The 112,985-nt window shown below is 65.1% G+C and carries 99 protein-coding genes, 1 tRNA gene, 1 other RNA gene and 11 pseudogenes (2 of these 112 cut by a window edge); 62 read left to right on the top strand and 50 right to left on the bottom strand.

Annotated features, from left to right (window positions below):
* The 3 genes and pseudogenes from ALC15_RS08760 to ALC15_RS47855 all read right to left on the bottom strand — a co-directional run.
* A pseudogene (locus ALC15_RS08760) lies at positions 1-1,400 on the bottom strand (glycosyltransferase family 39 protein) (it extends 213 nt beyond the left edge of the window).
* Between the two features lie 170 nt (positions 1,401-1,570).
* Entirely contained in the window at positions 1,571-2,338 is a 768-nt protein-coding gene (locus ALC15_RS44765; RefSeq protein ID WP_050626880.1) for a M15 family metallopeptidase, read from the bottom strand.
* Positions 2,339-3,708, bottom strand: a pseudogene (locus tag ALC15_RS47855) (YARHG domain-containing protein).
* Between the two features lie 161 nt (positions 3,709-3,869).
* Between ALC15_RS47855 and lepA the strand changes: the two are divergent.
* From lepA to ALC15_RS08730, 4 genes and pseudogenes are all read left to right on the top strand, one after another.
* A pseudogene (gene lepA, locus ALC15_RS08745) lies at positions 3,870-5,680 on the top strand (translation elongation factor 4).
* 99 nt (positions 5,681-5,779) lie between these two features.
* Positions 5,780-6,115: a hypothetical protein gene (locus tag ALC15_RS08740; protein ID WP_050626879.1), complete on the top strand. Its 336-nt coding sequence runs from the start codon at positions 5,780-5,782 to the stop codon at positions 6,113-6,115.
* 251 nt (positions 6,116-6,366) lie between these two features.
* Complete coding sequence (locus tag ALC15_RS08735) at positions 6,367-7,593, top strand: MFS transporter (RefSeq protein WP_050626878.1); 1,227 nt, start codon at positions 6,367-6,369, stop codon at positions 7,591-7,593.
* A gap of 141 nt (positions 7,594-7,734) precedes the next feature.
* A complete protein-coding gene (locus ALC15_RS08730) occupies positions 7,735-8,907 on the top strand; it encodes an acyl-CoA dehydrogenase family protein (RefSeq protein WP_050626877.1) in 1,173 nt (390 codons plus the stop codon).
* Positions 8,908-8,933: 26 nt separating this feature from the next.
* On the opposite strand, the gene ALC15_RS08725 is transcribed toward ALC15_RS08730, so the two are convergent.
* Together ALC15_RS08725 and ALC15_RS08720 are read right to left on the bottom strand one after the other, a co-directional pair.
* Positions 8,934-9,794, bottom strand: coding sequence for a DMT family transporter (locus ALC15_RS08725; protein ID WP_050626876.1), 861 nt, complete (start codon positions 9,792-9,794; stop codon positions 8,934-8,936).
* A gap of 71 nt (positions 9,795-9,865) precedes the next feature.
* Positions 9,866-10,480: a TetR/AcrR family transcriptional regulator gene (locus tag ALC15_RS08720; protein WP_050626875.1), complete on the bottom strand. Its 615-nt coding sequence runs from the start codon at positions 10,478-10,480 to the stop codon at positions 9,866-9,868.
* Between the two features lie 273 nt (positions 10,481-10,753).
* On the opposite strand from ALC15_RS08720, the gene ALC15_RS08715 reads away from it, so the two are divergent.
* Positions 10,754-12,721, top strand: a complete 1,968-nt coding sequence (locus tag ALC15_RS08715) for a methyl-accepting chemotaxis protein (RefSeq protein WP_050626874.1) — start codon at positions 10,754-10,756, stop codon at positions 12,719-12,721.
* Between the two features lie 62 nt (positions 12,722-12,783).
* On the opposite strand, the gene ALC15_RS08710 is transcribed toward ALC15_RS08715, so the two are convergent.
* The gene (locus ALC15_RS08710; protein WP_157860887.1) at positions 12,784-13,521 is read right to left on the bottom strand and encodes an RDD family protein; all 738 of its coding nucleotides are present in this window, start codon (positions 13,519-13,521) and stop codon (positions 12,784-12,786) included.
* 125 nt (positions 13,522-13,646) lie between these two features.
* Between ALC15_RS08710 and ALC15_RS08705 the strand changes: the two genes are divergently transcribed.
* Entirely contained in the window at positions 13,647-14,105 is a 459-nt protein-coding gene (locus ALC15_RS08705; RefSeq protein ID WP_244485993.1) for a DUF1801 domain-containing protein, read from the top strand.
* Positions 14,106-14,231: 126 nt separating this feature from the next.
* On the opposite strand, the gene ALC15_RS08700 is transcribed toward ALC15_RS08705, so the two are convergent.
* Positions 14,232-16,436, bottom strand: coding sequence for a putative bifunctional diguanylate cyclase/phosphodiesterase (locus ALC15_RS08700; protein ID WP_094193775.1), 2,205 nt, complete (start codon positions 16,434-16,436; stop codon positions 14,232-14,234).
* 332 nt (positions 16,437-16,768) lie between these two features.
* Positions 16,769-17,206 (bottom strand): L,D-transpeptidase, encoded by a 438-nt coding sequence (locus tag ALC15_RS08695; RefSeq protein ID WP_430649147.1) that lies wholly within the window; start codon positions 17,204-17,206, stop codon positions 16,769-16,771.
* Positions 17,207-17,398: 192 nt separating this feature from the next.
* On the opposite strand from ALC15_RS08695, the gene mepA reads away from it, so the two are divergent.
* From mepA to ALC15_RS08665, 6 genes are all read left to right on the top strand, one after another.
* Positions 17,399-18,355: a penicillin-insensitive murein endopeptidase gene (gene mepA / locus ALC15_RS08690; protein WP_050626872.1), complete on the top strand. Its 957-nt coding sequence runs from the start codon at positions 17,399-17,401 to the stop codon at positions 18,353-18,355.
* A gap of 134 nt (positions 18,356-18,489) precedes the next feature.
* On the top strand, positions 18,490-18,999 hold the full coding sequence (locus tag ALC15_RS08685; protein WP_050626871.1) for a hypothetical protein: 510 nt from the start codon (positions 18,490-18,492) through the stop codon (positions 18,997-18,999).
* Between the two features lie 193 nt (positions 19,000-19,192).
* Positions 19,193-19,978: a molybdate ABC transporter substrate-binding protein gene (modA, locus tag ALC15_RS08680; RefSeq protein WP_050626870.1), complete on the top strand. Its 786-nt coding sequence runs from the start codon at positions 19,193-19,195 to the stop codon at positions 19,976-19,978.
* A complete protein-coding gene (gene modB / locus ALC15_RS08675; RefSeq protein WP_050626869.1) occupies positions 19,978-20,673 on the top strand; it encodes a molybdate ABC transporter permease subunit in 696 nt (231 codons plus the stop codon). The genes modA and modB overlap by 1 nt, the downstream gene beginning before the upstream one ends.
* Before the next feature lie 2 nt (positions 20,674-20,675).
* Complete coding sequence (gene modC / locus ALC15_RS08670) at positions 20,676-21,347, top strand: molybdenum ABC transporter ATP-binding protein (RefSeq protein WP_050626868.1); 672 nt, start codon at positions 20,676-20,678, stop codon at positions 21,345-21,347.
* 94 nt (positions 21,348-21,441) lie between these two features.
* Entirely contained in the window at positions 21,442-22,659 is a 1,218-nt protein-coding gene (locus tag ALC15_RS08665; RefSeq protein ID WP_128089478.1) for a hypothetical protein, read from the top strand.
* A 7-nt stretch (positions 22,660-22,666) separates the two neighbouring features.
* On the opposite strand, the gene ALC15_RS08660 is transcribed toward ALC15_RS08665, so the two are convergent.
* Complete coding sequence (locus ALC15_RS08660; RefSeq protein WP_050626866.1) at positions 22,667-24,460, bottom strand: potassium/proton antiporter; 1,794 nt, start codon at positions 24,458-24,460, stop codon at positions 22,667-22,669.
* A 221-nt stretch (positions 24,461-24,681) separates the two neighbouring features.
* Here ALC15_RS08660 and ALC15_RS08655 point away from each other — a divergent pair, with 221 nt between their 5' ends.
* Positions 24,682-25,998, top strand: a complete 1,317-nt coding sequence (locus ALC15_RS08655) for a mechanosensitive ion channel family protein (protein ID WP_050626865.1) — start codon at positions 24,682-24,684, stop codon at positions 25,996-25,998.
* 223 nt (positions 25,999-26,221) lie between these two features.
* Positions 26,222-27,046: a type I methionyl aminopeptidase gene (map, locus tag ALC15_RS08650; RefSeq protein ID WP_050626864.1), complete on the top strand. Its 825-nt coding sequence runs from the start codon at positions 26,222-26,224 to the stop codon at positions 27,044-27,046.
* Positions 27,047-27,077: 31 nt separating this feature from the next.
* Here the strand turns inward: map and ALC15_RS08645 are convergent, their stop codons facing one another.
* Positions 27,078-27,797, bottom strand: coding sequence for a DNA-3-methyladenine glycosylase I (locus tag ALC15_RS08645; protein WP_050626863.1), 720 nt, complete (start codon positions 27,795-27,797; stop codon positions 27,078-27,080).
* A gap of 117 nt (positions 27,798-27,914) precedes the next feature.
* Between ALC15_RS08645 and radC the strand changes: the two genes are divergently transcribed.
* The 3 genes and pseudogenes from radC to glgX all read left to right on the top strand — a co-directional run bounded on the left by radC (position 27,915) and on the right by glgX (position 32,605).
* A complete protein-coding gene (gene radC / locus ALC15_RS08640) occupies positions 27,915-28,628 on the top strand; it encodes a RadC family protein (RefSeq protein WP_050626915.1) in 714 nt (237 codons plus the stop codon).
* A gap of 63 nt (positions 28,629-28,691) precedes the next feature.
* Complete coding sequence (locus tag ALC15_RS08635; RefSeq protein ID WP_244485992.1) at positions 28,692-30,056, top strand: tetratricopeptide repeat protein; 1,365 nt, start codon at positions 28,692-28,694, stop codon at positions 30,054-30,056.
* Between the two features lie 436 nt (positions 30,057-30,492).
* Positions 30,493-32,605, top strand: a pseudogene (gene glgX / locus ALC15_RS08630) (glycogen debranching protein GlgX).
* 171 nt (positions 32,606-32,776) lie between these two features.
* Here glgX and ALC15_RS08625 read toward each other — a convergent pair.
* The 6 genes from ALC15_RS08625 to ALC15_RS08600 all read right to left on the bottom strand — a co-directional run bounded on the left by ALC15_RS08625 (position 32,777) and on the right by ALC15_RS08600 (position 37,000).
* A complete protein-coding gene (locus ALC15_RS08625; protein ID WP_050626862.1) occupies positions 32,777-33,244 on the bottom strand; it encodes a DUF3788 domain-containing protein in 468 nt (155 codons plus the stop codon).
* A complete protein-coding gene (locus tag ALC15_RS08620) occupies positions 33,244-34,029 on the bottom strand; it encodes an FMN-dependent NADH-azoreductase (protein ID WP_050626861.1) in 786 nt (261 codons plus the stop codon). Before ALC15_RS08620 ends, ALC15_RS08625 begins: the two co-directional genes overlap by 1 nt.
* A 45-nt stretch (positions 34,030-34,074) precedes the next feature.
* Positions 34,075-34,620, bottom strand: a complete 546-nt coding sequence (locus tag ALC15_RS08615; RefSeq protein ID WP_050626913.1) for a carboxymuconolactone decarboxylase family protein — start codon at positions 34,618-34,620, stop codon at positions 34,075-34,077.
* A 34-nt stretch (positions 34,621-34,654) separates the two neighbouring features.
* On the bottom strand, positions 34,655-35,398 hold the full coding sequence (locus tag ALC15_RS08610; RefSeq protein ID WP_244485991.1) for a nitroreductase family protein: 744 nt from the start codon (positions 35,396-35,398) through the stop codon (positions 34,655-34,657).
* Between the two features lie 133 nt (positions 35,399-35,531).
* Positions 35,532-36,488 (bottom strand): AraC family transcriptional regulator, encoded by a 957-nt coding sequence (locus ALC15_RS08605; protein ID WP_050626860.1) that lies wholly within the window; start codon positions 36,486-36,488, stop codon positions 35,532-35,534.
* A gap of 125 nt (positions 36,489-36,613) precedes the next feature.
* A complete protein-coding gene (locus ALC15_RS08600) occupies positions 36,614-37,000 on the bottom strand; it encodes an SPW repeat domain-containing protein (protein ID WP_050626859.1) in 387 nt (128 codons plus the stop codon).
* A gap of 97 nt (positions 37,001-37,097) precedes the next feature.
* Between ALC15_RS08600 and ALC15_RS46020 the strand changes: the two genes are divergently transcribed.
* From ALC15_RS46020 to ALC15_RS08580, 5 genes and pseudogenes are all read left to right on the top strand, one after another.
* Complete coding sequence (locus tag ALC15_RS46020) at positions 37,098-37,529, top strand: cupin domain-containing protein (RefSeq protein WP_244485990.1); 432 nt, start codon at positions 37,098-37,100, stop codon at positions 37,527-37,529.
* Positions 37,530-37,537: 8 nt separating this feature from the next.
* Entirely contained in the window at positions 37,538-37,918 is a 381-nt protein-coding gene (locus ALC15_RS46015; RefSeq protein WP_244485989.1) for a helix-turn-helix transcriptional regulator, read from the top strand.
* Between the two features lie 364 nt (positions 37,919-38,282).
* Positions 38,283-40,147 (top strand): annotated as a pseudogene (locus tag ALC15_RS08590) (sigma-54-dependent Fis family transcriptional regulator).
* 81 nt (positions 40,148-40,228) lie between these two features.
* Positions 40,229-41,776: a hypothetical protein gene (locus tag ALC15_RS08585; protein WP_244485988.1), complete on the top strand. Its 1,548-nt coding sequence runs from the start codon at positions 40,229-40,231 to the stop codon at positions 41,774-41,776.
* Positions 41,777-41,810: 34 nt separating this feature from the next.
* Entirely contained in the window at positions 41,811-42,215 is a 405-nt protein-coding gene (locus ALC15_RS08580) for a hypothetical protein (protein ID WP_050626858.1), read from the top strand.
* A gap of 22 nt (positions 42,216-42,237) precedes the next feature.
* On the opposite strand, the gene ALC15_RS08575 is transcribed toward ALC15_RS08580, so the two are convergent.
* The 4 genes and pseudogenes from ALC15_RS08575 to ALC15_RS08560 form a co-directional block, all read right to left on the bottom strand.
* A complete protein-coding gene (locus ALC15_RS08575) occupies positions 42,238-42,993 on the bottom strand; it encodes an SDR family oxidoreductase (RefSeq protein WP_050626857.1) in 756 nt (251 codons plus the stop codon).
* Positions 42,994-43,173: 180 nt separating this feature from the next.
* The gene (locus tag ALC15_RS08570) at positions 43,174-43,728 is read right to left on the bottom strand and encodes a flavin reductase family protein (RefSeq protein ID WP_050626856.1); all 555 of its coding nucleotides are present in this window, start codon (positions 43,726-43,728) and stop codon (positions 43,174-43,176) included.
* An 82-nt stretch (positions 43,729-43,810) separates the two neighbouring features.
* On the bottom strand, positions 43,811-44,911 hold the full coding sequence (locus tag ALC15_RS08565; RefSeq protein WP_050626855.1) for an LLM class flavin-dependent oxidoreductase: 1,101 nt from the start codon (positions 44,909-44,911) through the stop codon (positions 43,811-43,813).
* A 220-nt stretch (positions 44,912-45,131) separates the two neighbouring features.
* A pseudogene (locus tag ALC15_RS08560) lies at positions 45,132-47,487 on the bottom strand (mechanosensitive ion channel family protein).
* 327 nt (positions 47,488-47,814) lie between these two features.
* Between ALC15_RS08560 and ALC15_RS08555 the strand changes: the two are divergent.
* Positions 47,815-49,056, top strand: a complete 1,242-nt coding sequence (locus tag ALC15_RS08555; protein ID WP_283806255.1) for an ATP-dependent Clp protease adaptor ClpS — start codon at positions 47,815-47,817, stop codon at positions 49,054-49,056.
* The gene (locus tag ALC15_RS47130) at positions 49,047-49,544 is read left to right on the top strand and encodes an AAA family ATPase (protein ID WP_283806254.1); all 498 of its coding nucleotides are present in this window, start codon (positions 49,047-49,049) and stop codon (positions 49,542-49,544) included. Before ALC15_RS08555 ends, ALC15_RS47130 begins: the two co-directional genes overlap by 10 nt.
* 7 nt (positions 49,545-49,551) lie before the next feature.
* On the opposite strand, the gene ALC15_RS08550 is transcribed toward ALC15_RS47130, so the two are convergent.
* Positions 49,552-51,642 carry a tetratricopeptide repeat protein gene (locus ALC15_RS08550; RefSeq protein WP_050626911.1) on the bottom strand — a complete coding sequence of 697 codons (2,091 nt, stop codon included), beginning with the start codon at positions 51,640-51,642 and terminating at the stop codon, positions 49,552-49,554.
* Positions 51,643-51,801: 159 nt separating this feature from the next.
* Between ALC15_RS08550 and ALC15_RS08545 the strand changes: the two genes are divergently transcribed.
* The 3 genes from ALC15_RS08545 (at position 51,802) to ALC15_RS08530 (ending at position 55,442) form a co-directional block, all read left to right on the top strand.
* Entirely contained in the window at positions 51,802-52,266 is a 465-nt protein-coding gene (locus ALC15_RS08545) for an Rrf2 family transcriptional regulator (protein WP_050626854.1), read from the top strand.
* A complete protein-coding gene (locus ALC15_RS08540) occupies positions 52,253-53,071 on the top strand; it encodes a class I SAM-dependent methyltransferase (RefSeq protein WP_050626853.1) in 819 nt (272 codons plus the stop codon). The genes ALC15_RS08545 and ALC15_RS08540 overlap by 14 nt, the downstream gene beginning before the upstream one ends.
* A gap of 247 nt (positions 53,072-53,318) precedes the next feature.
* Positions 53,319-55,442, top strand: a complete 2,124-nt coding sequence (locus ALC15_RS08530; RefSeq protein WP_244485987.1) for an IPT/TIG domain-containing protein — start codon at positions 53,319-53,321, stop codon at positions 55,440-55,442.
* A gap of 64 nt (positions 55,443-55,506) precedes the next feature.
* On the opposite strand, the gene ALC15_RS44760 is transcribed toward ALC15_RS08530, so the two are convergent.
* The 8 genes from ALC15_RS44760 to ALC15_RS08495 form a co-directional block, all read right to left on the bottom strand.
* Entirely contained in the window at positions 55,507-55,683 is a 177-nt protein-coding gene (locus tag ALC15_RS44760; RefSeq protein ID WP_167350136.1) for a hypothetical protein, read from the bottom strand.
* 74 nt (positions 55,684-55,757) lie between these two features.
* The gene (locus ALC15_RS08525; protein ID WP_050626850.1) at positions 55,758-56,036 is read right to left on the bottom strand and encodes a hypothetical protein; all 279 of its coding nucleotides are present in this window, start codon (positions 56,034-56,036) and stop codon (positions 55,758-55,760) included.
* Positions 56,037-56,114: 78 nt separating this feature from the next.
* Positions 56,115-56,525: a DUF3597 domain-containing protein gene (locus ALC15_RS08520; protein WP_050626849.1), complete on the bottom strand. Its 411-nt coding sequence runs from the start codon at positions 56,523-56,525 to the stop codon at positions 56,115-56,117.
* 279 nt (positions 56,526-56,804) lie between these two features.
* The gene (locus tag ALC15_RS08515) at positions 56,805-57,317 is read right to left on the bottom strand and encodes a Rab family GTPase (protein WP_050626848.1); all 513 of its coding nucleotides are present in this window, start codon (positions 57,315-57,317) and stop codon (positions 56,805-56,807) included.
* Complete coding sequence (locus ALC15_RS08510; protein WP_050626847.1) at positions 57,317-59,068, bottom strand: OmpA family protein; 1,752 nt, start codon at positions 59,066-59,068, stop codon at positions 57,317-57,319. The genes ALC15_RS08515 and ALC15_RS08510 overlap by 1 nt, the downstream gene beginning before the upstream one ends.
* Before the next feature lie 2 nt (positions 59,069-59,070).
* A complete protein-coding gene (locus tag ALC15_RS08505) occupies positions 59,071-59,433 on the bottom strand; it encodes a hypothetical protein (protein WP_050626846.1) in 363 nt (120 codons plus the stop codon).
* Positions 59,434-59,593: 160 nt separating this feature from the next.
* The gene (locus tag ALC15_RS08500; protein ID WP_021079504.1) at positions 59,594-60,250 is read right to left on the bottom strand and encodes a response regulator transcription factor; all 657 of its coding nucleotides are present in this window, start codon (positions 60,248-60,250) and stop codon (positions 59,594-59,596) included.
* A gap of 43 nt (positions 60,251-60,293) precedes the next feature.
* Positions 60,294-61,364, bottom strand: a complete 1,071-nt coding sequence (locus ALC15_RS08495; protein WP_128089477.1) for a sensor histidine kinase — start codon at positions 61,362-61,364, stop codon at positions 60,294-60,296.
* Positions 61,365-61,656: 292 nt separating this feature from the next.
* On the opposite strand from ALC15_RS08495, the gene ALC15_RS46010 reads away from it, so the two are divergent.
* The 5 genes from ALC15_RS46010 (at position 61,657) to ALC15_RS08470 (ending at position 64,897) form a co-directional block, all read left to right on the top strand.
* A complete protein-coding gene (locus tag ALC15_RS46010) occupies positions 61,657-61,929 on the top strand; it encodes a hypothetical protein (RefSeq protein WP_244485986.1) in 273 nt (90 codons plus the stop codon).
* A gap of 334 nt (positions 61,930-62,263) precedes the next feature.
* Complete coding sequence (locus tag ALC15_RS08485) at positions 62,264-62,716, top strand: MarR family winged helix-turn-helix transcriptional regulator (protein ID WP_050626843.1); 453 nt, start codon at positions 62,264-62,266, stop codon at positions 62,714-62,716.
* Positions 62,717-62,761: 45 nt separating this feature from the next.
* Positions 62,762-63,337 carry an isochorismatase family protein gene (locus ALC15_RS08480; protein ID WP_050626910.1) on the top strand — a complete coding sequence of 192 codons (576 nt, stop codon included), beginning with the start codon at positions 62,762-62,764 and terminating at the stop codon, positions 63,335-63,337.
* Positions 63,324-63,653, top strand: coding sequence for a hypothetical protein (locus ALC15_RS08475; RefSeq protein ID WP_050626842.1), 330 nt, complete (start codon positions 63,324-63,326; stop codon positions 63,651-63,653). The genes ALC15_RS08480 and ALC15_RS08475 overlap by 14 nt, the downstream gene beginning before the upstream one ends.
* Positions 63,650-64,897, top strand: coding sequence for an MFS transporter (locus tag ALC15_RS08470; RefSeq protein ID WP_050626841.1), 1,248 nt, complete (start codon positions 63,650-63,652; stop codon positions 64,895-64,897). The genes ALC15_RS08475 and ALC15_RS08470 overlap by 4 nt, the downstream gene beginning before the upstream one ends.
* A gap of 114 nt (positions 64,898-65,011) precedes the next feature.
* On the opposite strand, the gene ALC15_RS08465 is transcribed toward ALC15_RS08470, so the two are convergent.
* Positions 65,012-65,203 carry an MJ0042-type zinc finger domain-containing protein gene (locus tag ALC15_RS08465; protein ID WP_050626840.1) on the bottom strand — a complete coding sequence of 64 codons (192 nt, stop codon included), beginning with the start codon at positions 65,201-65,203 and terminating at the stop codon, positions 65,012-65,014.
* A gap of 618 nt (positions 65,204-65,821) precedes the next feature.
* Here ALC15_RS08465 and ALC15_RS08460 point away from each other — a divergent pair.
* From ALC15_RS08460 to ALC15_RS08435, 6 genes and pseudogenes are all read left to right on the top strand, one after another.
* Entirely contained in the window at positions 65,822-66,529 is a 708-nt protein-coding gene (locus ALC15_RS08460) for a TetR/AcrR family transcriptional regulator (RefSeq protein ID WP_050626839.1), read from the top strand.
* A gap of 20 nt (positions 66,530-66,549) precedes the next feature.
* Positions 66,550-67,520 (top strand): annotated as a pseudogene (locus ALC15_RS08455) (ABC transporter permease).
* A gap of 41 nt (positions 67,521-67,561) precedes the next feature.
* Positions 67,562-68,578, top strand: a complete 1,017-nt coding sequence (locus tag ALC15_RS08450) for a sugar ABC transporter substrate-binding protein (protein ID WP_050626838.1) — start codon at positions 67,562-67,564, stop codon at positions 68,576-68,578.
* Positions 68,579-68,656: 78 nt separating this feature from the next.
* Entirely contained in the window at positions 68,657-70,780 is a 2,124-nt protein-coding gene (locus ALC15_RS08445; RefSeq protein WP_050626837.1) for an ABC transporter permease, read from the top strand.
* The gene (locus ALC15_RS08440; RefSeq protein WP_050626836.1) at positions 70,777-71,874 is read left to right on the top strand and encodes an SMP-30/gluconolactonase/LRE family protein; all 1,098 of its coding nucleotides are present in this window, start codon (positions 70,777-70,779) and stop codon (positions 71,872-71,874) included. The genes ALC15_RS08445 and ALC15_RS08440 overlap by 4 nt, the downstream gene beginning before the upstream one ends.
* Positions 71,871-73,367 (top strand): sugar ABC transporter ATP-binding protein, encoded by a 1,497-nt coding sequence (locus ALC15_RS08435; RefSeq protein ID WP_050626835.1) that lies wholly within the window; start codon positions 71,871-71,873, stop codon positions 73,365-73,367. Before ALC15_RS08440 ends, ALC15_RS08435 begins: the two co-directional genes overlap by 4 nt.
* Before the next feature lie 75 nt (positions 73,368-73,442).
* On the opposite strand, the gene ALC15_RS08430 is transcribed toward ALC15_RS08435, so the two are convergent.
* The 4 genes from ALC15_RS08430 to ALC15_RS08415 form a co-directional block, all read right to left on the bottom strand.
* On the bottom strand, positions 73,443-73,820 hold the full coding sequence (locus ALC15_RS08430) for a hypothetical protein (RefSeq protein ID WP_050626909.1): 378 nt from the start codon (positions 73,818-73,820) through the stop codon (positions 73,443-73,445).
* A gap of 153 nt (positions 73,821-73,973) precedes the next feature.
* Positions 73,974-74,258, bottom strand: a complete 285-nt coding sequence (locus ALC15_RS08425; protein WP_050626834.1) for a DUF5658 family protein — start codon at positions 74,256-74,258, stop codon at positions 73,974-73,976.
* On the bottom strand, positions 74,245-75,045 hold the full coding sequence (locus tag ALC15_RS08420) for a sterol desaturase family protein (RefSeq protein ID WP_050626833.1): 801 nt from the start codon (positions 75,043-75,045) through the stop codon (positions 74,245-74,247). The genes ALC15_RS08425 and ALC15_RS08420 overlap by 14 nt, the downstream gene beginning before the upstream one ends.
* A 181-nt stretch (positions 75,046-75,226) precedes the next feature.
* Positions 75,227-76,129, bottom strand: a complete 903-nt coding sequence (locus ALC15_RS08415; RefSeq protein ID WP_050626832.1) for a LysR family transcriptional regulator — start codon at positions 76,127-76,129, stop codon at positions 75,227-75,229.
* A gap of 126 nt (positions 76,130-76,255) precedes the next feature.
* Here ALC15_RS08415 and ALC15_RS08410 point away from each other — a divergent pair, with 126 nt between their 5' ends.
* The 3 genes from ALC15_RS08410 to ALC15_RS08405 all read left to right on the top strand — a co-directional run bounded on the left by ALC15_RS08410 (position 76,256) and on the right by ALC15_RS08405 (position 79,414).
* Positions 76,256-77,032 carry an SDR family oxidoreductase gene (locus ALC15_RS08410; protein ID WP_050626831.1) on the top strand — a complete coding sequence of 259 codons (777 nt, stop codon included), beginning with the start codon at positions 76,256-76,258 and terminating at the stop codon, positions 77,030-77,032.
* A gap of 34 nt (positions 77,033-77,066) precedes the next feature.
* Entirely contained in the window at positions 77,067-77,216 is a 150-nt protein-coding gene (locus ALC15_RS44105) for a hypothetical protein (RefSeq protein WP_157860885.1), read from the top strand.
* Positions 77,217-77,383: 167 nt separating this feature from the next.
* Positions 77,384-79,414 (top strand): YgiQ family radical SAM protein, encoded by a 2,031-nt coding sequence (locus ALC15_RS08405; RefSeq protein WP_050626830.1) that lies wholly within the window; start codon positions 77,384-77,386, stop codon positions 79,412-79,414.
* A 118-nt stretch (positions 79,415-79,532) separates the two neighbouring features.
* Here ALC15_RS08405 and ALC15_RS08400 read toward each other — a convergent pair whose 3' ends face one another.
* The 3 genes from ALC15_RS08400 to ALC15_RS08390 all read right to left on the bottom strand — a co-directional run bounded on the left by ALC15_RS08400 (position 79,533) and on the right by ALC15_RS08390 (position 81,681).
* Positions 79,533-79,802: a hypothetical protein gene (locus tag ALC15_RS08400; RefSeq protein ID WP_050626829.1), complete on the bottom strand. Its 270-nt coding sequence runs from the start codon at positions 79,800-79,802 to the stop codon at positions 79,533-79,535.
* A gap of 172 nt (positions 79,803-79,974) precedes the next feature.
* A tRNA-Arg gene (locus ALC15_RS08395) sits at positions 79,975-80,051 on the bottom strand.
* 151 nt (positions 80,052-80,202) lie between these two features.
* Positions 80,203-81,681, bottom strand: coding sequence for a sensor histidine kinase (locus ALC15_RS08390; protein WP_050626828.1), 1,479 nt, complete (start codon positions 81,679-81,681; stop codon positions 80,203-80,205).
* A 363-nt stretch (positions 81,682-82,044) separates the two neighbouring features.
* Between ALC15_RS08390 and rpmH the strand changes: the two genes are divergently transcribed.
* From rpmH to dapE, 11 genes are all read left to right on the top strand, one after another.
* Complete coding sequence (gene rpmH / locus ALC15_RS08385) at positions 82,045-82,179, top strand: 50S ribosomal protein L34 (protein WP_008542748.1); 135 nt, start codon at positions 82,045-82,047, stop codon at positions 82,177-82,179.
* A 31-nt stretch (positions 82,180-82,210) separates the two neighbouring features.
* The gene (gene rnpA, locus ALC15_RS08380; RefSeq protein WP_050626827.1) at positions 82,211-82,591 is read left to right on the top strand and encodes a ribonuclease P protein component; all 381 of its coding nucleotides are present in this window, start codon (positions 82,211-82,213) and stop codon (positions 82,589-82,591) included.
* A 3-nt stretch (positions 82,592-82,594) separates the two neighbouring features.
* A complete protein-coding gene (gene yidC / locus ALC15_RS08375; protein WP_050626826.1) occupies positions 82,595-84,466 on the top strand; it encodes a membrane protein insertase YidC in 1,872 nt (623 codons plus the stop codon).
* A 128-nt stretch (positions 84,467-84,594) separates the two neighbouring features.
* Positions 84,595-85,248, top strand: a complete 654-nt coding sequence (gene yihA / locus ALC15_RS08370) for a ribosome biogenesis GTP-binding protein YihA/YsxC (protein WP_050626825.1) — start codon at positions 84,595-84,597, stop codon at positions 85,246-85,248.
* The gene (locus ALC15_RS08365) at positions 85,245-85,616 is read left to right on the top strand and encodes a DUF423 domain-containing protein (RefSeq protein WP_050626824.1); all 372 of its coding nucleotides are present in this window, start codon (positions 85,245-85,247) and stop codon (positions 85,614-85,616) included. The genes yihA and ALC15_RS08365 overlap by 4 nt, the downstream gene beginning before the upstream one ends.
* Positions 85,617-85,798: 182 nt before the next feature.
* Positions 85,799-86,692, top strand: coding sequence for an acetylglutamate kinase (argB, locus tag ALC15_RS08360; RefSeq protein ID WP_029083632.1), 894 nt, complete (start codon positions 85,799-85,801; stop codon positions 86,690-86,692).
* Positions 86,693-86,751: 59 nt separating this feature from the next.
* Complete coding sequence (locus tag ALC15_RS08355) at positions 86,752-87,738, top strand: DUF1036 domain-containing protein (RefSeq protein ID WP_050626823.1); 987 nt, start codon at positions 86,752-86,754, stop codon at positions 87,736-87,738.
* Between the two features lie 190 nt (positions 87,739-87,928).
* Positions 87,929-88,618 carry a pyrimidine 5'-nucleotidase gene (locus ALC15_RS08350; protein WP_094193762.1) on the top strand — a complete coding sequence of 230 codons (690 nt, stop codon included), beginning with the start codon at positions 87,929-87,931 and terminating at the stop codon, positions 88,616-88,618.
* A 243-nt stretch (positions 88,619-88,861) separates the two neighbouring features.
* A complete protein-coding gene (dapD, locus tag ALC15_RS08345) occupies positions 88,862-89,707 on the top strand; it encodes a 2,3,4,5-tetrahydropyridine-2,6-dicarboxylate N-succinyltransferase (protein ID WP_050626822.1) in 846 nt (281 codons plus the stop codon).
* Between the two features lie 71 nt (positions 89,708-89,778).
* Positions 89,779-90,399, top strand: coding sequence for a DUF805 domain-containing protein (locus ALC15_RS08340; protein ID WP_050626821.1), 621 nt, complete (start codon positions 89,779-89,781; stop codon positions 90,397-90,399).
* A 17-nt stretch (positions 90,400-90,416) separates the two neighbouring features.
* Complete coding sequence (dapE, locus tag ALC15_RS08335) at positions 90,417-91,571, top strand: succinyl-diaminopimelate desuccinylase (protein WP_050626820.1); 1,155 nt, start codon at positions 90,417-90,419, stop codon at positions 91,569-91,571.
* A 194-nt stretch (positions 91,572-91,765) separates the two neighbouring features.
* On the opposite strand, the gene truA is transcribed toward dapE, so the two are convergent.
* Genes truA through def form a run of 3 tightly spaced genes read right to left on the bottom strand, consistent with a single transcriptional unit; the run spans position 91,766 to position 93,987 of the window.
* The gene (gene truA, locus ALC15_RS08330; RefSeq protein WP_050626819.1) at positions 91,766-92,503 is read right to left on the bottom strand and encodes a tRNA pseudouridine(38-40) synthase TruA; all 738 of its coding nucleotides are present in this window, start codon (positions 92,501-92,503) and stop codon (positions 91,766-91,768) included.
* Positions 92,503-93,438, bottom strand: coding sequence for a methionyl-tRNA formyltransferase (gene fmt / locus ALC15_RS08325; RefSeq protein WP_050626818.1), 936 nt, complete (start codon positions 93,436-93,438; stop codon positions 92,503-92,505). Before fmt ends, truA begins: the two co-directional genes overlap by 1 nt.
* 21 nt (positions 93,439-93,459) lie before the next feature.
* The gene (def, locus tag ALC15_RS08320; RefSeq protein WP_024578808.1) at positions 93,460-93,987 is read right to left on the bottom strand and encodes a peptide deformylase; all 528 of its coding nucleotides are present in this window, start codon (positions 93,985-93,987) and stop codon (positions 93,460-93,462) included.
* 170 nt (positions 93,988-94,157) lie between these two features.
* On the opposite strand from def, the gene ALC15_RS08315 reads away from it, so the two are divergent.
* Both ALC15_RS08315 and ALC15_RS08310 read left to right on the top strand, forming a co-directional pair.
* Positions 94,158-95,366, top strand: coding sequence for a DNA recombination protein RmuC (locus ALC15_RS08315; RefSeq protein WP_050626817.1), 1,209 nt, complete (start codon positions 94,158-94,160; stop codon positions 95,364-95,366).
* A 92-nt stretch (positions 95,367-95,458) separates the two neighbouring features.
* On the top strand, positions 95,459-96,826 hold the full coding sequence (locus ALC15_RS08310; RefSeq protein WP_050626816.1) for an AmpG family muropeptide MFS transporter: 1,368 nt from the start codon (positions 95,459-95,461) through the stop codon (positions 96,824-96,826).
* A 160-nt stretch (positions 96,827-96,986) separates the two neighbouring features.
* Here ALC15_RS08310 and ALC15_RS08305 read toward each other — a convergent pair whose 3' ends face one another.
* The 5 genes and pseudogenes from ALC15_RS08305 to ffs all read right to left on the bottom strand — a co-directional run bounded on the left by ALC15_RS08305 (position 96,987) and on the right by ffs (position 100,557).
* Positions 96,987-97,415, bottom strand: coding sequence for a hypothetical protein (locus ALC15_RS08305; protein WP_094193761.1), 429 nt, complete (start codon positions 97,413-97,415; stop codon positions 96,987-96,989).
* A 146-nt stretch (positions 97,416-97,561) separates the two neighbouring features.
* A complete protein-coding gene (recR, locus tag ALC15_RS08300) occupies positions 97,562-98,167 on the bottom strand; it encodes a recombination mediator RecR (protein WP_021079588.1) in 606 nt (201 codons plus the stop codon).
* Entirely contained in the window at positions 98,168-98,488 is a 321-nt protein-coding gene (locus tag ALC15_RS08295; RefSeq protein ID WP_050626815.1) for a YbaB/EbfC family nucleoid-associated protein, read from the bottom strand.
* Positions 98,489-98,509: 21 nt separating this feature from the next.
* Positions 98,510-100,350 (bottom strand): annotated as a pseudogene (locus ALC15_RS08290) (DNA polymerase III subunit gamma/tau).
* A gap of 110 nt (positions 100,351-100,460) precedes the next feature.
* An RNA gene (ffs, locus tag ALC15_RS41125) (signal recognition particle sRNA small type) lies at positions 100,461-100,557 on the bottom strand.
* A gap of 111 nt (positions 100,558-100,668) precedes the next feature.
* Here ffs and ALC15_RS08285 point away from each other — a divergent pair.
* The 6 genes and pseudogenes from ALC15_RS08285 (at position 100,669) to ALC15_RS08260 (ending at position 105,576) form a co-directional block, all read left to right on the top strand.
* Positions 100,669-101,088, top strand: coding sequence for an HIT domain-containing protein (locus ALC15_RS08285; protein WP_050626814.1), 420 nt, complete (start codon positions 100,669-100,671; stop codon positions 101,086-101,088).
* A 6-nt stretch (positions 101,089-101,094) separates the two neighbouring features.
* A complete protein-coding gene (gene nudC / locus ALC15_RS08280; RefSeq protein ID WP_050626813.1) occupies positions 101,095-102,045 on the top strand; it encodes an NAD(+) diphosphatase in 951 nt (316 codons plus the stop codon).
* Positions 102,046-102,210: 165 nt separating this feature from the next.
* Positions 102,211-103,157, top strand: a pseudogene (locus ALC15_RS08275) (sugar kinase).
* Positions 103,158-103,233: 76 nt separating this feature from the next.
* Positions 103,234-103,734, top strand: coding sequence for an Lrp/AsnC family transcriptional regulator (locus ALC15_RS08270; protein ID WP_016848075.1), 501 nt, complete (start codon positions 103,234-103,236; stop codon positions 103,732-103,734).
* Between the two features lie 92 nt (positions 103,735-103,826).
* Positions 103,827-104,129 (top strand): hypothetical protein, encoded by a 303-nt coding sequence (locus ALC15_RS08265; RefSeq protein WP_050626812.1) that lies wholly within the window; start codon positions 103,827-103,829, stop codon positions 104,127-104,129.
* Positions 104,110-105,576 carry a methyl-accepting chemotaxis protein gene (locus tag ALC15_RS08260; RefSeq protein ID WP_050626811.1) on the top strand — a complete coding sequence of 489 codons (1,467 nt, stop codon included), beginning with the start codon at positions 104,110-104,112 and terminating at the stop codon, positions 105,574-105,576. Before ALC15_RS08265 ends, ALC15_RS08260 begins: the two co-directional genes overlap by 20 nt.
* 376 nt (positions 105,577-105,952) lie before the next feature.
* On the opposite strand, the pseudogene ALC15_RS08255 reads toward ALC15_RS08260, so the two are convergent.
* Together ALC15_RS08255 and ALC15_RS43220 are read right to left on the bottom strand one after the other, a co-directional pair.
* A pseudogene (locus tag ALC15_RS08255) lies at positions 105,953-107,451 on the bottom strand (phosphomannomutase/phosphoglucomutase).
* Between the two features lie 327 nt (positions 107,452-107,778).
* A complete protein-coding gene (locus tag ALC15_RS43220; RefSeq protein ID WP_128089476.1) occupies positions 107,779-108,033 on the bottom strand; it encodes a hypothetical protein in 255 nt (84 codons plus the stop codon).
* A 150-nt stretch (positions 108,034-108,183) separates the two neighbouring features.
* Between ALC15_RS43220 and ALC15_RS08250 the strand changes: the two genes are divergently transcribed.
* Both ALC15_RS08250 and ALC15_RS43215 read left to right on the top strand, forming a co-directional pair.
* A complete protein-coding gene (locus ALC15_RS08250) occupies positions 108,184-108,840 on the top strand; it encodes a hypothetical protein (RefSeq protein ID WP_128089475.1) in 657 nt (218 codons plus the stop codon).
* A gap of 228 nt (positions 108,841-109,068) precedes the next feature.
* Positions 109,069-109,335: a hypothetical protein gene (locus ALC15_RS43215; protein WP_128089474.1), complete on the top strand. Its 267-nt coding sequence runs from the start codon at positions 109,069-109,071 to the stop codon at positions 109,333-109,335.
* 279 nt (positions 109,336-109,614) lie between these two features.
* On the opposite strand, the gene ALC15_RS08245 is transcribed toward ALC15_RS43215, so the two are convergent.
* The 3 genes and pseudogenes from ALC15_RS08245 to hrpB all read right to left on the bottom strand — a co-directional run.
* Positions 109,615-110,127 carry a TIGR02281 family clan AA aspartic protease gene (locus ALC15_RS08245; RefSeq protein ID WP_094193760.1) on the bottom strand — a complete coding sequence of 171 codons (513 nt, stop codon included), beginning with the start codon at positions 110,125-110,127 and terminating at the stop codon, positions 109,615-109,617.
* A 177-nt stretch (positions 110,128-110,304) separates the two neighbouring features.
* On the bottom strand, positions 110,305-111,771 hold the full coding sequence (locus ALC15_RS08240) for an NCS1 family nucleobase:cation symporter-1 (protein ID WP_050626809.1): 1,467 nt from the start codon (positions 111,769-111,771) through the stop codon (positions 110,305-110,307).
* Positions 111,772-112,072: 301 nt separating this feature from the next.
* Positions 112,073-112,985: pseudogene (gene hrpB / locus ALC15_RS08235) on the bottom strand (ATP-dependent helicase HrpB) (it continues 1,555 nt past the right edge of the window).

Below are 112,985 nucleotides of genomic sequence, written 5' to 3'. Positions count from 1 at the left end.
TGACCAGGCTTCGCCCGGCACCAGCGAGGCCGGATGATCCGGACTGTAGAACGTCATCGGCTCGCCGATGTCCGACCGCGCGACGACAACGGCCCAGCGCGAATGGAATTTGGCCTGCCAGGTCTGGGTGAGCTCACGCGCGAGCTCGGAGCGCGCGGCGTAGGTCGAGCGCCGATGCGGTTGGACGCGACCTCCTGCGTGGCGATCGAGGGCGCGGCGATCAGCGTTGCGATCGTGGCCACGAACCAGACCGCCGTGATCGAGAACAACGCCATGCGCGGGAATCTGAGCGAGGGGATCGCAACCAGCGCAAGCGGCACCAGGAAGAACAGCGGGATACCCCAATCGGTCTTGATATAGACGGTGAATGCCAGCGCGCCGAGCGGCGGCCCGATCGCGACGATCGACTGGATGATCCAGACGTTGAGCGCCTGCGGAAGGTTGACGGCCGGATTGGGTCCGCGCGACCGGATCCGCGCCAGCACGTCCGACGGCCGCCACGGCACTGACCCCAGCAACAGCGCGATGAGGCCCAGCACGACGGGAATCGCGAGCAGGCCGAGATTGTGCAGGATATAGCCGATCACGAGCTGGACGTTGAGCTCACGGCTCGACAGCGCGTAGACGTCGCCGGCATAGGTGAACGGCACGAAGTTCACCTCCTCGAGCCACACCAGGTGCGGAATCATCGCCACGAGCATCGTGCCGATCGCAACCCAGGGTGCCGGCGAGCGCAGGAACTGGGTCCGCTGCGGGTGGATCAGCGCAGCGAGCCCGATGGCGCCGATCATCGTCACCACCCAGTATTTGGTCATCAGCGCCAGCATGCCGGCAAAGCCGAGCCACAGGCCCGACTTGAAGCTGCGCTTCTCGAACGCGTTCAGATAGGCCAGCACCAACAGCGGCAGCGGCACCAGCTGCGCGAGGTCGGCGTTGTACTTGAAACCCTTGAAATTGAAGATCGGGTAGAGCGCGAGCATCACCACCATGAAGAACGCACGGCGGCGATCGACGACGCGCAGCGCAATCTGCCAGCACACCACGAGCGCGAAGCTGACGGTTGCCATCGCAAGCGCATAGGTCGACCAGTTGGTGACGGGGAAGATCCTGAACCAGACCCCGGCGATCCAGCCCGACAGCGGCGGATGCTTGCCATAGCCGAGCAGGAAGCGCTGGCCCCAGGCATAGGCCTCCGCGACGTCCATATGGACATCCTGCGCGGCCTTGAGTTTGACCAGGATAAGCGTCCAGAGAAACGCGTGGACCAGTGCGAAGCCGATCACGAACCACAGGCTGGTCCGGGGATCGATGGCGCGCGAGGCGATCCAGGCCGCGATCCGCCGGATCGTCAGCCTGCGGGTGGTGCGCCGGGCGGCAGGAAGAATGGAAGCGGTCGACATGGCCTGTGCCTGAGGCATGACCCGGAAAAGGGGAGCGTGGCTTTCCGAGGGATCATACCGAGTGGAAACGGACGTGCGATGAGTGATCGCTCACCAGCACATCGGCGCGCTTTAGCGCGTTTTTGTGGCCAGTGAAATCAGCTTGGCGTGAGAACGCCTCCAACGCGCCGTCACTTTTCGAGAAGCTCGGGCCGGTACTCGAAATGCATGGTATCGTAGTGATACCACTTGCCGCCCCAGATGAAGCCGTGGCGCTCGAAGATGTCGACGATCTCTTGCGGCATCCGGTTCTTGTAGGGGATGGTTTTGCCTTTGCCCGCCCACAGCCAGTAGTCCGAGACTTTCAGGTTGAGGTCGATCGCAGCGGCGTAGCTATGCATGCTCATCCGCCCGGTATCGGCGACGGCGCGGCAAGACAGCACACCCGCGATCGGAAACGCCGCGGCGCGCAGCGCCGGGTCGAGTGCGTCGATCTCGGCGGAAACCTGCTTCAGCCGTTCGGCGACGCCGTTAACCCGGGTGACCTGAACCGGCTTGCCCCAGGATTTCGACAGCCAGGTGATCGTCACCAGGTTCCGCCGGACCTCCGCCGTGTTGCAGTCGCCATACATCTTCTTGAAGAAGGCCTCGTTGCGGAAGCGGCCAGGATCGGCATTCACCGCTGGCGGTCCGGCTGACCCCGACGGATAGGACAGCCGCATCTGGTCGAGGATCGATGCATTGCGCAGCAGCTGATCGAACGGCTTGTCGGAGGCGCCGTCATCGACCGGCATCACCGTGCCGTCGCGCCAGGTGATCGTGGTGTCGTCATGGGTGGCGAGCGCATCGGGATAGGCGCGCACCAGGCGATCGAGCAGCTCGCTTCTGCCCTGGGCGTGCGCAAGCGGCGGCAGCAGCGCCAGCACGGCAACGATGCAGGCCGTCCCTCGCGCGGCCATTCAGCGTTTCCCGACCTGATCGATCAGCGCCACATTGGCCTCCTCGATCGCATTCAGCTTCGGATTCCAGCTGTTCGGCGCATACCAGGGAAAGCGCGAAAAATACGCCTTGAGATCGACGGAATCGAAATAGCGGCCCCTGCGGGCAAAGATCTCGTTGCGCGCGATCCGCAACTCGTCCCGCGACAGCCGCCGCAGATCGGCCGGCGTCAGCAGACGCCGGTCGGAGTCGGGGAAGATGAAACCGCTTGGTGCCGCGCCGCCGGATTCGAAGCGATCGATCAGCGCGACATTGGCGCTCTCGACCGCATTGAGCGGCGGATCCCATGAGCGGGGCACGTACCAGGCGAACCTGCTGAACCGCGCGGTGAGGTCCGGCGCGTTGAAGTAGCGCCCGCGCCGCGCGAAGATCTCGTTGCGGGCAATCCGCAGATCGTCCTTGCTGAGCGCCTGAGATCGCTCTCCGACAGCAGGCGGCTGTCGGAGTCAGGGATGATGAAGTCCGATTGCGTGCGCACCACCGGCGGCGCGGACGGAGGTGAACTCGGCGGCGGCAGGCTTTGCTGCGGCGGGATCACCGTAGCCGGCGGATCGGCGGTCGCGACCTGTGCCGCCGCGTTGCCGGCGAAATAGAACGAGCCGTCGATCGGCGAGGTCGAGACCCAGGGCTGCTGCGCACTGCCGGTGGCGCGCTTGACGACGAGACCGACCTGGTTGAATGCCTGGAGCACGTCGAGCCCGGGCTTCTGCATGGTGTCGACCAGCGCCCGCGTGTAGGGGCTGTGGCCGTCATCGCCATCCAGCGCGACGTTGCCGGGCTGGGTCGCGTAGGACAACAGCGTCCCCTCCGGGGCGCGGATCTGGGCGAGGCCGCCATCGGCGGCGCGCAAGCCGCGCCCGCCGAACGGATTGTTCCGGCAGGCATCGAGGATGACGATGTTGAGCCGCGTGCCCGCCCCTTCCATCTGCCGCAGCACGAGGCCGACATCGACCATCTGGAAATCGACATCCGCCTCGCGTGTCGGGTTCGCCGACACCGGCACCAGATAATTCGTGCCGCGCACCTGGATGCCGTGGCCGGCATAATAGAACAGCGCAACGTCAGCGCCCATCAGCTGGCTGCCGAAGCGCTGGATCGCACCATCGAAGCCGGCCTTGTCCAGATCGACCTGGGCCTGCCCGCCGACCAGCGCGAAGCCCAGCCGCTGCAGCGTCTCGGCCACCAGCTGCGCATCGTTCTTCGGGTTCTGCAGCCGCGACACGTTCTGATAGGTCGAATTGCCGACGACCAGCGCAACGCGCTTGTCGGCGGCCGCGGGCGCCGCGAACAAGATGGCGAGCAATCCGGCGGCGAGAAGGGTCCAGCGCATCGTCAAATCCACGAATTTCGGCCGCCAGACCTAGCAGAAACATGCCCGGAAATCGATCATTGCAACCCCGCCCGAGACACCCCCGTGATTCGCCGTCACACCCCTGCAAAATACCGCAATATGGTTGCCCGCGCGGGGGTGCGGATGCTATCCCGCGCCCCATGACAACTGCCCCGATTTCCAACATCCGCAACTTCTCCATCGTCGCCCATATCGACCATGGCAAATCGACCCTCGCCGACCGCCTGATCCAGATGACGGGCGGCCTGTCGGATCGTGAAATGGCGGGCAAGGAGCAGGTGCTCGATTCGATGGATATCGAGCGCGAGCGCGGCATCACCATCAAGGCGCAGACCGTGCGCCTCAACTACCGCGCCAAGGACGGCAACGATTACATCTTCAATTTGATGGACACGCCCGGCCATGTCGACTTCGCCTACGAGGTCTCGCGGTCGCTGGCGGCCTGCGAGGGTTCCCTGCTCGTGGTCGACGCCAGCCAGGGCGTCGAGGCGCAGACGCTCGCCAACGTCTACCAGGCGCTCGACAATAATCACGAGATCGTGCCGGTCCTGAACAAGGTCGACCTGCCTGCGGCCGAGCCCGAGAAGGTCAAGCAGCAGATCGAGGACGTGATCGGGATCGACGCCTCGGATGCGGTGATGATCTCGGCCAAGACCGGCGTCGGCGTGCCCGATGTGCTGGAGGCGATCGTCACCCGCCTGCCGCCGCCGAAGGGCGACCGCGACGCGACGCTGAAGGCGCTGCTGGTCGACAGCTGGTACGACGTCTATCTCGGCGTCGTCGTCCTGATCCGCGTCGTTGACGGCACCATGAAGAAGGGCCAGCGCATCCGCATGATGGGCACCGGCGCCGCCTACGACGTCGAGCGGGTCGGCTTCTTCACGCCGAAGATGCAGCAGGTCGATGAGCTCGGCCCCGGCGAGATCGGCTTCATCACCGCGGCGATCAAGGAAGTCGCCGACACCCGCGTCGGCGACACCATCACCGACGACCGGAAGCCGGTCACCGAAATGCTACCGGGCTTCAAGCCGGCCATTCCAGTCGTGTTCTGCGGCTTGTTCCCGGTCGATGCCGACGATTTCGAGACGCTGCGCGCCGCGATGGGCAAGCTGCGTTTGAACGACGCCAGCTTCTCCTTCGAGATGGAAACCTCGGCCGCGCTCGGCTTCGGCTTCCGCTGCGGCTTCCTCGGACTGCTGCATCTGGAGATCATCCAGGAGCGGCTGTCGCGCGAATTCGATCTCAATTTGATCGCGACCGCGCCGAGCGTCATCTACAAGATGAAGCTGACCGACGGCACCGAGCTCGAGATCCACAACCCGGTCGACATGCCCGACGTGGTCAAGATCGCCGAGATCGAGGAGCCGTGGATCGAGGCGACGATCCTCACCCCCGACGAATATCTCGGCAGCGTGCTGAAGCTGTGCCAGGACCGCCGCGGCGCGCAGAAGGAGCTCACCTACGTCGCTCCCGCGCGATGGTGAAATACGATCTGCCGCTCAACGAGGTGGTGTTCGATTTCTACGATCGCCTGAAGTCGGTCTCCAAGGGCTACGCCTCGTTCGACTATCACCTGACCGACTACAAGCCGGCGGACCTGGTCAAGATGCAGATCCTGGTCAACGCCGAGCCGGTCGACGCGCTGTCGATGCTGGTGCATCGGACCCGCGCCGAAGGCCGCGGCCGCGCCATGGTCGAGAAGATGAAGGAGCTGATCCCGCCGCACATGTTCCAGATCCCGATCCAGGCGGCGATCGGCGGCAAGGTGATCGCGCGCGAAACCGTCCGCGCGCTGCGCAAGGACGTCACCGCGAAGTGCTACGGCGGCGACATCACGCGCAAACGCAAGCTTCTGGAGAAGCAGAAGGAAGGCAAGAAGAAGATGCGGCAATTCGGCAAGGTCGACATTCCGCAGGAAGCCTTCATCGCCGCACTCAAGGTGGACAGCTGAGGCGACGGCGCCGGCGCACCTTTGCCGGTTCTTGTCCCAGCAACAAAACGCACCATGATTTGAATCGCCACGGCGCGGCGCGCCGACTAAGCTCCGGTCATGTTGCGCATTTTGTCTCTCCTCGTCGTCATCCTCGCACTGCTGCAGCCGGACCTGAGCTCGGCCGCCTCCTCGAAGAAGCGGCACGGCTCTACCCGCTGGCATGGCTATGGCTTCCTGCCCGGCTATCGGCAGCCGCCCAATCAGACCATTCCGGTGCTCGGCCCGCGCGGCGCCACCCGCGGCTACCCGGACTATTCGCCGCAATATTGGTATGGCGGGGACTGGCATTACTTCGGCCGCCCCGGATTCCATGGCGGAGGCCGCTACAATGGCGGCAGCTACGGCCCGTGCTGGGTCTGGACACCGATCGGGCGCGCCTGGCAGTGCGGGTAGAGCATGATCCGGACAAGCGCGAAGCGGTTTTCCGGAAAGATCATGCTTAAACAACAAGCTAAAGCGCGATGGCGATCTAGCCCAATCTCATCCCGCTTTAGCCGCGCGTCGCTGCGACATCTCGCGCACGCAACTCACAATCCACTGATCCCGGAATAAGAGGCATGTTGCCCGTCATATTGCCCCTGGACCCCGGATAGGCCACCATCCCCCTGCGCGCACCACAAAAGACAACAGCGCCGGGGAAACGCATGAGCAAGGCCGCTCGGTTCGATTATGGCTGGGTCGTCGTCGGCGCGGGCGCGCTGATGACCTGCGTCGGCTTCGGCACCATGCTGTCGCTCGCCGTGTTCCTGCAACCGATCTCGGATGCGATGGGCTGGTCGCGCGCCGGCGTATCGGCGGCGGCGACGCTGGACTTCCTCTGCATGGGTTTTGCGGCGTTCGCCTGGGGCGCGCTGTCCGATCGCTTCGGCACCCGCATCGTGGTGCTGGCCGGCAGCCTGCTGCTCGGGCTTGGCCTCGTGACCGCAAGCTACGCGCAGACCCTGTGGCAATTCCAGCTCTGCTTCGGCGTGCTGATCGGGATCGCCGCCGGCAGCTTCTATGCGCCGATGATGGCGCTCGCCAGCGCCTGGATCGACAAGCATCGCAGCCTCGCCGTCGCACTGGTGTCGGCCGGCATGGGCGTCTCGCCCGTCACCGTCGCACCCTCGGCGAGCTGGCTGATCACGGCCTATGACTGGCGCTTTGCGATGCTCGTGATCGGCATCGCCGCCTGGGCGCTGTTGATCCCCGCATCGTTCCTGGTGCGCCCGGCACCGCAGGGAACGAACGTTGCGATCCCAGCGGGTGCGAGCGCGCCGCAAACCGAATGGACCGTGGCGCAGGCGCTGCGCACGCCGCAGTTCATCACGCTGGCGCTCGCGCATTTCGCTTGCTGCGCGGCGCATTCGGGGCCGATCTTCCACATGGTGTCCTACGCCATGGTCTGCGGCATCGCGCCGCTCACCGCGGTGACCGTCTACAGCCTCGCCGGCTTCTCCGGGCTCGGCGGGCGTCTGCTGCTCGGCGTGCTGGCGGATCGGCTCGGCGCCAAGCCGGTTTTGGTCGGCGGCCTCCTGGTGCAGGCGCTGTCGATCGCGACGTATCTCGCGGTGGCGCAGCTCGGCGAGTTCTACGCACTGTCGGTCGTGTTCGGCCTCGCCTATGGCGGCGTGATGCCGCTCTACGCCGTGCTGGTGCGCGAGTTCTTCGGCGCGCGCATCATGGGCACGGTGTTCGGCGCGGTGTCGGCCTTTGCGAGCCTCGGCATGGCGCTCGGGCCGTGGGCCGGTGGCTACGTGTTCGACACGTTCCATGGCTACACATGGCTGCACGCCGGTTCCTTCGCGATCGGCCTCGCCGCGGTCGCCGTCGCGCTGAGCTTCTCGACCAAGCGCCGGCCCTCGCTCGATCTCGGCCGCGCCGCCGCCTGAGCGCCGATGCGTTCGCCGCGCTCGCGTCATCAGTGACGGATAGCTGATCTGCATCGGCGCCGTCCCGCCTTGCCCTCCCCTGCCGGATGGGTCACCATCGTGCGCCCTCAACAAGAATGTCAGAACGGGCCGAGGAAAAGCATGAACAGGCCGCAGGGAGTAGACCTTGTCGAGCGGGCACGCGCGCTGGCGCCGCTGATCATTGCCGAAGCCGACGAGATCGAACGGACCCGGCGGCTGACGCCGTCCGTCACCGCGGCGCTGGTCGAGAACGGGCTGTATCGCGCGCTGCTGCCGAAGCGCTTCGGCGGCGCCGAGGCGACGCTGGACGCCTTCATGCAGATGCAGGAGGAGATCGCCAAGGCCGATGCGTCGACCGCCTGGTGCCTCGGCCAGTGCAGCGTCTGCGCGATGACCGCGGCCTATCTCGAGCCCGACGTGGCCAATGAGATCTTCAACACCGCGCCCGGCATCCTGGCCTGGGGCGCAATCGCGCATGAGGTCCGTGCCGAGCCCGGCGGCTACCGCGCCAGCGCGCGCTGGGATTTCGCCTCGGGCTCGCGGCAGGCGAGCTGGCTCGGCGCCCATGTCCGTGTCGTCGAGGCCGACGGTTCTCCGCGCAAGAAGACCGACGGCTCGCCGGAGATTCGCACCATCTTGTTCCCGATGTCGTCAGCTGTGATGTACGACGTCTGGGACGTGATCGGCCTCAAAGGCACCGGCACCGATTCCTATTCGGTCGACAACCTCTTCATCCCGGAGAAATTCGCCGCACTGCGCGACGATCCCGGCGCGTGCCGCGAGGGAGGGCCGCTCTACAAGCTCACCACCAACATGGTGTTCAGCATGGGCTTTGCGGCGACCGCGCTCGGCGTCGCCCGCGCGACGCTGGATGCGGCGACCGAGCTCGCGCGGGGCAAGACTCCGCAAGGCCTGAAAGCGATGCGCGACAACAACGCGGTGCAGGGCCAGATCGGCCGCACCGAGGCCAGCCTGCGCGCCGCGCGCGCCTATCTGTACGCAACCGCACACGACGTCTGGAGCGATCTTGCGAGCGGCGGTCCCATCACCGAGGCGCACCGCATCGCGATCCGCATCGCCTCGACCTGGACCATCCACCAGTCGGCCTCCGTGGTCGACATCGCCTATCACATTTCGGGGGCCACCGCGGTGTTCGCCAAGAATCCGTTCGAGCGAAGGTTTCGTGACATGCACGCGATCGCGCAGCAGATCCAGGCCCGCGACACCCAGTATGAGGATGCCGGCAAGGCGATCCTGTCGGGCAATCTCGCAGCCCCGCCGACGGCGCGCTGAAGTCAGATTTGAACCGGGGCGCGTGCTCAAATCGTTCGAGCGCTCGGCCTAAACTGTGTCAAGGCAACACCAGAGATCGCCAGCAGCGCACCAATAATCAACTTCGGAGTCATCGGCTCGCCAAGGAACAATGCGCTCGACATGAGGGCGAACACCGGCAGGAGCAGACTGAACGGGGCGACCCGCCCCATGGAGCAGCGAGCGATCAGCCAGAACCAAAGGCCAAATCCGACAATCCCTCCGATGAAAATTGTGTAGGCGAGTGCCAGCCAGCCACGTTCATCCGCAGCAACGAGGCTCGCCAGTTGTCCATATTCAAGCAGCAACGACATCAGCATCACCTGCGGCACCGTGAACAGCGACGACCACCCCATCAACATCAAGGGGTCAAAAGGGCCGTAGCGTTTCGTCAGGACGTTGGATACCGCGAACGCGAAGGCAGCTCCGATCACCAGCAGCAGTGGCAGCCCGTTTGCCGACAGGCCGGGCTCCGCCCTCAACACAAAGACGCCGGCGAATGCAAGCGCTACTCCCGAGACGGTCGTGAGAGACGGCCTCTCCGCAAGCAGCGGCCACGCCAACAGGACCATGAAGGGCGTGGAGAGCAGATATGCAACAGCCGTCATGCTTCCTGAGCCGAGCCCAAGACCCACGTAGAAGAGCCCGAAATTCAGTCCACCGAGAAAGAACGAGATAGCTGCGATAGGACGCAACTGTTCACGCGTGGGCTTTTTGACGAACGGAATGAGCAGGAGCGCGGTGGCGAGGAAACGCAGCGCAAGGAAGAAGAACGGCGGAAACTCCGTAACGCCCACTTTGATGACCACGAACTGATAACCCCACAACAGGGGAACGGCCACCGCGCAAACAATCTGGATCGCGGACATGGTATTCTCCTTTAACGACCGATTGGTCCATATATCGGCGAGCCGATTGCGAGAACGGGCGGTGGATTTGCCTACCTGATGAAACGATCGAGCAGAGCGTCGGCGGCGGCGTGCGTTATGGCGCCCGTCGGCGCCGTCTTGCTGATCACGCGCAGCCCTTCAACGAAACAGACGAGAATGCGGGCAGCAATTGCAGGGTCGACACCGTCGGCCAACTTGCCCGCCACCTTCGCGCGGGAAAGTGCATCCGCCACCCGCACCTCCATGACTTTGAAGAAGCTCGCGATGCGGCGATTAACGTCAGCGTCGTGGCCGGCCAGTTCCATGGTTGTGGCGATCACCAGACATCCGCGCCGACCATGGGCGCCGCTGGTGCGGTCAACATATCCAGCAAGGTAGGCGCGCAGGCCGTCCACCGGATCCTTGCGAGGGTCAAGCTCGATATCTATCCGTGTCACGGCATCGTCGATGTAACAGTCGAGCGCGCGCAGGAACAGCGAGTGCTTGTCGCCGAAAGCAGCGTAAAGGCTGCCACGCGAGAGCTTCGTCGCACGAAGCAGGTCTGGCAGCGCCGTGGCGTGATAGCCGCGCGACCAGAACACGCCCATCGCACGTTCGACGGCGGCGTCCTCATCGAAACTCCGCGGGCGACCGCGGGGCAATGGCGCCGAGGTTCGGTTGTTCATCAGAGAAATATAGACCAAACGGTCTTTAAATCAAGCAGCCGCTTTGGACCTGCTCGACCAATTTCAACGCAGGTTCGCGATGTCCGCTTGTTCTCCCGAAGCACCTTGCGGAGAACCGCTTGGCACTTTCCCGGATCATGCTTCAGCGCATGGTACGAAAGTAGGCACCGGCGACGATGGTCCGGCGCGAATTTTCGGCGGCGCAACATCCGGTTGTTAAGCTTTTTCTGGGAGTTTGCGGACGGCGCTAATGCCTGGAGTTCCGCTGGTCCCATGTTCACGCTTCGATCGATTGCCGCCCGCCTGATCCTGGCGATTTCACTGACCGTCGCAGTCGCCTGCGCCATCCTCGGCGGCTTCTCGATCAGCCAGCAGCGCGCACTGACCCGGCTCGCGCTCGATCAGCAGCTCAAGCTGCAATATGACAGCGTCATTGCGGCGATCGACTATGAAGGCCGCACTGCGCTTGCAGTCTCGGCAGCCATCGCCGCCCTGCCGCCGGTCGAGGATGCCATCGCCAAGGGCGATCGCGATGGGCTCGGCAAGCTGCTCGGCGCTCCCTGGGCGTCGATCAAGGCGCAGGGCATCCCGCTGATCTCGTTCTGGCAGGCCCCGGCGACGAGCTTCTACCGGGTCCACGCGCCGAAAACCTTCGGCGACGACGCCTCGACGCGGCGCACCACGGTGGTGGAATCGATCAAGGCCGGCAAACCAATCGTCGGCGTCGAGCCGGGCCGCGAGGCGCTTTCGATCTTCGGCATGACCCCGGTCATGCGCGACGGCAAGACCCTGGGCAACGTCGACATCGGCGTCGCCTTCGGCAAGGAATTCGTCGACCGCGCCAAGAAGCGCTTCGGCATCGACCTCGCGGTGCATTCGTTCGACGGCCAGGGCTTCAAGCGGCTGTCCTCGACCTTCGGCGACACCGCGGTCGCGACCCAGGACGAGCTCAAGAGCGTGATGAGCGGTGCCGCCGTGCTGCGCGACGCTGTTCTCGACGGCCATGCGGTCGAGCTCTATCTCGGCCAGATCAAGAACTATGCCGGCGAACCGGTCGCCGTGCTCGAGATCATCAAGGACACCAGCGACTATGCAGCCGCGGCGGCGAGCGCGCAGCGCAATCTGATCCTCGGCGTGGTCGCGATCCTGGCCGCAGCCGTGCTGCTCGCATTCCTGCTCGGCCGCGGCCTGTCACGGCCGCTCATCGCGATCACCGCGGTCATGAACCGCCTGTCCAGCGGCGACACCAGCGTCACGATCCCCGGCAGCGAGCGCCGCGACGAGCTCGGCACGATGGCGAAGGCCGTCGATGTGTTCCGCCGCAGCATGCTCGAAACCTCGTCGCTGCGCGATGCGCAGGAAGCCGACAAGGTGAAGGCTGCGGCCGACAAGCAGGCGCTGCAGCGGCAGATGGCTGACCGCTTCGAAGCCGACGTCAAGGGCATGGTCGCCGCCGTCGCGCGCTCGTCGGGCGACATGCAGCGCGTCGTAGGCGAGATCACCACCAGCGTCAACGGCACCTCGGAACGGACCGCGGCGGCAGCCGCCGCGTCCGAGGAGGCGTCGGCCAGCGTCAACGCGGTCGCCGCCGCAACCGAGGAGCTGGCGTCCTCGATAACCGAGATCGGCCGCCAGGTCACCCATTCCAGCCGCGTCGCCGACAATGCGGTGGCCAAGGCGATGGAAACCACCGAGATGGTGACGAGCCTTGCCGCATCCGCCGAGAAGATCGGCGACGTGCTGCGCCTGATCAGCGCGATCGCGAGCCAGACCAATCTGCTGGCGCTCAACGCCACCATCGAGGCCGCGCGCGCCGGCGAGGCCGGTCGCGGCTTCGCCGTGGTCGCGTCAGAGGTGAAGGAACTGGCGAGCCAGACCGCGAAGGCGACCGACGAGATCGCCGGCCAGGTCGGCGCGATCCAGTCGGCCACCGGCAATTGCGTCAGCGCGATCGGCGACATCAGCGGGACCATCCGCGAGATCTCCGGCATCGCCACCGCGATCGCGGCCGCCGTCGAGCAGCAGGATTCGGCGACGCGGGAGATCGCCCGCAGCGTGCAGCAGGCCTCCTCCGGGACCGTCGAGGTCTCCGCCAATATCGCGGGCGCGAGCCAGGCCGCCGGCCAATCGCGGGCGCTCACCGGCACCGTGCTGGATACATCAGGCCAGCTCGGCGATCACGCCTCCGCGCTTTCGCATAGCGTCGATACATTCCTCGCCGGACTGCGCAACGCGGCCTGAGCGATGGACCCGGCGACGTCGTGGTGTCGCTGATGGCGCTCTATATGACGTTCAAGGCGCTGTCATCGTGAGGCGCGGCTGACCCGCGCGCCGGGCAGCTTGCCCTTCCAGCCCAGTGCGATGATCCCCGCCATTGCCAGCAGCAGCCCGACATCGAGGACGAGGCCGACGACCCTTAGCACGGGCGCGCAAGAGTGGAACGCACAGCCTCCCAGCAGCGTCTCGGCGATCACGGCGAGCAAGGTGACGAAAAAGAATGTGAGCAGCAGATACAGCAGTGTCACCAGGATGCGCTGCCAGCGCGCCGGCATCAGGGACGCGCGCGTCTCTTCAATCCGCTCGGTGACAAACTGGCCCGGTCGCGCCTTCGCGGGATCGCGAATCTGCACCGTCGACCGTGTCACCAGATCGTGGATCGCCTGGTTGCGGCGGGTTGCCGCGATGATGACGAACGAGTACCAGCCGAGGAAGCTCTTGATCAGGAGCCGCGCGCAGGCCTTCAGGAAGCCGACATTGCCGCCGGTCGCGTCGTCGACCACGCGCAGATTGGTGAGATGATGCCCGACGGTGCCGCCGGTGAATGACACCAGGACCGGCTCGTAAAGCACCAGGGCTGCGATCACGGCGAACCCGAGCGCACGCGAAACGGAGTCGATCGCTACCGTGGACGCCACCAGCAACGCGCCGGCGATCGTCAGCAGCGTGACGATCCAATCGATGAAGATGCCGCGAAAGCGGCGAGAGAACCGCGCATAGAGCGGCGCGGCCGCCGCGGATGGAACGGTGCTGGCAACGCTCATCGGGTTCATCCCGCTCTCGTACGTCTCCTACCTATCAGACGAGACGATGACGGCGAAGGTTCAAGCAAGGGCTATCACGCGGCGGGCGGTTAGCCTAGTTTCTCCGCACGCCTGCAAAAGCAACCATGACCGGACCGATGAAGAAATCGAGCACCAGCGTGACGAAGAAGCCGCGCCAGGGCAATGCCGCCTCCGCAGAGACGCTGTTCGGCGCCTACCCTGCCCCCGTCAAGGCCAAGCTGCTGGCGTTGCGGCGGCTGATCTTCGAGACCGCAAAGGCGACCAAGGGCGTCGGCGCGCTGGAAGAGACGCTGAAATGGAGCCAGCCGAGCTACCTGACGCCGGAGACCGGCAGCGGCAGCACGATCCGGATCGACCAGGTGAAGCCGGCCACCGATCAGGTCGCGGTCTATTTCCACTGCCAGACCAATCTGGTCGAGACCTTCCGCGAGCTCTATCCCGAGCTCAGCTACAGCGGCAACCGCGCGATCCTGCTCGACGTCGGAGGCAAGCTTCCGGAGGCAGCGCTGCGCCACTGCGTGGCGCTGGCGCTGACCTATCATTTGAACAGACGAAGGTCTTAGCGATCGGGCGCAATCCTCTCCGCCGTCATTGCGAGCGAAGCGAAGCAATCCATGCTTCCACGCATGCGGGACGATGGATTGCTTCGTTGCTTCGCTCCTCGCAATGACGCGGAGAGTACAGAGTTTCTACGCCACCAGCGCCGTCGCGACGCGCTGCGCCTTCAGCAGGCTGACGACCTCGGCGTTCGGCCGGGCGCGGCTGAACAGGAAGCCCTGGCCCTCGTGGCAGCCCTCCGCGCGCAGGCAGCTCAACTCCGCCTCGGTCTCAACGCCCTCGGCGGTGATGGTGACGCCGAGCCCGACGCCGAGGCTGACGATCGACCGCACGATCGCCTGCGCGTCCGGGTTGGCGCCGAGGTCGCGCACGAACGACTGGTCGATCTTGATCTTGTCGAACGGAAAGCTGCGCAGATAGCTGAGGCTCGAATAGCCGGTGCCGAAATCGTCCATCGACATCCGCACCCCGAGCGCGCGCAGCGCATGCAGCGTCGCCAGCACCTGGCTGCTCTTCTCGAGCAGCAGCGTCTCGGTGATCTCGAGCTCGAGCCGCCGCGCCGGCAGGCCGGATTGCCGCAGCGCATCGGTGACCAGCGCCAGCAGATTGCCGGTACGGAATTGCAGCGGCGACAGATTGACGGCGACGCGCACGTCGTCGGGCCATTGCGCGGCGTCCATGCAGGCACGATGCAGCATCAGGCTGCCCAGCGGATTGATCAGGCCGGTTTCCTCGGCCACCGGGATGAACTCGCCGGGCGAGATCATGCCGCGCTCCGGATGCGGCCAGCGCACCAGCGCCTCGAGGCCGGTGATGCGTCCGCTGGTGAGATCGACCAGCGGCTGGTAGTAGGGCTGCAGGCCTTCGTTCTGGATCGCATCGCGCAGGTCGATCTCGATCTTGCGGCGGCTCTGGGCGCGCGCATCCATCTCGGCCTCGAAGAACGAGAAGGTGCCGCGGAAATCGCTCTTGGCGCGCGACAGCGCCATGTCGGCGCTCTTCAGCAGCTTTTCGGAATCCTCGCCGTCGCCTGGCGACATCGCGATCCCGATGCTCGCGCCGATCACCACCGAATGTCCTTCGAGCAGATAGGGCTCGCCGATCGCATCCAGGATCCGCCGCGCCAGCAGCACGGCGTCCTCGGGCCGCATCACGCCGCCCTGCACGATGGTGAACTCATCGGAGTTGAGACGAGCGAGCGCATCCTCCTCGCGCAGCGTCGAGCGCAGGCGCTTGGCAACCCCGCGCAGCAGCTTGTCGCCGATGCCGTGGCCGAGCGTGTCGTTGACCGCCTTGAAATTGTCGAGCCCCAGCATCAGCACCGCGACCTTGTCGGTCGAGCGGCGGGTGTGCTGCAGCATCTCCTCCATCTGCTGGCGCAGCAGGTTGCGGTTCGGCAGGCCGGTCAGGCTGTCGTGCTGGGCCATGAAGGCGAGCCGCGCCTCGGCGCGCTTGCGCTCGGTGATGTCCATCAGCGCGAGCAGCATCGCCGGCTGGTCGCCATGCATCAGCTGGCGCGAATAGATCGCAAGGTCGATCAGCGTGCCGTCCGCACGCACATGCTTCCAGGTCCGCGCCGCCTGCTCGTCGCTGCTGCGGCCGGCGGCCCAGGGCAGCTCGGGATCGAACGCCTGCAGGCTCTTGATCGTCATCTTCTCGAATTCGGCACGCACATAGCCGTAATGCGCGATCGCCGCGTCGTTCACCGCCAGGATCCGTTCACCGTCGAGCGCGCACAGGATCATCGGCACCGGGTTGCCTTCGAACAGCAGACGGAACGACGCCTCGCGCTGCTTCAGTTCGGTGATGTCGACGCGCAGGCCGACGATGCCGCCATCCGAGGTCAATCGCTCCTCGATCAGCACCACGCGGCCATCGGCCAGGACCTGCTCGTGCCGCTCGCCCGGCTGGTACATCTTCTGGAGCCGCTCGGCGATCCACTCTTCCTCGCGCCCTATCGCCTCGGGATAGTCGCCGCGCGCGACGCCGATGCGGATGGTGTCTTCGAGACGCGCACCGTGCTCGAACAGATCGGAGCTGCGCTTGTAGATTTCCGCGTATTTCTTGTTCCAGAGCAGATAGCGGCCTTCGGAGTCCAGGAACACGATGCCTTGCGGAAGGATGTCGACCGCCTCGCGCAGCCGCGCGTTGGACGTGCGGGCGTCGGCGATCGCCGCCTCGGCCTGCGCGCGCTGGCGCACCAGCTCGCCGATCTCGACAGCGGTACGGCGCGAACTGCCCGACAGTCTCGGCACCGGCTTGGGCCGGCGGCCCGGCCGGCCCGACAGTTTGGCCTGCTTTGGTTTCTTGATCTTCTTCGGCCGCATCATCGGCATCGCACGCCCCACGCGCATTCCAGTTCGGCGACATTTCTGCGATAAGTCTCTGAAAAATTGGTATCTCTTGACGAATAGCTGCGCGCGTTGAGAAGCCGCAGCATGCCTGCTTAGGAGGCGCGTTCACGCCGCGCGCGAGTGGCCGGCACTGCGCACGCGGCCGACAGCGCAGATTTGCAGCGCCAAGGCGCCGGAGCGTGGTGAAGGAAGAGTAAACCTGCGCCTGCCTGCACATGAATGCGCCGAAAAGCGCCGCCAGCGCATCAATGTTTGCCAGCGTGTGACAAGGTTATCGCGGGGTTAAGGCGCGAAGGTTAACCCGTCTTGCGGAGTCAGTTGGTGATCTCGATCCGCGTGCCGCCGCGGCCGTTGCGCTCGACCAGCCCATAGAGCAGCGCCGCGTGCGAGGGATTCAGGCGCACGCAACCATGCGAGGCCGGTCCGCCGAGACGCGTGAGCTCATAGGTGCCGTGGATCGCGAAGCCGCCATGGAAGAAGATCGAGTACGGCATCGGCGAGTTGTAGTACTTCCGCGAGTACCAGTGGCGCGCCAGCATCTGCGGACGGAACACGCCGTTCGGCGTGCCGTAACCACGGCGTCCGGTCGACACCGGCCAGTTGTAGCGCGGCGCGCCGTCGACGCTGACCGCCATGCGCTGCGATGATTTATCGATGTGAACGACGACGTCGGCTCGCGCCGGCGAGAGCGTCATCGTCAATGCGGCAATCGCGACGGCAATTGCCGGCCGCACGCAAGATACGCTTGTCATAAAAACGCCTGCCTGAAATTATTGCGCGCATGATGTCGCCCGCGGCGCAGTTGTAAAGTGGCGCGGCTCACATCCGGAACCGGAAGTCGCGGGTAATCTTAATCCGCCTTGTGGGCGATCAAGCAAATGGGATGAGAGCGCGGTTCGTCCAGCACGAATCCATGCTAGCCTTGCGTGGACAGAGTGATCCGAATGACATCCCGCCTGCGTCTGATCCCGCTCCTGATCTCCGCCCTCGTTGCTTGCACCATCTCCGCGCGGGCGCAGGACAAGGGCTCGCTCAATCCGCAGCCATTGCCGCCGCTCGCCAACCCTAACGATCCGACGATCGGGGCGAAGCAGCTGTTCGCCCGCAAGGTGCTGCCGGCAGCGATGCCGACCCAATCGATCGGCGGCTACACCAAGGGCTGCCTCGCCGGCGCCGCGCAGATGCCGCTCAACGGCGCCACCTGGCAGGTGATGCGGCTGTCGCGCAACCGCTATTGGGGTCACCCCGCCATGATCGCGCTATTGAAGCGGCTGGCGGCCGACGCGCACAGGGACGCCGGCTGGCCCGGCATCCTGGTCGGCGACATCGGCCAGCCGCGCGGCGGTCCCGCGATCTCCGGTCACGCCAGCCACCAGATCGGTCTCGACGCCGACATCTGGCTGACGCCGATGCCGGATCGCAGATTGTCGCGCGAGGATCGCGAGGAGATGTCGGCGGTGATGATGGTGCGCGACGACCGGCTCGATATCGATCCGCGCGTCTTCACCCCAGGTCATGTTCTCGTCATCCGCGACGCGGCGCGCGAGCCGGCGGTGCAGCGCATCTTCGTCAATCCGGCGATCAAGAAGGCGTTGTGCCGCGAGGCCAAGGGCGACCGCAGCTGGCTGTCGAAGATCCGGCCGTGGTGGGGGCACGACTACCACTTCCACATCCGCATGCGATGTCCGCCCGGCAGCCCGCAATGCGAAGCGCAGAAGCCGCAGACCGAAGGCGAAGGCTGCAAGCCGTCCGATCTCGCCTTCTGGTTCAAGGACTCGGTGCTGCATCCGAAGCCGCCGCCGAAACCGCCGAAGCCACACCCGCCGATGACGCTGGCGCAAATGCCGGCGGGGTGCAGGACGGTGCTGAACGCACCCGACGCCAAACATTCAGAGCAATAACATCTTCGTCAGGCGGCTATGCCGGTCGGCTCGAAGTAAGTTATGATCTCGCCTCGTCGCGCCGTAAGCGCGATCGCGCGATGGATCGGGGCCGCCGATCTGTTTTCATCCGTCACAATTGCATTGGATCAGACATGCGCAGATCGCTCCTCGCCGCATCGCTCCTGCTCGTATCCATTCCCGCCTTCGCAGCAGAGGAGCCGAGCGGTTGCGACAAGTTCAAATGGTCGATCGACCGCGCGCGCGCCGCACTCACCGCGCCCGATCGCGTCAAGCTCACCTCGGGCAGCGAGCAGGCCGCGCTGCCGCCAACCGCCATGACGCTGGCGCTGGTGGCCCCAAGCGATGCCAAATTGCCGTCGCCGCCGGAGCGCGCACCGAAGGACGGCAGCTTCGCCGGCTTCACCAGCTTCAAGGCCGCGCCGAAGGCCGGGCTCTATACCGTCAGCCTGTCGGCCGGCGCCTGGGTCGACCTGGTGCAGGACGGGCATTTCCTGAAGCCGAAAGCGTTCAGCGGCGCGACCGATTGTGACGGTATCCGCAAGACCATGAAATACGACCTCGCGGCCAGCCCTTTCGTGCTGCAGGTCAGCGGCTCAAAAGAGAACTCGCTGTCGATTGTGATCCAGCCCTCGGATGAATAGGACGATCGGTTAGACAAACGATCGCCTTTACCGTAAGCCTCAGCCTGCTATGTTCGCAGTGCGATATCCCCGAGGACCGTAAGTCCTGTTGGGGACCAGCGGAACAGCGCTTCCGTCCGTCGCGGGCCAGACCTCATTTAACGCCTGATTTGCGCGCGTCCGCTTGCGCGCGAACTTGCACGGAGCGCTTTCCATGTCACGAGTTGCCGGACTTTTCACCGCCTTCGTCATGCTGCTCGGCGCGATCCATTCGCCCGCGCGAGCCGAGGACAAGACGCTCACCGTGTTCGCCGCGGCCTCGATGAAGAACGCGCTCGATGAGATCGATGCCGCCTATACCGCCAAGACCGGCGTCAAGATCAGCGCCAGCTATGCGGCGAGCTCCGCACTGGCGAAGCAGATCGAGCAGGGCGCGCCGGCCGACGTGTTCGTCTCCGCCGACACCGACTGGATGGACTATGCGATCAAGCACAAGGACATCAACGAGCCGACGCGGGTCAACCTGCTCGGCAACTCGATCGTGCTGATCGCGCCGAAGGATTCCAAAATCGATAACGTCAACATCGGACCCGGCTTCGATCTCGCCAAGCTCGCCGGTGACGGCAGGATCGCAACCGGCGACGTCAAGGCGGTGCCGGTCGGCAAATACGCCAAGGCCACGCTGGAGAAGCTCGGCGCCTGGCAGGCCGCGGAGTCGAAATTCGCGATGGCCGAGAGCGTGCGCGCGGCGCTGACGCTGGTGGCGCGCGGCGAAGCCGTGCTCGGCATCGTCTATTCGACCGACGCAAAGGTCGAGCCGGGCGTCAAGATCGTCGGCACCTTCCCGGCCGACACCCATCCCGCGATCATCTATCCGGTCGCAGCGACGACAACCGCAAAGCCCGAGACATCAGACTATCTCGCCTTCCTGCGCTCGTCGACGGCGAAGGCGATCCTCGAGAAATACGGCTTCAAGTTCCTGATCAGCCCGACCACCTGATGTTCGAGATCTCGCCGACAGAATGGACGGCGATCCTGCTGTCGCTGCGGGTCGCCGTCATCGCAACGCTGGTGGCGACGCCGTTCGGGATCGCGCTCGCCTGGCTGCTGGCGCGGCGCGATTTCTGGGGCAAGTCGCTGCTCGACGCCGTCGTGCATTTGCCGCTGGTGCTGCCGCCGGTCGTCACCGGCTATCTGCTGCTCCTGACCTTCGGCAAGCGCGGCCTGGTCGGCGGCTGGCTCGCCGATCATCTCGGCATCGTGTTCGCGTTCCGCTGGACCGGCGCTGCGCTCGCGTGCGGCGTGATGTCGTTTCCGCTGCTGGTGCGGCCGATCCGCCTCTCGATCGAAGCCGTCGACCGCCGCCTCGAACAGGCCGCGGAGACGCTCGGCGCCGCGCCCTGGCGGGTGTTCGCGACGGTGACGCTGCCGCTGGCGCTGCCCGGCGTGCTGGCGGGAATGGTGCTCGGCTTCGCCAAGGCGATCGGCGAGTTCGGCGCGACCATCACCTTCGTCTCCAACATCCCCGGCGAGACCCAGACCATTTCGTCGGCGATCTATTCGCTGATCCAGACACCCGACGGCGACACCGCCGCCGCGCGGCTCGTGATCATCTCAGTCGTGCTCGCGGTCGGCGCATTGATCGCGGCCGAAGTGTTTGCGCGCCGCGCCACCGCGCGCCTGCATGGGCAATAGCGATGCTGCGCGTCGACATCCAGAAGCAGCTTGGAGAGTTCTCGCTCGCGGCCTCGTTCACCAGCGAGGGCCGCGTCACCGGCCTGTTCGGCGCGTCCGGCTCCGGCAAGACGTCGTTGATCAACACCATCGCGGGGCTGCTGCGTCCGGATCGCGGGTCCATCGTGATCGACGGCGAGACCGTCGACGATACCGCGGCCGGCATCCATGTGCCGACCTGGCGCCGTCGCATCGGCTACGTCTTTCAGGACGCGCGGCTGTTTCCGCATCTCGATATCAGGCAGAACCTCGACTACGGCCGCCGCATGAACGGCCTCGCTGAAGACCCCGCGCAGCACAAGCGCGTCATCGATTTGCTCGACATCGGCGCCCTGCTCGACCGCCGCCCCGGCAAGCTCTCGGGCGGCGAGCGGCAGCGCGTCGCGCTCGGCCGGGCGCTGCTGTCCAAGCCGCGGCTGCTGCTGCTCGACGAGCCGCTGGGCGCGCTCGACGAAAGCCGCAAGCTCGAGATCCTGCCCTATCTGGTCCGGCTGCGCGACGAGGCCGGCGTCCCGATGGTCTATGTCAGCCACGACGCGGCCGAGCTGCGCCAGCTCGCCACCCAGATCGTGATGCTGCGCGGCGGCCAGGTCACCGCATTCGGCGGTGTTAAGGTGTTGACGGCGGGCGGGTAGCTGGCCGTTTTTCCGAAAGTCGGCATAAGATAGCCCATCTTGTCTGCTAGGCCCGCGTCGGGACATCCCGATCGGGCATGGGGAAAGGTGCATCGTGCGACTGACTGGCTGGGTATTGCTGCTGATCGGCGGACTGCTATGCGCCACGATTTCGTGGGCCGCGCTCGGCTTCCTGCTGATGGGCATCGGCCTGATCTCGCTGCAGGTCGCCGAACGCCGACGCCACCCGGCGGGTGACGCCGTGCCGGCCGGCGCCGCGGGATTTACCCCTCCGCGCCTCAGCTCCGGGCTGCAGCCGCCGACCCTCGACCCGGTCACCGGCCAGGACAACGGGCCGCAGCGTCAGCCGCGCCGGGTGGCCTGGTCCGACAAGAAGGGGGATGCCCCCTACGACCGGCAGACCTGGCGCCGGCTGATCGAGAGCGATCCCGATCTCGCGCAGCTTGCGAAGGTGCTGACCGACTATGGCCCGCAATATGTCGATGAGCTCGCGGCAAGCTATCTCGCCGCCCCCGACAAGAGCCGCCTCGGCGCGATCGTCGACGGCATCATTGCGCGCGCCCGGGATGGCCAGCCGGCCCCGCCGCCCGCGCAAGCCGAGGGATCGCCGCCGCCGCTGCCGCCCCGGCCGGAGCCGCGGGTATCTGCCCCCGCTGCAAGGCCGCCTACGCCACCGCCGGCACCTCCGGCCAAGTCCGCCGATGCACTTGAAACATCTCTGCTCGCCACGGTCGAGGAGGCGACCGCCAGGATCGCCGCCGAACGCGCCGGTCTCTTCAAGCCCTCCAAGGATCCCGGCAAGGCGACCGACAGCCGGCCGTCGACAGCGAGCCAGCGGGAACCGCTGTTCGGTCGCGCGCCCCGGGATGCGAAGCCCGCCGAGCCGCCACCAATGTCGGCTGCACCACCCGCCATACCGGCGGAGACGCCGGCCGACCTCGAAGCATCGTTGATCGCCGCCGTCAGTGAGGCCGCCGCCAGGCGGGCGGACGGATCGAAGCCAGCCCCGATTCCGGAGCCAACGCAACCTGCGGTGAAGGGCGAGCCGGAGATCCGGGTCATCGCACCCACTGCGCCGAAATCCGCTCCGCCGCCGCTCGCCGACACGCCGCCGGCCAAGACAACGCCCGCGAAAACGGCGGCCGACAATCTCGACGAGACGCTGCTCGCGGCGCTGGCCGAGATCTCAGGCCAGAAGTTGAAGGATGAGTCCAAGCCGGACGCGGCGTCGAAGGGTCCACCGGCCGACGATGGCCTGTCCGACATGATCAAGAAGTTCGCCCCGGATTCGAACTTCCTGCGCAAGCAGTGACGGCGGCTCAGACCCCCGCCACCGACGCCCAGATGTCGGCGAGCTTGCGCCGGACGGTCTGCATCCGCGTCTGCGGCGCGACCTCCTCCTCTTCCTCCGGCAGGCGCAGGCCGACGACATTGACCCGACCGCCGCTGATGCTGCGCGCCACCAGCACGATCTCGTCGAGCGCAAGCTCGGCGCCTTCCTTCGGCGCGCGGTCGAGATTGATGTCGAAATAATCCGCAAGCGTCAGCTTGGCGGTGTTCTCGTCAACCTTGACGCCGTAGATCTCGGCGAGTTCGCCGAGCGTATGCTCACCGGACACCATGAAGTCGCCGAGCAGATGTGGATCGGGCGCACTCGACGGCGCCATGTCGACGAAGAAGCGATCGAGCGCCTCGGCACGCTCCGGCGGCGCCAGCAGATAGATGTAGTCGCCGGGCGCAACCGGATCGGCCTCGACAGGGGTCAGGATCCGCTCGTCGCGGATCACCAGCGTCGGCTTCGACCACGACGGAATCAGCCCGCGGCGGAAATACAGGCTCTTCGGCCGCACCGGATAACCGACCAGCTGCTGCTCGAGCTGGCCGGGCAGATCCAGTTCGACACGGCGCGGGCCGCGTTCGGCGCGCGGCAGCGCGACGTGCAGCTTCCGCGCCGCCGGCGCCAGCGTCCAGCCCTGCAGCAGCAGCGAGATGATGACAACGACGAAGGCGACGTCGAAATAGAGGTAGGCCTTCGACAGGCCGACCAGCATCGGGATCGAGGCAAGGAAGATCGCAACCGCGCCGCGCAGGCCGGTCCAGGCGATGAAGACCTTCTCCCGCCAGTTGAACTTGAACGGCGCGAGGCAGATCAGGACCGCGAGCGGCCGCGCCACCAGCATCAGCGCGAACGCCACCAGCACCGCGCCGCCGGCGCTGGACAGCAGACGATGCGGCGAGACCAGAAGGCCCAGCAGCACGAACATCACGATCTGGGCCAGCCAGGTCGCGGCGTCGAGGAACGTCACCACCGAATTATGCGCGCGGGTCGGCCGGTTGCCGATGATGATACCGGCGAGATAGACCGCGAGGAATCCCGAGGCATGCACGATCTGCGAACCGCCGAAGATCACCAGCGCCGCCGTCGTGACGAACGGCGCATGCAGGCCCTGCGGCAGCGCGACGTAATTCAGCGCAATCACCACCAGCCGCCCGCCGATCACCCCGATGACGGCGCCGAGCACGGCTTCCTGGATGAACTCCATCGCGATGTGCGAGGCCGAGCTCTGGCCGATCGAGATGAACTCGACCAGCATCAGGGTGAGGAAGATCGCGAACGGATCGTTGGTGCCGGACTCCGCCTCCAGCGTGGCGCCGACGCGGGGACGCAGCCGCAGGCCCTGGGTGTGCACCAGCAGGAACACCGCCGCGGCGTCGGTCGAGGCCACGACGGCGCCGACCAACAGCGATTCGGTCCAGTTGAGGTCGAGCACGTAACGGGCGACCGGCGCCGTGATCAGCGCGGTCAGCAGCACGCCGGCGGTCGCCAGCATCATCGAGGGCGCCAGCACGGTGCGGATACTGGCGAAACGCGTCTTCAATCCGCCGTCGAACAGGATCAGCGCCAGCGCCACCGAGCCGACCAGATAGGTGGTGCGAACGTCGTCGAACTGCAGGCGACCGGGGCCGGAATCGCCCGCCAGCATGCCGACCAGCAAGAACACCAGCAGCAAGGGGGCGCCGAACCGCAACGCCAGCAGGCTCGACAGGATGCCGGCCATCACCAGCACCGCGCCGAGCAGGATCGCTATACTGACGGAGTCGAGGGATGCCATGCGCCTACGGAAGTCTCAAATACTTGCAATTGCATCCTTATCGTCGCCACACTGGGACGCCAACCGATTTCTGCCCTCAGCGGCAATCCGCCCGCTCTTGCTCACCCTAGGTCGCCCCGACACTGTGGTGTATCGATGGTCGGGTGAGCGCCGTTGTGGGATTCTCTCCATCCATTCGAATCACATTTGCCTGACCCGCACTTCAAGTTGAGACTTTGCCGATGGACATGAGCTGGAAGGACGTCCTGGAATCGATCCAAACGGCGCTGCGCTCGGTCGGCGCCGAGGTCGCCTCGCCCTGGTTCTATCTGCAGTTCGGCATCATCCTCGCCGCCGCCGGCCTCGCCTACGCCGCCGATACCGCCATCCATGCGCGGGTCAACCTGTCCACGCTGGCGACGCGCTGGCCGCTGCCGCTCCGGCACTTCGCCCGCGTGATGGTGACGAGCGCCTCCACCGCGGTGTTCGCGGTCCTGATGGTGATCTCGCGCATCGTGATGTGGCACGCCACCTGGCCGAGCCGCAGCTATCTGATCGCGGTCTCCGCCAAGCTGGCGCTGGCCTGGCTGATGATCCGGCTCGTCACCTCGGTGATCGACAACGCCTTCATCGTAAAAACCGTATCGATCGCGGCCTGGGTGGTCGCGGCGCTCAGCATCATCGGCCAGCTCGATTGGGCGGCCGATACGCTGGATTCGTATGCGATCGTGGTCGGCGGCCTCCGCCTCACCCCGCTGCTGCTGATCAAGGCCGGCGCGCTCTTGATCGTGGCGCTGTGGCTGACCAACCTCGCCAGCAATTTCGCCGAAAGCCGCATCAACAAGGCCACCGACCTGACGCCGTCGATCCAGGTGCTGCTGGTCAAGATCATCCGCATCGGCCTGATGGTGCTGGCGATCGCGATCGCGCTCGGCGCGGTCGGCATCAACCTCTCCGCGCTCGCGGTGTTCACCGGCGCGGCCGGCGTCGGCATCGGTCTCGGCTTGCAGAAGATCGTCGCCAACTTCATCAGCGGCCTGATCCTGCTGGTCGACAAATCGGTGAAGCCGGGCGACCTCGTCACGATCGGCGACAATTCGGGCCGGATCAGCGCGATGAAGACCCGCTACATCTCGGTCGCCGCCGGCGACGGCCGCGAGTTCCTCATCCCGAACGAAGACCTGGTGACGCAGAAGGTCACCAACTGGACCTACACCGACAAGAACACGCTGGTGAAGATCGCCTTCTCCACCAACTACGACGCCAATCCGCGGCAGGTCTGCAAGCTCGCGATCGCAACCGCCGCGGCCCATCCGCGCGCCACCAAGGGCCGCAACCCGAACTGCATCCTGACCGAGTTCGCCGAGGCCGGGATGAAGTTCTCGCTGACCTTCTGGATCGCCGACCCCGACGGCATGGACAATGTGAAGAGCGACGTCATGCTGTCGCTGTGGGACGCCTTCAAGCAGGAGGGCATCCGGGTGCCCTACCCGGTACGGGAACTCCGCATCCGCGGCGGCGCGCTGCCGGTCGAGAGCGTGGTCGAGGTTTCCAGCTAAGGCATTTTCGAGCGAAGTGAGCACCGGTTCGCGTCAAGAAAACGCGCCAAAACAGGAATCTAGGACCCGGTTTTGCGCGGTATTGCGGCCGCTGTTCCGGATTTTGTCCTGAAATCAAGCTGTATGGATATTGTCCCCATGCCCAAGCTTGGCTTGCGCCGGGCGCGCCGATCATTAAATTAGGGCCTGAAATCAGCCCCTTGCCCGCAGAAACATCCCGCCCATGAGCTATATCGACGCCACCGACACCTCGCTTCGCAAGACCGGCCAGATCAAGCTGCACGGACCGAGCGGCTTTACCGGCATGCGCAAGGCGGGCGCGCTGGTGTCGAAATGCCTCGATGCGCTGACCGACATCGTCAAGCCGGGCGTACCGACCTCTGTCATCGACGAATTCGTTCGCAAGTTCGCCTTCGATCACGGCGCCTATCCGGCGACGCTGATGTATCGCGGCTATCGCTACTCGACCTGCACCTCGATCAATCACGTGGTCTGCCACGGCATGCCGGGCGACCGCCCGCTGAAGGAAGGCGACATCGTCAATGTCGACGTCACCTTCATCGTCGACGGCTGGTATGGCGACTCGAGCCGGATGTATGCGATCGGCGCCATCGCGCGGAAGGCGGAGAGGCTGATCGAAGTGACCTATGAGGCGATGATGCGCGGCATCGCGGCGGTGAAGCCCGGCGCCACCACGGGCGATATCGGCCACGCCATCCAGAGCTTCGTCGAGCCGCAGGGCATGAGCGTGGTGCGCGACTTCTGCGGCCATGGCCTCGGCCGCCTGTTCCACGACGAGCCGAACATCATCCATATCGGCCGCCCCGGCGAAGGCGCGCCGCTGAAGCCCGGCATGTTCTTCACCATCGAGCCGATGATCAATCTCGGCAAGCCGCATGTGAAGATCCTGTCCGACGGCTGGACCGCGGTGACCCGCGACCGTTCGCTGTCGGCACAGTTCGAGCACTCGGTCGGCGTCACCGCCGACGGCGTCGAGATCTTCACCCTGTCCGAACGCCACGGCGAGAAGCCGTGGGTGCAAGTGTAATTGGGTGCAGGTCTAGCCGACCTCAACAAACTCAATAGTCACTCCGCGTGCGCCGCTCGATCTCCTCGGGCGTGTGATTGTCGCCGATCGACATCGCGCAGATCCGCGACAGATGCAGGTAGGGCAGCCCGGTCTCTTCCGCCCAGGCGTTGAACTGCGCCTGCACCTTGGCGAGATCGCGCTTCGACTTGACCTCCTCCGCAATATCGAGCCCGGCATCGCGCAGGCAGGCCACGACATCACGCGAGGTGACGAAGCCGTCCCAGCCCAGGAAGCGCAGCAGCATCTGCCCGGTGTTGCCGCCGAGCCGGCTGCCGCGCTTGGCGAGCAGCTCCAGCAGCCCGATCTCGTTGGATGACGGCCATGCCGCGAGGAATTTGCCGAAGCTGCCGTGCTCGCGCGCGATCTCCTGCACGAAGTGGCCATTGTCGCGGACCGACATGATCTTGGCGCCGTTGCGCACGATCCTGGCGTCGCCCGTGAGCTTCTCCCAGAATTCATCGGGCTTGAAGGCGAGCTTGGCCGGCTGAAAGCCGAGGAAGGCTGCCTCGAAGCCTTCCCATTTGGCGTCGATCACACTCCAGGCGAAGCCCGCGCAGAACACGCGCCGGGTCATTTCGGCCAGTACGCGGTCGTCGCCGAGCTTGGCCAGTGCCTTGGCGCCGGCCGGCGGGTGCAGCAGCTTCTCCAGCGCCTTCGGCCCGCCCTTGCGCTTCTCGGCGCGCGCGCGGATCACCTTGAATGACGTCACGCCGCCCTCCCCCTTTCGATCTCGCTGCAAGCGACGGTAATTCGCCCGCCGCGCGGTGGCAAATCTCGACAGCATCAGCCCTTGCAAAACGCGGCCGGCACGGCAAGGTTGTGGCCGATGCCCGCCAAACCCGATGCCAGCAACGACGAGCCTGACGAGACGCCGCACTATCACGGCCATCGCGAGCGGCTGCGCGAGCGCTTCTATGCTGCCGGGCCCGACGCGCTGACCGACTATGAGCTGCTGGAGATGGCGCTGTTCGCCGCGATCCCGCGCCGCGACACCAAGCCATTGGCCAAGGCGCTGCTGAAGAAATTCGGCTCCTTCGCCGAGGTGGTGCACGCGCCGGTGGCGCGGCTGCGCGAGGTCGACGGCGTCAAGGATGCCTCGATCAACCAGATCAAACTGCTCGCCGCGGCGGCGGGCCGGATCGCCAAGGGCCAGATCAAGCGCAGCATCGCGTTGTCGTCGTGGAACGACGTCATCGACTATTGCCGCACCGGCATGGCGTTCGCCGACAAGGAGCAATTTCGCCTGCTGTTCCTCGACAAGCGCAACCAGCTGATCGCCGACGAGGTGCAGCAGACCGGCACCGTCGACCACACCCCGGTCTATCCGCGCGAGGTGATCAAGCGCGCGCTGGAACTGTCCGCCACCGCGCTGATCCTGGTGCACAACCATCCCTCAGGCGACCCGACCCCGTCGCAGGCCGACATCCAGATGACGAAAGCGATCGTCGACATCGCCAAGCCACTCGGGATCGCCGTGCACGATCACATCATCGTCGGCAAGAACGGACATACCAGCTTCAAGGGCATGAGATTGATGTAGTCTCGCGGCGTTGAGACGTCCCGCACCGATCCCTGCCCACATCGCGGCGCCTCCACGGAGACGATGATGTCGAATGCTCCCAGCGCGGTTCTCTCGTCCGACGAGATCGCTGCAATTGCGCGTGACGCCGTTGCAGAGGGACAGGCGGACCGCAAGCCGGCTGCATGGCAGAAGATCCAACCATTGCGGAAGGTCCAGCGCCACCAGCCTGAGGCTGCGAGGGCGTTGGTATGGATTGTCGACCAGCGGAGCCTCACAAGGGACGAGGCGGCGGACCTGCTTTCGGAGATCGCGGATGCTCACGATGACGACATCGATGTCCTCTCGACGCTTGGGCAATGCCTCGAAGCGGTGCGCGACATTGATGATCTGAACGCGCCGCCGCCGGAACACCCGATCTTCCAGACCACGGTCGAGAAGCTGGACCGCCTGGCCAGGCTCCATGAGGGGAAACCTGAGCAGGAGCAGATCCTGCGCGGGCTCGCCACCGCGGCGCGGATGATGGCGCGCCAGAACGATGCGATCGCCGAGCACAGCCTTCGCAAGGTGGTTGAACTCAATCCGCAGAACAGCTCGCCCCACTATAATCTGGGCCTGTTCTACAAGACGCGAGGTAAGTTCGCAGAAGGCGTCGCGGCAAACCGGGCTGCTGCAAGCCTGTCGCAAGAGGTCGTCGACAGCTTCGAATGGAACCTTGGAATCTGCGCCACTGGCGCCGGCGACGTTGAGACCGCATTGGACGTGTGGAAGCGGATGGGACAGAACATCGCGCCCGGGCGGTTCGCCTTGCCGGAAGGCGGATATCCGGCCTGCAAGGTGCGGCTTGCCGAGCGGCCGCTTGCCGAGCGCACGGCGGACTCTGACGATCCAGGCGAAGAGGAAACCGTGTGGATCGAACGGCTGAGCCCATGCCACGGCATCATCCGCAGCGTGTTGTACCGCGATCTCGGCGTCGACTATGGCGATGTCATCCTGATGGATGGCGCCCCGATTACCCATCACACCTATGGCGAGCAGCAGATTCCGGTCTTCCCCCATTTGGCAACGCTGCTGCGCCGGAACTACCAGTTCTTCGATTTCGCGGGCACGCAGGAGACCGCACGGCAGCTGGCCGACATCAGCGACGAATTGGACGGCGACGCCGTGATCTATTCGCACTCCGAGGGCTTCAAGATCATGTGCGCGAATTGCTGGCGCAACCCCGATATCGATCACGCCGATCACGAGCAAATGGAAAAGCACGTCGTCGTCGGCCGCATTGCCGCGCCTCCCGACATCGCGCCCGCGCGACTTCTACATCTGATCGACACGGCCATCGAGAAGCGCGGTACCTGCCAGCTCTACGCGCCCGATCTTTGTGCGGCGGCCGGACAAGGGGTGCGCGAGCGGATCGACAGACGCCGGTTTGCGCTGCTGGCGAACAACTAGTTGCGCCGTGGTCCTGGCGAATGTCGGGGCGACGGTGTTCGGTGTCATCACCCGCGCATGCGGGTGATCCAGTATTCCAGAGGCAGCAGTGCTTGAGCCGAGGGGCCGCGGCGTACTGGATCGCCCGGGCGAGCCGGGCGATGACGGGTGTAGGTCGGGACAAGATTCTCTTCATACGTCGTCCCGGCGAAAGCCGGGAGCCATACTCCGCGGCGGATATTGCTGAAGGAACTCGTCGTTTCAACATCGCTCAACAATGACCATTCGTGGTTATGGGTCCCGGCTTTCGCCGGGACGATACCGAATGTGTTGAGCGAGTGCTGCCTCGGCGTCATACGAACCACGAACTCTTGCCGCTAACATCACCCATGCAACGTTTTCCGCGCGGCGGCGTTTGTTGCAGGTTGATTTGTCAGTTGCAGGCCTTGGGGGACCGATGTCCGATTTCACGATTGAGGAAGGACTACCCTATCCGCTAGGCGCCCGTTGGAGCGGCCACGGCACCAACTTCGCGGTATTCTCCGCCAACGCCACCAAGGTCGAGGTCTGCCTGTTCGACGGCGAGCGCGAGACGCACCGCTTCGAGCTGCCCGAATATACCGACCAGGTGTTTCACGGCTTCATCAACGGCGTGCAACCGGGCACGTACTACGGCTATCGGGTCTACGGTCCCTACCAGCCCGACGGCGGCCACAGGTTCAATCCGAACAAGCTGCTGCTCGATCCCTATGCCTGCGCTCATGCCGGCAGCCTCACCTGGAATCCGGCCGTGTTCGGCTACAAGATGGAGAGCGGCGACGACCTCACTTTCGACGAGCGCGACAGCGCGCCGTTCATGCCGAAATGCGTGGTGGTCGATCCCAATTTCGATTGGGTCCAGGAGGCGCAGCGCCAGGACGTGCATTGGGACGAGACCGTCGTCTACGAAACGCACGTCAAGGGCTTTACCAAACAGCACCCCGGCATCGACGAACATTTGCGCGGCACCTATGCCGGTTTCGGCTCGAACGCCGCGATCGATCATCTGAAGGCGCTCGGCATCACCTCGGTCGAACTGCTGCCGGTGCATTCCTTCATCAACGACAGCAACCTGCTGGACAAGCACCTGACCAATTACTGGGGCTACAACACGATCGGCTTCTTCGCGCCCGACCCGCGCTATGCCGCCGATGTCGCCAACAGCCTGCGCGAGTTCAAGGAGATGGTGTCGCGGCTGCATGGCGCCGGGCTCGAGGTGATCCTCGACGTGGTCTACAACCACACCGCCGAAGGCAATGAGCGCGGCCCGACGCTGTCGTTCAAGGGCATCGACAATGCGAGCTACTACCGGCTGTTGCCCGACAAGCGCCGCTACTACATCAACGACACCGGCACCGGCAACACGGTGAACCTGTCGCATCCGCGGGTAATCCAGCTGGTGATGGACAGCCTGCGCTACTGGGCCGGCCACATGCATGTCGACGGCTTCCGCTTCGACCTTGGCACCATATTGGCACGCGAGGTCTATGGCTTCGACGAGCAGTCAGGATTCCTCAAGGCGATGAACCAGGACCCGCTGCTCGCGACCGTCAAGCTGATCGCAGAACCTTGGGACTGCGGCCCCGGCGGCTACCAGGTCGGCGGCTTTCCGCCGGGCTGGGCGGAATGGAACGACAAATACCGCAACACGGTGCGTGATTTCTGGCGCGGTGAGGCCGCGCCAGGCAGCCTCGCGCCGCGGCTGCTCGGCTCGCACGACGTATTCAACCGCGAGGGTCGCCGCACCTGGGCCAGCGTCAACTTCATCACCGCCCATGACGGCTTCACGCTGAACGACTGGGCGAGCTACGACAACAAGCACAACGAGGCCAACGGCGAGAACAACAACGACGGCTCGTCGGACAACCACTCCTGGAATTGCGGCGCCGAGGGGCCGACCGATAATCCCGAGATTCGAGCTTTACGCGAACGCCAGAAGCGCAACATGCTGGCGACGCTGCTGGCGTCGCAGGGCACGCCGATGCTGCTCGGCGGCGACGAGTTCGGCCGCACCCAGCGCGGCAACAACAACGCCTATTGCCAGGACAACGACATCTCCTGGTTCGACTGGAATTTCTCCGACGACGCCAACAGGCTGCTCGCCTTCACCAAGCGAATGATCAAGCTGAGGCGCGACTATCCGATCCTTCGCCGCAGCCGCTTCCTCTCCGGCGACCGTGATCCGCAGCTCGCCATCCGCGACGTGGTCTGGATCAACGCCGCGGGCGCGAGATGTCGCAAGAGACTGGACCACCGGCTGGATCAAATGCTTCGGCGTCGTGCTCGACGGCCGCGCCCGCAAGACCGCGATCGCCCGCGAAGGCCAGGACGACACCGTGCTGGTGATCCTCAACAGCTATGAAGGCGAGGTCGACTTCAAGCTGCCGGCGACGTCGGCCGGCCCGCACTGGTCGCTGCTGCTGGATACCAACGCGCCGGAGCAAGCGGCAGGCGCGCAGTTCGCGTTCGAGAGCACGTACAAGACGGCCGGGCGTTCGTTTGTGCTGTTCATGGCAGGTGAAGTGAAGTAGCGCGGATTAGCGCAGTGTAATCCGCCTCTCGGCATCGAGGGTCGTTTCGATCTCTCACGCAATTGGCTGCAGGTTCGACGCCTTCCGCGACGACCTTGATGTCGAATTGCTGTGTGATGCCACTTGGGTTCGTTGGAGCCACCACGCCGTGAATCCAGGATTTTTGTGACCTTAACCGCGCGACAGTGGCGGGCGCTTCATGGTCAAGAGCTCCGTCACATTATGCAGATCATCAGCCGATGAGATCGCGACTGTCAGCCATTTCCCGTCAATGTATGTTTTGGCGTCATCGTAGAGCTTGACCAATTGCGGGCGCCAGACATAACGCCGCTCGTCAAACTTTTCTCGCTCTGTTCCACCCATGACCACGATAGCCGAAGAGCGCCTGTATTCCGGCACCAAGGTGGTGAACGCCTTGGTCTTCTTGTAGCGCAGGGACCAGCCGCGGTTCTTGCCACCGTAGAGCCAGTCTGGCGCGAAAACTCCAGGGTAGAATTCGTCGATCCAGTTTCGCAGCTCGGCCCAATGCTCGAACGCCTCGGGTCCGATCCATTCGCGGACGGCACTCTCATCGGGCGGTGCTGATTTGTCGGTGATCCTGTCGCCGATTTGGGGGATCGTACCGGTAGGTAAAATCATCACAAGACCTCGTGTTGATAGTCCGGCGAAGGCCGGATGGTAATGATGCTCGCGTCGCCAAGAGCTTGCGGCGCGCCCTCAGAATGCTCCTTGCGATGCTCTCCAGAGCAGGGGGCATCGCGAGACGGTCTATTGGCGTTTGCGAGCACCGCAGGCCAACCGTCGACACCTCGAAACTCTCGCACGACTGTCAGATCGATCGCCGCCAAGGCCCTCTCCCTCGCCAATTCGGCTTTGTCTCGGTCGAGGAACGCAGTGGCCTGTAGGGGCAGAAATTGCTGGGTCGTCAGCCCAATGGAGCTAAACGCCAGCGACAGATACGGCCTTAGAAAGTCCGGCTGGTTGGCTCGGTCGCCGGAGAAGACGCCGCCGGAGGCGACGCCGATGAATACCGGACGATCGTTGAGCATTCCCACCTTCCCCGTCGGCGTCGACTTCATCGTGCGACCGACGCGCAGGATCTTGTCGATCCACGCCTTGAGCACCGAGGGGATGGTGAAATTGTACATCGGCGTGCCGATGACGATCGCATCGGCCGCCTCGACTTCCTGGATCAGCGCGTCGGCAAGATCCAGAGCGCCCTTCGGCGGGGCCGCCAAGCTGGCCGGCGACGACAGCGCGACCGCGTAGTCAGCCAAGGCGTGGGGCAACGGTTCAGTCCCCAAATCGCGCCGGGTGATGCTCGCCCCAGGCGCAACCTCGAGAAGCTTTTCGACGATCGCCGCCGAAAGCTGCCGGCTGTACGATTCCTGACGTGGACTGCAATCAATATGGAGGATGTTCATGTGATCGATCCCAATGGCTTCATGAGGTTGCGACAGGGACAGAGCTCAGATCGAGCCAGCCGGTGCAACGGCGGGAAAGTCCTTGTCGGGATCGAACACGTTGTTGAAGAAATTCGTCAGGGAGTACATCGCCACCAGTGCGATGATCTCGATGATGTTTGCTTCGGTGTATCCAGCATCGCGAACGGCTTTCAGATCGGCGTCGCTGACCTGCCCGCGGGTCTCGATGACTTTGCGCGCAAACTGGACGGCCGCATCCCGTTTCGGATCGCTGGCATAGCCCTTCCGGGCGAGAATGATGTCATCGGGTGGCAGCTTGGCCATATGTTCGGCTGTGAAGCTGTGAACCGTCAGGCAATAGTTGCAACCATTCACTTCCGAAACCGCGAGGCCGATGCTGTCGCGTGTCTTCACGTCGAGCGCTTTGCTTAGCGCGCCGAGCAGGGTGGCCCACGCGTTGAACGCTATCGGGCTCTGCGCGAAGGCCGCCATCATGTTGGGGGTGAACCCGATGTTCTTCGTGAACGCATCGAGAGTCGGTTTCGACTCGGCCGGCACCTGTTCCGGCTTCAGGGCTGCAGTTCTTGGCATCATAGTCTCCATGAGTGGTTGGGTCGCTTGATAATCATGCGAAGTCCAAGACATCGGCCACCGGCATGCGCGGCTTCTGCGGCCAGTTGCCAGCTCGCTCCGGCCCTACGGTCAACAGCATGACCGGGACTTCGTCTTCGCCCAGGCCGAACTCGCGGTGCACGGCCTCTGCGTCGAAACCGATCATCGGCGTCGAACCCAGGCCCAGCGAGCGAGCCGCATAGATGATCGCCGCAGTGCCGAAGGTCGCGGAGCGCACAGCCTCGTCGCGCTGCCGCTGGGGCTGATCGTCATACAGCCCGCGAGCGGGGATTTCCCATTCCGGCACCAGGTGCGCCGGCATGATGCCGGCTTCCACCACCGGCGCCAGGCGCTCGGGGACGGTACTGGCATCGGCCAACTGGCCGATGATGATGAAGGTAACGGCGGCGTCGGTGATCGCAGGCTGATTCCATGCGATCGGACGCAACCGAGCCTTGGCCTCAGGCGTACGCGCGGCGATGAAGCGCCAGTTCTGCAGATGGAAAGATGTCGGCGCGGAGGTGCCGATCCGCACGAGGTCGCGGATATGATCGTCGCTCAGGGTGGCGCTGGGGTCGTAGTACTTGGCAGCACTACGGCTCAGGATAGTTTCGATGACGGCGTTTGTCGGCGTCGGCCGCGTGGGTGAATGGGAGGGTTGGGTCGCGAGAGTGTTTCCGCTCTTTTCGGTCTGCGCGTAGATTTCCGCGGCTACGCCGGTTGCGGGTTCGGTGGCAGCGATGCTGATGCAGTTCATTGGGTGGCTCCTTCATCAAGTGATTGCGGAGCTCAACCTACGGCAGGGAATAGTAATTTCGAGACTTAATTGCCTCAATATAATGCCCGAAAGGATCAAATTGACACGCGTAGAATTCCCGGGCCGCGTGCGTCTACTCGCCCTTGTGCGCCAGTCGGCGCCATTCCCCCGGCGTCATCCCCATCCTCTCGGCAAACACACGCCGGAATGCCGAAACGGATTGATACCCAACCGTCTCGGCCACAGCCTCGGTGCTGATCGCTTGCTTCTTAAGTTCGTTGGCGGCCAAGCTCATCCGGAGATCGGTCAACAGGTCGAGGGCGGAGCAACCCAACCTGTCTTGAAAGTGTCGCATGAACGTGGCGCGTGACATGCCGCACAAGTCCGCCAGATCAGGCAGTTTCCAGGACCGTGTTGGATCGGCAAACATTGCCGCGATGGCCGGAGCCAGTCGCGGATGGCCGGCCAGGGCCAGCAAGCCTTCAGGGGCTTTCTCGGATTCGCTCGCCGCTCGCAGTACCAGTGTGAACAGAGCCGAAGAAAGTGCGTTGAGCATGGCGCGTCCTCCCGCTCGGTCGCCAGCGGACTCCATTCGCATCAACCCCACCAGACTGGCCAGTTGGTTGGACGCGGACCCGATGCCCTCTTCTCCGTGGCCGTCAATAGCCCGCGCCACTAGATTTGTCGGCATGTAGTTGCGGATCAGCCGATCATGGGGTGGCGCAATGAAGAAGCGCCCGCACATCAGATCGAGTTGCTCGCCCTCGCCGTCGTTCTCGCTCAGCATCCATCCAGCAGACCCCTGGCGTTCCTGGGTACGGATTGGTGCTTGCCCACTACCGTCGTGTAGTACATGCGCTGCACCGTGTGGCAGCAGCACGATATCTCCGCTCACCAGCTCCCTCGCTGTTCTCGTCTCCGGATCCTCGAAAATGGCTCGGCCCTTGACTATGACGTGGTAGGGAATTTCGTTTGCCGCAGCCGGGCCCCAGGCCAGACGCCATGGCGCACCGTAGGCGCAGCGGACCTCGAGCTGGCCGGTAACGGTGATGATTTGCAAGAGTTGGCTCAGCCAATCGACTTGGGACATACGACCTCGAAACGGTGAAACATCCTATCGCAACTTCCAAACCTGGCTCCGTACCGGGGTGGTTCAAGCACCGACAGCGGCCGAGGGTTAACTCGGCCGCTGTCACATGATGTTAGCGAAGGCTCTTAGGCGTTCGCCGACTTCAGCGCGCGCTCCCCGCTTTCGGGCGCGTTGAGCACGAAGGTGACGAGGAGAACAGCAACACCGTTCGCCCAGTAGTACCAGGCGTCCAGCCCATGCAGGCCGAGCACGAAGGGCACGGCGACGAAAGTAATGCCGACGAGGCGGTCAACCGCGACATGCAACCCATATGGCAGCACGCGGACTACACCGGTCTTGTGATTGGTGAACAGGGTCAGAATGAGGGCGGCGACGCCGGTTGCGACCGACACCCAGAGCGCCAGTGGATTGGCACGGCCAAGTCCGAGCAGGAACGGCGTTGCCATCAGGCTCAACGCGACGGGGTAGTCGAGGAAGGCGTGAACGGTCTTTGTGACGAAGCGAATATTCATGAGACTCTCCGGTTGATCAAGGACTGGGGACTTGCACACCACTCATATGGAAGACTATGGGTGACGCCTGGTGCCAATAACTTTGCAGATCGTCCCGATGGACCCCTTTGCTGCCCTGTTCGCCCACGTAACGCCGACGGCCCGGACGTTCTTCACCGGGAACCTGTGCCAGACGTTGCAGTTCACTGGTGTGGGCCATCTGCACCTGTTCAAGGCAGGCGCGCTCACGGTCACCCAGGACGGACAAGCTGACCTCGAACTCGTTGAGCCGACCCTGCTGTTTTTGCCGCGCGGGCGGACCCACAGTTTCGCAGTCGATCCCGAGCGCGGAGCCGACCTCGTATGCGCGACCGTCGAACTCGGGGGTGCGGAGGGCAACCCGATTGGCCAGGGCCTGCCTGAATGTGTGGTCCTGCCGCTCACTGCTCATCCGGCGCTGGGCCCGGTTTGTGATCTGCTGGTCGGCGAAGCTTCTCCGAAGGTGGTGGCCGCCAAGCGGCGCTCGACCGGCTGTTCGACTATCTCCTGATCCTAATCGTGCGCCACGTCGTTGAGAGCGGCGCCATTTCGACCGGCGTGCTCGCCGGGCTCGCCGACCCACGCCTGGTCAAGGCGCTGACCGCGATGCACGAGGCGCCGAAGAAGCCTTGGAAGCTTGAGGATCTGGCCGACGTTGCGGGCATGTCACGCACGCGGTTCGCCGATCATTTTCGGACGCTGGTCGGCCTGACGCCCATTGAGTACCTGACGGTCTGGCGCATGACGATCGCGCGCCAGCTTCTCGGCAAGGGCAAACCGGTCAAGAGTGTGGCGGCGCAGGTCGGCTACGACAGCGCCGCCTCCTTCTCGCGCGTGTTCAGTCGGATGACCGGGCAGCCACCGCGCGAGTTCGACGCGCTCCGGGATGGATCTCGCTAATCGATGAACTCGGCACTAAGCGTCCGTACAATCAACGGCATGCTCATGGGAGCCTTGCGGACGAGAATTGAAATTAATTGTTCCGCGCCGCGGATGTCCGGTCGGGGGTCAGAAGCAGCGTTCGAGGGCATTCATCTTTAACATCGATCAGGAAGCTACAAATGTCAGAGCTTGTAGGGTGGATTAGCCGAAGGCGTCATCCGCCGCAGATCGACGCGCAAGACGGCGGATGACGCTTCGCTCATCCGCCCTACACAGCCCACCCGCCTCCACCCAAAGGTCCCTCCCCGCGACCTCGTCGGCCAATTGACATTCGCCATCGGGCTGCCAGACTTCGCTCAAAATACAGGGTGGAGACCACTGGATGGCCAATCTTTCGGCCTCAAATCACGTCGCCCGTGTTTTATCGGCGGCCAATCAGGTGGCCAGCGTCGACACCGAGGCGCGGATTGCCGCGTCCTGGCGGCGCTGCGTGGTCAATCACAACCTCGATCCGGCCCGGCGCGGGCCGCCGCAGACCCTGACCGAGGCCGAGGTCCGCCACGTCGCCGAGCCGATGGAGGACCTGATCCAGGTCGCGATCCCGGAACTCGAGGACCTCGCCCGGGTGCTTCACGACACCGGCTACTGCGTCAACCTCGCCGACCCTAACGCCACCATGCTGGTGAGCCGCCTGCCCGGAGGCGACTACGACCGGATGTTCCTGGAATGGAAGATCTACACCGGCTCGAACTTTGCCGAGACCTTCGAGGGCACCAACGGGCTCGGCACCGCGCTCGCCGAGCAGCGGCCGATCATCGTGCATGGCGACGAGCATTTCCGCGAGCAGTGGCACATGTTCACCTGCGCGGTGTCGCCGCTGTTCGATCATGCCGGAAGGCTGGCCGGCGCCGTCAACATCTCCTCCTGCCGCAGCGATCTCGGCCGCAGCGCGCATGAACTGGCGTTGGCTGTCACCACGGAGGCGACGCGGCGGATCGAGCAGTCGTTCTTCCGGCGGCGCTACCGCGCCTCCTGGATTGCGACGCTGCCCGGCGACGGCCATGGCATGCTCGCCTATGACGACGACCGCCGCGTGGTCGGCGCCTGCCGCACCGCGCGCGGCATGTTCGGCCTGACCGATGCGATGATCGATGGCGGCATCGACCTGTCGCATCTGATCCAGTTCGACGATCGCGCGACGCGCGCCGCGGATGATCCGGTCACGCTGCGGCGGGCCGACGGCACGCCATGGGGCCGCGGCCACCTGGCGCCTCCGGTCCGCGCGCGTGCCTCCCGTCCGTTACCTGCGCCGCCGCATGAACAACCGGCCGGACAGTTCAGCGGCCTGCACAGGCTGGCCGGCCGCGATCCCGTGCTGATCAAGGGCGTCAAGCGGCTGATGACGGTCGCAATCTCGATCTGCCGATCCTGCTGCATGGCGAGACCGGCGCCGGCAAGGACGTGTTCGCGCGCGCTATCCACGCCGCAAGCAATCGCGCGGCCCGCAACTATGTCGCGCTGAACTGCGCGGCGATGCCGGAGAGCCTGATCGACGCCGAGTTGTTCGGCTACGAGGCCGGCGCCTTCACCGGCGCGCGGCGCGAGGGATCGAAGGGGCTGATCGTGCAGGCGAGCGGCGGCACGCTGTTCCTCGACGAGATCGGCGACATGCCGCTGGCGCTGCAGACGCGGCTGCTGCGCGTGCTGGAGAATCGCGAGGTCTGGCCGCTCGGTGCGCTGAAGCCTGTCCCGGTCGACATCCGCCTGATCAGCGCCACGCATCGTGATCTGGCGCGGATGGCAGAGGACGGCAGCTTCCGCTCCGACCTGTATTACCGGCTGCGCGGCATGGAGATCCGGCTGCCCGCCTTGCGCGAGCGCGCGGATCGGCGCGAGGTGATCGCGCAGATCGCCGACGAGGAAGCCCCGCACTGCCGCATCGCGCCGGATGCCTGGGCGCAACTGATGGCCTATCCCTTCCCCGGCAACATGCGCCAGCTTCGTCACGTGCTGCGGCTTGCCGGTGCCACCGCCGAGAACGGCGTCATCACCGAGGCCGATCTCGATCTGCCGCCGTTCGTCAGGCGCAGCGTGGAGGCCGATCACGCGGCGAGCGAGCGCGCCGCGATCGCCGACGCGTTGCGCGCCAATGGCGGAAGAGTGAGCGACGCTGCCAAAGCACTCGGGCTCAGTCGCGCGACCTTGTACCGGAAGATCAAGGCGTTAGCGATCGAGCTGGACAGCTAGGCCAGGACAGCACCTGCCGTTCCGGCCGCGCGGGAAAGGTGCTATCATGCGCCTTTCATTCAACGCCACGGAGCGGGTCCCATGACACGGTTTCCCCTCGCTGTGGTCGTTGGCCTGATTGCCGCGACCATTTCGCAGCCTGCCGTCTCGGATTCGACTGAACAACGATTAGGCAAAGTTCATTTCGCGACGTCCTGCAAGCCCGAGGCACAGGAGCTGTTCGATCGCGCCATGCTGTATCAGCATTCGTTCTGGTACAGCGCATCGCGGCGCACCTTCGAGGAAGTGCTCGAGGCCGATCCGCAATGCGCCATCGCCTATTGGGGCATCGCGCTCAGCTATCTCTACAATCCGCATGGGCCGCCACCGCCGGAGAACCTTCCGCTCGGCCTCGAAGCCGTGAAGAAGGGTCAGGCGCTGGGCGCGCAGACACAGCGCGAGCGCGACTATGTCGATGCGATCGCGGCGATGTATGTCGATTACGACAAGGTCGATCACCGCACCCGCGTGCAGAGATTCCTCGCAGCCGAAGAGCAGGTCGCGACACGCTATGCCGACGATGACGAGGCGCAGATCGCCTATGCGATCACGCTCAACGTCGCGGCGTCCCCGTCCGACAAGACCTATGCCAACCAGCTGAAGGGCGCGGCGCTGCTCGAGCCGATCTTCAAGCGCCAGCCCGAGCACCCCGGCATCGCCCACTACCTGATCCATCTCTACGACTATCCGGCGCTCGCGGAGAAGGGCCTCCCCGCGGCGATGCGCTATGCCAAGATCGCCGAGCGCGCGCCACACGCCCAGCACATGCCGTCGCACATCTTCACGCGCGTCGGCTACTGGAAGGAATCGATCGCCTCGAACAAGGAATCTGCGCGCATCGCCAAGGAAGACGGCGAGCAGCAGGATCAGGCGCACGCGATGGACTATCTGGTCTATGCCTATCTCCAGTTGGGCCAGGACAAGGAGGCCCGGGCGGTGGTCGAGGAGCTCGGCCAACTCCAGTTCAAGCAGGACCGGTTCGCCGGCCCCTTCGCGGTCGCGGCAAGCCAGGCTCGCTATGTGTTCGAACGCGGCGACTGGAAGGGCGCCGCCGCGCTCGAAGTGCACCCGACCAAATACGCCTATGCGGACGCCATCACCTACTTCGCCCGCGCCGTCGGCGCCGCGCGCTCCGGTGATCCGGCGGCCGCCAAGCCCGATATCGCCAAGCTGGTCGAGCTACGCGACAAGCTCAAGAACGCCAAGGACGCCTACTGGTCCAACATCGTCGACATCCAGCAGCAGATCGCGAGCGCCTGGGTGCTGTACGCCGAAGCCAAGTACGACGAAGCGCTCAGCGCAATGAATTCCGCGGCGGAAGCGGAAGACAAGACCGAGAAGCATCCCGTCACGCCGGGACCGCTCGCCCCGGCACGCGAGCTCTACGCCGCGATGCTGCTCGATCGCGGCAAGGCCGCCGACGCGCTTGCCGCCTATGAGGCCGTGCTCAAGAAGGAGCCGAACCGGCTGGCGGCTTATGTGGGGATGATGAAGAGCGCCAAGCATCCGGCGATCAAGCCAAGACCCAGGACTGCGCAACGCAGATCGCCCGGCTCACCGCGGATTCCGACGTGTCCCGGCCGGAGCTGATGGAATTGCGACAGACAACGGGAAGCAAGCTGTGATGCCGCTGACGACATGGCGCAACGGCGGCGCGGCGCTGCTCGGCGCTGTTGCGCTGTGTCTCAGCCACGCGCCGCCGCTCGGTGCGATGGAGATCCTCGGCCAGGCCGGCGTCCTCGGCGAATGGGAGCTGACCGGGCATCTCACCGAAAGCGCGCCGGGCACGCCGAGGCAATTCTCCGGACCATTGAAGATGAAGCACGTCGGAATCTGCACGCAGGATGGGCCGGAGGAACGCGCCGGCGAGATCAAGCTGCAAATCACCGGTTCGGATGCACAGGTCACGGCCGAACTGGTGCTGGACGGCGCGCCCTGCACCTATAGCGCCCGCAAGACGCACAATTACGAGGGCACGCTGTCCTGCGAGGGCCGCGCGCCCGTCCCGCTCCTGGTGTGGCTCAAATAGCTGACGCCGTCAGGCTCTCCACTCAGGCAGCGGACCGCGAGCGGCGCAGCCACTCGTTCAGATCGATGCGGCCGATGCGCGCCTCGCCCAACGGCACCAGCGAGTATTCCTCGACCCGGCCGCCCCAGTAGAGCGCGTCAGGGTCCCGCACCACCTCGCGCGGGTCGCCCTTTGCCTTCAGGTAGCGGGCCACGATGTCGTTGAACGGCGCACGGTCCGGGCCAGCGATCTCGACGATGCCGTTGCGCGGCGGCTCGAGCGCGATATTGGCCACGAACGCGGACACATCCTCCGCCGCGATCGGCTGGAACAGGCCGGGCGAGAGCCTGACCGTGTTTCCAACCGCACCGGCATCGGCGATCGCCCCGACGAATTCCATGAACTGGGTCGCGCGGATGATGGTGTAGGGAATGCCGGCCGCCTCGATCAGTTTCTCCTGGGCGACCTTGGCGCGGAAATAGCCGTTCTCCGGCGTGCGGTCGGTGCCGACGATCGATAGCGCGACATGGTGTTTGACGCCGGCCTGCTTCTCCGCCGCGAGCAGGTTGCGGCCGGAGGTCTCGAAGAATTCCAGCACCGCCTTGTTCTCGAACGACGGCGAATTGGCGAGGTCGATCACGACGGCTGCGCCAGCCAGGGCCTGCTTCAACCCCTCGCCGGTGATGGTGTTGACGCCGTTCTTGGGCGAAGCGGCGACGACGTCATGGCCGCCTTGACGCAGAATGGCTGTCGTCCTGGAGCCGATCAGTCCGGTGCCGCCGATCACAACGATCTTCATGAGTTGCTCTCCTTTGTCGATGACTGGAGATCTCGAGATGCGCTTGGGGCCTCAAACCGCCGATGGAAAGCGCGGCGGCACTTATAGCATGCCGCTAGCGCGCATGGCGCGCTCGTCAAATTGATCAGGATTGGTCAGCGATGCTGATTGACTATCGGAGGCGCACCGCGTGCCGGCTGCTCAGGAAAACTCGTTCCAGCTGACGCGGCGCGCATCGACGTCGCCGAGCGTGATCGGATCATGGATGTTGCGCACGCTCTGGAAGCCCGAGCGCAGATAGATCAACGGATCGACCGTGGTCGCGGCGCGGACATGCTGGACCTCGCCGATGAAGATCGAATGGGTCTTGGTCTCGAGCTCCTGCGCCAGCACGCAGTCGAACGCCGCGACGGCATCCTCCAGCACCGGGGCGCCGGTCGCACCGGTGGTCCAGCGTCCGAACGCGAAACGGTCGTCGCCGTTGACGCCCTTCTGGCCGGAGAAGGTCAGCGCCAGCAGAGCGTGGTCCTCGTTCAGGAAGTTGATGACGAAATGGCGCTCCTCGAGGATGCGGGCGTGCGCGCTGGCATTACGGTTAACGCAAACCAGAACCGAGGGCGGATTGTCCGACAACGAGCAGGCCGAGGTCACCGTCAGGCCGGTGCGCTGCCCGGTCTCCGAGCCGACCGTCACCAGCGCGACCGCGCCGGCGCAATGGCGCATCGCCTGCTTGAAACTCTGTGCGTCGACCGTCATGCCGCAACCCCGGTACTGAAATATATTTCCCTCAAGATATGCAAGGCGGGGTACGAGGCAAGCCCCGCACCCCGCCTAGCTGTCATGCAGCCTTCTCGAACTCGGCGCCGAGATGCTTGAGCCGCGGCATCACCTCGTTCTTGAGCAGGTCCAGCGAGTGCCGCCAGGCCTCCGGCTTGTGCTTGTAGTCGAAGCCGAACACACAGAGCACGCCGAAGCCGCCGACCTCCCGGTAGATCTGCTCGATCTTCTCGGTGACCGTCTTGGGCGAGCCGACGATCCAATTCCGGCGTGCGCAATATTCGACGGTGACGTCGCTGTCGGGCACGTCGGGCGCGTGTTTCAGATAGTCCTTGAAGCCGAAATGGCCGAGCAGCGGCAGGAAATACTCGCCCATCATCCGGCCCATCATGTCGCCGGTCGACAGCTTCCACGCCTCCTCGTCGGTATCCGCCACGAACACCTCGCGCACCAGCCGCCAATCCTTGCGGCTCGGCTTGCGGCCGGTCTTGGCTGCGCCGGCTTCGACTGAATCCCAGTGGCTGCCGACATAGGCCGGGTTGAGGTTGAGGCTCATCGGGATGAAGCCGCGCTCGCCGGCGAGCTTCAGCGTGTCGGAGTTCTTCGACAGGCCGGCGACGCCGATCGGCGGATGCGGGCCCTGCAACGGCTTGATGTGGGGTTTAAGGAAGTCGAACATCGTGTCCGGCTTGCTCACCGTCCAGTACTTGCCTTTGTGGGTCCACGGTCCCGGCTCCGACCACATCTTCAGGATGATCTCGAGTGCCTCACGGGTCATGTCGCGGTTTTGCCCCGACATGCCGTCGACATTGAACATCGCCCAGTCGCTCGGCAGGCCCGAGGCCGCGACGCCGAAGTTCAAGCGGCCGTTTGAGAGATGATCGAGCATCGCGACGCGGTTGGCGAGCTCGGCCGGGTGATGGTACGGCAGCAGGAAGCCACCGGGCCCGATGCGCAGATTCTTGGTCTGCAGCAGCGCCTGCGCCACCAGGAGATCTGGCGACGGATGCGGCTCCCAGGGCGCGGTGTGATGCTCGCCGATCCAGGCTTCCTGATAGCCGAGCTCGTCGAGCCAGCGCAGCGTCTGCAGGTCCCAGTCGTGGCCCTCCTTCAATCCGCACTCCGGCGGGTGCGAGGGCATGGTGAAGTAGCCAAGCTCCATGTGCGTTTCCTTCCTTCGTTGGGTTCAGTCATGCAATGCGTCTTGCCGCGCATTGCGCGACAATCAGCAAGCGCTGTGCCAGCGGGAGAAATCGCAGAGAATCGTTGGGAACAGCCGGTTTTCGGCCGGCTCTAGCCGATTGCCGTGTTCAAGAGCGCCGCGATCGTCTCACGGTCGCGAGACGCGTCGCAACCGTGAGACGCGCAGATAGCGTGCCCGATCAGCCCGCCGCGCGGCGCGGCATCGCGTTGTTGGTATCAGGCTCGGAGGGCGGCGGGAGCTGCATCAGGATGGTCTGGCCCATCGAGGCGATCTCGATGCCTTCTTCCTGGAAGCGCCGCTTCATGCGGCGGTTGAACTCGCGCTGCACAGACCAGCGGCCGCTATCGGTGCAGCGGATCTGGCCGACGATTGTCACCACGGAGCCGTCGACCTTGTCAACGCCCCACAATTCGAGGTCACCGCGGATGAATGCACGATACGCCGTCTCCTGACGCATCTGCGCGACGATATCCTTCAGCACCTCGCCGGCGCGGTCGGTGTCCTCCTTGTAGGACACGTTGACGCTGACAGCGGCATTGCCCGCGCCGCGGCTGGAATTGGTGATCGTCGTCACCGCGCTGAACGGCACCACATGCACCGAGCCATCGCCGGCGCGCAGCCGCATGGTGCGGATCGAGACGTTCTCGACCACGCCCGAGAGGCCCGACACCGTGACGGTGTCGCCGACCTGCACGGTGTTCTCGATCAGGAGGAACAGCCCGGTGATCAGGTCCTGCACCAGCTTCTGCGAACCGAAACCGATCGCGATGCCGACGATGCCGGCGCCGGCGAGCAGCGGCGCGACATTGACGCCGATCTCGCTGAGCGCGGTGAGCCCGACCACCGCAACGATCATGCAGAACAGCGCGGTGCGCAGCATCGGCTGGAAGGTACGCAAGCGCGCCGCGCGAGCGTAATGCCCCTCGCGCGACAGCGTGTCGATCTGGCGGTCCATCAGCGCATTGGCGACTTCCCAGATCACGGCCGCGGCGAGCGCGGCGATGCCGATCGTCACCAGCGCCGAGATCAGGCGAGAGCCGATCTGGCCGCCGTAGAACCAGACGATGGCGTCGACGCCCCAGACCTCGAGCAGCGCGACGAAGCCGATCAAGGCGATCACCGTTGTCACCACCTTGCGCAGCAGCGGCAGGTAGCGGTTGGCGCGCGTCTCGAGCCCCGGGAAACGTTGCATCAGGTCCGGGCTGATGCGGAAGCCGCGATCGATCAGGCTCAGCACCACCATGGTGACGAGCCGGGTGACCAGTAGCACCGCGACCGTGCCGACAAAATATTGCAGCAGCAGCGAATAGCCGTTGCGGATGTTGAGCGCCCACACCGCCCACAGCGCGAGGTCGAGCGCGATCGCCAGCACATGCCAGAGTGAAGCGAGACGGTTGCGCGTCCGCGCCGCAAGCCCGGTGCGATCGGCCGGCGCACGGATGACATCGGCGACCTGGCGGCGGCACTGCAGGATGATGACGACGACGAACAGATGCACGACCAGCATCACCAGGCGGATCAGCGCGGCATAGCCGGCGCGATGCAGCCCGAGCAGCAGCGCGACGTTGGCGAAAGCGATGCCGGAGACCCCGACCGCAACGATGCGCCGCGCCCAGATCTCGATATAGGCCGCGGTCTCGGCACGGACGCGGAACAGGCCGAAAGGCCCCGCCAGCGCCCGCACCGCGCAGATCAAGACGCGCGAAAATACGTAAGCATTGACGACGGCGAGGATCACCAGCCGCGTCGTCGACTGATCGCCGATCTCGGTGCCGAGCAGCGCCGTGGCGATGCCGCCGAACACGACCACCGGCAGCAGTTCGAGCAGCAGGCGGCCGAGCACGAAGGGCAGCCGGACCAGCGACTGCCAGGCCCGCGCCAGGCTGAGCCGGCGCGATGCAACTCCGGTTCCGGCGTGACATCGGTAACCGACGACGGCGGATCGGCGCTCGCGAGCGCCTGCACCGGCATGCGCGCGGTCTGCGGCAGCCGCGTTTCGAGGAACGCAACCGGCCGCTTGATCAAGCGGAACACCACCCATTCGGCAGCCAGGGCGCAGCCGAACACCAGCGCCAGCTCCAGGCGATGTCGATCAGGAGGCCATACGCGTCCGGATCATTGGCGGTGCGCACAAACCAGTAATAGAACGCCGGAAAATGCGTCAGCGTGCGCGCGACGTCGGCGACCTCGCGCGACATCTCGCCGACCTGCTCCGACACCATCAGCAGGAGCTGCGCACCGAGGCTGTCGGCGGTGAGCGGGATCGGCGAATGCTGCTCGGGTGCCGGCTCCGCGGCGGCCGGCTGAGCAGCAGCCTGGGGCGAGGCCTTGGCGATGGCGCGCAGCGTGTTGATGATCTCGCCGCGCTTCTTGTCGTCCTGCAGCGTCTCGAGCGCGCGCTTCGCCTGCTCCGGTGTCAGCGTGTCGCTGGTACCGGGTTGCGGCGGCGCCGGCTTGGCGGCCGGCTGCGCAAGCGCGGGAGAGACGAACAGGGTGAGGACGAGAAGGATCGCAAAACGAAATGTGTGCGACACGAGGGCCTCTTATTAAAAGTCATTGCGCGACGGCTCATCCCTGGAAGGAATCAGCTCTCGCGCTCGCGCCATGTCGGATCGCTCCTTTTCGCCCCGATGATGTGTCGGAAGTTTGCCGTTGCAGCGGCCATGTCTTGGCATTTGCCGCAACACAATCGTCACAAGTGTTGAGCGGCGTTTACGCATGCAAGGCGGTCCCGGCTGGGCCGGCCGAGCCGTTCACCACACGTCAGGGATGAGGCGGCAGAATCTTTCGCTTGACGCAGGCTGGCGGCCATGGTGTTCTTATTTTGTTCTTTTGGTTTGCGATTGCGTTTCGGGGGTGTCATGCACGACGTGTTCAGCGACGACGGTCCGGTCAGGCTCTTCTTTCATGATGACGACGAAACGCCGCTGGAATTCATGCGCAACTTGTTGCGCACGGTATTCGGCAAATCCCGGAAAGAGGCGATTGCCGTCACCGCGCGAATCGAGGCCCAGAACGGCTTCGCATGCGGCCCCTATCCCGCGACGGTGGCCAAGGCATTGCTGGAGTCCGCCCAACAGCTGATCCGCAACAACGGGCATCCATTGCTGATCACCGCGTCAGCCGCGGACGCGGCCCGGCCGTGCGATCTCTGTGGCGCGTTGGAGCCCGTGACCGACGTGTTTCTCATCCGCCGGACAGTCTGCCTGTGCGGCAACTGCCTGATCGCCGCGCGGGCAAGCTCGGAAAATCTGCCGAGCGAGGAGTTCCGATATGCCTTCATGGCGCTCGATTGGCATTTTGCCGGGACGCCGCGCAATCAGATCATGACCCGGTCGCGGCAATTTCCCGGTCACATGCGAGCTGACGTTCAGACCGCGATCGACAGGTTGTTCGCTGCGCCGATCCATTTCTTCGGCATTCACGAGCAACACCGCTATGAGACCCTCGGGATTGCCTCGCTGATGGAGAACAGCCGCAACGCGCCGCCGATCGCGCCGCCGCAGTATCACGACGTCGACGTTGGCGAGCCCGAGTCAGTCAAATGCCTGAGCAATGGCTTGTGGCTGTGCCAAACCGAAGAGCTGCGCTACGCGGTGCTGCTCAGCTACCATCGTGATTATCAGACCGAACCGGGCTTGCGGATCGAACTCGCGGTGCCTGCGGGTACCGCTGGAAACGCCTTGGTGCAGCGGACCTTCGCGGAGCTGGAAGCGGCCGTACACGCGGCACGATCCTATCGCGGCAAGATCCTGTCGCTTGAGGATGCCGCCGACTATCGCGGCCGCGCGCGCGGCGTGACCGTGCATCGCCTGCCGACCGTCGCGCGCGACGACGTGATCCTGCCGGAACGGACGCTGCGGCTGCTCGACCGCAACGTGCTCGGCTTCGTCGAAAGCCGCGATCTGCTGCGCAAGCTCGAGCAGTCGACCCGCAAGGGCATCCTGCTCTACGGCCCGCCCGGCACCGGCAAGACCCACACCATTCGCTATCTCGCCACCAATCTGCCAAACCACACCACGCTGATCATCACCGCCGAACAGGTCGGGCTGCTCGGCGCCTATATGAGCCTCGCGCGGCTGCTGCAGCGACCATGGTCGTGATCGAGGACGTCGACCTGATCGCGCGCGACCGCGAGGACATGGGCGGACCGTGCGAGGAATCCCTGCTGAATAAGCTGCTGAACGAGATGGACGGCCTGAAGGAGGATTGCGATATCCTGTTCGTGCTGACCACCAACCGGCCAGAAGAGCTGGAGGGCGCACTGGCCGGCCGGCCCGGCCGTATCGACCAGGCGATCGAGGTGCCGCTGCCCGACGAAGCGGGACGCGGCAAGCTGATCCGGCTCTACGGCCGCGGCCTGCCGCTCGCGCCGTCCGTCATCGATGCAGCGGTGCAGCGCACCGAAGGCGTCAGCGCCGCCTTCATCAAGGAGCTGATGCGCCGCATCGCGCAGGCCAGCATCGCCCGCAACGAAGGTCAAGATGTCACAGCCGAAGACATCGACGGAGCGCTGAACGAGATGCTGTTCGACGGCGGCCGGCTCAACGTGAAGCTGCTCGGCGGCGCGCAGGGAATGAGCGCCGGGTGAGACCGGGTCAGTGCGCCAAGCGAGGCGGCAGCAGCAACTCGCGTTCGCCAGCTGCGACGCGCGCAAGTTCGTCCGACATCCGCGCCAGCACGCGGTCCCAGGCCTGCGGTCTGTCCTGGCGGAACAGCCGCATGGTCGGATACCAGGGCGTGTCGGCGCGGTCGCGCAGCCAGCGCCAGTCGAGCGCATAGGGACACAGCATCCAGACCGGGCGCCCCAGCGCGCCGGCCAGATGCGCCACCGAGGTGTCGACGGCAATGACGAGATCAAGCGCGCAGACGGCGGCCGCGGTGTCGGCGAAGTCGCCGAGCGTCGGCGCAAGATCGACGATATCGGAGCCGAGATTCCGCAGCACCGGCGCGTCGTCGGGCCGCGGCTCCTTCTGCAGGCTGTAGAGCTGAACGCCAGGCGTGACCAGCCGAGGCAGCACGGCCTCCGCCGGCAGCGAGCGCTGACGGTCGCCCTTGTGCCTGACATTGCCGGCCCAGACCACGCCGACCTTCAAGACGGACACGCCACTGAGTGCGTCGCGCCAGCGTGCCAGCTTGCCGGCATCCGCCTGCAGATAGGACGTCGCCGCAGGAATCGTCTCGACGGTGGTGCGGAAGATCCGCGGCAGGCTGAGCAGCGGCAATTGCAGGTCGAACGGCGGCAATGTCTCGCCGCGGGCAAGCACCACGACGCCGGGCAGCATCGGCCGCAGCAGCGCGACCAGCGCCGGCTGAACCTGCAGCAGGATTCGGCCGCCGGTGCCCACCAGCATCGGCACGTAGCGGACGAAATTGATGACATCGCCGAGCCCGTACTCGGCGAACAGCAACAGCGTGCGCCCCGCCAGCGGCTCGCCCTGCCATTCCGGTTCGTCGAACACCGGATCGCCTTCACTGAGCATCTTGGTCTTGCGGCGCCACTGATACTCCTCGAAGCCCTCCTCGAACTCGCCGTTCATCAGCAGGAAATGCGCGTGGTTGTAATGCGCCAGCGGCTGCTCGGGATCGAGCGCGATGGCCCGGCGCGACGACACCAGCGCGGCATCGATCTCGCCGGCGTTGCGCAGCGCGACCGCCAGATTGGCATGCCCCTTGGCATAGAGCGGATCGATCTCGATGGCGCGCCGATGCGCCGCGACCGCGGCCTCGACCAGGTTTTGCGCCTCGAAGATGATCCCGAGATTGGTGTGCGCAGCGGCATAGTCCGGCTTGAGCGCCAGCGCGAGTTCGGCGCAGGCGATCGCCTCATCGACTTGCCCAAGCTCGAACAGGCAGGCCCCGAGATTGTTGAGGATGACGTGATCGGAGGGATCACGGGCCGAGACCTGCCGGTAGAGACGGACCGCCTCCTCGCGCTCGCCGAGTTCGTGCAGCACCATGGCAAGCAGGCGCTGCGGCGCGAGGTTGCCGGGATCGAGCGCCGTTGCGCGCCGGTAGTGCAGGATCGCGTCCTCGAGCTGGCCGAGGCGGTAGAGCGCCGCGCCAAGGCCGCAGTGCAGCCCGGGATTGTCGGGATCCGCGCCGAGCCCGCGGCGATAGGCGGTGGCGGCGGCGTCGTGCTTCTTCTGATCGGACAGTGCGTTGCCGAGATTGAGCCAGACGCCGCGATAGGCCGGATCGCGCGCGATCACCTCGCGATAGGCCTGCTCCGCCTCGACCGGCCGCTGCTGCCCGGCCAGGGCAACGGCGAGGTTGAACCGCGCCCGCGTCAGGCTGCCATCGAGCGCGATCGCGCGGCGAAACGCCGCCTCGGCCTCATCGAAGCGCGACAGGTCGCACAACGCCACGCCGAGCTTGATGTGCAGGCCGGCATCCTTCGGCCGCAGCGTCACGCCGCGCTGGAAAGCCGCTACTGCGCCTTCGTGCTCGCCCTTCACGGCGAGCGCATCGCCGAGTGTGCCGAACGCCGGTCCATGCTGCGGATCGAGGCTGAACACCCGGTTCAGCAGCACCGCGCCTTCCGCGGCGCGATCGGTCACGAAGGCGATGACGGCAGACAGATGCAGCGCCGGAACATGGTCGGGATCGGCACTGAGGATGTCGCCGCACAACGTGCCGGCCTCCATCGCGCGTCCCGCACCGTAATGCGCCACCGCATCCAGCAACATTCGATCGATCGCCACCTTGCCCACGATACCGCCCCCGCCTTCAAGACCCCGATGGGGATTAAACGCGCGTTGCCGCCAAATCCGGCACGCGAATATCGGATCGCGGCCTGACATCCCGCCCCCTTGACGCTTGGCCGCTCATGTAACATATGAAGTTACATGATACGAGATAGCCGCCTGTCCAGCGTCCTGCATGGCCTGCTCCATATGATCGGAGCGGGCGAGCCAGTCACGTCGGAGCAACTTGCCCAGGCAATGGCGACCAACCCTGTGGTGGTGCGCCGGGTGATGGCGGGCCTGCGCGAGCAAGGCCTGGTGCGGTCGGAGAAGGGCCATGGCGGCGGCTGGACGCTGGCGCGCGATCCCGCCGACATCACGCTCGCCGACATCTATCGCGCGGTCGGCACCCCCACCATCGTCGCGATGGGCCATCGCTCGGAAAATCCCGGCTGCCTGGTCGAACAGGCCGTCAACGATGCGCTGTCAGGCACGTTTCGCGAGGTCGAGGCGCTCTTCCTGAAGCGGCTCGGCGCGGTGACGCTCGACGCGCTGGCGAAGGATTTCAAGCGCCGGCTCGCCAAGCACAAACAGAGCCTCGAGGACCAGATCCATGCAATCAAATGAACAGGCGAAACCGCTGCCGTACAACGATCCCGCGCACTGGGACAAGATGGTCGCCGCCTATGAGGCGCAGTCCCAGCCGTTCACGACGCTGTTCGCCAACGCAGCGGTCGCGCGGCTCCCGATCGGCGCGTCATCGAAGGTGATCGACGTCGCCACCGGCACCGGCGCCGCGGCACTCGCCGCCGCCCGCACCGGCGCTGCGGTCACTGCGATCGACTTCTCCGCCGGCATGGTGGCGCGGGTCCGCGCCCATGCCCGGCCCAACATCGAAGCGCGGCAGATGGACGGCCAGGCGCTCGATCTGCCCGATGCAGCCTTCGATGCCGCGGTGTCGATATTCGGCGTGATGCTGTTTCCGGACTGGCGCGCCGGGCTGCGCGAGATGGCGCGGGTGACGCGCTCAGGCGGATCGGCGGCGATTGCGGTCTGGAAGAGCGCCGACGGCGCCGCCGTGCATCTCCTGCTCGCGCAGATCATCCGGCGGCTCTATCCCGATCATGTCACGCCGATGCCCTGCACCGGCCTCGCCGAGCTGGCCGATCCCACCCGCCTCGCCACTGCGGTGATCGCCGCCGGCTTCGCCGATCCCGTCGTCACCGAGATCACCCACGACTTCACGCTCAAGGTCGCCAATCCAGCCGACATCGACAAATTGTTCGAGTTCATGCCGCATTGGAGCGGGCTCGATGCCGGCCAGAGCGCCGCGGTCGCGCGCGCGCTCCGGAGCGAGATCGAGCAGAGACGGACCGGCGACAGCTTCGCGATTCCCTCGACCGCGCTGATCGCGACGGCGCAGCGGACGTAGCACGTGTGACGTCAGCTTGCGTGCGCGGGATGAGAATGATCGACCGCGTGACCGACTGATCGCGGCGACGTCGCGCGCTTCCATCTTCTCAAATCGTGCAATGACGTAGCGGCCCGGCAACGGCGCGTCACAAAAGCGGCTGCGCGCGGAGATTCCGCGGCGCGCTTGCCGAACTGCGTATTAGAACAACCCCATACTTTCTTTGGAATCTGCGCCGGCCTGCATCGCGGCGCGACGGGGGTTTTCCTTGCTGCCGATTGCAAACTTCGCGCGGACCGGTCTCCGCTTCGTCGCTTCGCGCCTTGCATCCGACCTTCGCGACAGACGGCCATCGATCGCACGCCGCGCGGCTTGCGGCCTCGCCGTGATCGCCGCCGCGTTGTTCAGTTCGGTCGCAGCCGCGAGCGCGCCGGCGCCGGCGGTGGCCTCGATCTCCCCGACATCGGGTCCCGCGGCGGGCGGCACCACCGTCATCATCGCGGGCGGCAGCTTCAACACTGCGACCGCCGTGCACTTCGGCGCCACTGCTGCGACGAGCTTCGTCATCAATTCAAACGAGCAGATCACCGCCGTCGCGCCCGCCGGGTTCGGCACGGTGGATGTCACCGTGACCAACCCATCCGGGACATCGTCCACGTCTCCGGCGGACCAGTTCACCTATGTGGCGTCTCCGCCGACGGTGACGTCGATCTCGCCGACCGCAGGCCCGACCCGCGGCGGAACGACGGTCATCATCACCGGCACCAACCTGACCGGTGCCAGCTCGGTGAAATTCGGCGCGGCCAATGCGGCGAGCTTCACGGTCAATTCGGCGACTTCGATCACCGCGATCTCGCCCTCGGGCAGCGGCACCGTCGACGTCACGGTGACAACCGCGGTCGGGACATCGGCGACCTCGGCAGCGGACCGCTTCAGCTTTGCGGAGGGTACGACCCAGATCGCGCTGACCTCATCGCAGAACCCGAGCAGTTTTGGCCAGTCGATCACCTTCACCGCCAAGGTCACCGCCCCGGCCGGCACGCCCGCGGGCACAGTGACCTTCAGCGACAATGGTTCGCCGATCGGCACCGCAACGCTCGCTACGGGCACGGCGACGTTCTCGATCGCAACGCTCAAGATCGGCAGCCACACCATCACGGCGAGCTATGCCGACAACGGCTCGTTCGACGCCAGCACCTCGCCGGCGCTGGCGCAGAGCGTCGGCGTCCCGGCCGACAGCGTGAATCTGCGGGCGTTGCAGATCGACCTTACCAAGGTTGTGGCGCAGAATTCCGGCCAGGCGATCTCGGGCGCGATCGACGGCGCGATCTCGGATGGGTTCAGCGAGGGCGGCAGTTTCATGACGCCGAGCGGCGCCGGCATGCGCTTCAACTTCGCGGCCGACCCGGAAAGTGGCGTGGCGCAGGCCGACGCAGGCAATCGCAGCCCCTATGCTCCCGATCGCAATTCCGCTGCGTCCGGACGCAGCGGCGGCAGTTCGCGGATCGACAATGCGTTTGCGGCGATCGATCAGCAGATGCCGGCCAAGGCTAAGCCCGCGACATATCGCAAGGCGCGCGACTGGCTGTTCTGGATCGACGTGAGGGGCAGCGGCATCGACCGCTGGTCGTCGCCGACCTCGCCCGGCGTCGGCACAACAGGGTCTTCGATTTACGGCAACCAGCTCAACGCGCTGATGGGTCTGACCTACAAGGCAGCGCCGAACTTCCTGGTCGGCGCCGTCGCCGGCTACGAGACGTTCAACTACACGGCGCAGGACATCAGCGGAAAGCTCACCGGCGATGGCTGGACCGCGGGCACCTATCTCGGCTGGATGATCATGCCGTCGCTGCGTTACGACGCCGCCGTGACCTTCTCCCGGATCGGCTACAACGGCGTGGCCGGAACGGCGCAAGGCAGCTTCAACGGCGACCGCTGGATGTTCGCGACCGGACTGACCGGCAGCTACAAGATGAGCAACCTCCTGATCGAGCCATCCGCACGCCTCTACACGCTGTGGGAGCATGAGAACGCCTACACCGACACGCTCGGCACGTTGCAGACGGCGCGTGACTTCGTCACCGGCCGCGCGTCTGCCGGCGCCAGGCTGAGCTACCCGCTGGCCCTGACCGACGGCGCAGCGCTGGCGCCCTATCTCGGCGTCTACGGCGACTACTACTTCAGCCGTGACGACGCGGCGGCGCTGGGCGTGAGCGGCATTCCGGTCAACCCGACGCTGGTGCTGGAGGGCTGGTCGGCGCGCGTCACCGGCGGGCTGAACACCAGGCTTGCGGGCGGCGCCGTGCTCGGCCTCGGGGCGGAGTATGGCGGGCTCGGCGGCACCGCACGGATCTGGACGTTCTCGGCCAGGGCACGCGTGCCGTTCAACTGACCAACGCCGCCACCGCAGGCCCCGCATCCCCGGCGATGCGGGCCGTCGCAGTTCCGCTCACGCCTTACCTTCGTCGGCGCGCATCGTCGTTACGCTCGTCTTCGTCACTGGGCGGCTGCAGGGCAGGACTGTTGGCCCAGCGGTCGAGTTCTTCGATGACCCGCCGGTGGCTCGGCCGAAGCGTCGATGGAGCGCCGGGCTCCTGCGAAAGTTTTCGGGGCAGCTTGACCTGTTCTGGCATGGCGAGGCTCCAGAGCTGGGGGTCTGTGCGCGGCCTGGCGACTGGATCGCCGGTGGTAACAGAGATGCGAAATTTTACTGGCGGTCCGCCGGCTTCGCCGGCGCCGCGACCGGCTGCAGCGGAGCCGCTTGCTCCCACGGTGCAGGCAGGATGACCCGCGCCGGCGGCAGGGTCTGCGAAGCGCGTTGCACATTCGCAGCTGCCGGCTGCGGCGCGTCGCCGGAATTATCCGCGCGGGCGATCGCAATCGTGATGCCGAGCGCCAATGCTGCGAACCCAAGTGCTGCACCGATCGACGCGGCGGCAACACCGGTCCGCGGCCGGTTCAGGATGGCAAGATGAGATGAGGTCATCGCAACTGCTCCTCACGCAATACATATCGTTCGGAGCCGTGCAGGGCACGAAGGCCCTGCACGGCTCAAGTCGGGTCATCAGGTCTTGATGTCGGCCGGCAGCTTGCCGCCGTTGGCGGCGAGCTTGGCCATCACCTGCTGATGCAGCCAGACATTCATGGTGGCGGTGTTGTTGGTATCACCGGTGTAGTGCAGCTCCTTCGCAAGCTCCTTGCGCGCCGCAAGGCTCGAGTCGAGACCGAGTGCCTTCATCAGGTCGACGATCGAGGTGCGCCAGTCGAGCTTCTCGCCGGTGGCGGCCGCCGCCTTGTCGACGATCGCGGCGACGTCGACGGTTTGCGCCGCCGGCGTGCCGGGAGCCGCCGATGCGGAAGCTGACGATGTCGAAGCCGGTGCTGCGCCGGGGGCAGCCGTCGCTGTGGTCTCTGCCGTCTTGGCCTGGGCGCCATGGCCGAAGATTGCACCCATGATGCTTCCAAAAATGCTCATGCTCTCTCACTCCATGTGCCCGAGACGTGGGTCCCGTGGCTGGTTCCGGTGACGGAGCGAACGATAGGCAGGCCATTGGCCTAGTGGAAGATGACCATCGTCACTATCGGAGTATGGGACGGCGTGGTGCAGTCGGGGAGAGAATCGTGCGGTCAGGCACCGCACGTCGCGCGCGTTTCATCGTACGCCCCACGTGCGATGAAGTCAGCCGTCCCGGCCCGATTCGCCAGCCCCGAGAAGTCGGGACGGCTGACATCAACGCGCGCTGCCCATCTTGCGCTAAAGTTGGCGGCGGCGGATGGTCTGGGCAAGTTCGACAAAGCTTTCCGCGATGCCGACGCCGGTCTTGGCGCTGACCGATTTCACGTTCGACCTGCCGAGCGACTTGGCGAGCTCGGCAATTGCGCCGGCGCTGCCCGCGGCTTCGGGCAGGTCGATCTTGTTCAATAGCGCCCGGTAGGGTCGGCCCGGAAAGCGCTCCTCGAAGCCGCGGACCAGCTCGACCATGTGGGTCACGGTCTGCGGCCGCGTGACGTCGGAGACGATGATCGCGGCGGATGCGCCGGTGACATAGACGGTGTCGAAAATCTGCGTGCCGAAATCGCCGTCGGTATCCCACAACACGAGGCGCATCGGATCGCTGCCGTCCGCCGGCACCACGTCGTGGCTCAGGATCTCGACGCCCAGCGTCGATTTGTACTGGCCCTCGAACCGGTCGTAGATCAGCCGGTAGAGGATCGACGTCTTGCCGACCCCCATATCGCCGAGCAGCATGACTTTTGCGGTGAGCATCAGCGGGCCACTTCGCCTCGATAGACCGTCTCGAACGCGACGCGGCGATTGCCGCCGACGGTGACGTCGAGCCGGTCGGTGATCGGCATCGTCGCGGCGCGCGACACCAAGATCAGCCGCGACGGATCGACCCCGAGCGCGGTCAGCTTGCGCTGGACCTGCTCCGCCCGCTTGCGCCCCAGCGTCTTGTTGGTGCCTTCGGTGCCGCTCTGATCGGCGTAGCCGACGATCCGTACCTTGAGGTCGTTGTTCGCCAGCAGTCCGGCGAGCTCACGCAGCTGCTGCTCGGCCTGATCGTTGTCGAGAACTTCGTCCGAATTGTTGGCGAAGAAGATCGCGGTCGAGGCGATGAAGCGGTCGAGCCGCGCCGTCGGGCCATCGGCGACGGATTGCAGTTTTGCAACTTCCTCGCCGAGCTTCGCGGACTGCTCGCCGAGCTTGCCGTATTGCTCGGTCAGCCCGGCAACCTTCTGATCGCCGGACTTTGCCTGCGCGCTGATCGCCTCGCGCATCTGGTCGAGGCTCGCCTGCAAGCGCGCCAGGCTCTGCTGCAAGCCCACGATACCGGCCTGCGACGCCGCCGCCTGGTCCGGGGTGGCGACCTGCCCGATCTGGTTGACGATCTTGTACGGCGCCGCGGCCGCAGCGAGCGCGTCGATCAACGGCGCGGTCTCCAGCTGGCTCGGCTCGATGCCCGAGACCGCCACGCTTGCCCTGCCGTGATCGAAATCGAGTCGCAGCGGGAACGTGACCAGCAAGGGCTGCTTCGCGGCGAGCTGCTCCAGCACCGCATGGGTGCGCCGCTCCAAAAGGCCGCGCGACACCGACGTCGCGGCAAGCCAGAGCAGCAGCGCCAACACAGCGGCGAGCACCGCGAACAGGATCACCTTGCCGCGCCGGCTCGCGATCCGTCGCGGCGTATCGTCGGTCTCGATCGCGGTTGCGAGCGAGGCGAGCATCGGGCCGTCGCAATCCGCGCCGCGGTCGATGCGCTCGATCGCGTCGAAGAACAGCGAGTTGATCCGGGCATTGTCGGCGGGGCGCAGCGGTCCGAGGCACTCCGCCGCCAGGATGTAACGCGGCGAGGCGCGCAGCGCGAGCTGCCGTCCGCCGAAATCGAGCGTCTGCAGATTGCCTTCACCGGCCAGCGCCTGCACGGAGAACTCGAGGATCGCCGCAACCATCGCGCTCAATAGATCGGCGCGTTCGTCGGCGGTCGCCTCGCGCTTCCAGTCGCCGATCAGGCGGCCATTGCCGCGTTCGATGATCAGCAGGCGGTTGATCTGCGGCGGGCGATCGGCGAGCACGAACTCGCTGATCGGACGTCCCGTCACCAGCGACTTGACGCGCCCGACCCACAGTTGCGCCGAGGTCAGTGCGTTGATGCGCTGCTCGAGCGATGCAACCAGTTCCCGGAACGCATTCGCAACTGCGGCGCTGACCAGCCGGCCGACGATCGGATAGAGCGCCTCGATCATCTGCTCGCGCGAATTCTTGATCTCGCTGCGGATCGCGGAGACCACGACCGGCGCAATCGCGGTGGCGAGCTCGCGCGGCCGGTTGACCTCGGCGCGCTCCAGCGCCTCGACCAGAATACCGGCGGTCGCCGTCTCCAGGCGATCGGCATTGCCGACATAGCGCTGTAGCGTATCGAGGTCGGCCTCGAGCGACGTCAGACGCGTCGCCTCGGGCTGAAACAGCAATGTCTTGAGCTGCTCGATCTCGCGATTCTGGCCGGCAGCAGCTGGCATGCTTATTTGCCCGTGCGGCCCGATCCCAATCCGCTGATGACGGTGCCGAGCTGGGTGATGGCCGCGCCGACATCCTTCAGCGAGTCGAGGCGCTTCTGCTCGGTATCGCGTTCGAGGTCGGAGAGCCGTGCTGAAAGCGCGGTGAGCTCGTTGGTGAAGTCGGCCTGCATCTGCTTCAGCGATGCCTGCATCTCCTCGCGCAGGCCCGAGAGGTTGGTCTCGAGCGAGCGTTGCGCGCCGCCGAACAGAAGGTCGCGGACCTGATCGATCGCCGCCATGCCATGCGCCGCAGGATCCGCGCCGTTGCCGGCCGCCGCGTTTGCCAGTCCATCCGAATCCTTGGTCTGGCGCTCGATACCCTTCATGGTCGTTCCCTGCTTACTCAAAGCTGCGCAATACGGACCTGCCGCTTTAAAAAGCAAATCCGAAACAACCCTATAGCCAATTTTGCGGGCGCGGCCCAGAGAAAGGCGAGCAATTTCAGCCAGATCAGCCGCCTGGTTGTACGGACAAGGCCAGTTATTTCTAGTAAGTTATTGCCTTTATTGCGAGTTCCGTACGGTTCTTGACCTGGCATTTCTCCAGGATGGTGCTGACGTAGTTCTTCACCGTGCCCTCGGCCAAATGCAGCCGCTCGCCGATCTCGGTATTGCTCTTGCCCTCGACGATCAGCGTGAGAATTTCATTCTCCCGCGCCGTCAGCCCGTCGCGCACTGGCAGCTTCGCCGAGACGCGCGGGCCGCGCAGCCTCTTGAACTCATCGAGGATGCGCGCGGCGACACCGGGCGAAAGCCCGGACTGGCCGTTGATGACAGCGCGGATCGTCGATGCGATCTCCTCCATCCTGGCATCCTTCAGCAGATACGCCTTGGCGCCGGCGCTGACCGCCTCGAAGATCAGGTCGTTGGTCTCGAACGTCGTCAGCACGACGATGTGAGTCTGCGGCAGCTCGCGCAGAATCCGCTGAGTCGCCGCAATGCCGTCGACACGCGGCATCTGCAGATCCATCAGGATGACGTCCGGCCGGTAGCGCCGCGCGAACTCGATGGCCTGCTCGCCGTCGGCCGCACCGGGAAGGATCTCGAAATCGTCGTTCTGCTGGGCAAGCAGTGTGGCGATACCTTCCCTGATCAGGGTCTGATCCTCGGCAATCAGCACCCGTACCTTCTCGATCCTGCTCACGGGCTTCCGTCATCCTCTCGAAGTTTGTCGCGCGGCAACGACATCAATCGGCCAGCACGCCGGCCGACGCCGTCGGCGGCACCGCCACGGGGAGCGATATCCGGACCAGCGTTCCCTGTCCGGGAGCGCTCTCCACCGCACAGCTTCCGCCGACAAGTTCAGCAAATTCGGCCATTCCGATCAATCCGAAATGTCCGGGATGAGGGATCGCGGGATCGAAGCCGTGGCCGTCATCGCGGATCTCGACGATGAGCTTGCGGCCGACCGCCGCCGGCGCTTCGAAGGCGTGAAAGGAAACACGGCGCGCCTGCGCATGGGCCTGAACGTTGCGCAGCGCCTCGCTGAGGATGCGCTGGACCGTCAATCCGCAATCGCGCAAGCCGGCACGCGCCTCCTCGTCGATCTGGATCGACACCCTGACGCCGCTGCGTGCGGCAAAGTCGCTGAGCAGTCCCTCGACATCGGGATCGAGCTTCAGATCGTCGGGCGTGCGCAGGCGATCGATTGCCTCGCGGGCGCGCACGAGGCCGCTCGCAGCCGCGTCTTCGGCCGTCGCAAGGCTGTCCGCCATCCGCGCGGGATCGACCGACAGATAATGCCTGATCAGCCGGATCTGGGTCAGCAGCGCAACGATCGAATGCACCAGCGTATCGTGCAGGTCGCGCGCCAGCCGCAGCCGCGTTCGCGCCAGGGAGGCAAAGCGCACCTCCGCGCTCGCCGCCTCGAGCTGTTGCTCCATCAGGCGCCGCGCCCTGCGTTCGCTGCCGAGCAGCGTTTCCACCTGACGCCCTGCGAAGTCCGGCATGGCGATCACGAAGTAGTGCGATTGCGCGCCGTTCCACAGCACGACCGCCGTCATCGGCTGCGTGATGTCAGGCGACGCGCCGCGTACGCCCGCCAGCGCGATCATGTCCCGCTGGCCGCTGGCGAGCGCCGCCAACTCGGCTTCCATGCCGACCAGCAACATGCACTCGCAGCAATCGACGCCGGTTGCGGGAAGCCATTCGACCAGCCGACCGATCTTCCGCTGCATGCTCCGGTCGGCACCGATGACGGCGAGACCGATGACGTTGGCTTCCGCGGCCGCAAGCAAATCCGCGCTCAGATTGATCATGCGTTGCCCATCGCTCAGCGAGCAGCCCACTCTGGCGTAAGCCGGGTGCGGCCGCAAACGAATATGACTTTCGTCACAACCGATCCTGACTTTCGTCAGATGCCGCCGTCGCTCGAAATGCGGTTCTGTCCCATGAATGAGCAACAGCGCAAGCCATGATGTGCCACATGCCGGCGTCCATGGCGATGCCGGCCAGGCGCCGGGCCTCGCGGAAGGTCGTCGTGCCAGTCGGCCAGAGTGTGAGCTGACAATGAAGCGCGCGCCACGAAGATCGTCGGGTATCGAGCTGCGCATGTTGGCGGAAGCAGAAAAGCCCGCACGGCGCCGGCGCCTGAGCGCGACCCAGAAGGTGGCATTGCAGGAAGCACTCACCGGCCGCCTGCAGCTCTATCCGCGCGGATATGCCGCGAGCAAGACCGGCCCGTTCCACTCCCGACGCGCCATCCTCGGCCTGGTACGCGCCGGCCTGATGAGCCTCAGCGCGACCGCGCGCTATGCGGCCGTGACCAAGCGCGCGCGGGACATCTATGCAGCCCCGGCGACCAGCGAGACCACGAGCGAATAGGCGCATGCCATCGCACGCGCCGCATCCCCGGCCTGATGCTCAGCCCGGCAACGGCGCGCCCCAGCTTGCCGTCACGTTGCCGCCGAGCCGTGGATTATTGAGTGGCCGTCTCGCGCGCAGGATCGCCGGCAAGTCCGGACTGTGAAACCGGGCCGCGCGCAGGAAGACAACAAAATCTAAATTGATGCGCTCCGCAAAGCGGGTTCAGGCGCCATTCAGGGTTGCGGCCGTGATACAGCAAAGCTCGGCGGCGCCGCCGGCGATCACGGAAATCTGAAGTTAAGCTGCGAAGACAGACTTTACAGTTTACCTGTACATATGCCATCAAGACGGCATGAACAGTTCACCGGCCCGTACCGGCTCGGCGCGCACCTCCGCGCTCGCCGAAGACCTTCGCCTGTTGATCGGAACGCTGAAGCGCCGGCTGCGCGAGCAGGGGCAGCGTGACGACCTGCCGCCCTCCCAGGTCGCGGTGCTGCTGCGGCTCGAAAGGGACGGCCCCGCGACCGTGTCCAGCCTGGCGCGGTCGGAGGGCATGCGTCCGCAGTCGATGAGCTCGGCGATCGCAGCGCTCGAGGCTGCAGGCTTGGTGCGCGGCGCGCCCGATCCGGACGACGGCCGCCAGACCATCATGTCGCTCACCGATACCTGCCGCGAGCGGCTGCGCACCGGCCGCGCCGCACGGCAGGACTGGCTGTCGCGCACGATTGCCGCGCGGCTGACGGCGCGGGAACAGGATGAACTCGCCGCCGCTGTCGGCTTGCTGAAGCGGCTGGTCGCGGACTGACGCCGCACCGATCGCAAGACACATCCGGTTGAAAAGGAAACGATGATGGCTCTGACGACGCTCGATCCGATCACCGCCCTCATCGTCGTCGATTTGCAGGCCGGGCTCGCCGACGCGCCCTTCGTCCATCCGTTCGCAGACGTGGTGGCGCGCGCCTGCGCGCTCATCAACGCGTTTCGGCGGCGCGGACTGCCGATCGTGCTGGTCAATGTCGACGGTGTTGCACCCGGACGGACTGAGCGGCCGCGCCATAGCAGCGCATTTCCCGACGGCTGGACCGACCTGCTCCCGGAGCTTGACCGGCAACCGGGCGACATCGTCGTCACCAAACGGACCTGGGGCGCGTTTGCCAGCACCGACCTGGAGACCCGGCTGAGGGCCCGCGGCGTCACGCACGTCGTGGTCGCCGGCGTTGCGACCGGCACCGGCGTCGAATCCACCGCACGGCAGGCCTTTGAGGCCGGCTTCAACGTCACGCTCGCGATCGACGCCATGACCGATGCGCGGCCGAACGCCCATGATTACAGCATCGAGCAGGTATTCCCGCGGCTCGGCGAAACCGGCTCGACCCAAGCGATAATCGATCTCCTGGAAAGGACGCATGCCCATGAACTGGCTTGACCTCGTCGCCTACTTCTTCGGCGGCGCCTTCCTCACCAACGCGATCCCGCATGTCGTCGCCGGCATGATGGGCGAGCCGTTCCAGAGCCCGTTCGCGAAGCCGCCGGGCGAAGGCCTGTCGTCATCGACCGTCAACATCGTGTGGGGCTTCTTCAACCTCGCGGTCGGATATCTCCTGGTTTGCCGCGTCGGCGAATTCGGCCTCAGAACCACCAGCGACGTCGCAGCGCTCGGCCTCGGCGGCCTCCTGATCGGCCTGTTCCTGGCGCGGCGGTTCGGGCGGTTTCACGGCGGGAATGATCCGCAGCGAACATGAGACGAGTCTTTCGATCGCTCGCGAGCTTCAATTACCGGGTCTGGGCGGCCGGCGCGCTGGTGTCGAACATCGGCACCTGGATGCAGCGCGCCGCGCAGGACTGGCTCGTCCTCACCCAGCTGACAAATCACAGCGCATCCGCCGTCGGCATCGTGATGGCGCTGCAATTCGGCCCGCAACTCCTGCTGATGCCCTGGTCCGGCCTCGCCGCCGATCGCTTCAACCAGCGGCGGCTCCTGATGGCGACCCAGGCTACGATGGGCACACTGTCGCTCATCCTCGGCATTCTCACCGTCACCGGGCTGGTGCAGCTCTGGCACGTCTATGTGTTCGCGTTCCTGTTCGGCTGCAGCGCCGCGCTCGACGCTCCGGTCCGCCAGACCTTCGTGGCCGAGCTGGTCGGCGATCGAGACCTGTCGAACGCCATCGCGCTGAACTCGACCTCGTTCAATGCCGCGCGCATGGTCGGCCCGGCGATGGCCGGCTTGCTGATCGCCTCGGTCGGCACCGGCTGGGCGTTCCTGTTCAACGGGACGTCCTTCATGGCGGTGCTGACCTCGCTGTGCCTGCTGCGCAAATCGGAGCTTCGACCGAATGCGCGCGCAGCCCGCACCAGGGGCGGCATCATGGAGGGATTTCACTATGTCTGGTCCCGCCCCGATCTCCGGGCGACCCTGGTCATGCTGTTTCTGATCGGCACTTTCGGGCTGAATTTTCCGATCTTCATCTCGACCATGGCGGTCGGCGTCTTCCATACCGACGCGCGCGGCTTTGGCCTGTTGTCGTCGATGATGGCGATCGGGACGATGTCGGGAGCGCTGCTGGCGGCGACGCGCGACCAGCCGCGCTTTGTCGCATTGATGCTGGGCTCGGCGATCTTCGGTGTCGGCTGCACGCTGGCCGCGCTGGCGCCGAACTACTGGCTGTTCGCCGCCGCCCTGGTCGTGATCGGCATCGCCTCTCTGACGGTCCTGAATACCTCGAACGCACTGATGCAGCTCTCGACCGAGCCTGCGATGCGCGGGCGCGTGATGGCGCTGCGGCTCGGCGTTGCGCTCGGCGGCACGCCAATTGGCGCACCGATCGTCGGCTGGATCGCCGATCATCTCGGCCCGCGCTGGGCGCTCGGTGTCGGTGCTGCCGCAGGATTTGCCGCCGCACTCGTCGCGCTCGGCATGCTCTCGCGGGCGAACGCCGCGGCCGGACACCGCAGCGGACATGGCAGCATGCCGCCGGCCGAATGACGCGCTTCCGAAGGCAGCGGCCGATATGGTTCTCGGGCAGGATGCTGTTGCCGCCAAGCAGCCCGCGGGCGCGCGATCTCTCACCGCCTTTGAGGAGCCAGAGCCGAGAGAGCCTTAGTACGCGTAGGAGGTCTTGCCCGGCTGCACGTTCAGCCGAAAGGCGACGTCGGTCGAACCGTCCATCAGCTCGATGATGTGGTCACACACCAGGCAGCGAAACTCGCCGGCGACACCACCCTTCGACGTCAATTCGATCCGGCGGTAGCCAGCCTGGCAATGGGGGCACGTCACGTCAGATTTTCGCATGGAATCAGCAAGCCGTTGCTCTTTCTATTTTCCATATGCCCATCGTCAGAAATGTGACGGCGTCACGATCTGTGAAAGATAGAGTTGACCTCGTGTAAAATTATCGATGGCTGTAGACCGGCTCCGCCGGGCGATAGGGAAACGCCGAGACCCCGAAGTTGCGGCCATATTGCTGCTGCACCGCCGGAACGTTGACCACACCGACCTTGAGATGGTCCAACCGCCGCCATAGCCTTGCTTCGGTCCAAAGTGACCGCGGATGGAGTTCGGGCAGCTAACCTGCGTTCTTTTTATCTGGAATGTGACGGCCGTCTAATCGGCATGTTCGTCGGCGCGGCGCCGGAAATTTGTGCTGAGCTTTCAGCGTGAAAAGTTCCCGACGGCCGCCGGAGCACACGCGCATCCCAGGCAAGCAGCACGTGTGATCGGAAAAACGAGCGAGCGCTCACTAAGAAAATTTGCTCAGCCCCCTTTTCCGAACGCCGGTTCGTGGGCTAGGAATTAGGCAAGGGCGTCAAGTCCAGCCTGGACCGGCAACAAAATGAAACGGTCCGGGAACATAGCCAGGGAGGCAATTTGGGTCTCGCGCGACAGCGGTCGGGGACGAATGCGTTCGCTATGGACGTGCTTTGCGCACGCATCCTCGAACGGCATCGGGATTCCGTTCGAGTCCAGAAACCGCATCTCGCCGTTCCGAACCTCACGCGCATCATCGGCGCCACGCTGACGCTGTCCAACAAGCACGGATTTCACGCCACCACGCTGCGCCAGCTCGCGGAAGCGTCCGGCCTCAGCATGGGCGGCCTCTATACTTATTTCGACAGCAAGCCGACGCTGCTGTCGATGATCCTCGGCGAGGTCGCCGAGACAGTGGCGGAGGTCCTCAACCAACCGCCCGCCGACGTCAAGCAGGATGCCCGCAAGCATCTGCACTGGATCATCGCCACCCATGTCCGCATGAGCGAAGCGATGCAGCCCTGGTTCGTGTTCTGCTTCATGGAAGCGAAGTCGTTTCCACCGGCGGAACGCCAGCGCGCCATCGACATGGAGGTGATGACCGAGAAGATCATCGCCGGCGTCCTCAAGCAGGGCGTCGCCAGCGGTGTGTTCGCAATCGATCAGGTCACGCTGACGGCCTCGCTGATCAAGCCGCTGCTGCAGGATTGGTACGTCAAACGCGCCAAGTACCGCCGGCGCGGCACTTCGATCGAAACCTACATCAACGCCGTCAGCACGTTCGCCGACGCCGCGGTCGCCGGCCGGACACGGCCCAGTCGCGTCGCGACCGGCTCCCGCACCAAATCCAGACAGACGGCGCACCCATAGCCCTAGGGAAGGACGAGGCAATGAAGCGATTGCGATTCAATCAACAGGAGATCGTCTTCGCCGTCTTCGCCGTGCTGTTCCTGGCGTTCTCGATTTTCCTGCGCGGCTTCCTGACGCCGGAGAACATGCTGACGCTGCTGCAGAACGTCGCGGTGCTCGGCATCCTTGGACTCGCCATGGCGATCGTCGTGATCGGGCGCGGCATCGACATCTCGCTGATCGCCGCGCTGGCGGTGCCTCCGGGGCTGGTGCTGCAGATGGTGCAGAACGGCCACTCGCTGCCGGCCTCGCTGGCGACCGCCGTGCTGCTCACGATCGCCTTCGGCCTGGTCAATGGCTGGCTGATTGCCTATGCCGAAGTCCCTTCGCTGTTTGCGACGCTGGCAACCGGCCTGCTGCTCGCCGGCCTCGGGCAGGCCGCGCTGTTTCAGCTCGACGTCGTGCAGTGGAGCGACGGCATGAAGGGCTTCGAGCGGCTCGGACAGGGCACCATCCTCGGCATCCCGACCTCGATCGTGATGTTCGCGATCGCCTGCGTTGTCGTCGCCTTCCTGCTGCGCCAGACGCGCTGGGGCGCCTATATCTACGCGATCGGCGACAATCCCTACGCGGCCCGCGTCACCGGCATCCCCTCGCGGCCGATCATCGTGCTGCAATATGTCGTCGCGGCGCTGATCGGCTGCTTTGCTGGCCTGGTGATGGCGGCGTCGGTCAACTCGATGCGACCCGGGTCTTCAATTCGACCCTGATCTACGACGTCATCCTCGTCGTCGTGCTCGGCGGCATCGGCCTGTCGGGCGGCCGCGGCGGCGTGCTCAACGTCGTCATCGGCACGCTGCTGATCGGAACCATGCTCAACGGCATGACCATCATGGACATCTCCTACGCCGGACAAAATCTCGTCAAGGGCGTCGTCCTGCTGCTCGCCGTCATCACGGATTCATTCCTGAATCCGCGCAACGAAGAAACGGCACAGCAGGGCGACATCTGAACCAAGCCAACGAACGATCAATCACGACCAAGGAGGAAGCAATGAAATACGCTGTCAGGACTGCAAAGGTGATCGCCGCAGCGCTCGGGCTCGCGGCCATCGCCGCACCGGCTCTGGCCCAGCAGGGCCTGGACGAGCCGTTCCAGAAGCCGTTCAAGGAGTCGCTCGCCGGCAAGACGGTGGCCTATGTTCCGGTGGCCATGAACTTCGACCTCACCGAAGGCTGGTACGCCGGCATGAAGAAGGAGCTCGAGCCTTACGGCGTCAAGTTCGAGATCCGCGATCCCAACTGGAACACCAATGCCGGCGCTCAGGCGGTGACCTCGCTGATCTCCGAAAAGCCCGCCGTGATGGTGATCCACAATCCGGACGTGCAGACCTACGCCAAGCTGCTGCAACGCGCCGAGAACGAAGGCATCTACGTGATCCAGATCAACATGGGATCGGCCTATCGCTCCTCGGCCTTCGTCGGCGCCAACTGGATCGAGATCGGCGAAAAGGACACCGAAGCCGTGGTCAAGGCCTGCCAGGGCAAGTCGAACAAGATCGCCATCGTGCAGGGCGCACTCTCTGCTGCGGCCAGCGCCTACACGCTCAAGGGCGTCGAGAACGTGCTCGCCAAGCATCCGGAGATCAAGGTGGTCTCGAGCCAGGCGGCCGACTGGGACGCGGCGAAAGCCAAGGCGATCACCCAGACGGTGCTGAAGCAGAATCCAGATCTCTGCGGCATCGTCGGCTTCTGGGACGGCATGGATATCGGCACCGCGGCCGCGGTGAAGGAAGCCGGACTGACCGGCAAGGTGTTCGTCGCGACCTCCGGCGGCGGCGAGCGCAAGGGCGCCTGCGAGCTCGTCAAGTCCGGCGCCTTCGACCTCAACCTGAGCTACGACGTGCCGACCCAGGCCGCGCAGATGGCCGGCACGATCAAATGGCTGCTGTCGTCCGGCGCCAAGGCCGGTTCGATCAAGGGTTCGGAGTACACCACGCTGATTCCGATCACCAAGGAGAACGCGGACAGCCAGACCGCGTGCTGGAATCTCAGCGACCTGAAGAAATAACCCGGCCACTCCGCTTGACGTTCCGGGCGCACCTCGCCCGGAACGTCGATCTCTCAGAAAATCGAACGCCTTGCTGGAATGCCGATGCGCGACACCTTGACGAGCCTGCGTTACCGCTACTGGCCGGATCATCTCCTCGGCGAGATCCTGTCCAAGCGTTGGACCGAGACCGCAATTCCGGTGATCCTGCTTTTGATCGTCGGCTTCGCGCTCAGCCGCTCCATCGATCATTTCCTGTCGCCATCCAGCCTTGCCGACACCGCCCGGCAGGCCGGCGAGATCGGCTTCATCGGACTCGGCATGGCGCTGGTCGTCATCGTCGGCGGCATCGATCTTTCGGTCGGCTCGATCTTCGCGCTGACGGATTTCTGCGCACTCTATCTGCTCGACGTGCTGAACTGGCCGGTGCCCGCGGTGGTGGTCACCACCCTCGCCTGCGGCGCGCTGCTCGGCGCCGTCAACGGCGTCCTGATCGGCTACTTGCGGCTCCGCGCCTTCATCACCACGCTGATCACCTTGATCATCTACCGGTCGGCGTTCGATCTGCTGATCCAGCGTTACTCCAATTCGATCGCGGCGGCCTTCCCTGACATCCCGTCGTGGAATTTCATCGGCGGCGGCGACGTGTTCGGCATTCCGAGCGTCGCGCTGGTCTACATCGCGATCGCGATCTTCGGCCATATCTTCATGACGCGGCTGCGCCCGGGCTGGCACATCACGGCGATCGGCGGCTCGCGCCGCTCGGCCTATAATTCCGGCATTCCGGTCCGCCGCACCATCGCGCTGTGCTATGTCGCAAGCGGCGTGCTGACCAGCATCGCCGCGCTGTTCTTTGCCGCAAGGCTCGGCACCGTCGGCGGCGACATCGGCGTCGGCCTCGAGGTGATCGTGCTGACCGCGACCGTGCTCGGCGGCATCACGCTCGGCGGCGGCAAGGGCTCGGTCGCCAAATCGCTGGTCGGCGTGCTGATCGTGCTGCTGATCACCAACGGCCTGACCACGCTCAATGCACGCGGCGGCATCAACCGCATGGCGCTCGCGGGCATTCTGCTGGTCGCGGCGATGGTCGATATCCGCTGGCAGAAGAACCGCACCCGCATCATCAGCAAGGTCTATGTCGCGCCGACCTATCACGCGCTGCCGCCGCCACCTCCGACCGAGATCGGCCAGGGTGGCCCGTTCGAGCAGAACGACAAGCTGCGCGATGTCGAACTGATCGGGCTCGGTCGCATCGAAGCTCCGGAGGACGTGATCCTCGATCGCAACGACAATCTCTACGCCGGCTCGCGCCATGGCGACATCATGCGCTTCCTCGCGCCCGACTATCAGCGGATGGAGGTGTTCGCCCATATCGGCGGGCAGCCGCTCGGCATGGCGTTCGACCGGCAGGACAATCTCTATGTCTGCATCGGCGGCATGGGCCTCTATCGCATCAAGCCCGACGGCACCGTCGAGAAGGCGACCGACGAGACCAACCGCAGCATGCATTCGGTGAACGACGACAGCCGCCTGCGGCTGGCCGACGACCTCGACATCACCGATGACGGCTTGATCTTCTTCTCGGAAGCGACCGTGCGCTACGAGATGGACGAATGGCCGATCGACGGCCTCGAGGCGCGCGGCAACGGCCGCATCATCTGCTACGACACCAAGACCGGCGCCACCCACACCGCGCTGCGCGGCCTGAAATTCCCCAACGGCATCTGCGTCGCCAGCGACGGCCAGTCGATCCTGTTCGCCGAAACCTTCGGCTGCTCGATCAAGCGGCTGTGGTTCGCGGGGCCGAAGAAGGGCCAGGTCGAGGTGGTGATGGACAATCTGCCGGGCTATCCCGACAACATCAATCTCGCCTCCGACGGCAATTACTGGCTGGCGCTGGTCGGCATGCGCAGCCCCTCGCTCGACCTCGCCTGGAAGATGCCCGGCTTCCGCCGCCGCATGGCCAAGCGCGTCCCGGTCGACGAATGGCTGTTCCCGAACATCAACACCGGCTGTGTCGTCAAGTTCAACGAGCAGGGCAAGATCCTCGAATCGTTCTGGGACCTGCGCGGCGAGAACCATCCGATGATCACCTCGATGCGGGAGCATCGCGGCTATCTCTATCTCGGCGGCATCATGAACAACCGGATCGGCCGCTACAAGCTGACGAATGCCGATCCGAACTTCGTGCAGTATGACAAGCGCTGGGGGAAGCTGTCGTGATCGCGGCCGTCAGGGAATTCGCCAACCGCTTTCTCGGCCGCGGCGAGGCCACCATCACCGTGCCGTCGTTCGACGGTGCGCTCAAGCCCAACCAGAAACTCGAGGCCGCAACCACGCTGCTGGAATGCGAGGCGCCCGAGGACCTCGCAACCGACGGCCGCAACCTCTATGTCGCCGACGGCCGGCGCCTGCTGCGGCTCGACGGCAGCGCCGCAACCGAGCTGCGCAGCTTCGAGCAGCCGATCTCGGCGCTCTGCGCGCTTGCGGACGGCGGCATCGCGGTCGCGCTCGGCGGCCGCGAGGTACGTCTCTACACCAGTCCTTCGGCGGCCGAACCGGGCGTGACGTTCAGCGACGCCGCCTTCAATGCGATCAATGCGCTGACGCTGGCGGACGACGGCACGCTGATCGCGACCGACGGCTCGGCGACCTGCGGCGTCGACGATTGGGCCCGCGACCTGATGGAGCTCAACCGGAGCGGCCGCGTGTTCCGGCTCGATCCCAGGACCCGCTCGGTGAAACCATTGGCCGCAAGGCTCGGCTACGCCTTCGGCGCCTGCGCGCGCGGCGACGGTGTGCTGGTCAGCGAGAGCTGGCGGCATCGTCTCGTCCTTATCACGAATGGCAGGCCGCCGCAGATCGTGCTCGGCCACCTGCCGGTCTATCCGTCGCGGCTGTCGAAGGCTGCCGGCGGCGGCTATTGGCTCACCGCGTTCACGGCACGCACCCAGCTGATCGAATTCGTGCTGCGCGAGCCGGCCTACCGGCGCCGCATGATGGCCGAGATCGACCCGGCCTATTGGGTGGCGCCGCGACTCCGCTCGGGCTTCTCGTTCAAGGAACCGATGCAGGGCGCGCACATCAAGACGATGGGCGTCATCAAGCCGTGGGCGCCGCCGCGCTCCTACGGCCTCGTGATCCGGCTCGGCGAAGACGGCAAGCCGCTCTATTCGCTGCATAGCCGGGTCGACGGCGTCAATCACGGCGTCGTCGCAGCGCTCGAGCTCGGCGGCGACCTCGTGCTGATCGCCAAAGGACCGGGCCGCGTGCTGAAACTGCCCCTCGCCGGGCTTGCCGAGGAGACAGGCTCATGAGCGACACCGTGCTGTCCCTGCGCAAGGCCACCAAGCTCTACGCCGGCGTACCCGCCATTGAGGGGGTCGATTTCGACCTCCGCCGCGGCGAGATCCACGCGCTGGTCGGTGAGAACGGCGCCGGCAAGTCGACGCTGACCAAGGTGATGGCCGGCGTCGTGACCCTGACCTCGGGCGGCATGACGGTCGACGGCTCGGACGTCGCGCCGCGCACGCCGCTCGAGGCACGCAATCTCGGCATCGCCATGGTGTTCCAGGAGAACAGCCTGGTGCCGACCATGACCGTCGCGCAAAATCTGTTTCTCGGACAGGAGAAGTTCTACAATCGGCTGCGCGGCATCTACATCGCCGCCCAGCAATTTCTGCAGTCGCTGAACTTCGACGTGACGCCGACCGCGACCGTGAGCGGGCTCGGCGCCGCCAAGAAGCAGATGGTGGAGATTGCGCGCGCGGTCCTGCACAAGGCCAAGGTCATCATCTTCGACGAGCCGACCGCATCGCTGACGCCGGAGGAGAAAAAGTATTTCTTCGACCTGGTCCGCGATCTCAAGAAGCGCGGCGTCTCGATCGTCTTTATCTCGCACGCACTGGAAGAGGCCCTGCTGCTCGCCGACCGCATCACGGTGCTGCGCGACGGCAAGCACGTCATCACCGACGACGCGGCGAAGTTCGACCGCGCTGCGATCGTGCAGGCGATGGTCGGCCGCGACCTCTCGAACACGCTGTACGGCGCGCGGAAGGCCAGCGTCCGACCGGCCGGCGCGCGAGTGCTCACGGTGCAGAATCTCAAGATGGCGCCGATGGTGAAGAACAATTCGCTGTCGGTGTTCGCCGGGCAGATCACCGGCGTGTTCGGCCTGGTCGGCGCCGGCCGCACCGAGACCTTCAAGATCGTATCCGGCGTCTTGAAACGCGACTTCTTCCACGGCGGCGAGATCCTGTTGCACGACAAGCCGGTGCGCTACCGGGTACCGGCGCCGGCGGTGAAGGCCGGCATCGCCTATGTGACCGAGGATCGCAAGGTCGAGGGCTTCTTCGAGACCGCCTCGATCGCACGCAACATCTATCTCGGCCTGCTCTCGAAGTTTCCCGGCGGGCGGATGCTGTTGTCGCGGCGCGAGACCAACAGCGTGGGCAAGAGCTGGATCCAGCGGCTCAAGGTGCGCGCCATCGGCGACGAGGCCAAGGTGGTCGAGCTGTCGGGCGGCAACCAGCAGAAGGTGGTGATCGCCAAATCGCTGGTGCAGGAGCCCGAGCTGATCATCTTCGACGAGCCGACCCGCGGCGTCGACGTCGGCGCCATCGTCGAGATCCACGAGCTGATCAACCGGCTCGCCGACGAGGGCAAGGCGGTGGTGGTGATCTCGTCCTATCTGCCCGAGATCATGGCGCTGTCCGACCGCATCCTGGTCTCGCGCCAGGGCAAGGTGGTCGAGGAGTTCTCCGCACTCGAAGCCACCGAGGAGAAGATCATGTACGCGGCGATCCATTGATGCCGCAAGAGGCATGCGTCGTGGCCTGCTGGGCCACGCCAAGGAAGCCGCGTCTGCCGCGGCCCCGTTTGCCCGCTACTGCTTTGGACCGACGGTCCCGGTCGCCTTCAGTCTCGCCGACCTTACCCAACCTGAGACGTCGTTGTCTGTCCCTGAATGGAAGTACGTCACCGACGACCAGCCATCATTGGTCTGCGCGTACGCGACCAGCTCGTCATTCGGGATCACGAACACCCCGCTGATCGGGCAGTGAAGATTCGGCGCCGAGTAGAATTGCAACCGTCCCTTGCCCGTCACCACATTGGCGAGCGGCGGCGACAGGATCGGGACGCGGCTGGTGCCCGACCGCGGCTCCTTGCAGCTCGACGGCGTCTGCGCGTGCACCGTCGCACCCAGCGCCCCCAGCATCAGGGCGCCAGCGACGATGCAGCTGAGAGCAAGCCTGTCCGACATCATTCATTCTCCCGATCGCGCCACGCGATCCTCCGTCACTCCAGAGTTTGTCGCCAGACAGCACGGCCAGGTTCTGCGAGTTCAAACGAAAGTTTGCGCGCCCGCCACAAGACGCGCGCGTCGCCTGTTCCGGCAACGGAATGCGTGTGCGGTTCAGTTTCCGGCGATGATGACGAGGTTGTTCAAGACAGGCGTCGAGCAGAAGGCGACGACGAGAGCGATGTTGTAGACATTGTTGCTGCGCCAGAGCAGCCACGTCAGGACGAAGGTGAGACCGAGTTTGGGGACCAGCCACCACACTCCGAACCATGTCTGCGCCATATGCATGAACGGGTTCAACTCGCCGAGCCCGAGATTCAGGATCACATTCGTCGACTCGAGATCGGCGTATCCGAGAATCAACGCGACGAACAGTAGAAGGCCCTTAACCCAGTTCATTCTTAGACTCCCCATGCCGAAGATGCCGGATCGGCCAGATGATGCTGTTGATGATGTCGGCCCGCTCGGGAGGCACAAGTCCGGTTGCCGGATACTCGCCCGGCTTCGGCACCCACGCCGTGCCGAACAGAATGTCCAGGAGCGGGAAGAAGGCGGCAAAGTTCTTGTCGCGGTGCTCGATCTGCACCGAATGATGGATCCGATGCCATTGCGGATTGTTGATCCAGGTCACGAAGCGGCCGAGCGGGATGCGGACGTTGAGATGCGCGCAGGCATCGGGAAGGAAGAAGATGAATGCCGCAGCGATCGCCATGTCCGGCGGGATCCGAAACAGGATCGCTATGATCGGAAGAAAGGCGTCGGACAGCACCCTTTCCAACCAGAAATGGCGGCCACCGGTGATGAACGTAATGCCGTTCGCACTGTGGTGGAACGAGTGCATCGCCCAAAGAAAGGGGACCGCATGTTGCAGCCGATGGAATGTGTACTTGTAGAGATCGAGCGCCACCACCACGATCGCGAACGAGACGAACCACCAGTAACCTTCGGTCGGCAGCTTGATCCAACCAAGTCCGGCATAGCTTGCGATCGCACCAGCGCTGATCGCAGCAAGCGGGGCGAACAGGTGCTCCAACCCGACGCTCACGATGACCGCGAGCCAATCAGCACGAAACTCGTCGCCGGAAACTTCCGCGATGGGCCACGTCTTCTCCAGGATGCGACTGCCGTAGACGACACCCAGAATGACCGCCGCGCAAAAAACGGCGTTTGAAATCTCACTCGGCATGAGCGACGACCCGCCGGTTCAAAGGCCGGACAAAATGAACAAAACATTCTGCCGCCTATAGACTGAAAAACCTTATTTTTTCTCAACGCCCCGGCGGGCGCAAGCAGGGTTTTTACGGGCGTTCCCTCGTCCTCGAGCCGATTTTGCCCGGACATTGGCTCGTGCGGGCTTCGATCGCACGTCAATCCCACGGCGGCTTGCCGCGGAATGCCTCGACCAGGAAGTCCACCATCACCCGCACCTTTGCGCCGACGTGGCGGCGGCTCGGGTAAACCGCCAGCACGTCGGTCTCGGGCGTGTGATAGCCCGGCAGCAGGCGGACCAGGCGGCCCTGCCGCAGCAGCTCTCCAATCAGAAACGTCGGCTGCAGAATCAATCCGAAGCCGGCCAACGCTGCCGCGCAAGCCGTCTCGCCGTTGTTGGTGTTGAAGATGTTGGATACCGGCACCGTGTGAAGCCTGCCGTCTCCGTCGAGCAACCGCCATTCCTCGGCCGACGCGGAATATGCATAGGCAATGCAGGCGTGATTCCTGATGTCATCCGGGGTCTGCGGCGCGCCATGCCGCGCGACGTAATCCGGTGACGCACAGACGAAGTGACGAATTACCGCGAGCTTGCGGCTGATCAAGCTCGGCGATCCTCCCCGCGAGATGCGGACAGCCAGATCGAAGCCCTCGTCGACAAGGTCGACGAGCCGATCGACCAGGCTGATGTCGAGTTCGATGTCCGGATAGCGCGCCATGAAACGCGGCCACAGCGGCGCAAGGTGAAGAATGCCGAAGCTCAGCGGCGCGTTGATCCGCAGACGTCCCCGCGGCTGCATCGCAGTGGAGGACGCGATCGCCTCCGCCTCCGCCACCTCCTCCAGGATCGAGAGCGCGCGATCATACAGCGTCTTGCCGGTGTCGGTCAGCGACAGGTGCCTCGAGGTCCGGTTGAGCAGGCGCGCCCCGAGCATCTCCTCCAGTTCGTTGATGTAGCGGGTCACGTTGGCCGGCGAAGTCTCCAGCTTGTCCGCCGCGCGGGTGAAGGATCCCTGGCCAACCACGGTGGCAAACACCTCGAAGGCACGCAGACGGTCCATGGCAGCCTCGATCGTTCATAAAAGATGAATGATAAGACCATTTTCTGTGCCTTCTTTCCAGTTCTGTGAGCGTCTAATCAGGTTGCCATCACGCCGCGATTGGCGCGGCCGAACCGGAGAACGGACATGGCACAGGGTACGGGACGTCTTTCAAACAAGGTTGCAATCGTGACCGGCGCGAGCTCGGGCATCGGCCGCGTCACGGCCAAGCTGTTCGCGGCCGAAGGCGCGAAGGTGGTGGTCGGCGCACGGCGGGAAAGCGAGCTGGCGAGCCTGGTCGACGAGATCAAGGCCAACGGCGGGACGGCCGTCGCGCTCGCCGGCGATGTGCGCTCGGAAGACTATGCCAAGGCGCTCGTCGCGCTGGCGGTCAAGGCATTCGGCCGCTTGGACATCGCATTCAACAACGCCGGCACGCTCGGTGAGGGCGGCGCCTCGACCGGCGTCTCCGAAGCCGGTTGGAACGATGCCGTCGCGATCAACCTCACCGGCTCGTTCCTGGGCGCCAAGCACCAGATCGCCGAGATGACCAAGCATGGCGGCGGATCGGTGATCTTCACCTCGACCTTCGTCGGCTACAGCTCGTCATTCCCCGGCGTCGCCGCCTATGCCGCCAGCAAGTCCGGCCTGATCGGCTTGACGCAGACGCTCGCGTCCGAGTTCGGCCCGCAGAACGTCAGGGTCAACGCAGTGCTGCCCGGCGCGATCGAGACCGAGATGTATCGCGAGATGAACGACACCCCGGACAAGGCGGCCTTCGTCACCAACCTGCATGCGCTCAAGCGCGTGGGTCGCCCCGAGGAAGTCGCGCGCTCGGTGCTCTATTTGGCGTCGGAAGATTCCAGCTTCGTCACCGGGACCGCGCTGCTGGTCGACGGCGGCCTCTCGATCACGCGCACCTGAGGCGACCGACCAACCACGGCACCGTCGATCGAGATTGAATGCCGAAACCGGCTCGTACCTCTTTCACTCGGTTTCCGCACCGGAAGAGTCGATCAGTCCGAAGCAGCCATTGGCGGCGGCCATTTCAGGGAACGCCGCCAATGTCATCGCCGAGATTACCGATCGGGAGGATGCAGAAGAATGACACCGCGCCGATCTCTTATGCTATTGAGATATCAGATGATTTGCCGATCGCCATTCCGATCCCCTTCAGCCCGATCCGGAACTCTTCGGCCATGGCAATTCGCAATCGGGCCGGACGGCATGCTGATTGGTTGAATTCGCGACGCCGGAGTCTTATGCGTGGCCGCCATGAGCACCCTTGCCAACGCCGAAATTTCCCTGACGTCGTGGCCGCGCCACCAGTCGCGCGCCGACAAGCCGGCGCCGTTCCTGCCGATGAACCGTGCCGAGATGACGGCGCTCGGCTGGGACCAATGCGATATCGTGCTGGTGACGGGCGATGCCTATGTCGACCATCCGAGCTTCGGCATGGCGATCATCGGCAGGTTGCTGGAGGCCCAGGGCTTCAGGGTCGGCATCATCGCGCAGCCCGACTGGCAATCGGCCGAGCCGTTCAAGGCGCTGGGAAAGCCGCGCGTGTTCTTCGGCGTCACCGGCGGCAACATGGATTCGATGGTCAACCGCTACACGGCGGACCGGCGGCTGCGCCATGACGACGCCTACACGCCCGACGGCGAAGGCGGCCGCCGTCCGGACCGCTGCACCATCGTCTATGCGCAGCGCTGCCGCGAAGCGTTCAAGGACGTGCCGATCGTGCTCGGCGGCATCGAGGCATCGCTGCGCCGCATCGCGCATTACGACTATTGGTCCGACAAGGTGCGCCGCTCGGTGCTGGCGGACGCCAAGGCCGACCTTCTGCTCTACGGCAACGCCGAACGTGCCGTCGTCGAGGTGGCGCACCGGCTCGCCAATGGCGAGGCGCCGCGCGATCTCGACTCGATCAGAGGCGTCGCGCTGTTCCGCCGCGTGCCCGAGGATTACGCCGAACTGCATGCCGACGATCTCGACTCCGCCGACGAAGGCGCAGCGCGCCAGGCGGGCAACGTCGTGATCCGCCTGCCGGCCTGCGAGCAGGTCGAGCAGGACCGCGATGCCTATGCCCGCGCCTCGCGCGTGCTGCACCGGGAGAGCAATCCCGGCAACGCGCGGCCGCTGGTGCAGCGTCACGGCGACCGCGATTTGTGGCTCAATCCGCCGCCGATCCCGCTGTCGACGACCGAGATGGATTCCGTCTACGACCTGCCCTACGCGCGTGCGCCGCATCCCTCCTACAAGGACGCCAAGATCCCGGCCTGGGAGATGATCCGCTTCTCGGTGACGATCATGCGCGGCTGCTTCGGCGGCTGCACGTTCTGCTCGATCACCGAGCACGAGGGCCGCATCATCCAGAACCGCTCGGAGGGCTCGATCCTGCGCGAGATCGAGCGCATCCGTGACAAGACGCCGGGCTTCACCGGCGTGATCTCAGACATTGGCGGGCCGACCGCCAACATGTACCGGATGGCCTGCAAGGATCCGAAGATCGAGGCGGCGTGCCGGCGGCCGTCCTGCGTCTTCCCCGAGATCTGTCCGAACCTCAACACCTCGCATGACGACCTGATCCGGCTCTATCGCAAGGTGCGCGAGGTCAAGGGCGTCAAGCGCGTGATGGTGGCCTCGGGCGTGCGCTACGACCTCGCGGTCGAGAGTCCCGAATACATCAAGGAGCTCGTCACCCATCACGTCGGCGGCTACCTGAAGATCGCGCCCGAGCACACCGAGCGCGGCCCGCTCGACAAGATGATGAAGCCGGGCATCGGCGCCTACAACCGCTTCAAGAAAATGTTCGATGCCGCGGCCGAGCAGGCCGGCAAGAAATACTATTTGATCCCGTATTTCATCGCCGCGCATCCGGGCACGACCGACGAGGACATGATGAACCTCGCGCTCTGGCTCAAGAAGAACCGCTACCGCGCCGACCAGGTGCAGACGTTCCTGCCCTCGCCGATGGCGACCGCAACCGCGATGTACCACACCGGCGTCAATCCGCTGCGTGGCGTGCGCCGCGGCGCGAGCGACAAGGTCGAGGCGATCAAGGGACTCCGGCAGCGCCGGCTGCACAAGGCGTTCCTGCGCTACCACGACCCTGACAATTGGCCGGTGCTGCGCGAAGCGCTCATCCAGATGGGACGCCGCGATCTGATCGGCTCGCGCCCCGACCAACTCGTGCCCGCGCACCAACCGCCCGGCACCGGCAAGGCCGCCGGCACACGACGCCCCCTGCGCCCCGGCGACAAGTCACAGCGCTTCACCACCAAAGGCCTGCGGATGGGCAAGTAGGTAGGACGCCGGGCGTTCAGCCGGCGAGGAGATTTTTCGCTACACGCCGCGGCTTGTGCGAAACCGAGAAGGCCGGCGATGGTGTCGCGGCCCTCTCGGACAGGACCGGCTATGCCGGTCAGTGCAGCGAGCGGTCGGTCCGGGCGGAAGCCCGCGCGGTCGTGATCTTGTTTCGCGGCGTCAGAACGTTGAGCTGATGCGGCGTGGCCGACGTCGCGGCTGACGGCGCCTGCTCGTGGACATTGGCGGCGCCGAGCACGCCAGCCTGCATCGGCGAGATCGGCAGGCCCGCGGCTTCGTAAGTCGGAAGCTCTGTGGCGGATGCGGCCGTTGCACTCGCGATCGCGAGGGTGGCGGCAGTAATGATGGCGAGGGAAATCTTGGTCACGTGAAGGCTCCTCAATCGGACTTGAGAAGCCGACATAGGCCGATTTTGTTGCAATGCAACAACACATACTGCGCCGCACAAGTATTTGACCGCGCCTCGGCACGAGAGGTCCGAGCACAGCGGTCTCGCCGCTGGGCACATGCCTTAAAAACCCAATGAAATCAAAGATGAATGGCGCGCCCGGAACGATTCGAACGTCCGACCCTCAGATTCGTAGTCTGATGCTCTATCCAGCTGAGCTACGGGCGCATTTTCGCTGCAGGGCTTGAAGCCCGCATGGCTCCGGGAGCCCCGGAACGTCGCGAAAGAGCGCTCTAGCTACAGGCTCCCGGTCCAGTTGGCAAGCTCTGGAAACGCCATTTTCGGAACGCTCTAGCCGCCCCGGAGTACCGGAACGGCCTTACGCCCGTGCCCGCTCGCTGCGGACCGACAGCAATTCCACCGGGCGATCCGGGATCGAGATCCGGAAGGTGGCGCCGATGGTGCCCTCGACCAGATGGATGTGGCCGCCATGGGCGCGGATCAGCTCGGCGGCGATCGCAAGGCCGAGCCCGCTGCCGCCGGGGCGGCCGGAGGTCTGGAACGCCTCGAACAGATGCTCGCGCGCCTTGGCCGGAACGCCGGGGCCAGTGTCGGATACCTCGATGATCGCAACCGTGCCCTCGCGGCGGCCCGTGATGCGGATCTGCTGCGCACCGCCATCGCCGTCCTGCCGGCTTTCCAGCGCCTGGCTTGCGTTGCGCACCAGGTTGAGCAGCACGCGGAACAACTGGTCGGGGTCAGCGTCGATGGTCAGGCCGCGCTCGATCGCGCTGATCCAGGTGATCGAGACGTCAGTCGCAAGCCCAGCCGACTCGCGTACCTCGGCAACCGCCGGCTCCACCATGATCACGCGGCGGTCGGGCGCCGCCTCCTGCGCGCGGCCATAGGACAATGTCGACTGGCAGAACGCGATGGCGCGCTCCAGCGAGCGCAGCAATTTCGGCGCGAAGCGCTGCACCCGCGGGTCGGGCACGCTGGCGAGTTGGTCCGACAGCAATTGCGATGACGCCAACAGGTTGCGCAGATCGTGGTTGATCTTGGAGACGGCGAGCCCGAGCGCGGCGAGGCGGCTCTTCTGATGCAGCATCGAGACGAGGTCGCGCTGCATGTCCGAAAGCTCGCGCTCGGCAACGCCGATCTCGTCGCCGCGCTGGCTCGGCACGATGATTCGCGCCGAACTCTCCGGATTCTCGTGGAAGCCGACCAGGCTCGCGGTCAGCCGTCGCATCGGCCGCACGAACAGATAATGCAGCGCCAGGTAGACCAGGCCGGCGGTCAGGCCGGCGATCAGGAGCGCAACGACCAGCACGTTGCGCGAGAAGCGGTACATCGCCTGCCGCAGCGGCTTCTCGTCGATCACGACCTCGATGAACTGGGCCTGGCCGGGCGCCGGACCGACCACGCGGATGGTCTGGTCACCGTGCTCCAGCATGATCTCGAAGGCGTCGACGATCGCCGACCACACCGTCATGTCCCGCATGTCGACGTCATGATCGATCGCGGCCGGCAGGTCGGCGCTGGCGAGCAGGCGGCGCTGTTGACCGAGCTTGATGGCGACCGCGCGGGCGCCGATGCTGGTCAGGATCTGCCGGGCCAGCGAATCCGGCACCAGGCCCGAAGGGGCGGCATCGAGCACCAGCGCTGCGGTATTGGCGGCGGCCAGGCGGTCGTTGAGCCGGTTCATGCGGAAGTTGGCGATGGCCGGAACGTAGATCAGGAGCCCGGCGATCATCACCAGCGGAATCGTCAGCAGCAAAAGCTTGCCCGACAACCCGAGCCGCAGGGTCGGCTTGGGCCGCTGGTTCTGCGCGGTCGCCTGATCGTCAGTTAGAGCCACAAGATAAGGCCTTGTTTGGCTTAGGGGTCGGAAGATGCGGCCCGGCCCCCAAGCCGGTCAAATTACGGATCGCTAATGTCGGCGGTTCCCCGAACGCCCAGAAGCGCTCCTCACCGTCAAAAACCCCGCGAAAACAGTTATATTCGCCCCAATTGCGACGTTTCAAAGAAGCCTCTTTGCGACGCCCTGTGACATTGACGAAAACAGGGCGCTCCCTTATAAGCCGCGCCAACTGTCCGCGATGGCCCGGTTCTTGACCGGGGGCGGCTCTTTGGGGCCGTAAACGGCTCGTTTGGGCCCGCCAGCATCACCGGACTCCATCTCAATACAACGGCAAATTGCCCGGTCAGCGGAGAATTACCCGTGAAGCGGACTTATCAACCCAGCAAACTGGTGCGCAAGCGCCGTCACGGCTTCCGCGCCCGTCTCGCCACGGCCGGCGGCCGCAAGGTCCTCGCCGCGCGTCGCGCGCGTGGCCGCAAGCGCCTGAGCGCCTGAGCCCGGACGTCTCCTCCCCGGAGATACCATTATGGATCGGCTGAGGCAGCGGGCGGATTTCCTCGCCGTTGCCAATGGCGCACGGGCGAATACCGCAGCTTTTGTGCTGCAGGGCCGCCCGCGCGACGATCAGGGCCCGATCCGCGTCGGCTATACCGTCACCAAGAAGAATGGCACCGCGACCGAGCGCAACCGCATCCGCCGCCGGCTTCGCGAAGTGATGAGACGGGTCGATGCCGTATTCATGCGGCCACACCATGATTATGTGCTAGTCGGCCGCCGTGACGCGCTGACCCGCGACTTTGCGACCATGATTGACGACCTGCGGTCGGCGCTGCGCCGCCTCGACCGGCCTGCGCAAAAGGCGGGTAACAAACGCGCGCCCAATCCGAATGGAATGACGAGACCCTAAGAGATGTCCGACAACCGCAACACGATCCTTGCCGTCATTCTGTCCGGCCTCGTCCTGATCGCCTGGCAATATTTCTACAATGTGCCGCAGATGGAGAAGCAGCGCGAGGCGCAGAAGCAGGCCGAGCTGCTGAAGCCGGCGCCGCAGGCGACGCCGGGTGCCGCGCCTGGCGCCGCTCCCGGAGCCACGGCAACGCCATCCCCCGCACCCGGCACGCCTGCCGCTGACGCGCCGGTGGCGAGCCGCGAGACGGTTCTCGCCTCGGGCCCGCGCATCAAGATCGACACTCCGCGCGTGATCGGCAGCATCGCGCTGAAGGGCGCCCGGATCGACGATCTGGCGCTGGTCCAGTTCCGCGAGACGGTCGATCCCAAATCGCCGGCTGTCGTGCTGCTGTCGCCGTCGGGCACCGCCGAGCCTTATTATGCCGAGTTCCTGTGGCTGACCGCGAACGGCGCGTCGGTGAAGACCCCGAACGCCGAGACCGTCTGGCAGCAGGAGGGGTCGAACAGCCTGTCGCCGAGCACCCCCGTGGTTCTGAAGTATGAGAACGGCCAGGGCCTGACCTTCCGCCGCACCATCTCGATCGACGATCGCTACCTCTTCAGCATCAAGGATGAGGTCAACAATCAAGGCAGCGCGCCGGTGACGCTGTATCCGTTCGGCCTGATCTCGCGCGGCGGCAAGCCGCCGGTGTCGGGCTACGCCATCCTGCACGAAGGCCCGATCGGCTATCTCGGCGAACAGGGCCTGCAGGAGTACACCTACAAGAACCTCGACGAGGCCAAGACCTCGACCGGCGGCAATTCGCGCGGCATCGTGTTCTCGAAGGTCACCGACGGCTGGCTCGGCATCACCGACAAATACTGGGCCACCGCGCTGCTGCCCGAGACCAACGCGACGCTCGAAAGCGCGCGGTTCACCACCGGCGACAAGCGCTACCAGGCCGACTACATGCTCGGCGCGCAGACCATCCCGATCGGCGGCACCGGCGTTGCCAACGCGCGGCTGTTCGCCGGCGCCAAGGAAGCCGCGACCGTCGGCCTCAACTTCCCGCTGGTCGGCTTCGGCGGCTACAACAAGCAGCTCGGCCTCAACCATTTCGATCTGCTGATCGACTGGGGCCACTTCTACTTCATCACCAAGCCGATGTTCCTGGCGCTGGACTGGTTCTATCGCCTGGTCGGCAATTTCGGCATCGCGATCCTGCTGGTGACGGTGATCGTGAAGCTGTTGTTCTTCCCGCTCGCCAACAAGTCCTACGCCTCGATGGCGAAGATGAAGTCGGTGCAGCCGCAGTTGCAGGCGCTGAAGGAACGCTATCCTGACGACCGCGTGAAGCAGCAGCAGGAGATGATGGAGATCTACAAGAAGGAGAAGATCAACCCGATCGCCGGTTGTCTTCCCGTCGCCTTGCAGATCCCGGTGTTCTTCTCGCTCTACAAGGTGCTGTTCATCACCATCGAGATGCGGCACGCGCCGTTCTTCGGCTGGATCAAGGACCTTTCGGCGCCGGATCCGACCAACCTGTTCACGCTGTTCGGTCTGATCCCGTTCGATCCGATCGCGCTGCTCGGACCGCATTTCGGCGCCTATCTGGTGATGGGCATCTGGCCGATCATCATGGGCATCACGATGTGGGTGCAGATGAAGCTCAACCCGGCGCCGCCGGATCCGACCCAGAAGATCATCTTCGACTGGATGCCGCTGATCTTCACCTTCATGCTGGCCGGCTTCCCGGCGGGTCTCGTGATCTACTGGGCCTGGAACAACACGCTCTCGGTGCTGCAGCAGAGCTTCATCATGCGCAAGAACGGCGTGAAGGTGGAGTTGTTCGACAATCTGAAGTCGACGTTCGCAAAGAAGCCGACGTAGCTTCCGGCAACCTCGCCCATCAATGCGTCATGCCCGGCCTTGTGCCGGGCATCCACGTATTGGAGGGTAGCAAGACGTCGACGTGAACGGCTGGAGCTACGCCGGCCAAGACGAAGTGGGACCCTTCGATGACCACCGAACCCGATGCGGAGCTGATCGAGCAGGGACGCAAGCTGTTCGCCGGCGACTGGCGCTTCATCTGGGCCTCGCCCTCGATCGAGACGTTGCCGCCAATGGCCGGCCTCGAGGTCGCCTTTGCCGGCCGCTCCAATGTCGGCAAATCGAGCCTGATCAACGCGCTGACCGGCCGCAGCGCGCTCGCGCGTACCTCGCATACGCCGGGCCGGACCCAGGAGCTGATCTTCTTCGAGGGCCCGGAGAACGCGAACTTCCGCCTGGTCGACATGCCGGGCTACGGCTACGCCTCGGCGCCGAAGACCAAGGTGGCGTCGTGGACGGCGCTGATCCACAAATTCCTGCTCGGCCGCGCGACGCTGGCGCGGGTCTATGTGCTGATCGACGCGCGCCACGGCATCAAGGACGTCGATCTCGACGTGCTGAAGACGCTGGATAAATCCGCGGTCAGCTACCAGGTCGTGCTGACCAAGGCCGACCAGGTCAAGGCCGGCGAACTCAAGACCACGATCGCCGATACCATTGCGACGCTGGCAAAACATCCCGCCGCGTTCCCCGACGTGCTGGTGACCTCGTCGCGCACCGGCGATGGCATGCCGGAGCTGCGCGCCGCCATGGTGCGCCTGATCGAGGAACGGCGTCGATGAGCGGCGTATCCCGATTCCTGATCGTCTGCGCCGCCGTGATGGGCGCCTGCGGCGTGATGCTGGCGGCGGCCGCGGCTCATTTGCCTGATGCCACGCGGCTGGCGGCGGCGTCCTCGATGCTGCTGTTCCATGTACCCGCCGTTATCGCGACCATTGCGGTCGCGGACCGCGCGATCGTTCATGCCAAGCTCGGAATCGTGGCCGCGGCCGGCTTCGTCATCGCGGCGTCATTGTTCGCGGGCGACCTGGTGCTGCGCCAGTATGCCGGCCACGGACTGTTTCCGATGGCCGCGCCGACCGGCGGAACATTGCTGATCCTGAGCTGGCTGGTGCTGGCGGTTTCGGCGATGTGGCCGAAGGGTTCATAATTGCCTTTCTTCCTTCTCCCCATGTGGGAAAAGGTGGCCATAGGAGGGGACAGACCCCTCACCCCGCTTCGCTGTGCGAAGCGCCCCTCTCCCACAAGGGCAGAGGGTCAAGACGCTTTGCGCCCTGCCCGGCAATCAGATAGAACCGCGCCCGTCCCTCCGCTGACGATGAGCCCAGCCCCATGACCGACCAGCACATCAGCCCGCTCGATCAGGCCCGCATCCTGTCCGAGGCGCTGCCGCACATGCAGGAGTATGACGAGGAAACCATCGTCATTAAGTACGGCGGCCATGCCATGGGCGCCGAGGACACCGCCAAGGCGTTCGCGCGCGACATCGTGCTGCTCGAGCAGACCGCGATCAACCCGGTGGTCGTGCATGGCGGCGGGCCACAGATCGCGACCATGCTGAAGCGCCTCGGCATCCAGTCGGAATTCGCCGCCGGCCTTCGTATCACCGACGCCGCGACCATCGAGATCGTCGAGATGGTGCTGGCGGGCTCGGTCAACAAGCAGATCGTCGGCTACATCAATGAGGCCGGCGGCAAAGCCGTGGGCCTCTCCGGCAAGGACGGCAACATGGTGAAGGCGTCGAAGACGACGCGCACCATGGTCGACCCCGATTCCAACATCGAGAAGGCGGTCGATCTCGGCTTCGTCGGCGATCCCGAAAAGGTCGACCTGACGCTGCTCAACCAGCTGATCGGCTACGAGCTGATCCCGGTGCTGGCGCCGCTGGCCACCTCGCAGGACGGCCAGACGCTCAACATCAACGCCGACACCTTTGCCGGCGCGATCGCGGGTGCGCTGAAGGCCAAGCGCCTGCTGCTGCTGACCGACGTGCCCGGCGTGCTCGACAAGTCGAAGAAGCTGATTCCGGACCTGTCGATCAAGGAAGCGCGCAAGCTGATCGCCGACGGCACGATCTCCGGCGGCATGATCCCGAAGGTCGAAACCTGCATCTACGCGCTCGAACAGGGCGTGCAGGGCGTCGTGATCATCGACGGCAAGACCCAGCACGCCGTGCTGCTCGAGCTCTTCACCAACCAGGGCACCGGCACGCTGATCCACAAGTAATGGCAGGCACGGGACACACGGCGAGGATCCCTCGCCGGTCGCCGGCGGCGCGGCTCGCGATGTCGCTGCCGGCCGCGCTGATGTCGTTCCTGTTCTCGTCGGCGCCGGCGCATGCCGACCTCAAGCTCTGCAACCGCATGAGCTACGTGATCGAGGCCGCGATCGGCATCGACGACAAGGCCGCAACCGCAACCCGCGGCTGGTTCCGCATCGATCCCGCGACCTGCCGGGTCGTGGTGCAGGGCGCGCTCACCGCCGATCGCGTGCTGCTCAATGCCCGCGCGCTCGGCGTCTACGGCGCCTCGCCGATCCCGCAGAACGGCACCGATACGCTCTGCGTCGCGCAGGACAATTTCGTGATCGCCGCCGCGCGGCAATGCCGCTCCGGGCAGACGCCGGCGCAATTTACCCAGATCACGCCGACGCAAACCGATGACGGCAATCTCGTCGCCTACCTCGCCGAGGACAGCGAGTATGACGACGAGCAGGCGCGGCTCGCCGGCATCCAGCGTCTCTTGGTGATCGCGGGCTACGATGCGGCGCCGATCGACGGCGTCGACGGGCCGAAGACGCAGAGCGCGCTGTCGGCCTTCCTCAAGAGCCGCGGGCTCGCCAGCGACATCGTGCAGTCGCCGAGCTTCTTCACCACCATGGTCGATGCCGTGCAGAAGCCGTCCGCCTCAGGGCTGACCTGGTGCAACGATACCCAGTACAAGGTGATGGCCGCGGTCGCGACCGACGACGGCAAGGCGGTGACCAGCCGCGGCTGGTATCGCATCGACCCCGGCAAATGCCTGCATCCCGACGTGTCAGGCACGCCGAAGCAGATCTATTCCTTCGCCGAAGCGGTCGACGGCGACAACCGCACCATCAAGATCAAGGACAAGCCGCTGAACTGGGGCGGCGCGGTGCAGCTCTGCACCCGCGAAAGCAAGTTCGAGGTCAACGAGCAAGGCGATTGCGCCACCCGCGGCCTCACCGCGCTCGGCTTCACCACCGTCGACATGACCAGCGGCGGCAAGACGCTGCGCTTTGCGATGCCATGATGAAGACGCTGGCGCCACATACATCACCGTCGTCCTGGCGAAAGCCAGGACCCATAACCACAAGACTGCGTTTGGCGAAGAACGACGGGCATCGTGCCTTATTGATAGATTCCGCGGTATGGGTCCTGGCTTTCGCCAGGACGACGGCGGAGGGCTCTGCGACGTTCGCGCTGATCGCTGGAGGGCAATAATGAAAACTCCCCGCAGCTTCGCTCACGTCGAGACCTGGGTGTTCGACCTCGACAACACGCTGTATCCGCATCACGTCAATCTGTGGCAGCAGGTCGATGCGCGGATCGGCGAGTTCGTCGGCAACTGGCTGAAAATCTCGCCCGAGGAGGCGCGGCGGCTGCAGAAGGACTATTACCTGCGCTACGGCACCACGATGCGCGGCATGATGACCGAGCACGGCGTGCAGGCCGACGACTATCTCGCCTATGTGCACAAGATCGACCACTCGCCGCTGCAACCGAATCCGGTGATGGGGGCTGCGATCGCCGAACTGCCGGGGCGCAAGCTGATCCTGACCAACGGCTCGGTCGACCATGTCGATGCGGTGCTCGGCCGGCTCGGCATCGGTCACCATTTCGACGGCGTGTTCGACATCATCGCCGCCGATCTCGAGCCGAAACCTGCGCCGCAGACCTACCAGAAGTTCCTCAGGCTGCACGACGTCGATCCGGCGAAAGCCGCGATGTTCGAGGACCTCGCACGCAATCTGGTGGTGCCGCATGAGCTCGGCATGACCACCGTGCTGGTGGTGCCCGACGGCAGCCAGGAAGTAGTGCGCGAGACCTGGGAGCTCGAAGGCCGCGATGCGGCGCATGTCGACCATGTCACGGATGATCTCACGGGTTTCCTGCAGCGGTTGAAGCCCTGATCCCTCCATACGTCGTCCCGGCGAAAGCCGGGACCCATTACCCCGATTGTTGGTGATGCGGCACGCTGGGGCCACAGCGTGCAACCCAACCAGGATTCGTGGTTATGGGTCCCGGCCTTCGCCGGGACGACGGAGGAGAGACACTGCTCGGCGGCCGGGTTTGCCTTGACTCCGCAGCCCCAAATTCCGAAAAAGCCCTGCAAAATTCCCGTCATATCTCCGATACGCCCAAGGATCGTCCCGATGTCGCTGTCTGCCCTCGAAACCACCGTCAACACCGCGTTCGACGCCCGCGAAGGCATTTCGACCTCGACCAAAGGCGAGGTCCGCGAGGCCGTCGACCACGCGCTGGAGCTGCTCGACAAGGGCGAGGCCCGTGTCGCCGAGCGTGAGGCCAGCGGCAAGTGGAAGGTCAATCAGTGGCTGAAGAAGGCCGTGCTGCTCTCGTTCCGCCTCAACGACATGGGCCAGATCGCGGGCGGCCCGGGCAAGGCATCGTGGTGGGACAAGGTGCCCTCGAAGTTCGAGGGCTGGGGCGAGAACCGCTTCCGCGACGCCGGCTTCCGCGCCGTGCCCGGTGCGATCGTGCGCCGCTCGGCGTTCATCGCCAGGAACGTCGTGCTGATGCCCTCCTTCGTCAATCTCGGCGCCTATGTCGATGAAGCCACCATGATCGACACCTGGTCGACGGTCGGCTCCTGCGCCCAGATCGGCAAGCGCGTGCACATTTCCGGCGGCGTCGGCATCGGCGGCGTGCTCGAGCCGCTGCAGGCCGAGCCGGTGATCGTCGAGGACGACTGCTTCATCGGCGCGCGCTCCGAGGTCGCCGAGGGTGTGATCGTGCGCAAGGGCGCGGTGCTGTCGATGGGCGTGTTCCTCGGCGCCTCGACCAAGATCGTCGACCGCGAGACCGGCGAGATCTTCGTCGGCGAGGTGCCGGAATATGCCGTCGTGGTGCCCGGCACCCTGCCCGCCAAGCCGATGAAGAACGGCCAGCCCGGCCCTGCCACCGCCTGCGCCGTGATCGTCAAGCGCGTCGACGAGCGCACCCGCGCCAAGACCAGCATCAACGAGCTGCTGCGGGACTGATCGAACCAATCTCGACCTGACGCCGACAAAACTCCGGGCCGCGAAACATTGCCGCCGCCCGGAGTTTTTTCATGGACTGGGCCAATTACCTGTTCGGCTTCAAGGGCCGCGTCAACCGGGCCAAGTTCTGGCTCGGTACGCTGATCATCGTCTGCTGGATGATGTTCCTGGCCGCGCTCGTGGTCCTGGCCGGCCTCGGCGGCAAGACCGGCTCGTTTGGCTTCAACATCGACGATATCTTCCGGGCCTTCGACCCCGACAGCTATAAATCACTGACATGGGCCGGATTGCCGACCCTGCTGGTCAAGGCCTGCGGAACGTTCTTGTTCGTCTGGGTCTATATCGCGGTCGCGATAAAGCGCCTGCACGACCGGGACAAGAGCGGCTGGTGGATGGTCCCGTACTTCGCGATCCCGGGTCTCATGAGCCAGTTCGGAGGTCGGCTTCCCGACGAGTCTTATGTGATGATGGCCGCGGGCACGATCGTGTTCGTGCTCTATTTCTGGGGCTTCATCGAGCTCGCCTTCCTGCGCGGCACAAGTTACCCCAACCGCTACGGTCCCAATCCGCTGGGAAAAACCCATGTGAGCCGCGGCGGCGGCCACGGCAGCGGGTCGCGCTCCACGCAGGGCTGGGATCAGCAGAGCGAGCTCGATATCGTGCCGCACAAAGCTGGTCCACCCGCGGTGTGACGTGTTAAGCGAGGCGCATGAATGATGCCGTCTCGATTACCCGCGATCTGGTTCGCTGCCCTTCCGTCACGCCGGCCGATGCCGGCGCGCTCGGCGTTCTCGAAAATTTGCTGAAAACCGCAGGCTTCGACGTCCACCGCGTGACGTTCTCCGAGCCCGGCACCGCCGATATCGACAACCTCTATGCCCGCATCGGCACTTCCTCGCCGCATATCACCTTTGCCGGCCACACCGACGTGGTGCCGCCCGGTGATGAAGCGGCATGGACGCTCGGCGCATTCTCCGGCGAGGTGAAAGACGGTTATCTCTATGGCCGCGGCGCCGTCGACATGAAGGGCGGCATCGCCTGCAGCGTCGCCGCGGTGCTGCAATATCTGCAAGACCATGGCGGCAAAGCAAACGGCTCGATCTCCTTCCTGATCACCGGCGACGAGGAAGACGTCTCGATCAACGGCACCGTCAAGCTGCTGAAATGGTGCGCCGAGCGCGGCGAAAAGTTCGACCATTGCGTGCTCGGCGAACCCTCGAATGTCGAGGTGCTCGGCGACATGATCAAGATCGGCCGGCGCGGCTCGCAATCCGGCACGCTGGTGGTCGACGGCGTGCAGGGCCACGTCGCCTATCCGCACCGCGCCTCGAACCCGGTGCCGGATATCTCGCGGCTGATCGTGGCGCTGAGCGATGAGCCGCTCGATCACGGCAGCGCGCAATTCCAGGCCAGCAACCTCGAATTCACCACCGTCGATGTCGGCAACACCGCGAGCAACGTGATCCCCGGCCAGGCGCGCGCCAAGTTCAACATCCGCTACAACGACAATCACACCCAGGAGAGCCTGCGGCAGCTAGTCGACGAACGCTTGGCGAAGGCCTGCGGCAACCGCATCCGCGCCCATATCGACTGGCAGCCGTCGAACTCGAACGTGTTCGTCACCCAGCCCGGCCCGTTCACCGACCTCGCGGTCGCCGCGATCGAGGAGGTCACCGGCCGCAAGCCGGAGCTCTCGACCTCGGGCGGCACCTCGGACGCGCGCTTCATCTCCAGCTATTGCCCTGTCATCGAGTTCGGCCTGGTGGGGCAGACCATGCACCAGATCGACGAGCGCACGCCGGTGGCTGACCTCGAGAAGCTGACGCGGATATATCGAGGCGTGCTGGAGCGGTATTTTGCCTGATCCGGCCGCTTGGCTGGACACAAATATCGAAAACAACCCCATGCACAGTAGGGATTGGGGTCACCGGCAATCCGCCCATACCAGATGCAGTCCGTCCGCTGGGTAGAGCGAAGCGAAACCCGTCACTTCGGATCCGCGGCGCACATGATGGGTTTCGCTTCGCTCTACCCATCCTACGGGATCATTCGCGCCGTCTAGTAATCCACCCGCATCAAATAGAGCCCGTCCGGCGGCGCGACGGGGCCGCAGGCGGCGCGGTTGCGGGCGGCCAGCGCGCCAAAAAGATCGTCCGCGCTCCAGCGGCCTTCGCCGACCCAGACCAGCGATCCCACCATCGAGCGCACCTGGCTGTGCAGGAACGAGCGCGCCGACGTCACGATGTTGATGGCACTGCCCTCGCGCGTGACGTCGAGCTGGTCGAGCGTCTTCTCCGGTGATCTGGCCTGGCACTCGGTGTCGCGGAAGGTGGTGAAGTCGTGCTTGCCGAGCAGGCGCTGTGCGGCGGCGTGCATCGCATCAGCATCGAGCGCGCGCGGCACCCGCCAGACCCGGCCGATGTCGAGCGCGAGGTTCGCGCGGGTGTTGGTGATGCGATAGAGATAGTGCCGCTTGGTCGCCGAGAAGCGCGCCTCGAAATCGTCGGGCACGATATCGGCCGCGTGCACCGCGATCGGATTAGGCCGCAGATGCGCGTTCAGCCCGTCGCGGAAACGGCCCGGCGGAAAGTGCTTGGCGATGTCGCAATGCGCGACCTGGCCGCGCGCATGCACGCCGGCGTCGGTACGCCCCGCGCCGTGGACGCGCACATCCTCGCCGCAGATCGCCTTGACCGCTGCCTCCAGCGCGCCCTGCACGGTCGGCGCGGTGTCCTGGATCTGCCAGCCGGAGAACGGCGTGCCGTCATATTCGATGATGAGCTTGTAGCGGGGCATCAGCCGAGCCGCGCGGGCGGCTTCAGCGGCGTGCCGCGCAAGAAGTCCGCCGCCTTCGTCGGCGTCTTGCCGGCGCGCTGCAATTCGAGGATCCGGACCGCGCCGTCGCCGCAGGCGATCGCGAAATTGTCGTCCAGCACATCGCCCGGCTGGCCCGAACCCTTGGCGAGCTCGCAGCGCAGGATCTTCAGCCGTACCGGCTCGCCTTCACCTGTCAGTTCGCACCAGGCGCCGGGGAACGGCGACAGCCCGTGAATGTGCCGCAACACCGCGCGCGACGGCTGCTTCCAGTCGATCCGCGCCTCGGCCTTCTCGATCTTGGCGGCGTAGGTGACGCCGTCCTCGCTCTGCTTGGTCAGCTGCAACCCGCCGCGCTCGAGCCCGCCCATCGCGCGCACCATCAGATCGGCGCCGAGCGGCGCCAGCGCATCGTGCAGGTCGGATGCCGTCATGCTGTCCGTGATCGGCAGCCGCTCGGCCATCGCGACGTCGCCGGTGTCGAGCCCGACATCCATCTTCATGACCATCACGCCGCTCTCGGCATCACCCGCCATGATGGCGCGGTTGATCGGCGCGGCACCGCGCCAGCGCGGCAAGAGCGAGGCGTGCAGGTTGAAGCAGCCGAGCCTGGGCGCATCGAGGATGGCCTGCGGCAGGATCATGCCGTAGGCGACGACGACGGCGGCATCCGCATCATGGGCGCGAAACTCCTCGAGCGCCTCCGGCGTCCTGAGCGTCTTCGGCGTGAGTACCGGAATGCCGAGGCGGCGCGCCTCCTGCTCGACCGGCGTCGGCTGCAATTGCAGGCCGCGCCGCCCGCCGGGCTTCGGCGCGCGGGTGTAGACGGCCACGACCTCGTGGCCATGGGCCACGAGCTCCAGCAACGTCGGCACCGCGAAATCCGGCGTGCCCATGAAGATCAAACGGAGAGGCATGAGACAGGCTCGATCGGGCCGCTACTCCGCCGCGCGCTTGGCGGCTTTCTCGAATTTCTTGAACACGCGGTCGCGCTTCAGCTTCGACAGATAGTCCACGAACAGCACGCCGTTGAGATGGTCGATCTCGTGCTGGATGCAGGTGGCGTAGAGCCCCTCGGCATCCTCCTCATGCAGCTTGCCGTCGAGGTCTATGAAGCGCAGGCGCACCCGCGCCGGACGCTCGACCTCCTCGTAATATTCGGGGATCGACAGGCAGCCCTCCTCGTAGACCGACAGCTCCTCCGAATGCGAGATGATCTCCGGATTGATGAACACCCGCGGCTGCGGCGTGGTCTCGCCGTTCTCGTCGCGCTTGGCGAGATCCATGGTGATCAGCCGCAGCGGCTGCGCGACCTGGATCGCCGCGAGCCCGATGCCGGGCGCGTCATACATGGTCTCGAGCATGTCGTCGGCGAGCTTGCGGATCTCCGGCGTCACCTTCTCGATCGGTTTCGACACCAGCCGCAACTGCTTGTCCGGCAGGATGATGATTTCTCTTAATGCCATGGCGGCGATTTAAGCTGCGGGCCTGATGCGGTCAATGCGCTCAGGAACCTGTTAAGGCGGCCTTAACCACGTTTCTTCACGCGACGTTAACCAAGGAATTTAAGGGAGTGTTTACTATAACCGTTCCCTTTTCGTTCGATGGCGACGCCGAATCGGCTACAAGGACCGGCATGAACGAGATTCTGCTCACGATTGGCGACCTCCCGGTCCGCGTCTCGGACGCCTTGATCGGCCTCGGCGCGCTGGCGCTGGTCCTGCTGTTCGCCATCGCCGTGGTGATCGCGCGCGGAAGCCGGCGCGGCGCGGAACTCGCGATGGCCCAGGCCATTCGCGCCGACGAGTTGGAGGAGCGGCTTGCCGACATGCTGCGGGCCCAGAGCGAATCCTCCGGACGGGTCGACGCGATGGCGCTGGCGCTGGCCGGCCGCCAGGCCGAGATGGCCCGTGCCGTCAACGAGCGGCTGGATTCGGTGACCCACCGGGTCGGCCAGTCGATGGAACAATCGACCCGCAACACGATGGATTCGCTGCGCGCGCTGCACGAGCGGCTCGGCATCATCGATCACGCCCACAAGAACCTCAACGAGCTCACCACCCAGGTGACGACACTGCGCGACGTGCTCGCCAACAAGCAGTCGCGTGGCGCCTTCGGCCAGGCGCGGATGGAGGCGATCGTCCAGGACGGCATGCCGAAGGGCTCGTTCGAGTTCCAGTATACGCTGACATCGGGCAAGCGGCCGGACTGTGTCGTGTTCCTGCCCGACCAGCGCCCGCTCTGCATCGACGCGAAGTTTCCGCTGGAGGCGATGACCGCGCTGCACGACGCGCGCAGTGACGAGGAGCGCAAATTCGCCAGCCAGCGGCTGCGCGCAGACGTGCTGAAGCATGTCAGCGACATCGCGGAGAAGTACCTGATCCCGGGCGAGACCCAGGACACCGCGTTGATGTTCGTGCCGTCGGAATCGGTCTATGCCGAAATCCATGACGGCTTCGACGACGTGATCCAGAAGGCCTATCGCGCCCGCGTCGTGCTGGTGTCGCCGTCGCTGCTGATGCTGGCGATCCAGGTGATGCAGCAGATCCTGAAGGACGCCCGCATCCGCGACGCCGCCGACCAGATCCGCAACGAGGTGATGCACCTCGGCGATGACCTCGGCCGCCTGCGCGAGCGCGTGCTCAAGCTGCAGACCCATTTCGGCCAGGTCAACGAGGACGTCAGGCAGATCCTGATCTCCGCCGACAAGATCGAGAAGCGCGCCGGCCGCATCGAGGAGCTCGACTTCAGCAAGTCCGAGACCCCGATCGAGGTGCCGCGCTTCGTCAAGCCCAGCGCGACCGACCTGTTCCCCGCCCCGCGCAAGCTGCAGGCGGGGGAGTAGTTGGCACTGATCTCACCTCCTAGTCGGTGTCATCGCCCGGCTTGACCGGGGATGACACCGTCTTTGCGGCTCGAATCTGCTAACAGGAGGGCATGATCGCGCCCGAAGCAACCGCGCCCCAGCCGAAAAAGCCCTCCGCCGCCACCTCCTGGCGCGACAGCTTCGCCGTGTACTTGCAGCCGCGGGTGCTGATCGTGCTGCTGCTCGGCTTCTCCTCGGGGCTGCCGCTGGCGCTGTCGGGTTCGACGCTGCAGGTATGGATGAAGGAGGCCGGGGTCGATCTCGGCACCATCGGGCTGCTGGCCCTGATCGGCACGCCCTACACGCTGAAATTCCTCTGGGCGCCGCTGGTCGATGCGCTGCATGTGCCGCTGTTCACGCAGGTTTTCGGACGCCGCCGTGGCTGGCTGCTGCTCTCGCAGCTGGTGCTGATCGCGACGATCCTGGTGCTGGCGGTGGCCGATCCGGCGCGGTCGCCATGGTTTGCGGCCTTCGCCGCGCTGCTGGTCGCAACGGCGTCGTCGACGCAGGACATCGTGGTCGATGCTTTCCGCGTCGAGAGCCTGCCCGAGAGCGAGCAGGCCGCCGGCATGGCGTCCTATGTCGCGGCCTATCGGGTCGGCATGCTGGTCTCGACCGCCGGCGCGCTGTTCATCGTCAGCGGCTTCGAATCCGCCGGGCTCGCGCGCCCGTCGGCGTGGATGTGGGGCTATGTGGTGATGGCCGCGCTGGTCGTGATCGGCATCGTTACCGCGCTTGCCGCGACCGAGCCCGCCCAATCGAAAGGCGCGGAGGCCGCCACGCATGCGCAGAACGCCGCCGAGCGCGTGCTGCACGCGGCGCTCGGCGCGTTCTCCGAGTTCCTCAGCCGCAAGGATGCCTTCGCGGCGCTCGCCTTCGTGGTGCTGTTCAAATTCACCGACGCGTTCTCGGGCACCATGACCGCGCCGTTCGTGATCGACATCGGCTTTTCCAAGGTCGACTACGCGGCGATCGTGAAAGGCGTCGGCCTTGCCGCGACCCTGATCGGCGGCTTTGCCGGCGGCTTCGTGGCGCGGCGCTATTCGCTTGCGCAGAGCCTCTGGATCGGCGGCGTGCTGCAGGCGGTCGCCAACCTGTCGTTCTCCTGGCTCGCCCATGTCGGTGTCGATCAATGGGCGCTGGCGCTCGCGATCACGGCGGAGAATTTCACCAGCGCGATCGGCACCGTGATCTTCGTCGCCTATCTGTCGGCGCTGTGCCGCAATCCGCTGCACACCGCGACCCAGTACGCGCTGCTGACTGCGCTCGCGGCAGTCGGCCGCACCTATCTGTCATCGGGCGCGGGCTATGTCGCCAAGGCGGTCGGCTGGCAGACGTTCTTCGTGATCTGCGTGCTGGTCGCGATCCCGAGCCTGATCCTGCTGGCCTGGCTGCAGCGGCGCGGGCACTTTGATGAGCTGGGGCCGGTGCGGGTTTAGCTCTCCCCGCGTCGTCCTGGCGAAAGCCAGGACCCATAACCACCGCACCTGGTCGTGACAGGGATTCTGGCCGCAGCGTCGCGCAATAACCGACAGTTGGGGTAATGGGTCCTGGCTTTCGCCTGGACGACGATGCGGATAGTTCTCGATTCGATGAGACCTACTTCGCCACCACGCTCCACTTGGTGACGATGGCTTCGCTCATCTCGCCGGCATCCTTGGCGCAGGCGACCTCGTCGACCTTCACCGAGATGGCCCTGCCGGAGAGGCTCTTGAGCTGCGCGGCCTGGGCGTCGTTGGTCGGAACCAGCTGGAAGGTTTCCGGCCCGGTTTCGAGATTGCACAGACCGTTCGGCGGCGGCAGGCGGCGCGGCTCGCTGGTGATCTGGTAGGTCGCGACGCGCTTGCCGCGATTCTTGGCATCGCGCACCTTCATGACGCCGAGTTCCCCCGACAGCACGTCGCCGGCATGGATCATCTTGCCGGGCTTCTGCGGCGCGTCGCTCTGTTGCGCGATCGCACACGGCGCGACCAAGGTCGCCGCCAAAAACGCAAAGCCGAACCGTGCGCCGAATCGGTGTGTTGTCATTTTCAGGTGTTCCGTATTTGATTCGTCAGAGCGTGGATGACCATCCTCGAATCGTCATCCACCCTATCATTTTGTTTCGGCGCGATCTTTTCGACTTGTGACGGATCGCTTGGCAAAATCAGCCGGGTCCGGCCCTGGATCGCTTGCTAGAACAGCGTACGCTGCCGCATGGCTGCGGATAGCGTACCTTCGTCGAGATAATCAAGCTCTCCGCCGACCGGTACGCCATGCGCCAGCCGCGTCACCCGCACATTGGCCTCCGACAACAGGTCGGTGATGTAATGCGCGGTGGTCTGGCCATCGACGGTCGCATTCAACGCCAGAATGATCTCGGTCACCTCAGGCGCATGGGCGCGCGCCACCAGCTGGTCGATGGTGAGATCCTGCGGACCGACGCCGTCGAGCGGCGACAGCGTTGCGCCGAGCACGTGATAGCGGCCATTGGTCGCATTGGCGCGTTCCAGCGCCCAGAGATCGGCGACGTCGGCGACGACCACGATGATCGAGGGATCGCGGCGCGGATCGGTGCACACCGTGCAGGGATTTTGTGTATCGATGTTTCCGCAGGTCTTGCAGACCTGGATCTTGTCGATCGCGACCTGCAACGCCGCGGTCAGCGGTGTCATCAGCGCTTCGCGCTTCTTGATCAGGTGCAGCGCCGCGCGCCGCGCCGAACGCGGACCTAAGCCCGGCAGCCGCGCCAGCAACTGGATCAGGCGTTCAATCTCGGGGCCGGCGACGCTTGCGGCCATTTAGGTGAGACCAAGTCCCGGTGGCAGGCCGAGTCCGCCGGTCAGCGCCGCCATCTTCTCCTGCATCGCGGCCTCCGCCTTGCGGCGGGCATCGCCATGCGCGGTGACGAGGAGATCCTCGAGCACCTCGCGCTCCTCCGCCTTCATCAGCGACGGATCGATCTTGACGCCCTTCACTTCCATCTTCGCGGTCATGCGCACCGCGACCAGGCCGCCGCCGGAAATGCCTTCGACCTCGACATTGCCGAGTTGCTCCTGCATCTCCTGCATCTTGGATTGCAGCTGCGCTGCCTGCTTCATCATGCCGAGAAAATCAGCCATGCGTGCGTTCCTGTAATCAGATCAATCGTCGTCGCTGTCGGAAGTTTCAATCGGGTCTTCGCCAGTCGCATCCGCCACCGGAACCTCTGCGGCAAGACGGCGGACCTCGACCACCTTGGTGCCCGGAAAGCGCGCCAGCACCTCCTGCACGCGCGGATCGGCCTCGGCCGCGCGCTGATGCTCGCTGCGCGCCTGTTCGTTCTGCGAACGCACCGTCGGCTGGCCGGCCTCGTTGGAAATGATCACGGTCCAGCGCCGCCCGGTCCACAATTCGAGCTTGCGCGCAGATCGGTGACGAGCGCGCGCTGCGCCTTCGGCTCGAGTGCGATCTCGAGCTGGCCGTCCTCGATGCGCACCAGCCGCACATCGGCCTCCAGCGCGCTCTTGGTCATGATGTCGCGCTTCTCGCCGGCGAGCGCGATCAGCTGCGGAAAGCTCGTGACCCGCAGCACCGGCGCGGCATCGGCGACCGGCGATGCCATCTGCGGACGCGCAGCGAGATCGGCGCGCGGGCCAGCCTGCGGTGCGCGCACCGGCGCCGACGGCATTGCCGATATCGCCGAAGCCGGCGCGCCGCGTGGCGATGACGATGCGGCGGAACCTGATGTCGCGGACGCCGCGCCGCCGCCGTTCTGCTCGATCATCCGGATCACTTCATCCGGCGTCGGCAGGTCGGCGACATAGGCGATCCGCACCAGCACCATCTCGGCGGCAGCCGCCGGGCGCGTCGCGGTCTGCACCTCGGCAATGCCCTTGAGCAGCATCTGCCACATCCGCGACAGCACCCGCGTCGACAGCTTGGCGGCGAATTCGCGCGCGCGCGTCCGCTCAGTCTCGCCGAACGCGACATTGTCGGCGGTCGCCGGCACGAACTTGACGCGGGTGACGAAGTTCACGAACTCGGCAAGATCGGACAGCACCACGACCGGATCAGCGCCGACATCATACTGCGCGCGAAACTCGGCGAAGGCAGCGGCGATATCGCCACGCGCCAGCGAATCGAACAGGTCGATCACGCGGGTGCGGTCGGCAAGGCCGAGCATCTGCCGGACCGCGTCGGCCTTCACATTGCCCGCGGCATGCGCGATCGCCTGGTCGAACAGCGACAGCGAATCGCGCACCGAACCTTCGGCCGCACGGGCGATGATGCCGAGCGCCTCTGGCTCGACTTCGACGCCTTCCTTGGCCGCGATGTTGCCGAGATGCTTCATCAGCACGTCGGCCTCGACGCGGCGCAGGTCGAAGCGCTGGCAGCGCGACAGCACCGTGATCGGAACCTTGCGGATTTCGGTGGTGGCGAACACGAACTTGGCGTGCTCCGGCGGCTCCTCCAGCGTCTTCAGGAAGGCGTTGAAGGCCGCCGTCGACAGCATGTGGACTTCGTCGATGATGTAGACCTTGTAGCGCGCGCTCGCCGGCGCATAGCGCACGCTGTCATTGATCTGGCGGACATCGTCGACGCCGGTGTGGGACGCGGCGTCCATCTCCAGCACGTCCATGTGCCGGCTTTCCATGATCGCCTGGCAGTGCACGCCGAGGTCGGGCATGTGGATGGTCGGCCCCTTCACCGAGCCGTCCGGCTTCTCATAGTTCAAGGCGCGGGCGAGGATGCGGGCGGTGGTGGTCTTGCCGACCCCACGGACACCGGTGAGGATCCAGGCCTGCGGTATCCGCCCGGTCTCGAACGCGTTCGAGACGGTGCGGACCATGGCCTCCTGGCCGATCAGGTCCTCGAAACTGGAAGGGCGGTATTTGCGGGCGAGGACGCGGTACGGCTTGTTGGCGTCCGGCGCCCCGCCGAGATCGAAGCCGCTCTGGCCAGCGCCGTCGGACGGTCGGGAGGGGTCGCCAGCGTCATTCATGCGTCGATCCGCAACTTGGGTGTCTCTTCAGCCGGCGTGCGGATGGGAGCCGAAATCGAGCGCCGGGCGCGGAGACCGCCATTCCAGCGCGATTCGCTCGGAAAAAACAGGTAGGAGACTGACGAGCGACCCGATCCGGACCTCGTTAGGGCTGCTTCCTTCCGGACCTGACCCGGTTGGCGAGTGGCTCGTCCACCGCCAATCTCCCGGTCCCTATTTGGGGCCAAAAGCGCCGGAAAGCAAGCGGCCTGACCCGGCTTTGTGAGGCCGGCTTTGTGGGGCTTGTCTGGGAACACGGAAAGGCATTACTTGCCCTCCATGCCCGCCTCCAACTGGTCGCTGCATTCGCAGCTCAAGAAAGACACCATCGACATCGGCGACCTGCCGCTGTGCAAGGTGCTCGTCATCAAGGATGCGCATTATCCCTGGCTGCTGCTGGTGCCGCGGCGGGACGGCGCGGTCGAGATTATCGACCTCGACGAGGTCGAGCAGGCGCAGCTGATGACCGAGATCACCCGCGTCTCGCGGGCCCTGAAAGAGGTCACCAAATGCGACAAGCTGAATGTCGCGGCGCTCGGCAACCTCGTCCCGCAGCTTCACGTCCACGTCGTCGCCCGCCGCACCAGCGACGCTGCATGGCCGCGTCCCGTTTGGGGCGTGATGCCGCCGCTGGCGCATGACGCCGAGGAAGTGCAGAATTTCATCAGCGCGCTTCGCCGCAAGATCTGGTTGGGTTGAAATTCAATGTCTGCATCCGATTCATTTCCGCTCGGCCAGCCGGCCTTCGTCACCCATGTGCTCGACCGCGCCGCGCATCTGCGCAGCAATGACGAAAAACTGTTCGCGCTGGAGGGCCACCGCGAGGCGCGCGCCTATGTGATCTATCGCGACTCGCTTGTGGTGAAGCAGGAGGATGGCGGCGCCCGCGCGCTGCTCTCGCTGGAAGAAGCCCGCAGCTACGGCGCCAATCCCGGCACGATCTTCTTAGGGTTGCGCGATGCCGCGCCGATCTTCGGCATGGGGATCGCGCCGCAGGCGGCCGAGAAGCTGGTCGGACGCAGCGATGTTGCGATCACCGAATTGCGCGGCATGGCGATGCAGGGCGTGGTGCCGCCCGAGCAGCTGTCGGCGATCGCGATGGCGAAATCGATGGTGACCTGGCATCAGCGCCACGGCTTCTGCGCCAATTGCGGCACCCGCACGGCGATGCGGGAGGGCGGCTGGAAGCGCGAATGCCCGAGCTGCAAGGCCGAGCATTTTCCGCGCACCGATCCGGTCGTGATCATGCTGGTGACATCGGGCGACAAGGTGCTGCTCGGCCGCCAGAAGCAGTTCATGCCCGGGATGTACTCCTGCCTCGCCGGCTTCGTCGAAGCCGCCGAGACCATCGAGGATGCGGTCCGGCGCGAGATTTTCGAGGAAAGCGGCATCCGCTGCACCGACGTCAATTATTACATGACGCAGCCCTGGCCCTACCCGTCATCACTGATGATCGGCTGCACCGCGCGGGCGACCAACGAGGACATCGTGGTCGACCGCTCCGAGCTCGAGGATGCGCGCTGGTTCGACCATGCCGAGGCGACGCTGATGCTGAAGCGCCAGCACCCCGACGGCCTCGCCGGCCCGCATCCGTTCGCGATTGCCCATCATTTGCTCGGCCGCTGGGTGCACCACCGGAATCCGTTGGACCAATAGCGGGAACCGGACCTCGTTCTGCCGATTAAATTCGGACACTGATTGTGTAAGTGGGAGCATGATCCGGAAAAGTGCGAAGCGGTTTTCCGAAAAGATCGTGCTCAAACAATGAGCTAGAGCGCGATGACGATCATCGCGCTTGGAACCATTGCGACGGATCCCTGCATGAATTTTCAAGACGGCGCCCCGAAAGTCCCGCCCCGCATCCTCTGCATCGGCCTGCCGGTGCGCGACCTCACCTTCCGCGTCAACGTTCCGGCGCGCGGCTCCAAGGAGAATGCGACGCATTTCGACGAGATCTGCGGCGGCAATGCGCTGAACGCCGCGATCGGCATCGTCCGGCTGGGCGGCCGCGCCTCGATCTGCGGGCCGATGGGCGATTCGCGGGAGACCTCGAGCCGCTTCATCTTCGACAAGCTCGCCGAGGAAGGCATCGAGACCAACCATCTGATCCACATGCCGGACCTGGTCACCCCGATCTCGGCGATCATGATCGACGACACCGGCGAGCGCACCATCGTCACCTTCCGCGATCCCGAGCTCTGGAAGGTCAAGCTGCCGCCGACCGAGCTGCTGCTGGAGGATTGCGCGGCGATCCTGACCGAGAGCCGCTGCGCGCCGTTCTGCACCGAGCTGTGCGCAGAGGCCGTCAAACGCGGGATTCCTGTCGTGGTCGACGTCGACCGCGCGATGTCGATGCGGGAAGGGCTGCTGACCGCCTCCTCGCATCTGGTGTTCCCAGCGAGCCGCTGCAGGAGACCGCCGACGTCACCGACGACGGCCAGGCGCTGCAAAAGCTCGCCAAGCTCACCCCCTCCTTCCTGGCCGGCACCCGCGGCCCGAAGGGCACGATCTTTCTCAATGAGAAGGGCGAGCTTGAGGAGAGCCCGGCCTTCCCGGTCCATACCGTCGACACGCTCGGGGCCGGTGACGTCTTCCACGGCGCGTTTGCCCTCGCCATCACCGAGAAGCAGGAATTGCGGCAGGCGCTGCGCTTTGCGTCCGCGGCCGCAGCACTGAAATGCACCCGCTTCGGCGGCGCTTATGCCGCACCGCAACGTACTGAAGTTGAAGCCTTTTTGGGCGAACACGCCGACGCCCGGCCGGCCTGAGCGGTCACGACCCGCTTGATTTGGAAGATTTTTCTCTATATGAGGGAGTTTGAACCTTCATGTGGAACTTTCTTCTATGACCGATGTCGCCATTCAGCTTCATGACAACAGCCGCCGCCTCGACGCGATCGATCGCAAGATCCTGACCGTGTTGCAGGAGGATGCCTCGCTCTCCGTCGCCGAGATCGGCGACCGGGTCGGGCTGTCGTCGACGCCGTGCTGGAAGCGCATCCAGCGGCTCGAGGCCGACGGCGTGATCCTGCGCCGCGTGGCGCTGGTCGACCAGAACAAGATCGGGCTCGGGATCTCGGTGTTCGTCTCGGTCGAGAGCGCCGACCATTCGGAAGCCTGGCTGCGCAAATTCGCCGACGCCGTCAGCGCCATGCCCGAGGTGATGGAGTTCTACCGGATGGCCGGCGACGTCGACTACATGCTGCGCGTCGTGGTCGCCGACATGCAGGCCTATGACGTGTTCTACAAGAAGCTGATCAGTGCCGTGCCGCTGAAAAACGTCACCTCGCGCTTTGCGATGGAGAAGATCAAGTCGGTGACCGCGCTTCCGGTGCCCGCGGCGTAAACGCCGCCGCACCATTTCATACGAACGTCGATACGCCCCCAGGTAGTCCGCCGGCGCGGCATTTACCAGAAGTTAGCACCGGCAGCGGTATTGTGCTGCCATGGTGCCGGGGGAGATCATCCCAGCGAGGCGACGGCCCGCATGGCTGGGCGCGGCTGGCGTTTCCGCCGTGGTGGCGCGCCGAGCGCGCGCTGCTGGCCGCCGCTTCCGCCAATGCGTCGATCGTTCGGATGACCGCGATCCCGGCCCTGCTGGTGGTGCGGCCTGACCGCAATGGCGGGCTGCGCCGGCTGTACGAGGCGGGCGCGCTGCTGGCCATGGATCCGCAGGCGATCGCCGGCTGCTTCAAGTCGGACGACGATCTGGGGGTTGGGGATGACCTTCGAAGGCGATGAAATGGCCGCACTGCGCGAGACCGCCAGCAAGATCCTGCTCGTGGTGCTCTGGCTGCACGTTCCGATCGCGATCATCGTCGGCATCACGCTGCACACCGACTGGCTGATCCCGACCGGCTTCATGGTGGCGATGGCGGTGACGGCGACGGCCTCGTGGCGCCTGTCGGGGAACGGCGTTTCGACGCGCCTGATCGTTGCCGTGGCCCTGATGGCCGGCGTGTCGATGCTGGTCTACCAGTTCGCCGGTCACCGCTGGCAGGTCGACATGCACATGTACTTCTTCGCCGCGCTGGCGTGCCTGGTCGCCTATTGCGACTACCGGCCGATCGTCGCCGGCACCGCGGCGGTCGCCCTGCACCATTTGACGCTGAACTTCATCCTGCCGGCTGCGATCTATCCCGGCGGCGCCGATTTCGGCCGCGTCGTCCTGCACGCCGTGATCCTCTTGATCGAGGCCGGCGTGCTGATCTGGCTGGCGCACACGCTTGCCGAGCTGTTCAGGATGTCGGCGCTGAAGGCGGCAGAGGCCGAGGCCGCCGGCGCCGCCGAAGCCCGCGCCAATGCCGACCGCATCGAGGCCGAACGAGCCAAGCAGAATCGTGATGCCGCGCGGCGCGAACTGGCTGCCGGCTTCGAGCGCAAGATCGGCGAGGTCGTCGAAGCCGTCGCGGTGGCGGCGAACGCGATGCAGGGCCTGTCGACGACGATGAACGGCAGCAACGCGGAAACCATCCGCCAGGCCACCGCGGCCGCCTCCGCATCGACGCTGGCCTCGAGCAACGTCGAAACCGTGGCGTCGGCAACCGAGGAGCTGACGGCCTCGATCAACAGCATTGCCGAGCAGGTGACGCGCTCGGCACGGATCGCCGCCAAGGCCGCCGACGAGGCGCGCCGCACCAACAGCGTGGTGCAGGGACTTGCCGCCGGCACCCAGAAGATCGGCGAGGTGGTGACCTTGATCCAGAACATCGCCAGCCAGACCAACCTGCTCGCCCTGAACGCAACCATCGAAGCGGCGCGCGCCGGCGAGCACGGCCGCGGATTTGCGGTCGTCGCGAGCGAGGTCAAGGCGCTGGCCAATCAGACCGCCAAGGCGACCGAGGAGATCTCGGTTCAGATCCAGGATATCCAGAACGCGACCGGCGCCGCCGTCAGCGCGATCGGGACCATCGGGACCACCATCGCGGAAATCGACCACGTCTCCGGCGAGATCGCGGCCGCGGTCGATCAGCAGGGCGCTGCGACCCGCGAGATCTCCAGCAATCTGCAGCAGGCCGCCGATCGCACCCGCGACGTCAACAAGGGCATCCTCAACGTCAACCGCGCCTCCGAACAGGCCGGCGGCGCCACCGCGCAACTGCTCGACGCGGCGAACGGCCTGACCTCACAGTCCGAATGGCTGAAGGCCGAGCTCGACCGCTTCCTGGCCTCGCTGCGGGCGGCGTGAGGAAGGTAAGATCGGCGACCTACCGCGCCGTCATCGCCCGGCTTGACCGCGCGATCCAGTACGCCGCGGCCTCTCGGCTCAATCACGACCGTCTCTGGAATACTGGATCACCCGGTCAAGCCGGGTAATGACAGGTGTGGAGGATCAAGACTCCGTCCGCTTGTCGTCTCTGCGAAAGCAGGGACCCATACGCTGCAGCGGATGCGATTGATGGGACTCGTCATTCCGGCGTCGCGCAACAATGAACTTCGGTGGTTATGGGTCCCTGCTTTCGCAGGGACGACATCGAATTTGATTTGGCATCGCCCGCCAAGCAACGCGGTGTAGTCGCCTGCGAAAGCGGCGATGACGAGTCGGCTTGCGGAAAAGGGCCGCCTCAGATCTTCTGATTGTACTCGCCGACCTCGGGATGCGTGCGCAGCACCGAATCCATCGCCTCGAACATGTCGCGCATGCGCTGCTCGCTGACCGGGCTTTCCACCACGACCACGAGCTCCGGCTTGTTCGAGGACGCGCGCACCAGGCCCCAGCTGCCGTCCGCGACCGTGACGCGGACGCCGTTGACGGTGACGAGATCGCGGATGCCTTGCCCCGCGACCTGCGCGCCGTTCCGCTGCAGTGTCTCGAAGTGCTTCACCACGGCATCGACCACGCCGTACTTCGCCTCGTCGGCACAATGCGGCGACATCGTCGGCGACGACCAGGTCTTCGGCAGCGCGTCCTTGAGGTCGGCCATCGACTTGCCGGGGGCACGGTCGAGCATCTCGCAGATCGCGATCGCCGACACCAGGCCGTCGTCATAGCCACGGCCGAACGGCTTGTTGAAGAAGAAGTGGCCGGACTTCTCGAAGCCGGCGAGCGCGCCGAGCTCGTTGGTGCGGCGTTTCATGTAGGAATGCCCGGTCTTCCAGTACACGGTGTTGGCGCCCTGCTTCTGCAACACGGGGTCGGTCACGAACAGCCCGGTCGACTTCACATCGACGACGAACTGTGCGTTGGCGTTGATCGCCGACATGTCGCGCGCCAGCATGACGCCAACCTTGTCGGCGAAGATCTCCTCGCCGGTGTTGTCGACCACGCCGCAGCGATCGCCGTCGCCGTCGAAGCCGAGCCCGACATCGGCCTTGTGCGCCAGCACCGCATCGCGGATCGCGTGCAGCATCTCCATGTCTTCCGGATTCGGATTGTATTTCGGGAAGGTGTGATCGAGCTCGGTGTCGAGCGGGATCACATCGCAGCCGATCGCCTCCAGCACCTGCGGCGCGAACGCGCCCGCGGTGCCGTTGCCGCAGGCGCCACCACCTTCAGCTTGCGCTTCAGCTTCGGCCGGCTGGTGAGGTCGGCGATGTAGCGCGCCGGATAGTTCTCGTGAAACTGGTAGGAGCCGCCGGCCTTGTTGTTGAATGCGGCATTCAGCACGATCTCTTTCAGCCGCGTCATCTCGTCGGGGCCGAAGGTGAGCGGACGGTTGGCACCCATCTTGACGCCGGTCCAGCCATTGTCGTTGTGCGAGGCGGTGACCATCGCGACGCAGGGCACGTCGAGATCGAACTGCGCGAAATACGCCATCGGCGTCACCGCGAGCCCGATGTCGTGCACCTTGCAGCCCGCCGCCATCAGACCCGAGATCAGCGCGTATTTGATCGAGGCCGAGTAGCCGCGGAAATCATGCCCGGTGACGATCTCCTGCTTGACGCCGAGCTCCGCGATCAGCGCGCCGAGCCCCATGCCCAGCGCCTGCACGCCCATCAGGTTGATTTCCTTGTTGAACAGCCAGCGCGCGTCGTACTCGCGAAACCCGGTCGACTTCACCATCGGCTCGGATTCGAAGGCATAGGTGTTCGGGACCAGCGCGGATTTCGGCTTCGGAAACATCAGAAACGGCCTCGTGGAAATGCGGAGGAACAATGCCGCTGGCTTTAGCGAATGCATCGCCGCAGCGGAAGGCGGGATTGACGGCTTGTGGCGAATAATTACGGCAGATTTGGCGTCGGCGAAAGACTTGCACGCCGGCGCAATCCGCCGCGCTGTTGTGCCCTGCGAGCTGCCTGACTGCTCATCGCTCCGACCCATGGTTTCTGCAGGGGTGGCGCCAGGCAAGGACAGGCATTGCCGTGCGGTTGTTATTCCAGCTTCTCCCGCCGCTCTGCAATCTGCCTGTCGAACAAATCTGCGCGTCGAAGAGTTGACACGTCGGGCAACTCACCGATACATTTTCATCATCGCAACAATTGAGCCCGCACCGGAAAAGCCGCTGCGGGCTTTTTGCATCAGACTGCCGAGCGCGCCGAAATTGGCCGCCGCAGCTAGCCTAACTGGCTGATAGCCAGGGCCGCCCCACCGACAGACGGGCGCCTGGCGAAGACGATGGGCAAGCCGAGCCGGAAGCGACACTTCCACGCCATTGCGCAAGCCATCCTTCAAGCACTTTGCCTTCAAGCACTTGCCTTCAAACATCCAAAGCCAACCCAGCCCTCTCCGCGAGGTGCGATCACGCACGGGCTCATCCGACGTGTCCGCAATATCTGTAGGTGATGATCATGCCTGATTACTCTCTGGTGTCGGTGGACCATCAGCCGGACTTCGATGACTACTCGCTCGTTCCCGTTGACCACGATCCGTTCGCCGCGGATGGCCCTGCTCAACAGGCGCAGTTTCAACAGCCGCCGACACCGGCTCAACCAGCAGCCACAGCCGCAAACCCAACTGCAACAGCCTGCGACAGGAGCCGGTCAACCCGGCCTCAACGGGCCGGCGACTGGCAACAGCCCCAGCGGATCGGGTGGCATCGTCGGCATCAAGCGTTTCGGCGGCGACGAAGGTGGTGACTATCCGAGCCGCAATGCGGGGATCGGTTTCGAGAGCGCGGAACGCGCATGGGACGCTGCCCGCAAGGAAATGATAGACCTTGGTACCCAACATTACCCGGAAGAGACCAAGAGGAGGGGCTTCATCCCGGAGTTGAGCGTGGAAATTCATAAGCGCAACGGACTATATTACTACGATCAGATAGCGCGTGGATTCCAAGACGGCGCGCTCGGCGGTGGTGTGGGGCGTGGCGACAGCGGTGCGGTGGCACGTGGGCACATGCACTGGGAAAATCAGCTTGAAAGTGATGGAGATATAGACAACGCGAAAGCCTATTCCCAGAAAACTCCAGATTATCGAGCGTGGGTTGGATCTTGGGATGGGAGCTATTTGTATTGGCTTCACGGCAAGCCAACGGGGTCGAGAATGCCTGATTGGAATCGATACAAATATTGAGTCATGCCGATGAAAATGCTCGCGCTCGCCGGAGCGTTATGCCTTCTGCTCTCCAGTTCAACGGTATGCAAGGCAAAACTCCGGCCCCTGGTGTAAGCCGGATGTCGTGACATTGACTTTCAAAAATCAACAAGGCGGGAATCTTGCGAAGATCGAACTTCGCACCCTCAACGCAGTTTGCGACCGAAACCCGGAAAAAAAGGATTTGGGGTAGGCCTGGAACGGTCGATGCGCATCGAGCACAATGGGCAATGGACCGATGTGCCGAAAGAGTGTCTATCCGTTTTTGCTTTTGGCGTAGATGAGGTGTCGCTATCAGGTGACGATCGCGGTCTAGGCATAGCTATTATTGGGAAGCCGACGGAGAGAGACGAGCGTTTAAAAGTCTTGATATTCAAACACGGTGACGAAGTCTTTTGCGATCAGGTCGTGCGATGCCCGAATCTCGACGATCCGCCCGACTATATTAGAAAGTGCAGCAGGGATTTGCGGTGAGCACGCCGGGAGATCGGCTCGACACTCTGCGAAGGCGCTTCAGGTCTGATGTTGTCCGCGGACGTCTGGCGCAAATGCCGCGCCGTTGCGAAGATCGACTCGATGCCCTCTCATTCCCAAAATGTGAACAAGCAGCGCCGCCCTGAGCTCCCTCGAGGCTCCTCGGATGTCCACCCTCCTCAGTATCAGCGGAATTTTCTGCCGTTCTGAGGAGACGATCCGCATCACGGAGAAAGACATCCAGCGGAAGACTTGGATAGGCTTTGATGCCAATCGGCCTTACTGCTCCAGCAACAATTTGCCGTTGGCGTATTCGAAGCGCTTGAGCTTCGACAGGAAGGACAGGCCGAGCAGGTTTTCCGACAGCGCCTCGTCCGGCAGCACCAGCGCGTCGACGTCGCGCACGGTGAGGCCGCCGATCTCGATCATGGCGATATGGGCGCGTGCGGCCTTGATGGTGCCGTTGGCGGTGGTGACGCGCGAGGTGTAGTCGCCCGGCACCGGACGCAGGCCGAAGCGCGCAGCCGAGGTCTCGTTGAGGGCCACCACGGAGGCGCCGGTGTCGACCATGAAGTTGATGCGCTGGCCGTCGATCCGGCCGTCGGTCGCGAAATGACCGCGCGGGTCGGGCGCAATGCTGAACGTGCGGGCGCTGGCCTGCGCCACCGTAACGGCGGGAGCGATGGTCTGCTTTGCGGTGGTCGCGGCGGCGGGCGACATCTTGCTGGCCATCTGGGCCATGAAGGTGCCCAGCCCGATCAGGATGGCCGCGAAAATCATCAGGTTACGCATGACACCATACTCGGAAAACCGAACACGCAATTTCACCACGCCGAACGCCCCGCCGCGAGCGAGGGCGGCAGCGCGAGAATGCCATTTTGGCGAAAAGGATGAGCGAAGGGTTAATGCGAGCCCATTGAAGCGGCCGAATGATATCGGCCGCCCGATTTGCCGCCCGCAGGCGGCCTCTCAGGCCGTCCTGGCGACCGGGCTCGGCATCGCTACGCGCAGCGCGTAATAGACCGCGCCGGCGATGGTGACGCCGAAGAACCAGCCATAGACCGCCCACCAGGCCGGAAGGATCGAGGTGAAATTCGGCAGCACCGACGAGAACAGGGCGCCGACCGCGGCTGCGATCAGCGCGCTGACGTTCCAGCCGTTCTGGAAGCGATATTCGCCGTGTTCCTGATACAGCGCCGGCACGTTCACGCGGCCCTTCGCGATCAGATAATAGTCGACCATCATGATCCCGTAGATCGGCCCCATGGTCGCGCCGATCAGCCCGACGAACGAGGCCGCGCTGCCCTCCCAGGGCGCGAACGGATACAGCGCCAGCGCGATCAGCGCCGCGATGTAGCCGCCCTTCTTGAAGTCGATCTGCCGCGGAAACACGTTGGAGAAATCGAACGCCGGCGAGACGAAATTGGCGACGACGTTGATGCCGAGCGTTGCGACCGCGAAGGTGACGGCGGCGAGCAGCGCCAGGAACCAGCTGTCGAACTTCGCCGAAATCTGGTCGGGATGCAGCAGCACCTCGTGATAGACGTTGAACGCTGCGATCGTGGTGACGCCGGCGACCAGCGAGAACAGGATCAGATTGACCGGCAGGCCCCAGATATTGCCCTTGCGCAGCGCGTTGACGTCAGGCGCGTAGCGCGAGAAGTCGCAGAAGTTGAGATAGAGCGCGGCGAAATAGGTGATCCAGGTCGCGGCGACGGCGCACAGCGCCGGGAACGAGCCGGGCACGCCGGGCACGCCGGCCTCCTTGGTCTTCTCCAGCAGCACATCCTGCGGGATCGGCGCGGTGAGCGAGATGCCGCCGGCGACGACGCAGAGATAGATCGCGAGGATCAGCATCATCAGCCACACCGCGGGTCCCGCCCAGTCCTGGAAGCGGCGCACCGTCTCCATGCCGCGCTGGATGATCAGGAGTTGCAACGCCCAGATCACGACGAAGCAGATCACCTCGAGCGTGGAATGGCCGAGCATGTGGCTCGACTGGTGGAACGCCTTGAAGCTATCGATCCGCGTCAAGAGCGCGACGATCGCCCCTGATGCCGCCGCGGTCTGCGCGCCGTACCAGAAGCAGGCGACGATGGCACGCACCAGCGCCGGGATGTTGGCGCCCCACACCCCGAACGAGGCCCGCGCCAACACCGGATAGGGCACGCCGGTCCGCACCCCGGCATTGCCGATCAAGCTCATCAGCACGAAGATCACCAGCGAGCCGACACCGATCGCGAGGATGAAATTGACGAAGCTGCCGCAGAGCAGGAACAGGCTGGCGGCGAGGTAATAGCCCCAGAGGCTGTGAACGTCGGAGGTCCAGACGTTGAAGATGCTGAAGGCGCCCCAGTTGCGTTCTTTGGCCGGCGCCAGATCCTCGTTGTACAGCGACGGCGATGCGTTCTTGATCTCAGGATTTTCGAGGTTCATGGCGGCCTCCCCAATTGCGAGCCCGTGATCCCATCCCAGCCCGCAAATCTAACCACTGTTTGCTAGCGCTCGCCAGCCCAGACCTCCGAGGTGTGAATCCTTCCGATCTGTCGTCCCCGCGAAAGCAGGGACCCATAACCACTAAAGGTCATAGTTACGCGATGCTGTGGCCACAGCGGTCTTCAACGACCCAACCCTGTGGCTATGGGTCCCTGCTTTCGCAGGGACGACACTGAATGTTTGGTGCCGCTCATGGGTCACATTCTCTCAGGATGACGGGTCATGAGGAACTCAAAAGACCTCAAGTGCCGCGCGGTTTCACCCGCCTGGTCGGCATCGCGCTGGCGGGATCTTCCGGCCAGGGATGGCGCGGATAGCGGCCGCGCAGGTCGGAACGCACCGCGGCGTAACTGCCGCGCCAGAAGCCGGGCAGATCGCGCGTCACCTGCACCGGCCGCTGCGCCGGCGACAGCAGCTCCAGCACCAGCGGCACCGCACCCCTGGCGATCGAGGGATGGGTGTTGAGCCCGAACAGCTCCTGCAACCTGACGGCAATGGTCGGGCCCTGTTCGGCCTCGTAGTCGATCGCAAGCTGCGTTCCGGTCGGCGCCTCGAAATGCGTCGGCGCCTCGCGATCGAGCCGCGCGCGCAGCTCCCACGGCAGCAGCGCCATCAGCGCGTCCGACAGGTCACCGGCCGACAGATCCTTCAGCGCCGTCTTGTCGTAGAGCGCGGGTACCAACCAGTCGTCGGCGCGTGCAGCGAGCGCGGCGTCGGACAGATCGGGCCAACTGTCGTCCTCGGCCTTGCGCAGGAACATCACCCGATCGCGCCATTGTTTTGCTTGCTTCGACCACGGCAGGCGGTCGAGACCCGCAGCGATCAGGCCGTCGGCGAACACCCGCGCGGTCTCGCCCGATGGCTTGAGCGACATCGGCGCTTCCGAGAACGTGATCGCGTGCAGCGAACGCCGGCGGCGCGCGCGCAGCGCCATCGCGCCGCGGTCGAACGTCACCTCCTCCACGTTTTCGACCTGGTCGGCGAAGCGCTGCTCGATCTCGTCCTGGGTGATCGGCGCCGCCAGCAGGATGCGGCCGCTCGCCGCCGTGCCGGTCAGTTCGGCGACCGCGATATAGGGCAGCCGCGCCAGCGCCGCGGTCTGCTCGACGGCCGCGCCGCGGCCGTTGGCCAGCACGAAGCTGCCATTGCCGCGG

It is taken from the genome of Bradyrhizobium viridifuturi, from assembly GCF_001238275.1.
GTDB classification, from domain to species: domain Bacteria; phylum Pseudomonadota; class Alphaproteobacteria; order Rhizobiales; family Xanthobacteraceae; genus Bradyrhizobium; species Bradyrhizobium viridifuturi.
Note: the sequence above shows the minus strand (reverse complement) of the source record. Positions and strands in the feature narration are given on the sequence as shown.

Excerpts from the sequence above, each read along its gene's own strand:
- ALC15_RS44765 (WP_050626880.1), bottom strand. The coding sequence starts at position 2,338 with ATGGCCGCGCGAGGGACGGCCTGCATCGTTGCCGTGCTGGCGCTGCTG.
- ALC15_RS08740 (WP_050626879.1), top strand. The coding sequence starts at position 5,780 with ATGTTGCGCATTTTGTCTCTCCTCGTCGTCATCCTCGCACTGCTGCAG.
- ALC15_RS08735 (WP_050626878.1), top strand. The coding sequence starts at position 6,367 with ATGAGCAAGGCCGCTCGGTTCGATTATGGCTGGGTCGTCGTCGGCGCG.
- ALC15_RS08730 (WP_050626877.1), top strand. The coding sequence starts at position 7,735 with ATGAACAGGCCGCAGGGAGTAGACCTTGTCGAGCGGGCACGCGCGCTG.
- ALC15_RS08725 (WP_050626876.1), bottom strand. The coding sequence starts at position 9,794 with ATGTCCGCGATCCAGATTGTTTGCGCGGTGGCCGTTCCCCTGTTGTGG.
- ALC15_RS08720 (WP_050626875.1), bottom strand. The coding sequence starts at position 10,480 with ATGAACAACCGAACCTCGGCGCCATTGCCCCGCGGTCGCCCGCGGAGT.
- ALC15_RS08715 (WP_050626874.1), top strand. The coding sequence starts at position 10,754 with ATGTTCACGCTTCGATCGATTGCCGCCCGCCTGATCCTGGCGATTTCA.
- ALC15_RS08710 (WP_157860887.1), bottom strand. The coding sequence starts at position 13,521 with ATGAGCGTTGCCAGCACCGTTCCATCCGCGGCGGCCGCGCCGCTCTAT.
- ALC15_RS08705 (WP_244485993.1), top strand. The coding sequence starts at position 13,647 with ATGACCGGACCGATGAAGAAATCGAGCACCAGCGTGACGAAGAAGCCG.
- ALC15_RS08700 (WP_094193775.1), bottom strand. The coding sequence starts at position 16,436 with ATGCCGATGATGCGGCCGAAGAAGATCAAGAAACCAAAGCAGGCCAAA.
- ALC15_RS08695 (WP_430649147.1), bottom strand. The coding sequence starts at position 17,206 with ATGACAAGCGTATCTTGCGTGCGGCCGGCAATTGCCGTCGCGATTGCC.
- mepA (WP_050626872.1), top strand. The coding sequence starts at position 17,399 with ATGACATCCCGCCTGCGTCTGATCCCGCTCCTGATCTCCGCCCTCGTT.
- ALC15_RS08685 (WP_050626871.1), top strand. The coding sequence starts at position 18,490 with ATGCGCAGATCGCTCCTCGCCGCATCGCTCCTGCTCGTATCCATTCCC.
- modA (WP_050626870.1), top strand. The coding sequence starts at position 19,193 with ATGTCACGAGTTGCCGGACTTTTCACCGCCTTCGTCATGCTGCTCGGC.
- modB (WP_050626869.1), top strand. The coding sequence starts at position 19,978 with ATGTTCGAGATCTCGCCGACAGAATGGACGGCGATCCTGCTGTCGCTG.
- modC (WP_050626868.1), top strand. The coding sequence starts at position 20,676 with ATGCTGCGCGTCGACATCCAGAAGCAGCTTGGAGAGTTCTCGCTCGCG.
- ALC15_RS08660 (WP_050626866.1), bottom strand. The coding sequence starts at position 24,460 with ATGGCATCCCTCGACTCCGTCAGTATAGCGATCCTGCTCGGCGCGGTG.
- ALC15_RS08655 (WP_050626865.1), top strand. The coding sequence starts at position 24,682 with ATGGACATGAGCTGGAAGGACGTCCTGGAATCGATCCAAACGGCGCTG.
- map (WP_050626864.1), top strand. The coding sequence starts at position 26,222 with ATGAGCTATATCGACGCCACCGACACCTCGCTTCGCAAGACCGGCCAG.
- radC (WP_050626915.1), top strand. The coding sequence starts at position 27,915 with ATGCCCGCCAAACCCGATGCCAGCAACGACGAGCCTGACGAGACGCCG.
- ALC15_RS08635 (WP_244485992.1), top strand. The coding sequence starts at position 28,692 with ATGATGTCGAATGCTCCCAGCGCGGTTCTCTCGTCCGACGAGATCGCT.
- ALC15_RS08625 (WP_050626862.1), bottom strand. The coding sequence starts at position 33,244 with ATGATTTTACCTACCGGTACGATCCCCCAAATCGGCGACAGGATCACC.
- ALC15_RS08620 (WP_050626861.1), bottom strand. The coding sequence starts at position 34,029 with ATGAACATCCTCCATATTGATTGCAGTCCACGTCAGGAATCGTACAGC.
- ALC15_RS08615 (WP_050626913.1), bottom strand. The coding sequence starts at position 34,620 with ATGCCAAGAACTGCAGCCCTGAAGCCGGAACAGGTGCCGGCCGAGTCG.
- ALC15_RS08610 (WP_244485991.1), bottom strand. The coding sequence starts at position 35,398 with ATGAACTGCATCAGCATCGCTGCCACCGAACCCGCAACCGGCGTAGCC.
- ALC15_RS08605 (WP_050626860.1), bottom strand. The coding sequence starts at position 36,488 with ATGTCCCAAGTCGATTGGCTGAGCCAACTCTTGCAAATCATCACCGTT.
- ALC15_RS08600 (WP_050626859.1), bottom strand. The coding sequence starts at position 37,000 with ATGAATATTCGCTTCGTCACAAAGACCGTTCACGCCTTCCTCGACTAC.
- ALC15_RS46020 (WP_244485990.1), top strand. The coding sequence starts at position 37,098 with ATGGACCCCTTTGCTGCCCTGTTCGCCCACGTAACGCCGACGGCCCGG.
- ALC15_RS08585 (WP_244485988.1), top strand. The coding sequence starts at position 40,229 with ATGACACGGTTTCCCCTCGCTGTGGTCGTTGGCCTGATTGCCGCGACC.
- ALC15_RS08580 (WP_050626858.1), top strand. The coding sequence starts at position 41,811 with ATGCCGCTGACGACATGGCGCAACGGCGGCGCGGCGCTGCTCGGCGCT.
- ALC15_RS08575 (WP_050626857.1), bottom strand. The coding sequence starts at position 42,993 with ATGAAGATCGTTGTGATCGGCGGCACCGGACTGATCGGCTCCAGGACG.
- ALC15_RS08570 (WP_050626856.1), bottom strand. The coding sequence starts at position 43,728 with ATGACGGTCGACGCACAGAGTTTCAAGCAGGCGATGCGCCATTGCGCC.
- ALC15_RS08565 (WP_050626855.1), bottom strand. The coding sequence starts at position 44,911 with ATGGAGCTTGGCTACTTCACCATGCCCTCGCACCCGCCGGAGTGCGGA.
- ALC15_RS08555 (WP_283806255.1), top strand. The coding sequence starts at position 47,815 with ATGCACGACGTGTTCAGCGACGACGGTCCGGTCAGGCTCTTCTTTCAT.
- ALC15_RS47130 (WP_283806254.1), top strand. The coding sequence starts at position 49,047 with ATGGTCGTGATCGAGGACGTCGACCTGATCGCGCGCGACCGCGAGGAC.
- ALC15_RS08550 (WP_050626911.1), bottom strand. The coding sequence starts at position 51,642 with ATGTTGCTGGATGCGGTGGCGCATTACGGTGCGGGACGCGCGATGGAG.
- ALC15_RS08545 (WP_050626854.1), top strand. The coding sequence starts at position 51,802 with ATGATACGAGATAGCCGCCTGTCCAGCGTCCTGCATGGCCTGCTCCAT.
- ALC15_RS08540 (WP_050626853.1), top strand. The coding sequence starts at position 52,253 with ATGCAATCAAATGAACAGGCGAAACCGCTGCCGTACAACGATCCCGCG.
- ALC15_RS44760 (WP_167350136.1), bottom strand. The coding sequence starts at position 55,683 with ATGCCAGAACAGGTCAAGCTGCCCCGAAAACTTTCGCAGGAGCCCGGC.
- ALC15_RS08525 (WP_050626850.1), bottom strand. The coding sequence starts at position 56,036 with ATGACCTCATCTCATCTTGCCATCCTGAACCGGCCGCGGACCGGTGTT.
- ALC15_RS08520 (WP_050626849.1), bottom strand. The coding sequence starts at position 56,525 with ATGAGCATTTTTGGAAGCATCATGGGTGCAATCTTCGGCCATGGCGCC.
- ALC15_RS08515 (WP_050626848.1), bottom strand. The coding sequence starts at position 57,317 with ATGCTCACCGCAAAAGTCATGCTGCTCGGCGATATGGGGGTCGGCAAG.
- ALC15_RS08510 (WP_050626847.1), bottom strand. The coding sequence starts at position 59,068 with ATGCCAGCTGCTGCCGGCCAGAATCGCGAGATCGAGCAGCTCAAGACA.
- ALC15_RS08505 (WP_050626846.1), bottom strand. The coding sequence starts at position 59,433 with ATGAAGGGTATCGAGCGCCAGACCAAGGATTCGGATGGACTGGCAAAC.
- ALC15_RS08495 (WP_128089477.1), bottom strand. The coding sequence starts at position 61,364 with ATGATCAATCTGAGCGCGGATTTGCTTGCGGCCGCGGAAGCCAACGTC.
- ALC15_RS46010 (WP_244485986.1), top strand. The coding sequence starts at position 61,657 with ATGTTGGCGGAAGCAGAAAAGCCCGCACGGCGCCGGCGCCTGAGCGCG.
- ALC15_RS08485 (WP_050626843.1), top strand. The coding sequence starts at position 62,264 with ATGAACAGTTCACCGGCCCGTACCGGCTCGGCGCGCACCTCCGCGCTC.
- ALC15_RS08480 (WP_050626910.1), top strand. The coding sequence starts at position 62,762 with ATGGCTCTGACGACGCTCGATCCGATCACCGCCCTCATCGTCGTCGAT.
- ALC15_RS08475 (WP_050626842.1), top strand. The coding sequence starts at position 63,324 with ATGAACTGGCTTGACCTCGTCGCCTACTTCTTCGGCGGCGCCTTCCTC.
- ALC15_RS08470 (WP_050626841.1), top strand. The coding sequence starts at position 63,650 with ATGAGACGAGTCTTTCGATCGCTCGCGAGCTTCAATTACCGGGTCTGG.
- ALC15_RS08465 (WP_050626840.1), bottom strand. The coding sequence starts at position 65,203 with ATGCGAAAATCTGACGTGACGTGCCCCCATTGCCAGGCTGGCTACCGC.
- ALC15_RS08460 (WP_050626839.1), top strand. The coding sequence starts at position 65,822 with ATGGACGTGCTTTGCGCACGCATCCTCGAACGGCATCGGGATTCCGTT.
- ALC15_RS08450 (WP_050626838.1), top strand. The coding sequence starts at position 67,562 with ATGAAATACGCTGTCAGGACTGCAAAGGTGATCGCCGCAGCGCTCGGG.
- ALC15_RS08445 (WP_050626837.1), top strand. The coding sequence starts at position 68,657 with ATGCCGATGCGCGACACCTTGACGAGCCTGCGTTACCGCTACTGGCCG.
- ALC15_RS08435 (WP_050626835.1), top strand. The coding sequence starts at position 71,871 with ATGAGCGACACCGTGCTGTCCCTGCGCAAGGCCACCAAGCTCTACGCC.
- ALC15_RS08430 (WP_050626909.1), bottom strand. The coding sequence starts at position 73,820 with ATGTCGGACAGGCTTGCTCTCAGCTGCATCGTCGCTGGCGCCCTGATG.
- ALC15_RS08425 (WP_050626834.1), bottom strand. The coding sequence starts at position 74,258 with ATGAACTGGGTTAAGGGCCTTCTACTGTTCGTCGCGTTGATTCTCGGA.
- ALC15_RS08420 (WP_050626833.1), bottom strand. The coding sequence starts at position 75,045 with ATGCCGAGTGAGATTTCAAACGCCGTTTTTTGCGCGGCGGTCATTCTG.
- ALC15_RS08415 (WP_050626832.1), bottom strand. The coding sequence starts at position 76,129 with ATGGACCGTCTGCGTGCCTTCGAGGTGTTTGCCACCGTGGTTGGCCAG.
- ALC15_RS08410 (WP_050626831.1), top strand. The coding sequence starts at position 76,256 with ATGGCACAGGGTACGGGACGTCTTTCAAACAAGGTTGCAATCGTGACC.
- ALC15_RS08405 (WP_050626830.1), top strand. The coding sequence starts at position 77,384 with ATGAGCACCCTTGCCAACGCCGAAATTTCCCTGACGTCGTGGCCGCGC.
- rnpA (WP_050626827.1), top strand. The coding sequence starts at position 82,211 with ATGGATCGGCTGAGGCAGCGGGCGGATTTCCTCGCCGTTGCCAATGGC.
- yidC (WP_050626826.1), top strand. The coding sequence starts at position 82,595 with ATGTCCGACAACCGCAACACGATCCTTGCCGTCATTCTGTCCGGCCTC.
- yihA (WP_050626825.1), top strand. The coding sequence starts at position 84,595 with ATGACCACCGAACCCGATGCGGAGCTGATCGAGCAGGGACGCAAGCTG.
- ALC15_RS08365 (WP_050626824.1), top strand. The coding sequence starts at position 85,245 with ATGAGCGGCGTATCCCGATTCCTGATCGTCTGCGCCGCCGTGATGGGC.
- argB (WP_029083632.1), top strand. The coding sequence starts at position 85,799 with ATGACCGACCAGCACATCAGCCCGCTCGATCAGGCCCGCATCCTGTCC.
- ALC15_RS08355 (WP_050626823.1), top strand. The coding sequence starts at position 86,752 with ATGTCGCTGCCGGCCGCGCTGATGTCGTTCCTGTTCTCGTCGGCGCCG.
- ALC15_RS08350 (WP_094193762.1), top strand. The coding sequence starts at position 87,929 with ATGAAAACTCCCCGCAGCTTCGCTCACGTCGAGACCTGGGTGTTCGAC.
- dapD (WP_050626822.1), top strand. The coding sequence starts at position 88,862 with ATGTCGCTGTCTGCCCTCGAAACCACCGTCAACACCGCGTTCGACGCC.
- ALC15_RS08340 (WP_050626821.1), top strand. The coding sequence starts at position 89,779 with ATGGACTGGGCCAATTACCTGTTCGGCTTCAAGGGCCGCGTCAACCGG.
- dapE (WP_050626820.1), top strand. The coding sequence starts at position 90,417 with ATGAATGATGCCGTCTCGATTACCCGCGATCTGGTTCGCTGCCCTTCC.
- truA (WP_050626819.1), bottom strand. The coding sequence starts at position 92,503 with ATGCCCCGCTACAAGCTCATCATCGAATATGACGGCACGCCGTTCTCC.
- fmt (WP_050626818.1), bottom strand. The coding sequence starts at position 93,438 with ATGCCTCTCCGTTTGATCTTCATGGGCACGCCGGATTTCGCGGTGCCG.
- def (WP_024578808.1), bottom strand. The coding sequence starts at position 93,987 with ATGGCATTAAGAGAAATCATCATCCTGCCGGACAAGCAGTTGCGGCTG.
- ALC15_RS08315 (WP_050626817.1), top strand. The coding sequence starts at position 94,158 with ATGAACGAGATTCTGCTCACGATTGGCGACCTCCCGGTCCGCGTCTCG.
- ALC15_RS08310 (WP_050626816.1), top strand. The coding sequence starts at position 95,459 with ATGATCGCGCCCGAAGCAACCGCGCCCCAGCCGAAAAAGCCCTCCGCC.
- ALC15_RS08305 (WP_094193761.1), bottom strand. The coding sequence starts at position 97,415 with ATGACAACACACCGATTCGGCGCACGGTTCGGCTTTGCGTTTTTGGCG.
- recR (WP_021079588.1), bottom strand. The coding sequence starts at position 98,167 with ATGGCCGCAAGCGTCGCCGGCCCCGAGATTGAACGCCTGATCCAGTTG.
- ALC15_RS08295 (WP_050626815.1), bottom strand. The coding sequence starts at position 98,488 with ATGGCTGATTTTCTCGGCATGATGAAGCAGGCAGCGCAGCTGCAATCC.
- ALC15_RS08285 (WP_050626814.1), top strand. The coding sequence starts at position 100,669 with ATGCCCGCCTCCAACTGGTCGCTGCATTCGCAGCTCAAGAAAGACACC.
- nudC (WP_050626813.1), top strand. The coding sequence starts at position 101,095 with ATGTCTGCATCCGATTCATTTCCGCTCGGCCAGCCGGCCTTCGTCACC.
- ALC15_RS08270 (WP_016848075.1), top strand. The coding sequence starts at position 103,234 with ATGACCGATGTCGCCATTCAGCTTCATGACAACAGCCGCCGCCTCGAC.
- ALC15_RS08260 (WP_050626811.1), top strand. The coding sequence starts at position 104,110 with ATGACCTTCGAAGGCGATGAAATGGCCGCACTGCGCGAGACCGCCAGC.
- ALC15_RS43220 (WP_128089476.1), bottom strand. The coding sequence starts at position 108,033 with ATGTTTGAAGGCAAGTGCTTGAAGGCAAAGTGCTTGAAGGATGGCTTG.
- ALC15_RS43215 (WP_128089474.1), top strand. The coding sequence starts at position 109,069 with ATGCGCATCGAGCACAATGGGCAATGGACCGATGTGCCGAAAGAGTGT.
- ALC15_RS08245 (WP_094193760.1), bottom strand. The coding sequence starts at position 110,127 with ATGCGTAACCTGATGATTTTCGCGGCCATCCTGATCGGGCTGGGCACC.
- ALC15_RS08240 (WP_050626809.1), bottom strand. The coding sequence starts at position 111,771 with ATGAACCTCGAAAATCCTGAGATCAAGAACGCATCGCCGTCGCTGTAC.